The sequence below is a fragment of the Streptomyces sp. NPDC005374 genome (genome assembly GCF_042872225.1).
In the GTDB taxonomy this organism is placed as follows: domain Bacteria; phylum Actinomycetota; class Actinomycetes; order Streptomycetales; family Streptomycetaceae; genus Streptomyces.
Map to the genome: position 1 here is coordinate 1 of NZ_JBIAKA010000028.1, position 99,187 is coordinate 99,187.

Below are 99,187 nucleotides of genomic sequence, written 5' to 3' on the forward strand. Positions count from 1 at the left end.
CCAATGCGGCCCGTAATCGGTTCACTTCATGCGTGTCCACACCCTCAACATGCTCTTGATCAGCACAAACGTATAGACCTAACGAAGCACTACTAAGTGGTCGGCTCCGGAAGTCCTTCGAGGGTTGACGTGAGCCAGATTGCGTGTGGGTTCTCGGGGTGGCGAGGTAGCTGCCGGTCGCGCAGTCCAAGGCATCCTCGTGCGATCGAGGAAGTCGTCGGTGGGCAGGAAGCCGTCTTCGTGCTTGTCGGATCTGTTCAGATAGGGGGCGTGGGAGTGTCACGTGATGGCGGAGTCGCCGTAATCGATGGGCTCGCTCAGTAGCTCGCTCGCCGCCCGATGGACCTTCGCCAGGGCGTTCAAGAGGGATGCGCGTTCGGTTTCGGTGAGATCCGCGGTGACCTTCTCCTCGATCAACCGCCGTTCCGCTTCGACCGGTTTCTGCAGCGCACGCCCCGCGTCGGTGAGCCAGAGCCGGACGAGGCGGTTGTCCCGGTCGTCACGGCGACGGGTGAGCAGCCCGGCGGTGGTCATCCGGTCGGCCATCTTGACGACGGTGGGCGTCGTGACGTTCAGCGCGGCGGCGACCTCGCCTGGCGTGCTGCCGTCCCGCTCCCACAGCACCGCGAGCAGGTAGTTCTGTCCGACGTGCAGTCCATGGCGTCGCATGGCCGCGTCGGCGAGGGCTCGGAGGACCTTCGATGTTCTGCCGTGCAGGTCCAGGAACTCAGGCATCGGGGCCTTTCGGTGATGTGCGGAAGCGGCTGCCTGAGCCGCAAGCAAGTCGATTGACGGCTAATCATTCACCGGCTAACGTTCCTTGCAACTCGTTAGACGGCAAACGACTATGGGGAGCCACGATGATACTGGTCACCGGAGCCACCGGGAACATCGGCCGTGAACTCACCCGCGAACTCGACGCGAAAGGCGTGAAGTTACGTCTCCTCGTCCGCGACCCCGCCCGCGCTGCCGGGCTGTCCGACCGCGCTGAGCGCGCCGTCGGCGACCTGGGGGAACCCTCGACACTGACGCCGGCCTTCGCCGGCGTCGACAAACTCTTCCTACTCACCCAGGGCATCGGCACCGACTACACCGCCGCCGCCATCTCCGCCGCCGAGGCGGCCGGGGTGAGCCACATCGTGCACCTGTCTTCCCTCCACGTCACCCTTGACCCGCTGCCCGCTATGGCCCGCTGGCATCACGAACGCGAGGAGATCATCCGCGCCTCCGCAATACCCGCCACATTCCTTCGGCCCGGCGGTTTCATGACCAATGCCTTCGACTGGCTGCCCACCATCCGCGAGGGAAACCACGTCCTCGACCCGGTCGGCCCGGGCCGCTACGCGCCGATCGACCCCGCGGACATCGCCGCGGTCGCCGCCCTCGTCCTCACCGAGGACGGCCACCAGGACAAGGAGTACGTCCTCACCGGCGACGAGACGTTCACCGTCACCGAGCAGGTGCGGGTCATCTCCGAGACGATCGGCCGCGACATCGAGGTCCGGGAAGTGACCACACCGGACGAGGCCGTACGGTTCCGCTTCCCCAACGGGGCGCCCCAGGCCCTCGCCGACGCCGTCACGGAGGGTTTCAACCTCATGCGAGCCGACACCGTCGGGTTCCGGACGGACACCGTCCAGCGACTGCTCGGACGCAGGCCGCGGACCTTCGTGGACTGGTGCGCGCGTAACGCCGACGCGTTCCGACGACCTGAAACCACCTGAGCCGACAGACGACGGCGCCGTGCCCGACCGTCTCCAGCTCCCGGCGGGCGACAACCACACCGCTGTCGGCATCGTGCACGACCCACTGGTCCCCGCCCCCGCGTCCCGCCCCCGCGTCCCGCCGGTAGACCCACACCGTCCGGCCGTCCAGAGACAGCGCACAGCCAGGTCGGTGGCCATGGTGTACGCCAGAGTGCGGTTCGAAGTCCGAGGCCCACATGAGGTCGCCTGCACGTGTGAGGCAGACGACTCCGTTCAGCGCCGTGTACACGACCCGCTCCAAATCCTGCCGGACCACCGACGCCACGACCTCCTCGCCGTCCCGCGGCTGGAAAACCGCTGCGGGCTCCAGCGTTCCGTAGACGCCGGCGCCCACGACGTAGGCGTGGATCCGCCCGTCACGGAGACGCGTGATGACTTTCGGTGGCGGCTCAGGAATCATCCGCCGAGGCTGACGCCCAGCTCAGGAACCTCATGAGCCGGGGCAGTGTGCGCCCGAGCTGGGTAGGCACGGGCTAGCTGCAACGCTCAAGGGCCAACGAGAGCACTAAAACCTCGCCGTGTCGGTTGTGATGAGGCCGGAAGCGGGGAGGGAATACGAAAGTGCCTTCTGAGCTGGGACGATGAACCTTGTCGAGGGGTTCTGTCGGTCCAAGCGGACGGCACTTCCTGCGTGCAGGGTATTGAGAACACGAGCTGCGCGATCCACTTGATTCTCCGGCGGGCGTAGGGTGCGGCGACGCTGGGACCCTTGCATAGGCTGGCCGTCTCATGCGACGCACCGCGACAAGGATCAGGCCATGCGCAGCAGCACCAGGATCCGTCTGATAGAGCCCACCGACGCTGGCTCGATCGCTGCGCATCGGGTGCGGGACTTGGAGGCTTTCCGGCCGTGGGAACCGGACCAGCCGGCCAGCTTCTTCACCCCGGAAGGCCAGGCTGAGCGGATCGACAGGCTACTGGCCGGATTTCGGGCGGGCTCGGTCTGGCCGGGCGTAGTGCTCGCTGACGACCAGGTGATTGGGCAGGTCACCGTCGGAGGCATCCTGCCGCAGCCGCACCTGCGCCGCGGCTCCGTCGGATACTGGATCGCCACGGTCGCCCAGAATCAAGGGCACGCCGGGCACGCCGTCGGGCTTGTACTTCGGGTCATGACGGACGAACTCGGGTTGCACCGCGCCGAGGCGTCCACCAATCTGGAGAATCTGCCGTCGCAGCGGGTTCAGCCCGTACGGCGTCGCGCACTCCTCGATCTTTCTCGACGGGGGCTGGCGGGACGCGCTGCAGTGGGAGCGGATCCTCGGCGGCTGACCTCGCCGCTTCGGTTGAGGTGAGGCCGGATACGGAAAGTGCCTTCTGAGCTGGGACGATGAAACTTGTCGAGGGGTTCTGTCGGTCCAGGCGGAAGGCACTTTCTGCGTGAAGGGTATCGGTTCTCGTCCCAAGCTCCTTATCTCGGCTGACGGTTCGAGGGCGGTCGGTCATGCTGGAGCACGGTTGCTGGCGGATCTTGCCGATGCCACCGGGCTGACCCCTCTGCCCGCCCACGACTGGAAGGACCCCGGATAACCCGACCACCGCGTCGGGCCCCCGCCATGCCCACTGGCAGGCCATCAACCGGAATCACCGGTTCAATGCGATCAGTCCAGCCCAGACGCCCGAAGCGAAACGGCGAGGTTGACAACCCTGCGGGTCAATACACCTAGGCTGCGGGCGTGGATTACAGCGAGCTTGAGGCGGACGTTCTGCGGCTGGTCGTCGGGGCAACCGAGGCCGGCGTTCGTGCCTTCGGCGAGGAGACGGTCACTCGTCTGGTGCGGCCGGAGCTGCTGCGCGGTGCGGCCGAGGACGAACTCACCGAAGCGGCCCGGGCGGCACTGGCCACTGCGTGCGCGAACGTCCTGACGATCAGCGCCGCCGAGCTGCACGACGAGCTTGCGACGATCTATGACGGCATCCTGGTCGACGACGATCTGGACCCTGGAGTCCTCACCGCCATCACCGCGTTGGCGCACTGGAAGGGCTACCTGGAGCAGAACCGGCGCGGCGAGCTCTATGAACTCGCCATCCGTTCCATCGAGGACATCGACCACGAGGTCGCCGCCGACCTCGACGACTTCCTCGCCCATCCGGAGACGGCCGCCGAGTACGAGCGCATCCGCCGGCTGCTGGACCCTGGCGCAGGGCAGGAACGCGGGACCCACCAGAAGTAGTTCTGGAACCACGGCGACACGGGTGGCCTGGCGCTCTGCCCGTCGCTGTTCAGTCCCCGGCCCGTATCAGCCCGCTCTCGTAGGCGAAGATCACCGCGTGGATGCGGTCGCGGAGGCCGAGTTTGGTCAGGATGCGGCCGAGGTGGGTCTTGACGGTCGTCTCCCCGACGAAGAGACGGCCGGCGATCTCGCCGTTGGCCAGCCCCCGGGCGACCAGGGCGAGGACTTCCCGTTCCCGGTCGGTGAGCGCGGCCAGGCGGCTGCGCTGGGCCGGCACGGACGCGGGGGAGTCCCGGACGAAGCGTTCGACCAGGCGCCGGGTGAGTGAGGGAGCCACCATGACCTCGCCCCGCAGCACCGCCCGGACGGTCACCAGGATCTCCTCGGCGGGGGCGTCCTTGACGAGGAAGCCGTTCGCACCGGCCCGCAGGGCCGCGTAGGCGTACTCGTCGAGGTCGAAGGTGGTGACGACGAGGATCTTGGGCCCGTGGGGCTGCGCGCAGAGGTGTTCGGTCGCGGCCAGCCCGTCCAGACCGGGCATGCGTACGTCCATCAGGACGAGGTCCGGTTCCAGGGTGGTCACGCCCGTGATCGCCGCGTGGCCGTCCGCGGCCTCGCCCACCACGGTGAGGTCGGGCTGGCTGTCGACGACCATGCGCAGTCCCATCCGGATCAGTTCCTGGTCGTCGCAGATCAGCACCCGGGACGATGCCAGAGCGGGAGTCGGGGTCGGGCCGGTCACGGGGTCGCCGCGCTGGGCTCGGGCCGGGTGGGGCGCAGGGTGGCGGTGACCCGGTAGCCCCCGTCGGGCGTGGGTCCGGCGTCGACGCTCCCGCCGTACAGGGCGGTGCGTTCGCGCATGCCGGTGAGTCCGTGACCGGAGGAGAGAGGTGGGTCGGGGTGCTCCGGGACGGTTCCCCGTCCGGCTCCGGCCGAGTTCTCGACCCGGACGCGTACCAGCCGCCCGGGCCCGTCGGAACCGGTGTCGACCCGTACGTGGATCGTGGCGTTCGGCGGCGCGTGCTTGACGATGTTGGTGAGCGCCTCCTGCACGATGCGGTACGTCTGCGCGGTGAGATCCGCCGGGAGGCCGCCCCGCTCTCCACGCAGATCCAGTCGAGCGCGCGTGCCGTTCGTGTTGAGGCGCCCGACCAGCCGCCTGAGATCGGTCGAGAGGGACTCGGCAGCCCCACCGCCATCGAGGCTGGGGCCCGGGACACCGGTGGGCACGTCCGTGTCGGGGGCGCGCAGCACGTCCAGCAGCCGGCGCAGTTCGTCCAGGGCCTCGCGGCCGGTCGCGCTGATGACGCCGAGGGTGCGGTCGACGACCGTGGGGTCGGCGTGCCGCATCAGCCTGCCGCCCTCGGCGTTCAGCACCATCACGCTCACGCTGTGCGCGAGGACGTCGTGGATCTCGCGGGCGATGCGCGCCCGTTCCTCGGCGACGGCGACCCGGGCCAGGGCGAGTCGCTCCGATTCGGCGAGCGCGGCCCGCCGCTCGGACTCGGCGGCATAGGCGCGCCGGGCACGGACGTACTCGCCGAACACCCAGGCTCCGGCCAGCAGGAGCCCCACCGCGAGCGGGGTGAGCCAGGCGCCGCGGGCGCCCGGGCCTCCTCCGTAGTCCCGTTGCCAGGCGGGGATCCACAGCAGTACGCAGCCGGCGGCACAGATCACCGTCGCCGCGGCGGCGCGGCGCAGGCCGCGTACCGTGAGGGTGGCCAGGACCGCGGCCAGGGCGACGGCACCGCGTCCCGGTTCCTGTCCCCACACCTGTCCGAGGTACTGCGCCCAGAACGCGGCCGTCACCAGGGCCGCGACCAACACCGGCCGGTGGCGGCGCCACAGCAGGGGCAGTACCAGCGCCACGTACACGACCGCCTGTACCCAGACGGGGCGCCAGCCCGGCTGCGGGCGGATCACCGGGGGCACGGACACCAGCACGACCAGCAGCAGGTCCGTCAGCCACGGATGTCCACGCCGCAGGCGTGGCAGGGTCTCGATCAGCCGTTGCACCGCCTCACGCTACGGCCGGGGCCCGCTCCCCGGCATCGTCCTGGCGGGCGTCACGGGGTCCTCCCGCAGTCGTACGGACACCGGCCGGGGATACGACGTGCGGCCACCCCGGGCGCTTCCAGCATGGCCGGCATGTCGATCACCACCGAGTTCCTCAGACGGCCCCTCATGACCGGTGCCGTGACGGCCAGCTCACGGCGGCTGGCGTACGCGATGACCGAGGGCATCGGCCTGGAGCGGGCCCGGCTCGTCGCCGAACTCGGCCCGGGTACAGGGGTGTTCACCGACGCGATCCTCGCCCGGCTCGCACCCGACGCACGGCTCGTCGCAGTCGAGCTCAACCCAGTGCTCGCGGCCCGGCTGTCGGCCACTCGACGCGACACTCGGCTGACCGTGGTCCAGGACACGGCCGCCGACCTGGCCGCCGTGGTCGGCAAACCGGTCGACGCCGTGGTCTCCGGGCTGCCGTGGACGGTGATGCCGCAGGACCGGCGCGGGCACATCCTGGACTCCGTGACCGAAGTCCTCGCGCCCGGCGGCCAGTTCACCACGTTCGCCTATCTGCACGCGGCCTGGACCCCGCCCGCCCGTCACTTCACCGCCGAACTCGCCTGCCGCTTCGACCGGCTGGAGCGCTCGAAGGCGGTGTGGGCGAACCTCCCGCCCGCTTTCGTGCACCGGGCCACCCAGAGGCCATGACGGCGACCTGGAGGACCGGCGAGCGGGACGGGAACATCCGCGCGGCGATGGGGCGGAGGTTGTCGGTCCAATGCGCCGTCCGGGGCGCCCTGGCAGTTCGTCACCTGAGACGAGGACGCGCCCTGCGGCAGAAGCCGGTACTTCTATCAGCCTGCCCCCGTCTCGCCAGGGCACATCGCCGCTGCCCGAGCCATCGGTACGGCGGCGGCTCTACCGTCCGGCCCGAACACTGATCACGGGGCACCATGGCACTCATAGTGCTCGTGAGGCGGACAAGGCAGCGGGTGACGCACGGCAGTCAGGATGCGTTCAGGTATCCCGTGGCACGGTCGGGCCTCATGACATACGAGACCTCACAGACGCCCACGCCTTCGGCGGCCGACCTCCAGGTGTCGCTCTCCGGTCGCCGACCGGGCTGGAACAAGGTGCCTGAAGTCACCGTCTACTTCTGGGTCATCAAGGTGCTGTGCACGACGGTCGGCGAGACCGCGGCCGACCTGCTCAACGAGAAGGCCGGTCTCGGTCTGACCGGTGTGTCGGTGCTGATCAGCGCCCTGCTGGCGGTCGTCCTGGTGGTGCAGTTCCGTACCCCCGCCTACCGTGCGCGGGTGTACTGGCTCGCTGTTGCCCTGATCAGCGACAACCTCACCGACAACATGGGCGTACCGCTGGAGACCAGCACCACCGTCTTCGCGGTCATCCTGGCGATTGTCTTCTTGGACTGGTACCGGCGCGAGCGGACCCTGTCCATCCACCAGACGAGGGCGAGGTTGCGGTGTAGGCGGCAGAGCGGGGTCAGCAGGACCGCCGCGGCGTCGGGGCCGCCGATGTTCGCGGCGGTGACGTGTCCTTGACTAGAAAATGGGCATTTGGCCGATCTGGGAACTCTGGATTGGAGAGTACTCTCTGCTCCAGGTTGATCTTGGAGACGGGCGAATGTGATGGGAACAGCTGCCGATCCCGGTGGTGTCCTGGCTGAGGTGGAACGCCTCCGCAGGACGGCGCGAGGGGAACGAAGAGCGTCGTCTGTGCCGTTGGTGGCGTTCGGTTTGCTCACGCTCGGGTATGTCCCCCTCGCCGGGCAGTTGTCGTTGCTGACCCTGCTGTACTGGTCGATCGTTGCCCCAGTGGGTTTTCTGCTGGTGGCCTGGTGGCACCGGCGTCGGCGGGTGCGGGTGGGTGTCGGCGCGGGTGATGTCTCCTACGCGAAGACCGGCTGGATCCTGCTGGCGGCCTTCGCTCTGGTCCTCCCGCTGACCGCTGTCCAGTTGCCGGTCCTCGGGTTCGTTCTGCTGGTGTTGGCAGTGCGGCAGCGCAACGCCTACCTCGGGACCTTCGCGGTGCTCCTCGCCGTCATCGGGGTGCTGGGGACGTTCACAGCCACGTTGGAGAACCTGCTGTACCGCGCGGCGTACGGCCTGGGCTGGTTCCAGTCGCAGTCGGGTTACTTCGACGGTGCGCCTGCGATCATCACGGGGGCGGCCGGGCTGCTTCTGCTGGCTGGTGGACTGGCCGCCGTGCGGCAGGAGCGGAGGCTGGCTGCATGAGCCGTGAGGAGGCCGCACCAGAGGTGCGGCAGACTCCCGACGTCTCCGCCGCCGTGCACCTGGACGACGTCGTCCACCAGCGGACCCGGCTCGGACTGCTCGTGGTCCTCGCCGAGGTCCATCAGGCGGACTTCGCCTATCTGAAGGCGACGCTGCAGCTCACCGACGGCAATCTCGGCAAGCACATCGAGATCCTCGCCCACCACAACCTCGTCTCGGTCCGCAAGGGTTACGAAGGCCGAAGGTCGCGAACGTGGATCTCCATCAGCAGAGCAGGCAAGGAGGCACTGGAGCGTGAGGTCAACGCGCTCAAGGCCCTGCTGAGCCTGGACGCACAACATTAGCTCGGGCGATCAGGGTGGACCGGCTGCCGACAATGGGTCCGGCAGCCGTCCTCAGCCTGACTGACGACGTGGAGCGCGATTGCGGGCTGGGAGCGCCGACCTGGCGGTTCGGCTGATGGGTGATCACCTCTCGGCGGCGCGGTCGGAGACCAGGCTAGCCACTCCCGAAGAACACCGAAGGCGTCCAGTGCAAGCTGAAATGCCTGGTCACACGGGGCGTCCTCACCGAACCCGAACCCGCCTGTTCGCTCAGCCCCGCCCCTGACCACCAACCCACCCCGCCGACCAAGGCCCCTTGCCCAACCCCAAGGCCGAAGCGGGCATTACGTCACGTACCGCACCCTCAGAAGCGACCGAACTGGATCAACGCTGTTGTCGCATTGCTTCCTCGACCCTTGCCCTGGTCCGCCTTATCGCCCATGGGCCGGCTACCAGGACCGCAAGAGCAACCACACCCGAACTGACCAAGGTTTCGGTCCACGGTGTTCCGCTCTGCCTCCACACCACGATCGACGACGCAGTAGCCACAGCGTCGACCCCGAGCAGGACCGCCCATAGGCGGCCCGTAGACATCGATCTATCAGACATAGGCCGTACCTTACGACGTGGTGCGTGAGAATGATCGAGGCATTGCCGAGGCATGAAGTAGGCCGTGCGGCTTGGTTGTTGTTGTGATGCAATACCTGGGCCGCACGGCCCTGTCCAAGCGCATCTTCACCGGCCTCCAGCCGCGGCGGCTCGGTAAACTCGTCGTCGAGCTCGCCGGCGCCTGGATAGCAGCTGAGAAGTCCCGGCTGCGAGAACGTCGAGGTCACGAGGGTATGCGCGTGCCCGGGGCGGGCCCGGACCACGAGCTGGTGTTCGTCGACCGCGTCGTCGTCACCCTGGTGGCGCTGCGTTTCCAACTCCCGCACGCGGCCCTGGCGGAGTTCTATCGGGTAGACCGCTCCACGGTCACCCGCGAGATCCGTCCGTTGCTAGCGGCCCGCGGCTTCGCCGTCCCCGGCCACCCCGACCTGCGACTTCGTACCCTGGCGGACGTCTTCGCCTATGCCGCCGCCGAGGGCGTCGAGCTGCGCAATGACGGCACCGAGGTCCAGGTCCGCCGCCCGCACGCGAACAAGCCAGGCCGTCGGTACGTCTCGGGCAAGAAGAAGGTGAACACCAAGAAGGCGACCGTCGTCACCGACGGCGAGGGACGCACGCTGTGGTCCGGGGCGTTCCCCCCCCGGCCGCATGCACGACCAGACGGGACTGCGGACCGAGGGCATCGCAGACCTGTTCGAGCGGTTTCCCGAGGTTAAGGCCAAGGTCGACGCCGGGTACCGGGGCCTGGCCAAGGCGTTCCCCAACCAGGTCCAGGCCCCGCTGCTCAAGCCGAAGAAGGACGCGACACCGGAGGAGGTCGCCACCTGGGACGCGGAGCGTCACCAGCAATCCTCGGTACGGATCTGCGTAGAACACGCCAACGCCGAGCATAAACAGTGGCGAACCCTCCAGCGGTTTCTCGGGCGACGCGAATACTTCGAGGAGACCTACACGGCCGTGGCCGGCCTGGTCTCCGACCGCGCCGCCGAGAGATGATCACCCATCAGCCCAACCGCCAGGCCGTCACTTCCCGCCCTCAATCGCGCACCACGTCGTAAGCCCGTTCGCCTCCGGGCGCAGCAGCCGCAGACGATCCGACTGGCTGCCACCACCTTGCGCTGAAGCCCGTGTCCCGGCCCGCGTCGAGCACGCCTTCGCCCGCATGAAGTGCTGGAAATGGTGTTCTCGGTGGTGATCCGCTGGATGGCCTCCTCGGTCCATTCGGCTTCCAAGTCCCGGATCTGGCCGAGGAGTTCGCCGATCCGGGTCCGCTGGGCGAGGATCTCGGTGTGGGCGGCCTTGAGGGCCTCCTCGGCGTTCAGCGCGCGTTCGCGCCAGGGCGCCTCGCGCTCGTCGTCCTGCTCGCCGAGCATCTGGGTCCGGCGTTCACCGGCCTGAGCCATCGCTGCGGCGACCGCGGCTCTGGCATCGGCGTTGTCGTAGAGGAAGGTGCGCGAGACGTCCGCTCGGCGGGCGACGGCGGCGGCACTGACCTGGGCTTTCTCGCGTCGGAGCCGGGTGAGGGCCTGGTGGACGCGCTCAAGGGCGGCTTCGGTCTTGCGGCGGCGGGCAATCAGGGCCGCCGCGGTGCGGGGTTCGGGAACGGTGACGGTGTTCATGCAGCATCCTGTTCGGGGTCGTCGCCGTCGGCTGTGCACCTATCGCTGTACTCGTCCGGCTCGTCGCTGCCCGCGTCGGCGAGGCGGCGGCCCGGAAGGCGGTGGCCCACACGCGGGGGAAGTAGTCCTGGGGTTTGCGCAGGTCCAGGGCGAGCGCGTCATCGAGGAGGCCGAGGCCGGCCAGGGCCTTTTCCAGGCCGTCGATGGCGCGGGCCGTGGGCTCGAGGTAGCGGGTCAGGTAGTCGGCGGTGGCGTCGTCGGAGGCACCCTCGGCCAACAGCCGCCACTGGTCGCGCTTGCGTCGCCAGTAGAGCAGGTCGGCACCGGACAGGACGAACTTGTCGCAGTTGTGGCAGTCGAGGCTCCAGGGGCAGGCGCCGCCTCGACGACGGGCTGAACGGTGCAGACCCCGCCCTCCGCGGGGGTGCTGCGGCGGGACAGGTCGATGGCCAGGGCCTGGGCCTGCTCGGCGGCGGCGCCCTCAGCGAAGAACGGTGCCCGGTCCCGGCAGATGACCTCAATGCCTGGCCGATCGGCGAGCCAGGCCGCCTGGCTGGACGCCTCCCGGTCGGGCAGCAGGTCGATAGGACGACGGGACTCGATGTCGACCAGGACGGTGCCGTAATGGCGGCCCTTGCGGGTGACGTACTCGTCGACGCCGACCACACGCGGGGCGGCCATCTCAGGCTCGGGAAGAGCGTCCACCAGGCGAAGCACCGTGCTGCGGCTGACGGACACCCCGAGAACACGGGCGATGCGGGCCCCGGCTCGGCCCGCGAGGGCCAGACCGACCGCGGCCAGGGTCGAGCGCAGCCGTTCGGTCCGCTGACCGTGCCGTCGTGTCAGACCGGGTATCTGCTCGACGAAGGTACGGCGTGCACAGCCCGAGTTCTCGCCGACGAACCGACGGACCCTCAACTGGAGAACAACGCTTCGGCCACCGCTCGGCACATCAGCGGGAAACCGCAGGTAGGAACCATGAACCCGGTCCGACCAGACCCCGCAGACCGGGCACACAGCACCGTCCGCGCTGCATTGCGCATCAACGCGCACCATCTCGATGTCCACGTCCACGTCCACGCCCACCGACAGCACCGCAACGTCCGCGATCGACGGGAACAACAACTGCTCCAGCCGGAGCCCGACATCTTCCACGGCCCCGAACTGTCGGCCCAACTCCTCTGCCCGCGGACCACTTTCGGGCGACTTCGCGTTCAGCTCGAAGGGGCCTGGCTGTCACTCAGAGTGGCCGTGTCACAGAAGCTGAGCCAGAGCCCGAGAAATGACGTCGCCCTTGACCTAGGAGTCTCAACTGTGCCTGGTTGAGTGACGGGTAACCGATAATGCGTTGTCGGTGTCAGCTGGGCTGCGAGAGCATCCGATGCATGGAAGAGCCTGCCGAAAGCCTCATTTCTGACCAGGTTGAACTGCGCCGGTGGCGCATGAGCGATCTCGACGCCTTGGAACGGGCGATCCACGAGTCCCTGGACCATCTGGTGCCGTGGATGCCCTGGGCAGCCGACTCTGGGAGACAGCAAACCTCTGATTTCCTCGCCCGCAACCAGGAAGAGTGGGAGACCAGGCAAGCCTTCGGCTATGCGATCACATCAGATGCCGCGGTGATCGGCAGCTGCGGCCTCATGCGCCGCATCGGAGCTGGCGGCCTCGACATCGGCTACTGGCTCCACCCTCGTTGGACCGGACGGGGGCTGGCCACGATGGCCGCAGCGGCTCTTGTCCGCCAGGGCTTCCAGCTCGCGGGCATCGACCGCATCGAGATCCATCACGATGCCGCCAACCCTGCCAGCGGAGCCGTCGCCCGCCGCTTGGGATTCACTGAGGTTGAGCGCATACGAGAAACTGAAGGCCCCGTCGCTCCTGGCGAAGTGGGGATCGATGTCATCTGGCGTATGACGGCAGACCAATGGAAGGCAAGGACAGCCGAGCACGCTCAACAAGCGCGCTGAGCAGAGGTAACGCGAGTACTTGCCCGGGCAGTGAACTCCACTCGATGTACGACATCGGCCTGGAGTGTTCGACATCGCAGTGGGGGAGTGCACAGCATCGGGTGTTCATCGCCGGGCCGGGCCGGTGCATCGTTGCACCCTTGTGCATAGGCGGTCAGTGACCAGCTGAGTGAGCGGTGCGTCGGAGCAGTGGGCTTGTCGCCTCCGTAGGACACGAGCACTCCCACCCTGCGGACGTGCTGGGTGGGAGGTCAACGTCTCCGATCCGCTTCCCCGGCCGCGGCCGCAGTGCGGCGTCCATCCGGTCGGCTGTCAGGAACGGCAACGGCACGTCGAGCAGGTCGCGTTGGGCGTACGCATAAGGCGCCGTGTCGCCCAGCCACCAGGCGGCGGCCAACGCGGCGCCCGCGCCGGCGGCGACCGCACAGCGGGTTCGGGCCGGGATCGGGGCAACGGGGGCGGTGGTGATGCGGTGCATGGTGTTATCCGGTGGATCGATTCGGTCCGTGGCAGGTGGCAGGTGGCAGGTGGCAGGTGGCAGGTGGCTGGGCGCTCGGCGTCACGCGTGCCGGCTCAGCGCCCGCAGCGCCAGCCGGCCGCACAGAGCGGCGAGCGGCAGCTCGGCGCCGAGCGCCATGGCGACCGCGGTGGCGAAGTCGCCGCCCGGGGCTGCGGTCGTGGTGTCGAACCAGGCATCCACCACAAGCAGCGTCGCGGTGGCGGCGGCTATCAGGGCGTGCCGCCGGTCGCCGCGGGCGGCGAGGAGGCCGGTGGCGATCAGGCCGAGCGCCTCCAGCGCGTCGAGCCCGACCCAGGCGACCGGCCAGTGCGCCGCGGTCGCGGTGGCCGGCAGGCCGGTGGCCAGCACGTACAGCCACGGCAGCAGGGCGAGCCCGCAGGCGACCAGCAGCCACCCGTCCCGCCGCATGCCCCGTGCCGGGCGCGGCTCCTTCGCCTCTTCGTGGAGCGGGATGACCTCGGCACGGTCGAAGCCCTCGGCACCGGCCAATTCGTCATTGCACAACACCAGTTGACGCATCGTCTTCCCTCGCTCCTCGTCGGCTCTCCGCTTCACGGCTCCACCCTCCGCCGCACACCAGGGCCCCGTCAGTCACGCAGGGTTCCGACCTGGGGTGGAGATAAGTGCACCCCCGAACCGGGCGGGAGCGTCATGGCGCGGGGATGGCCTGCGGCTTTACCGTTTGGCGCATGCAACTCACGACGTGGCTGCAGCTGGTGCTGGGCCGGCCGTTCCGCAGGGCGGGACACCGGACCGCGCTCGTCGCCGCCGGCCTGCCGCTCCACCTCGCCGTGGTGCCACTGTGGCTCTGGCTGCTCGGCACGATGGCGGCTTTGGTGCCGGCCGTGACTCCGCTGCCCGTGCTGCTCACGCTCGTGGCGCTGCCCGTGCTGCTCACGCTCGTGGTGACACCCCTGCTGACCGTCGGGCAGCGGCGGCGCTACCGGGCGCTCGTCGGCAAGGACCTCCCGCGCCCCGCCGTACTCGCGCCGGGACGCAACTGGAAGTCGGCGGTGCGCCGGCTGACCACGCGGGTCTTGTGGCGGCAGGTCTGCTACCACGCCGTGGCGGGTCCACTCCTCGCCGTCCTGGACCTCGCTGTCCTCGCCGTCTGGGCCGCCGCTCTCGTGGCCGCCTCCATCTACGTGTGGATCTGGGCGCTGCCCCCGCAGTGGCGGGTCACCGACCTCGGGTACACCACGCAGGCCGCGTACGTCACCGCCGGCGGCCTCGCCCTGTTGTTCCTCGGGCCCCGGCTGACCGGCGCTCTGGTGCGGCTGGAGACCCGTGCGGCCGAGGTCCTGCTCGGCCCCAGCCGCACGGAGAAGCTGGCCCGCCGGGTCGCCGACCTCGCCGAGAGCCGGGCCGGCGTGCTCGACGCCGCCGACGCCGAGCGGCGGCGGATCGAGCGCGACCTGCACGACGGCGCGCAGCAGCGCCTCGTCTCACTCGCCGTCAACCTGGGCCTGGCCAGGGCCACCCTCGGCGACCTGCCGGCGGACGCCCGCAAGGTGATCGACGAGGCGCACCGCGAGGCGAAGGAGGCGATCGCCGAGCTGAACAACCTGGTGCGCGGCCTTCATCCGGCCGTCCTTGAGGACCGCGGCCTCGACGCCGCGCTGTCCGGGGTGGCCGCCCGCTTCCCGATCCCGGTACGCGTGGCGGTGGACCTGCCGCAGCGCCCCTCACCCACGGTCGAGGCCGTCGCGTACTTCGTGGTCTCCGAAGCCCTGACGAACGTGGTCAAACACGCCCAGGCGACCCGGGCGGACGTGACCGTGGAGCGGATCGGGGAGACACTGCTGGTAGTCGTCGCGGACGACGGCGCGGGCGGCGCGGATCTCGCGGCGGCTGGCGCTGGCACCGGGCTCGCCGGGCTCGCCAAGCGCGTCGCGTCCGTCGACGGCACGTTCTCCTGCCGCAGCCCCGCCGGGGGCCCGACCGTCATCACCGTGGAGCTGCCGTGCGCGCCGTGATCGCCGAGGATTCCCTCTTGCTGCGCATCGGCGTGGTCAAGGTGCTGGAGGCGGCCGGCTTCGAGATGTGCGCGCAGGTCGCCGACGCAGAAGGGCTGCTGGCAGCCGTCGAGGAGCACCGTCCCGACATCGCCGTGGTCGACGTACGCATGCCGCCCGGCTTCACCGACGAGGGAGTGCGCGCCGCGCTGGTGATCCGCCGTCAGTACCCGCGTACCGCCGTGCTCCTACTGTCGCAGTACGTGGAGGAGCGGTACGCCGCCGATCTGCTCGCCGCCAACACCTCGGGCGTCGGCTATCTGCTCAAGCAACGGGTCGCCGACGTCGAGGAGTTTGCCGAGGCGGTACGCCGGGTGGCGGCCGGCGGCACCGCGCTCGACCCGCAGGTCGTCGCGCAGTTGCTGCTGCGCCGGCACAGCGATCCGCTCGACCGGCTGACACCGCGCGAGCGGGAGGTGCTGGAGCTGATGGCGGGCGGCCGGTCCAACTCCGGCGTCGCCGCCGAGCTGGTCGTGAGCGAGAGCGCGGTCGCCAAGCACATCAACAGCATCTTCACCAAGCTCGACCTGCCCAAGGCCGACGCCGACCACCGCCGCGTCCTAGCGGTGCTGCGCTTCCTGGGCGTTGCGACCGCATAGTGCGCGATCACGCCCGCATGCCCAGTCGACAGCGGTGCTGAGCCCTCGCGGCCGATGGCAACTGCCGGCCCCTGGCCTTCCATCTCACCGCCGGACAGGCCGGTGACGTGCCTGCCTTCGCTGACGTGATGGCGCGGCTGCGTGTTCCCCGACGGCGTGGACGGCCCCGGACCCGGCCAGCGGCAGTACCTTCTTCGAGCAGTGCCAGCACTGCATGGTCTGCGCACGCTGCGACTTCTACACTCCGAAGGCGTCCAGCAGGGGCCAGCTCCTGGAGGCGAAGGAGAACCTGCAGAAGATGCTCGCGGCCATCCCTCTGACGGACGACGAACGAGCCGCGGTGGACGACGGCCAACCCGCCCTTGATCAGCTACTGGAGCGACTCACCGACGTCCCCACTCCGGCCGGGCCGACTCCCCGACAGATCGGGATCCCCGCTCAGGCCACCCTGCTGCCGGTCATTGAGATCAACCGGAAGCCGACAGGGCAGTAGGACTCATCGGCCCAGCCGGTGCCGGACGTAGTCCGGCTGGGCCCCACCGACCTCGATGCAGTTCTCGTCCAGTCCGTTGGCGATCCACAGACAGTCCCCGGCGAAGGCAAACTCCACCGCCGCTGTTCCAGCCGCCAGGTCACGGCCTGCTGGCCGCCACTCAAGGAGCGCGACCTCGCGCAGTTCCTGGCCGACGAACGGTTCGAGGCGCTCATCTCGCTGAGACCACTGGGGCGTCAGCTCGGACCGCTCCCACCCGGCGATGTCCGCCGCAGTGTCGATCGTGTCCCAGCCGACCGAGAGCTCGTCGAGCTTCCAGTGGCAGACCTCCACCTGGATGCCGTCGAAGTCCAGCACCACTGGGCAGTCGGCGAACCAGTCCCCGTCCTCGGCGAAACGCACCACGGCGAAGCCCGTCAACCGCCTACCGGCGAGCGCCGCCAGACGTGATCCGTGCGCCTGTCGAACTGCCTCGAACCCGACCAGGAAGGACGGCTCAAAACCAGAGATCCCCATGTCCACAGCCTGAGTCTCTCGGCCTTCTGCTTAATCGGCCAACACATATCGACCAGCAGAACCTGCCGAGCCACTTGACGGATCGGATTCCACAGAACCCCGTGGGAGACGGTCTACGGGTTCTTCTGGAGGTGGAACCGGGCCGGGGCCGTCACCCTACATCCGTGACCAGCTCCGCCGGAGGATCCGTACCGGCAAGGGCCGCTGCCGGCACCCGGTGACCCTGATCGTCGACTCCCAGTCGGTCAAGGGCGCCTCCACCGTCGGCCGCAACAGCCGAGGCTACGACGCCGCGAAAAAGATCAACGGGCGCAAGCGCCATCTCACCGTGGACACACTCAGCCTGCGGGTGATGATCACGGTGACGCCCGCCGACATCCAGGACCTCGACACCGCCCGCGACGTGTCCTGGTGGCTGCGTCTCACCCAGCCGCAGATCACCCAAATCTGGGCCGACCGCGGCTACGCCGGCGAACTCGTCAACTGGGCCCGCGAACGCCTATGGCTCACCCTGCGCATCGTCTCCCAACTCAAAGGCACCAAGGGCTTCGTCGTCCTGCCCCGCCGCTGGAAAGTCGAACGCACGATCGGCTGGTGCATGAACGCCCGCCGCAACGCACGCGACTACGAACGACTGCCTCAGCACTCCAAACCTGAACTGGGCACTCATCACGGTGATGACCAGGCACCTGACCCGGAAGAAGCCCGTTGCTGGCTGGACGAAGAAGCAGGCACCCACCGGCTGATCTATCCATGCACACTCTTAGATAGGTACATTGACGCCACACCATAGCCATTACGTTGATACAGGGCAATGGCCCCATCGTTGTCCCCGGCGACGTTCAAATTGAGCGAGGTCTTGCCTTCGCGGGCAACGAGCTCCTCAGCGGCAGCAAGGATGGCGGATCCGTATCCGCGGCGCCGGAACGGCGCGAAGACGTTGATGTCGTATAGCCAGGCTGAGCTGGTGGTGCCCGAAGCTTGGCGCGGATCCGGACCGATCCATGCGTTCCCCACGACCTCGCCTGAACTGTTCTCCGCCACGACGAGATGATGATCAGCCGTGTCTGGTCCGTCCGGGAGGAACTGAGCCGTGCCCTGTTGAGCCCGCTCTCGCGCCAGATCTTCGGGCATGAACTTGCTAAGTTCACGAGTTGTCTCAGCTTCACGATGATCAGTCGCCACGTCGTACTCCGACAACGTCATTTGCCGCAGGGTCACCTTCTGAGCGTCCATGGCACCATCTTCAACTGGTCACTGGTGACAGCGATACCGCGTTTCCCAGCCTGACAGTCGCAACCTGGTCGGTTACCCGCACAGCCGGCGATGCGGTCATCCGATATGGCTCCGCGGCGGTCGTCCCGGCGGCGAAGGCCGTGTCAGACCAGGCCGAGTCCGCGCAGGTCGCTCGCGTACCTGGTGATCAGGCCGGCGCGCCCCACCTGACTGCACCACTCCCGCCCCAGCCCACGCTGCTGGGCCAGCTCCTTCGTATACCGCTTCAGAGCCTCCTCTTCCGGCCAGTGCCGGTCCGCAAGCTCCACGAGCTCAGGCGCATCGACACGCCTGAGAACTGCGAACGGGACCTGCTGGCCGGGCATCACCGCAGGCAACACACACCGCCCGGGCCCGGCAGGGCGCACAGCTCGCGGTCGTTCCAGACGCCGGGCCTCGCACTTCGCGCCCGGGAACAGCAGTCGCAATTGTGTCGGTGCAGGAAAGGCCAACACGGTGTCCGTCTCGCGTTCCTCGCGCACCGCCAGCAGGCACACCCGGCACAACCCGTCCACACCCAGATGCCGCAGCCGAGGGACAGGTGGCTCGCGAGCAGATCTTCGACGGACTCCTCAGCCGACTCGACGGAGAAGCCTCCTGATGGCCCGTTTCCGGTGATAGGGCCAGGCCATCAGCTCTGTGACCAGGGTAGAAGTTGAAGCAGTCCCACCGAGGTTTCCTCGTTTGCCGAGGCGTGGACGGCGCGGACTGTCCAGCGGCCGGTCGGTATCGGGAGGGGCGCCTGCTCGGGCAGACCGCCGCCGTTGGGGTACTCGACGTCCAGCTCGTTCCCGGCGGTGACAGAGTCCATGAGCACTGCCGGACCGTCCGTCTCCCACATACCGCATTCTTCCCACTCGGTCGTGGGGTCGGTGAGGACGGCTCTGGCGGCGGCGATCAGATCGGCATCCGAGTTGGCTCCCAGCCAGCGGACGAAGACTTGGTGTTCCGGCAGATAGCAGGTGGTGGCGGGTTGGTCCGCCAGGACAAGCCCTCGCGGGCCGGCTCCGCCGACGGCAATCACTCCCGCCAGACCGTCCACCGCGCAGGCGCGGTCGTAGTCGTCCGGGACGTCCCCGTCACCGATGACCAGTCCCGACTCCGTGCAACCATGCCATCCGTCCAATATGGAAACTGGTATGGCGATCAGAGGGCCGCCCATCGACTCGACCCAGGTGAGGGAATGCTCGGATGAACTGGCAGCGGCGGATGAGGAAGTCTCCATGGCGCCAGTGTCTCCCCGGCCACTGACAACGCTTCATCGGGCTGCGAAGCAACACCCCTGATGCCTCGCCGCGGACCAGCTCAACGTTGATCGCATCGGAGCGGACGGGCATGAGGCGGGGCCCTGCCCCCGGTTCAGCACGACCAATGGCTTGACACTGAAGTTTCGCCATTCTCGTGATCGGCTACTGGGTTGCGGGTGACGGTGTGTGAGGTTGGCTGGTCGTCAGGGGTTGGTGGGTGGGCCGACCCAGAAGCCAGGCACGGAACGCACAAGCGCGCGTCCCAGCCACCCAGTTGCGGACCGTGAAGAGGCATCATTCCGGGGCCAGACCCTCATGGTGCGCCGAGGCTGACCATGCCTGGCCGTTGCCGTTTCGACCCGGTTGCGAAAACGCGTCAGCCTGTGGGCGTGCCGATCTGGTCGCGTTCCAGGACGGAACGCAGCTCCGAGAGGGCTTGCGCGGCGGCTCTCAGGGGGGAGGCCTTGAGTGCATCCGCGGTCAGCTCGGCCAGCCGCTCGGTAAAGGTCCCTTCTGCTGCGTCGACCAACTGCAGGCCGTCGTCGGTCAGGGCCACCAGTGAGGACCGGCGATCGGATGGATTCGGCTGCCGGACGGTCCATCCTTGCTTCTCCAGACGGTCGATGGTCTTGCTGGTCGCCCCGATGCCGATGGCGAATTCGGCGGCGAGGTCCGCCACGCGGGACTCGGGGTTGTCGCGCAGGTAGCGCAGGGCCTCGAACTGTGAGGTGACGATCCCGTGCCGGTCACGGAGACGGTCGTTGAGGGCGTTGTACAGACGCGTCTCGCATCGGACCAGGTCAGCGAAGAAGCCCGGGAGGTCGACCGTGTCACTGCTTGTTTTGGATGCCACGGCATGTAGTTTACGATACATGCCGTGGCATATAGTGCGGCGGAATGCACTTACGGCAGGAGACGAATGATGAGCAAGGAACAGCGCGCGCAGGTCGACGCAATGCTGCGGCAGCCGCGACCTGAGGGCCCCCGGTCGGTCGAGGCGATCCGAGCCGGATTCAAGGCGTTCATGGCCCAGATGATCGTGCCCGACAGCATCCGCACCGCGCAGACAACGCTCGGCAACCGACCCGCACTGCATGTCGAGCCGGACAACGGGCCGCACGCCGGGACGATCCTGTACTTCCACGGTGGCGGCTGGGTGTACGGCTCGCCCGAAAGCGTGCTGTCGCTGACGGGACACCTTGTTGCCAAGACCGGCTTCGGGGCGTACTCGGTGGACTACCGGCTTGCCCCCGAGCACCCGTTTCCGGCCGCGATCGACGACACACTGAGCGCCTACCGTGCCCTCCTCGACAGTGGCTTGGACCCTTCGACCATCGCGTTTGCCGGGGACTCGGCCGGCGGCGGCCTCACCGTCACGACCTGCCTGGCCGCCCGCGACGCGGGACTCCCGCTGCCCGCCGCTATCGTGACGTTCTCCCCGGGCCTCGACGCCACCCGCACGGGCGAGAGCATGGACACCAAGGAAGGCATCGACCCGATCCTCACCCGCAAGTCCGTCGAACACACCGGAGCGATGTACCTCGCCGGGCAGGACCCGCGCCAGCCCATGCTCAGCCCAGCAGTCCTCGCCGACCTGACCGGCTTCCCCCCGATGCTCATCCAGGTGGGCACCAACGAGATCATGCTGGACGACTCCACCCGCCTGGCCGCGCGTGCAAGGGCAGCCGGAGTGGACGTCATCCTGGACATCACCGCCGATGTGCCGCACGTGTTCCAGTCGTTCGCCGGTGTTCTCGACGAGGCCGACCAGGCACTGGACCGCGCAGCCCTGTTCCTCACGCAGCACGTCCACATCCCCGACACAGCAGCCGCGTCAGCCGGGTAAATCTCGGAGCCGTCTGGCGATCCAGCAGGCTGGGTGGCTCCGAGCTTCGCAGTGAAAAGACGGCAAGGGAGTCGACTGTCCGCAGAAGCAGAGCGGGCCGTGGTGGCGGACGAGAATCTCCGTGTCAGGCCAGTTCGTGCGGGCGTGGGAGAGGGTGCGCGGTGACGGCGCCCCGGTGGGCTGGTCCGGACGCGGTGCGGCGGATCGGGTCATACGCGGTGTCCGCCCTTGCCGGAGGTGGCGGATGCGCCGCGCGTCGTGCGTGGCCGGACCGGGGAGGTCCAGGTGCCGGTGACCGTACCGTCATCCCTGTTGATCGTGCTGGAAGTCCTGCGGCCGTGCTTCACCGCCCCCACGTTCACGACGATGGCGGCGCTGGTCACCGTGGTGCTGTCGGGCACGGTCCGCGCACCGTCACCGGGATGCGGCAGGCCGCCGGACTGGCCGGGGAAGCCCACTGGTCGCGAGCGCACCGCTTCTTCTCACGGGCGGTGTGGGACCTGGACCTGGTCGGACTCGCCGTGGCCCGTGCGGTCGTGGCTCGCTTCGTGCCCCGGGGCGCGGCGGTGACCCTAGCGGTGGACGACAGCTTGTTCCACCGCTACGGAAAGAACGTCCAGGGCGCGAAGTACCAGCACGACGGCTCTGCCAAAGGACGCGACAGCATCGGGCGCGGCAACTGCTTCGTGATCATCGGGATCGTGGTGACCGTGCCGTTCCTGGCCCGTCAGGTCTGCCTGCCCGTCCTGTTCCGCCTGCACATCCCCAAGACCAGCACCTCCACCACCGCGCAGGCCAGAACCATGGTCGACCTCTTCGCTCAAGCCCTGCCCGACCGCGTCGTCCACATAGTGGGCGACGCCTTGTACCGGAGGCCGGCCTGGCGTGACCGGCCCGCTCGGGTCACCTTCACCACCCGCCTGGCCGCCAACGCGGTCCTGTACGGACCCCAGCCAGCACGCACCGGCAAACGCGGACACCCCGCCTGGAAGGGCGAACGCCTGGGCACCGCTGCCGAGATGGCCGTCGGCGCGACCTGGACCCGTGCTCGCGTGACGCGCTACGGCGTGACCAAGGACGTGGACCTCGCAGTGATCGCCTGCCTGTGGTGGGGCAGCCTGCACCGCACCCCTGTCCGCGTGGTCCTGGTCCGCGACCTGGACGAGATCCGCCCCTGCCTCTCGCCTTGGCCAGCACCGACCTGACCACCAGCGGCGAACATCTTGTGGCCCGGTACGCCTCCCGCTGGTCCATCGAGCAGTCGATCAAGGACGGGAAGAACCTCCTGAGCGCGGGCGATGCCCAGAACCGTCTACCCGCCGCCGTCGAACGCACCACACCCCTGGGACTGGCGAATCTGACCCTCGTGGTGCTGTGGTACGACCACGCTGGCCACCCGGCGCTGACCTCAACTCCCGCCGTCAGGACGCCCCCGGGTACTGCCACAAGCGCCACGTCTCCATCGAAGACAGAGTCGCTCAGTGAGCGACGCGTCGCATCCGGTGGGCACCATGACCTGTATGGGGTGCGCACCGACGATGCGGTGCGTAGCTCACTACATTGCTCGATGCGCACCTGATGGAGATGGGCCGGGGGGCGCGCAGCTCAGGCCGCGAGCCAGTAGGGAGTCCAGCCGCATCCGATCTGAGTGCCGGCGCCGAAGCCTCCGCTGCCGTTGCCGTTCCACCGGTACAGGCATCCGGAGCCGGAGTTGACGGCGACCAGGTCTCCCACACCGTCTCCAGTGGTGTCACCCATGCCACTGATGGTTCGCTGCCCTACATAAGCGCTCCAGCCGCATCCGACCTGGGTGCCGGTGGCGAAGCCTCCGCTGCCGTTGCCGTTCCACCGGTACAGGCAGTTGTTGCTGTCGTTGATGGCGACAAGGTCGGCGTTTCCGTCGCGATTGAGGTCACCGGCACCGGTTATCTGGCCCGCGTACGAGCCCCAGCCGCATCCGACTTGGGTGGCGGCGCCGAAGCCTCCGCTGCCGTTGCCGTTCCACCGGTACAGGCATCCGGAGCTGGTGTTGACGGCGACCAGGTCGCCGTCTCCGTCGTTGTTGAGGTCGCCGGCCCCCGCAAGCGACAGGGCATAGAGGCTCCAGCCGCATCCGACTTGGGTGGCGGCGCCGAAGCCTCCGCTGCCATTGCCGTTCCACCGGTACAGGCATCCAGAGCTGGAGTTGACGGCGACTAGGTCGCCGCGCCCGTCACTGCTGATGTCACCGGCTGCGGTCAGCGTCTCGTAGTAGGAGCCCCAGCCGCATCCGACTTGGGTGGCGGCGCCGAAGCCTCCGCTGCCGTTGCCGTTCCACCGGTACAGGCAGTCCGAGTCCCAGTTGACGGCCGCGATGTCGCTGATGCCATCGCTGTTGTAGTCATTGCGCTTGTCGGCGATCGCCGCGTTCGCGGGTGAGGTGCCGAACAAGGCCACGAGGACGCCGACTGCGAGGAGTGAGAGCAGCCGCCAGAGCGCCGTCCGGTGTTTCCTCCCGGGTGTGCGTCTTTCCATGATTCCTCCCCTACGTGCCGTGCCGCCGGACCGGCAGCACGATTGCCAGATTTCATCAGCCGCCGGCTGGCCTGTCGTTACGGGAGAGCGCACAGGTCTTTAGTCTGCGTGCACTGTCGTGGCCTGCTGGCGGTACTGGCGTGGGGAGAGGCCGAAGGCGCTCCGGAAGGCCTGGCTGAAATACGCGGGGCTGGCAAACGCCCAGCGGGCGGCGATCGCGTGGATTGGGCGGCCAGCCAGTCGCGGGTCGGTGAGGTCGCGCCGGCACTGTTCCAGGCGGTGTTCGCGGACCCATCCGGCAACGGTGTGTCCGTCCTGCTGGAACAGCTTGTGCAGGTAGCGCAAGGAGATGTGGTGGGCTGTAGCGATCGCGTCCGGGGTCAGGTTTGCATCGCCCAGGTTGCGTTGGATGAAGGCATGGATCTGGGCCATCAGCGCGCGCTGCCTGGTGTCGGGTGGCACTGTGCCTGTGCTGTCCAGCGCCTCGGCGAGCGCCATGGTGAGCACGTCGAGGGTAAGGGCAGACAGTCGGGCAGTGTCGGACGGGCTGAGTTCGTGCAGGTGCCGGGCAAGCTGCAGCAGGAACTGGGATGAGAGCGCTCCGATGCCCTGCGCACCGGGAATGCGAACGCCGCTCAGACGCCGCAGATCCCTCTCTGGCAACGGCAGCAGCGAGCGCGGGAAACGCAGGAGCAGCAGCTGGTGCGCTGGAACGGTCGGTGCAAACTCGGCCCGGTAGGGGCGCGAGGTGTCATGCAGAATCAGATCCCCAACACCCTGATCTGCGCTCTGTCCGTCTTTCGTGATCACGCCGCCGCCGCTCACAATGCAGGCGAGCTTGAGCACCCCGGTATCTGCTTGGCGAATCAGTTTGGGAGTACGGTGCACCGAGTGCGGCATCGTGGTGATCAGTGTCGCCTGCACCGGGCCGAACTCGCTGACCCCGACCTGTGCTCGGAATCGCCTCTCCAACTGCGGGTCGCAGCGCAGGTCAAAGGGCACCCAGAGCTTCGCGTGCATCTCGCGCCAGAAAGCGAACCGTTCTGCCGCCGCGACCTCAGCAGTGCTGACCACGTCCATCAGCCCAGTGTTGTCGCGGACGGGTCAGTCGGCATCGCCCGAACAAGCCGAACGCCCCGGTGGTCTCGGGCGAAGCGGCTCCTCACGTACGGGCCGCCCACTGTCCACGGAGGCCTTGGAACCGATGCTCGGGCCGTTGCCCTGCGGGCAGAGTCCGCGCCCCGACGGTGAGCACGCACCCCGTCGCCGCGCCGCGTTTCCCCTGAACCGGCGTGCTGCGTGCAGCATTCCACCCAGTGTGGCAGGAGCGAAATCTCCATCCCCGAACGCTCGGCGCGGGGTCCGTCATCCGGTGGGCGCTCTGATCGCGGTTGCGGTCTGCGCGGTGATGGCCGGAGCACGGGGATTCACGGCGATCGGCGAGTGGGCCCGGGACGCCGTACCGGCGGCCATGACACAACTGGGGCTGACACGGGGTTCGGTGGACGAGTCGACGCTGCGGCCCCTGTTCGCCAGGCTGGACGCGGAGCGTCTCGACGCGCTCTTGGGGACGTGGGCGATGACGAGGACCACGCTGGTCGCAGGCCGGCGGGCGATCGCGATCGACGGCAAGACCGTCCGGGGGGCATGCGGCGGCGACGCCTCGGCACCGCACCTGGTCGCCGCGCTCGCGCACCGGTCGGGAGCGGTGCTCGGCCAGGTCGCGGTGAGCGAGAAGAGCAACGAGATTCCCGCGGCCAGGGAACTGCTGAAGGTCCTTGGTCTGGACGGAGCTGTGGTCACGATGGACGCGCTGCACACTCAGCACGCCACCGCCGCGCTCGTGACCGGGGCCGGCGGTGACTACGTCCTGACCGTGAAGGCCAACCAGAAGGGCTTGTATGCGCGGCTCAAGGCTCTGCCATGGGCTCAGATACCTGCTGTGACCAGGACGGATCGAGGACACGGGCGTCGCGCCACCCACACGGTCAAGGCCGTCGACGTACCGGTCTGGATCGACTTCACCGAGGCCGCCCAGGTCGCTCGACTGCGGCGCACTGTCACCAGGACAGGCCGACGGACAGTCGAGATCGTCTACTTGATCACCAGCGCGGACGCCCGCACCGCACCCCCCCCGAGGTCCTGGCCACATGGGTGCAGTCGCACTGGGAGATCGAGAACCGTCTGCACTGGGTCCGCGACGTCACGTATGACGAGGACCGATCCCAGGTCCGTACCGGCAACGCGCCCCGCGTCATGGCGAGTCTCCGCAACACGGCGATCACCCTCCTCCGCCTCCACGGCCACAAGAACATCGCTGCCGCCCTACGACACCACGCCCGCGACATCGACCGGCCCATCAACCTCCTCCTGACCGCATGACCAACGACTTTGCCGGAGCCCTGGTTGCGAACTGGCGTGTTGACACGATCTCCCGCGTACCCATGAGCTGGAAAGCGCCCAGGACGTCGAAGTACCGGCTGCCGTCGTGGCGGAGGAGGGATTCGGCCAGTTCAGCGGGAAAGCGCTGCCGCAGAAGGGCTTGCGCGGCGTCGATCGCTCCTTGATCCGCAGCCGGAGGCAGCGAGGCAAAGGTTCGCGGTGCGTGTGCGGCGAGCCAACTCTCAAGGCGGTCCCATGAGCTGTTGATGGGCCTCGGTGTCATGCGTCCCCATGACGGCACCGGCACCAGTTGGGTGCCGGTGCCCTCGAGGATTTCAGCGTGGAACCCCCCATGGAGAAGGAGCATCCCAGTGATGGGAGAGGAACCCAGGCGGAGAGACGCGAGCCGCCGCTTTCAGTCGAAGGCACCCGCGCCAAGCTGAAACGCCTGGTCAAACTCGGGATCCTTGCCGAGGCCGACACCGGCAACTTCGCCCGGAAGTAATAGCCGACACAACCTCCGCCAGCGGCCTTGTTCCCACCTCAGCCAGAAAAGGACATCGCGTTACGAACCGCCCGCTTACGGGAGCGATGCTCTCTCCGCCCACCTCTGACGGGCCGTAGGCCCTTCGCTTGCTGCCGGGCCCGCGGACACGCACACCGCGCGGGGATCACTGCCAGAATGTGTCGCCGTGGGAGGCCGACGCGGGCCGGAATTGGGCGATGACCTCCGCACGTGACGTCCACTGACGGCCGACCTCCGACCGGTGCAGCTCACGGCTCATGGCGTCCGCGACATCGACCTCGGCCGCCGACCGGGTCTGCAGGCTCACCAAGCGCGGGCGGATGGTGGTCAACTGCGACGTTTCGCCCTGACCATTGGTGACGGCGGCGACGCGGCCGTCACCGTCCACGGCTGCGACCGTGCACAGAACGAAGGGGGAGCAGCCGTCCTCTGGTATCGACTCGATGATGATCAGGTCTCCCACCTCTGCCAGGGGCGCGACGAAGGGCCGCGCCAGCGCCACTTTGCGCGAGCGGTCGGCAGCCCTGCGTTCCGCATCGGCCGAGCAGGCGTGCACGAGGCCGATCGCGCCGAGGGCCATGGAGATCATCCCAAGGACGCCGACGCCCTCGCTCAGGCACCAGACGCCGATGATGAGGCCGGTCACGCCTCGGAGGTAGGAGTTCAACGTGCTGATAGGCATGGACATGCAGCCTCCTCGGGCAGGCGGACCGACCCTGGGCTCGGAGTACCGGAACGGGAGCGCCAGGACAGCTACGACATTTGCCGCCCCCGGCCCCGAAAGCATCGGGGAAACCACTGAACTGTCCACGTAGCCGCAGGCCCTGCCACGCGGCACCGGAGCCGGCGGAGCTCGCACAGTGCGGGTTCCGCGCGGCGGATCAACTGCGACAGGCGGAGAAAACGGCGGGGACGGTTTGCCACGGGAGTGTAAATCGAACGGCGGATCCGACGATCATGAGAGAGACGTCAAGTGGCTGACACCGCCGTGGAGTTGGAAACCGTGGAGCCTGTCGAGAAGGACGTGTCCGGGCCGCCCGTGCCCGTGTCGGACGAGCAGTTGGTGGCAATGCTGGTGGAGCGGGCCCGGTCGGAGGGACTGCAGCTGACCAAGCGGGTCCTGGAGTCCGCCCTTGAAGGTGAGATCACGGATCACCTCGGCTACGAGAAGCATGAATCAGCCGGCCGGGGCCGTGGCAACTCCCGCAACGGAGGCCGGGCCAAGACTGTGCTGATCGATGTCGGACCGGTGGAGGTCAAGGTCCCGCGTGACATGTCGGGCACGTTCGGGCCGCAGATCATCAAGAAGCGGCAGCGCCGGCTAACCGGGGTCGACGAGATGGTTCTGTCACTGTCCGCGAAGGGACTCACGCACGGCGAGATCGCCGCCCACCTGGCCGAGGTCTACGGGGCCGAGGTGCCCAAGCAGACCATGCCCTCCATCACCGACAAGGTGATGGAGGGCATGGCCCAATGGCAGAACCGGCCGCTCGACCGCGTTTACCCCGTTCTGTTCGTCGATGCGATCAACGTCAGGATCAGAGGCGGGAAGGTCGCGAACCGTCCGGTCTACGTGGTGATGGCCGTGACCGTGGCCGGCACCCGCGACATCCTCGGCATCTGGGCCGGCGACGGCGGCGAGGGCGCCAAGTACTGGCTGCACGTGTTCACCGAGCTCAAGAACCGTGGCCTGGACGACGTGCTCATGCTGGTCTGTGACGGGCTCAAGGGTCTACCCGAGGCCGTGGAGCCATCTGGCCTCGCACGATCGTCCAGACGTGTGTGGTGCATCTGCTGCGGAACTCGTTCCGTCACGCCGCCCGTCAGGACTGGGACAAGGTCGCCAAGGCTCTCAATCCCGTCTACACCGCACCCGGCGAGGACGCAGCCACGGAACGCTTCCTGGAGTTCCAGGAGGCACGGGGCCACAAGTATCCGGCGATCGTGAAGCTGTGGTCCGACGCCTGGGCCGAGTTCGTGCCCTTCCTCTCCTTCGACGCCGAGATCCGCAAGGTCATCTGCAGCATGAACGCGATCGAGAGCGTCAACGCCCGCATCCGCCGGCGGTCAAGGCCCGCGGACACTTCCCCAACGAGCAGGCCGCCCTGAAATGTGTCTACATGGCGATCATGTCCCTCGACCCCACCGGCAAGGGACAGGCCCGCTGGACCATGCGCTGGAAGACCGCCCTGAACGCCTTCGACATCACCTTCGACGGCCGCCTTTCCGCAGCCCGTCAGTAACTCCAACAACCCCAGTTACACCGCTCGTTTGACAGACCCCCGTTACGGTGTGAAGCGGCTGTGCACCATCCTGGGCATCGCACGCTCCAGCTTCTACTACTGGCGCGATGGCCGCGGACCGGGCCGCCTGGCAGGCCGCCGACGCCCGCCTCGCCGCCCGGATACGGGCCGTGCACCCGGAAGCTGTAGTCGCCCGCACGTCGCTGATCACCGGCGACAAGGCGGTCGTGTGAGGCATGGGGTTCTTGTCCCTGTCGGCGGGGCGTCGTCGCCCCGCGTGCCGTGGTGGGGAACAGGTTCCTGACGCCGGCGGTGGCTCCCCAAGGCGGCTTCTGCCAGACGGAAGATCGTCTCGGGAAGGGCCGGTCAGAGCCCTGTGGTCACGCCCCACGGAAGGGCCTCTCCCGAACGCAGGTGGTCCTTGAGCCACAGCTCGGTGTTGCTGACGTGCAGCAGGGCGGCGGCCTGGCTGAGGGAGGCGTCGCGGACGGACAGGGCCCGGAAGATCGCCTCGTGTTCGGCGAGGGTCCGGCCGGAGGCCTGGGTGTCGACCAGGCCGCGCCAGATGCGGGCGCGCAGGGTGCGCCCGGAGATGCTTTCCAGGAGCGTGAGGAGCGTTTCGTTGCCGGTGGCCGAGACGACGGCGCGGTGGAACGCGGCGTCGTGAGCGTTGAGCCGTTCCACGTCGTCTTGGGCTTCGCGCATGGCGTTCAGGTGCTGCTCGACCTCGGCCAGCTGCTCGTCGGAGATCCGGGTGGCGGCCAGCGCGGTGGCGACCGGTTCCAGCAGCCGCCGTACCTCCATGAGGTCCTGCAATGCGGCGGAGTCGCCCTGCAGCAGTTCCACCGCACCGCCGAGCCCCTCCAGCAGCAGGCTCGGCTGCAGGCTGGTCACGTAGGTGCCGTCGCCCCGCCGGACCTCCAGGATCCGGGCGACGGCCAACGCCTTCACGGCCTCCCGGGCGAGGTTGCGGGAGAGGCCCAGCTGAGCGGCCAGCTCCGGTTCCGGCGGGAGTTTCGAGCCCGGCGGCAGCGCTCCGCTGCGGATCAGCTCCCGGATCTGCGCTATGGCCTTGTCCGTCAGAGACACCGCGCGCTCCTTCCGGGCCCGTGCGCCGCGGGCACGTCCGACCTGATGAGTCCCTGGGCGCGGAGATCGTCCCAGAGCCCGTCGGGAACGTACCGGCTGTGGAGTTCTACGTTCCGTACGACCTGCTGCGGATTTCGCATACCGAGGGTGACGTTGATGATACTGCGGTGGGTGTAGGGGAAGGCGATCGCGGCGGCGGGCAGGGTGGTGCCGTGCGCCGCGCAGACGTCGGCGATCGCCCGAGCGCGGTCGAGCAGCTCCGGCGGGGCCTCCTGGTAGTCGTACTTCATGCCCTCGGTGGGGTGGTCGCGGGAGAGCAGCCCCGAGTTGAACACGCCGACGGCCACCACGCTCTTGCCGAGTTCCTCGGCGGTGGGCAGGACGTCGTCCAGTGCCGACTGGTCGAGGAGGGTGTAGCGGCCGGCGAGCATGACTACGTCGGCGGCGGTCTCGCGCAGGAAGCGGGCGAGCATGGCGGACTGGTTCATGCCGGCGCCGATCGCGCCGATCACTCCCTGGTCCCGGAGCTCCGCCAGGGCCGGCATGGCCTCCTCCGCCGCCTGCCTCCAGTGGTCGTCCGGATCGTGCAGGTAGACGACGTCCAGGCGGTCCAGGCCGGTGCGCTCCAGCGTGTCCTCGATGGAGCGGAGCACCCCGTCCCGGCTGAAGTCCCACTGCCGGCGCAGGTCGTCGCGCACCACGAAGCCCTCGGAGTCGGTGCCGCGCGGGTGCTCGTTGGGCACGAGCAGGCGGCCGACCTTGGAGGAGACGACGTACGCGTCACGTGGCCTGCCCGCCAGCGCCGCCCCCAGACGGCGCTCGGAGAGACCGAGCCCGTAGTGCGGTGCCGTGTCGAAGTACCGGATGCCCGCTTCCCAGGCCGCCTCGAGTGCGGCCTGCGCGTCGTGGGCCGGGGTGACTCTGTAGAGGTTGCCGATGACGGAGGCCCCGAAGCCGAGTCCGGTGAGCTCGACCGGGGTGCTCGCGACCTTCCGGCGCCCGATGCTGTGCGGTGTCAACTGTGCTCCTTGGGAAGCGGCGACGGCGTGAGCGCTCATGGGTCTGTCACCTTCTGACGGCGGCCGAGCCGCCTGCCATGAGTGCCTCGACCTCGGCGAGCGAGGCCATGGACACGTCGCCCGGGGTGGTCATGGTGAGGGCGCCGTGCGCGGTGCCGTAGGCCAGAGCGCGGCTCAGTCCGGCGGTGTCGAGGTCCGCCATGGGTACGGCACGGCCCGCCGGTCCGTCCTCGTCACCGCCGAGGGTCAGCAGTGCGTAGATCAGGCCGGCCGCGAAGCCGTCGCCCGAGCCGATGCGGTCCAGGACGTGCAGGCCGGGCAGTTCCGGGCCGCGGACGAAGCCGGTACGGGGCGACCAGGCGGCCGAGGACCAGTCGTTGACGCCTGCCGAGGGCACGTCCCGCAGGGTCGTCGCGAGCACCTCGGCCTGGGGCAGGAGGCCTGCCACTTCTACGAGGGCGTCCCGCACCTCGTCGGCCGCGACGCGTACCGCCCCTGGGTACGGCCCTGCCAGACCCAGGGCTCCCACCACGACGTCGGCGTGGCGGGCGAGCCGCAGGTCGACCTCGCGGGCGGCGTCGGCGCCGCCCCTGCCGGCCCAGAGACTGGGGCGGTAGTTGGGATCGTAGGAGACCCTGACACCGTGCCGTCGAGCGGCCGCCATGGCCTCGTCCGCGACGTCCACGGTGGTGTCCGACAGACCGGCGAAGACGCCGCCGGTGTGGAACCAGCGCGGCCCCGTCGAGCAGCCTGCGGAGAAGACCGCGTCCCAGTCGACGTCCCCCTTGCGCAGCTGCGAGACGGCGGTGTTCGCGCGGTCGCTGACACCGAGCGCGCCGCGGATGCCGTAGCCGCGTTCGACGAAGTTGAGGCCGTTGCGGGCGGTGCGGCCGATGCCGTCGTCGGGCACCCAGCGGATGAGGGAGGTGTCGACGCCGCCCTGGAGGATCAGGTCCTCGACCAGCCGCCCCACCTGGTTGTCGGCGAGGGCGGTCACGACGGCCGTACGCAGGCCGAAGCAGCGCCGCAGTCCGCGGACGACGTTGTACTCGCCGCCGCCTTCCCAGACCTGGAAGGTGCGGGCGGTGCGGATCCTGCCCTCGCCCGGGTCGAAGCGGAGCATCACCTCGCCGAGGGCCACCACGTCGTTCACGTCGCGCTCCTGTGCACGGCCTCGGCGGTCAGTCGGCGGATCTCGCCGTATTCGCCGCGCTCCAGGTGGGCGGGGGTGGCCATCCAGCTGCCGCCGACGGCGAGGACCGCCGGGACGGTGAGGTAGGCGGGCAGGCGCGGAGCGTCGATGCCGCCCGTCGGCACGAACCGTGCCTGGGGGAAGGGGGCCGCGAGGGCGCGCAGCATCGGGATGCCGCCGAGGGGTTCGGCGGGGAAGAGCTTGACGGTGTCGAGGCCGGACCGCAGGGCGCGCATCAGTTCGGTCGCGGAGGCGATGCCGGGCACCACGGGCACGCCCAGCTCACGGCACTTGGCGACGACGTCCTCGTCGAAGCCGGGTGAGACGACGAAACGGGCCCCGGCCGCCACGGCACGCTCCGCCTGCTCGGGGGTGAGGACCGTACCGGCGCCGACGGTCAGCCCTCCGTGGGCGGCCATCGTCTTGAGCACCTGCTCGGCGTCGGGGGTGCGGAAGGTGACCTCGGCGCACCGGGCGCCGCCCGCCGCGAGCGCGTCGGCCAGCGGGCCGGCGGTCGCGGCGGAGGGCACGGTCAGCACCGGCAGGAGGCGGGCGCCGTCCAGCACGGCGGCCAAGTCGGTGTCACTCATCGGCCGAGCCATCCGCCGTCGACGGGCAGGACGACGCCGTGGACGTAGGCGGCGGCGTCCGAGGCGAGGAAGACGGTGGCGCCCGCGAGGTCGTCGGCGCTGCCCCAGCGGGCGGCCGGGATGCGGTCCAGGATGGCCTTGCTGCGTACGGGGTCGTCCTGGAGGGCCTGGGTGTTGTCGGTGGCGATGTAGCCGGGGGCGATGGCGTTGACGTTGACGCCGTGCGGTGCCCACTCGTTGGCCAGGGCCTTGGTCAGTCCGGCGATGCCGTGCTTGGCGGCGGTGTAGCCGGGGACGGTGATGCCGCCCTGGAAACTGAGCAGCGACGCCGTGAAGACGATCTTTCCGTGGCCGCGGGCCACCATCGACGCGCCGACCGCGCGGGACAGGGCGAACTGGGCATTGAGGTTGACCTGGAGCACCAACTCCCAGTCCTCGTCCGTGTGTTCGGCGGCCGGGGCGCGGCGGATGGTGCCCGCGTTGTTGACGAGGATGTCCACCGGGCGTTCCCGTCCGGCCAGGTCGGTGCCCAGGGCGCGGACCGCTTCGGGGTCGGCGAAGTCGGTGCGGATCGCCTCGAAGGTGCGGCCCGCGGCCAGGACGTCCTTCTCCACCTCGCTGCCGGTCTTCTCCAGCTGGGCGCTGATGCCGATGACGTCCGCGCCGGCCTCGGCGAGGGCGCGGGCCATGGCACGGCCGATGCCGCGCCGGGCCCCGGTGACGACGGCGAGTCTGCCGGTCAGGTCGAAGGCGTTCACTGGGCGGCTCCCTGGGAGTCGTCGGTGCAGTCCACGAGGATCTTCATCACGTCGCCGCCGCCCTCCAGGGCCTCGAACGCGTCGGGCGCCTGTGCCATGGGGACGACCTTGCTGATCAGCTGCTGGGCCGGAACGGTGCCGTCGGCCACCAGGGTCACCGCCTTCTCGAAGTCGGTGCGGTCATACAACCGGGCCCCGACGAGGGTGAGTTCGCGCCAGAAGAAGCGGTGCAGGTTCACCTCGCGGGGCCGGGGGTGGATGGCCACAAGGCACAGCCGCCCGCGCACACCGAGCACGTCGACCGCGGTGTCCACTCCGCCTTGCGCGCTGGATACCTCGAAGGCGACGTCCGCACCGGCGTCGCCGGTCCACTCACGGACCAGTTCGGGCAGGTCGTCGGCGGCCGGGTCCCAGGTCGTCAGCCCCAACTTCTCGGCGAGCCGCCGCCGGTGAGAGCTCAGCTCCACGACCCGGACCTCGGCTCCGGCGGCGCGGGCGACCAGGGCGATGAGGATGCCGACGGGACCGCCGCCGACCACGACGGCCTTCTCGTCCGCGTGGACCTGGGCCCGGCCGACGTCGTGGACCGCGACCGCGGTGGGCTCCACGAGGGCCGCGTGGTCGAGCGGGAGGGAGCCGGGCAGCCGTACGAGGGTCGTGGCGGGCACGGTCCAGCGCTGCTGCATCGCGCCGGGGGAGTCGATGCCGATGAAATCGAGGTGCTGGCAGATGTGCTGGTGGCCGGCACGGCAGGCCGGGCAGGTGTCGTCCCAGCGCAGCGGCATCACGGTGACCGCGTCACCGGGCGCCCAGCCCTCCACTCCCGCACCCACCCGCACGATCCGGCCGGACATCTCGTGGCCGAGGACGGCGGGCGCGGCGACCCGGGCGTCCATGTCGCCGTGGAAGATGTGCAGATCGGTGCCGCAGATACCGACGTAGGCGGGGGCGATCTCCACCTGGCCGGGGCCGGGGGGCGGGTTCTCGGCGGGCGCGGTGTCCAGGGTGCGGGCGGCGAGGTAGCGGACGGCGAGTGTCATCTCAGGTTCCCTTCGGCGCGGACGCCGATCGTGAGCAGCAGGTTGGCGTAGGTGCGGATGTCGGCGGTGACGACGACGAGGGCGAGGTCGGGCGAGCGGGCGGCGTCGTAGAACGCGAAGCGGTCGAGCGTCTCGATGGGGACGGGCGCCAGCATCGAGCGGTACTCGGCGATGGCGGGCGGCTCCGGCTCGCCCTCGGGCGGCACCATCACGTGCGCCGACTCGACGGGCAGAGCCCGCAGCAGGACGTCGAGCACGGTGGTGACGTCCAGCAGACCCGGCGCCAGGTTGAGATGGACGGTCCTGGCGCGTGGCCCGGTGGCCGTGCTCGCCGGATAGTGGCCGTCGGCGAGCAGGACCCGGGCGCCGTGCCCGGCGCCCGCCAGGGCTTCGAGGATGCCCGGGTGCAGGAGTTCGGTCATCAGCATGCGGTGCGCTCCTTCCTTCGAGCGGGGTCGAGGCCGTAGAACGTGGTGGCGGTCTTGGCGAGGACCGCCTCGGTCTCGGCGGCGGAGCAGCCGGCCAGGAGTTCCTCGACGGTGGCGGCCCAGCGGTTCCAGCCGCCGGCGAGGACGCAGACCGGCCAGTCCGAGCCGAACATCAGCCGGTCCGGGCCGAAGGCCGCCAGCAGGACCTCCCACACCGGCCGGATGTCGTCGACGGTCCACTTCTCGTGGTCGGCCTCGGTGATCAGACCCGACACCTTGCACCGCACGTGGGGGTGCGCGGCCAGCCGTCGCACGCCCCGCTCCCAGCCGTCCAGGTCGCGTCGGGCGATGGGGGGTTTGCCGGCGTGGTCGAGGACCAGGGGAAGGCCGGGGAGGCGTTCGGCCAGGCGGATCGCCTGGGGGAACTGGTGGTCGCGGATCAGCAGGTCGTACCCGAGGCCCCGTTCGGCCACCGCCCGCAGTCCGCGCTCCACCGAAGGCCGTTGGAGCCAGGTGGCGTCGGACTCGCCCTGGACGAGGTGACGTACGGCCCATAGATACGTACCGCCGGGCCCGGCGCGCAGCGCGTCGAGTACGTCGCCGATCGCCGGGGACGTGAGGTCGGCCCAGCCGACGACCGCGCCGACGAGCGGGTCGCCCTCGGCGAGGGCGAGGAACTCGCGGGTCTCCTCGACCGACGCCACACACTGGACGAGCACCGTGCACCCCAGCCGCCGCCCCGCGATCGGCCTGGTCGCGGCCGTGCGCAGGTCGTCGGTGCCGAAGCTGCGGCTGATGGGCTCGTGTCCGGGCTCGTCGAGCCAGGACTGCGGCCGGATGTCCAGGTCCCACACGTGGTGGTGAGCGTCGACGAGGATCTTGGCGTCAGACACGGGCCGTCCACACGGGGCCGTCGGGGTAGGTGTACTCCTTGAGGGACGCGGGGTGCATCTGCGCGCTCAGCCCGGGCAGGGCGGGCGCGAGGTAGTGGCCGTCGGCGATGCGGACCGGGTCGACGAAGTGCTCGTGCAGGTGGTCGACGTACTCGATGACGCGGTCCTCGGTGGTGCCGGAGACGGCGACGTAGTCGAACATCGACAGGTGCTGCACCATCTCGCACAGGCCCACCCCTCCGGCGTGCGGACAGACCGGCACGCCGAACTTCGCGGCCAGCAGCAGGATCGCGAGGTTCTCGTTGACGCCGCCGACCCGGGCGGAGTCGATCTGCACGATGTCCACCGCGTCGGCCTGCAGGAGCTGCTTGAAGACGACCCGGTTGGCGATGTGCTCGCCGGTGGCGACCTTGATCGGGCTGACGGCCTTGCGGACGGCGGCGTGGCCGAGGATGTCGTCGGGGGAGGTGGGCTCCTCGATCCAGTACGGGTCGTAGGGGGCGAGGGCGCGCATCCAGTCGATGGCGGGCTGGACGTCCCATCTCTGGTTGGCGTCGACGGCGATGCGGATGTCCGGGCCGACCGTCTCGCGGGCGGTGCGCATGCGCCGTACGTCGTCCTCCAGGTCCGCGCCGACCTTCAGCTTGATCTGGGTGAAGCCGTCGGCGACGGCCTCGCGGGCGAGGCGGGCCAGCTTCTCGTCGGAGTAGCCGAGCCAGCCGGGGGTGGTGGTGTAGGCGGGGTAGCCGCGCTCCAGCAGACGGGCGATGCGCTCCTGGCGGCCGGGTTCGGCACGGCGCAGGATCTCCAGCGCCTCCTCGGGGGTGAGGGCGTCGCTGAGCCAGCGGAAGTCGACCTGGGCGACCAGGTCCTCGGGCGACATCTCGCCGAGGAAGCGCCACACGGGCAGGCCCGCGCGCTTGGCGGCCAAGTCCCAGGCGGCGTTGACGACGGCGCCGGTGGCCATGTGGATGGCGCCCTTCTCCGGGCCCAGCCAGCGCAGTTGGGGGTCGTGCACGAGGGAGCGGGAGAAGGCCCCGAGGTCGGAGCAGACCGCCTGGACGGACAGGCCCACCACGTGCGGGGCGAGGGCCGCGATGGCGGCGGCCTGGACATCGTTGCCGCGGCCGGTGGTGAACGCGAGGGCGTGGCCCTCCAGTCCGTCGCCGGCGTCGGTGCGCAGGACCACGTAGGCGGCGGAGTAGTCGGGCTCGGGGTTCATGGCGTCCGAGCCGTCGAGGTGTTCGGAGGTGGGGAACCGCACGTCCAGGACGTCCAGGGCGGTGATGCGGGCGGATGCGGGCAGGATGGAGGACATGGCGGCAACTCCTGTGACGGCAAGGGGGAATCGGGCCCCTTGCGACGAGCGGTGAACGCGGCGCGGGACGGGCGGCCGGCGACGGCCGCCCGGGTCAGTCCTGGACCTTGCCGCCGGTGATCCGGGAGATGGCGAGGGCGACCAGGATGATCAGGCCGTTGAGGGCGCCGATCCACTGGGCGGGGACACCGCCCAGGGTGAGCACGTTCTGGATCATGAAGAGCAGCAGGATGCCGCAGAACGCGCCGAACATGGTGCCCTTGCCGCCGTTGAGGCTGATCCCGCCGATGACGGCGGCGGCGAACACGGTGAAGATGTAGCCGTTGCCCTGCGCGGACGCCACGGAGGCCAGCCGTCCGGAGAGCAGCAGTCCGGCGACGGCGGCGAGCACGCTGCCGGTGACGATGACGATCCACAGCACCCGGTCGGTGCGGATGCCGGCCGCCTTCGCCGCGTCGACGTTGCCGCCGATGGCGTACAGCGAGCGGCCGAAGCTGGTCCAGCCGAGCACCACGATCGCGACGGCGAACAGGGCCAGGCAGATCCAGATGGAGGCGGGCATCCCGAACCACTGCGCGGTGCCGGGGTAGAGCATCGACTGCGGCAGCTGGAAGAACGTCTGGCCGCCGGAGATGCCGGTGAGGATGCCGCGCAGCACGATCAGCATGCCGAGGGTGACGATGAAGCCGTTGAGGCCGAAGCGGATGATCAGCAGTGAGTTGATCACGCCGACGAGCGCGCCCACGGCCAGGGTGACGGGGATCGCCCAGCCACCGGAGAGCAGGCCGAGTCCGTGTCCGGCGCCGGCCGGGACGACCAGCCAGGCCGCGACACCGGGCGCGAGGCCCATGGTGGACTCCAGCGACAGGTCCATCTTCTTGACGATCAGGATCATCGTCTGGGCGAGGACCAGCAGGGCCATCTCGGACATGGTCTGCAGGACGTTGATGAGGTTGTCCGTCTGCAGGAAGACCGGGTTGACGATCTGGCCGACGATCGCGATGACGACGATCGCGGGCACGAGGGCGAGGTCGCGCAGCCGGGCCAGGGGGATCCGGCCGCCGAGCAGCGCGGTGCGCCGCTGCTTCGGTTCCGCGGCCTTGGCGGCTGTGTCCGCGAGGACGGTTTCAGGCATTGAGGTCCACTCCTTCCATCGCGGCCACGAGGTCGTGGTCGTGCCAGCCGCGGGCTATCTCGGTCGTGACCCGGCCCTGGAACATCACCAGGATCCGGTCGCACATCCGCAGGTCGTCGAGTTCGTCGGAGGCGATGAGCACTCCGGTGCCGGTCCGGGCGGTCTCCTCGACCTTGCCGAGGAGGAACTCCTTGGAGCGCACGTCCACGCCCGCGGTCGGGTTGATCAGGACCAGCAGCCGCGGGTCGTCGGCCAGGGCGCGGGCCATGACGACCTTCTGCTGGTTGCCTCCGGACAGGGAGGAGACGGGCAGCTCGGGGCCCGGCGTCTTGATCGCCAGCTTCTCGATCATGTTGTCGGCGAGCCGGTCGCGTCGGTCACGGCTGAGGAGGCCGTTCCTGCCGAGCCGGTGGGGCACGGACAGGGTGGCGTTGTCGGCGATCGACATGTCGGGCACGAAGCCCTGGTGGTGCCGGTCCTGGGGGACGAACCCGGCGCCGGACGCGAGCGCGGCGGGCACGCTGCCCGGCCGGGGCCGCCGCCCGGCGATCTCCACCTCGCCGGTGGCGGCCGCCCACAGCCCTACGACGGTCTCGGCGACCTCGGTGCGTCCGCTGGCGGCGGCACCGGCGAGGCCGACGATCTCGCCGGCGCCCACCTGGAAGGTGACGTCCTCGTATGTGCCGTCCCTGCCCAGATCCCGCACGGACAGCGCCGGGGCGGCGGCGGGGTCGAGGGTGCTCGAGCGCGCCTGCTGCCGGTCGGCGGCCGCCTCGCCGGTCATGGCGGCGACCAGCTCGGTGCGGGGGAGGTCCGCGACGGGGGCGGTGACGATGTGCCGGGCGTCGCGGAACACCGTCACCATGTCGCAGATCTCGTAGACCTCCTGCAGGTGGTGACTGATGAACAGGAAGGTCACGCCCTGGCGTTGCAGTTCGCGGATGCGGTCGAAGAGCCGGTTGATCGCCGCCGCGTCGAGCTGTGCGGTGGGCTCGTCGAGGATGATGAACCGGGCCCCGAAGGACAGCGCCCGGGCGATCTCGACGAACTGCCGCTGCTCGACGCTGAGTTCGCCGGCCGGGGACTGCGGGTCGACGTCCACCGACCAGGTCGACAGCAGCTCCTGGGCCCGGCGGCGTACGCCGGTCCAGCTGATCAGCCGGTTGGAGCCGTGGTGGTGACGGTTCAGGAAGAGGTTCTCGGCGACGGTCAGCGTGGGGATGATCGTCGACTTCTGGTAGACGCAGGCCACGCGCCGGCGCCAGGCGTCGCGGTCGCTGAGCCGGGGGGCGGGGCCGCCGCCGAAGGTGACCGTGCCCTCGTCGGGGGCGTGCAGGCCGGTCAGGACGGAGACCAGGGTCGACTTGCCGGCTCCGTTGCGGCCGACGAGCGCGTGGGTCTCGCCGGGCCGGATGGTGATCCGGGCGCCGTTCAGGGCCACGGTCGGACCGAATCGTTTGACTATGCCCGTCGCCTCGACGACGGGCGGGGTCGCGGGGGCCCGTCCGTCGTCCGCCGGGGCGGGCGCGGGGGTGACTGCTCGCTCCCCGTCGCTCATTTCAACCGCCTTGTAGTGGTGAGCCGTTGGATGCCTGAGAGGGCAGGTCAGCCGAGGTTGTTGCCCCACAGGGAGGTGTCGTCGCTCTTGACGCTGGGCACGCCGCCGTAGGTGCCGCCGTCGACGGTGACCAGGGGAGCGGAGAGCTGGTCCTCCAGCAGTCCGTCGCGGACCTGGATGATGGTGCTGTCGTGGTCGGTCTTTCCGGGCTTGAAGGTCTTTCCGTCGATCGCGGCCTTGAGGTAGTACAGGGCGTACTTGGCGTACAGGTCCGCGGGCTGGGAGACGGTGGCGTCGATGTGGCCGGCGGCGATGTCCTTGAGCTCCTCGGGGATGCCGTCGTTGGACACGACGAAGACGTGCTTCTTGTTCTTGGGGTCGACCAACAGGCCCTTCTGCTTGAGGACTTGGAGGGTGCCGGCCAGGGCGAAGCTGGACTGCATGTAGACGCCCTTGATGTCCGGGTTGGCGGTCAGGTCGGTCTGGAGCTTCTGTGCGGCGACCGCGCCGTCCCAGTTGGTGGCCTCGCCGAACACCTTGATGCCGGGGTAGTTCTTCTTCATGCAGTCGTTGAACGCCTCGGTGCGGTCACGGCCGTTGATGGAGTCGAGGCCGCCCTGGAGCATCACGACCTTGCCCTTGCCGCCGAGCTTGGTGCCGAGGTACTGGCAGGCCTTCTCGCCGTAGGCGCGGTTGTCGGCGCGCACCACCATGAAGACCTTGCCGGTGTCGGGGCGGGTGTCGACGGTGACGACCGGGATCTTCTTCGCCTCCAGCTGGGCCAGGGTGGGCGCGATGGCGGCGGTGTCCTGCGGGGCCATCGCGATGCCCTTGACGCCCTGGCTGATGAACGTCTGCGCGTTGGCGGTGAGCTTGGCGACGTCGTTCTGGGAGTTCGTGGTCTTCAGGTCGAGCCCCAGCTCCTTGGCCGACTGGGGCGTGTACTTGATGTACGAGTTCCAGAAGTCGGTGTCGGACCGCGGGTAGTCGACGCCCACGAGCGGCTTGCCGCTCGACGAAGCGGTGGTGCCGGAGCCGCTGCTGCAGGCGCTGAGCAGCGTCAGTGCGCAGACGACGGAGGCGGTGGAGCCGAGTGCGGTTCTGAGTCTCATGGGTACTTCCTCGCGCTGGTCCCGGAGCGGGGTTGTTACGCCGATGCGACGAATGTGTGTCGCCGACGGAGAGATGGGATGTTTATAGAGCGAGGGAAACGAGGTTGTCTAGTGGGTGCGGCAAAAGTGCTGGAGATGGGCCCCCTGGGTAGTAGATCCATCCCATCAATGATGTCTACTCGTGATGGGCTGCGGCTTGCCTGCGGCCTGCCCGTGTGGTGGTGCACCCTTCGCCGGGCCCCTAGACATTCCATGTTTGCCGCTACAGCAATGCGCTAATAGGGCCTATATCGGATCAAAAGCTTCTGCGGATATGAGTTTTCATCCCTGCACGCCCGTTGACATCAGTGCGTCACATGGTCGAACTTCATGCGTAACCTCCGACGCTCCAGAACCGTCGGCGTCCCGCGTCTCCCCCCGTCCCCTTGCCCCTACCTCAGGGATGTCCTCATGTCGCGTTCGCTCAACAGACGCCAGCTCCTGTCCGCCGCCACCTGTGTGGCGGCGGCAGCCATAGCAGGCGGTGGCCTCGGCGCCGGCGTCGCTCAGGCGGCACCGAGCACCTACACGCCCGACTGGAACTCGGTCGACCAGCACCCGCCGGCTCCGGAGTGGTTCCAGGACGCGAAGTTCGGGATCTACTTCCACTGGGGCGTCTTCAGCGTTCCCGCCTTCGGCAACGAGTGGTATCCGCGGTCCATGTATCACGCCGGCGACAGCGTGAACCAGCACCACATCGCGACCTACGGCCAGCCCTCGGCATGGCCGTACCACAACTTCATCAACGGGGCGAAGGACCTGGCGGGCAACTTCGTGCAGTTCGCGCCGAAGCTGAAGTCGGCCGGCGGGAACTTCGACCCCAACGAGTGGGCGCAGCTGTTCGTCGACGCGGGTGCGAAGTTCGCCGGCCCGGTCGCCGAGCACCACGACGGCTTCTCCATGTGGAACAGCCAGGTCAACGAGTGGAACTCGGTCGCCAAGGGTCCGAAACTCAACCTGCTGCAGCTGTTCACCACGGCGATCCGGGGCAAGGGCCTCAAACTGCTGGTCGCCATGCACCACGCGTACCACTACAACGGCTTCTACGAGTTCGCCCCCGCCCAGACCGACCCCAGCCTCAAGAAGCTCTACGGCCAGCTCGGTGCGGCCGCGGAGAACCAGCTCTGGTACGACAAGCTCAAGGAGGTCGTCGACCTCGCGCAACCGGACATCCTGTGGCAGGACTTCAAACTGGACGCGGTCGACGAGACGCAGCGCCTGAACTTCCTGTCCTACTACTACAACCAGGCCAACGCCTGGGGCCGTGAGGTCGTCGCCACCTACAAGGACGGGTTCAACGGCAACGGCGAGGTCTTCGACTACGAGCGCGGCGGGCCCGGCGACCTCACCAGCCCGTACTGGCTGACCGACGACAGCATCTCCAGCTCCAGCTGGTGCTACACGCAGGGCATCGGCTACTACAGCAGCCAGCAGATGCTGCACTCGTTCCTCGACCGGGTCAGCAAGAACGGCAACGTGCTGCTGAACATCGCGCCGATGGCCGACGGCACCATCCCCCAGGCGCAGAAGGACATCCTTCTCGGCATGGGCGACTACCTGAAGCGCTTCGGCGAGTCGGTGTACTCGACCCGCGCCTGGACCGTGTACGGCGAAGGCCCGACGAAGATGGGCGGCGGCGCCTTCACCACTCCGACGGCCGGCACCGCGCAGGACATCCGCTTCACCCGCAACAAGGCGGGCAACGTCCTGTACGCCACCGTCCTGGGCTGGCCCGGCAGCTCGGTGACGATCAAGACGCTCAGCTCGGACCGCGTCAACCTCTCCTCGCTGACCTCGGTGAAGCTGCTCGGCTCCACGGCCGGCACCTACATCGACCTGCCCGCGCCCACGCAGACCTCCTCCGGTCTCACGGTCACCCTGCCGTCCTCGGCGCCCTACACCGCGGGCGCCTACGTCCTGAAGCTGGCCTTCTCCGGCGCCATCCCGACCCTGCTGCCGCTGGCCGGCGCCGCCGCCTTCACGGACGTCAACTACACCGGCGGCTCGGCCCCGTTGCCCGTCGGCGACTACACCGCGGCCGACCTGAGCGCGGCCGGACTGGGCACCCGCACCATCTCCAGCCTGCGCCCCGCCCCCGGCTACCAGGTGATCGGCTACTCCGGCGACAACTTCACCGGCACCGCCTGGACCTTCACCGCCGACAACCCCGACCTCAGGGTCACCGGCAACAACGACCAGATCACCTCGCTCAGGGTCCAGTTCAACCCGTCGAGGTACTTCCGGATCACCAACGTCACCGACGGCCTCGCCCTGGACAGCGGCGGCAACGTCGCCTCCGGATCCAACCTCAAGCAGTGGAGCTGGGACTCCAGCAACAACCTCCAGTGGCAGGCGGTGGACGTGGGCGGCGGCTACTACAAGCTGGTCAACCGCACCAACGGCATGGTCGCCGACGGCTGGGGCAGCACCGCCGACGGCTCCCCGGCCCAGCAGGCGCCGTGGAACGGCGGCTCCAACCAGCAGTGGAAGATCACACCCCGGGGCGGCAACAGCTACACGATCGCCAACCGCACCACCGGCCTGGCCCTCGACGGCGGCGGCAACGTCGCTTCGGGCTCCGTCACCAAGCAGTGGACCAACGGCAGCAGCACCAACCTGCAGTGGACCTTCACCGCCCTGTGAGTCCCGCTCCGCCCTGACCAACGGCCGCGGCGGGCGCCCTCTCGGGCCTGCCCGCCGCCTTCACCACCCCCCCCACATCAGAGCCACCCGACCGGGAGTACACCCATGTCATCAGAGAGAAGACTGTCCCGTCGTACCCTGCTGGGCGCCGCGGGCGCCGCTGTGGCCGCGACAGCGCTGCCCGTGGTCCCCGCTTTGTCGCCCCTGTTGCCGGAGGCAGCCGCCGCGGATCCCCAGACCAATCTGGAGAAGCTGGTGAACATGCGCTTCGGCATGTTCAACCACTTCAACATGGGCACGTTCACCAACGAGGAATGGGCCGCCCCGAACCAGAACCCCGCTCTGTTCGCGCCCACGGCCGTGGACTGCGCCCAGTGGGCCGATGCCGCCGCGGCGGCGAAGATGAGCTACGGCATCCTGACGACCAAGCACCATGACGGCTTCGCCCTGTGGCCGAGCGCCTTCGGCACCCAGAACGTCGCGAACAGCTCCTACCAGCACGACGTGGTGCAGGCGTACTGCGACGCATTCCGGGCCAAGGGACTGAAGGTCGGACTCTACTACTCGATATGGGACCGCACCTTCGGCGTCGAGGCGTGGGAGAGCCGGCACCAGGTGTCCGGGCTCGACACCACGGATGCCATCCAGCCCGGCGACATGACCTTCATCCTCGGCCAGATCACCGAACTGCTGACCAACTACGGCACTATCGACCTCTTCATCACCGACGGCTACGCGTGGCAGATGGGCCAGCAGGCCGTCTCCTACCAGCGGATCCGCGAGCATGTGAAGTCGCTCCAGCCGGACATCGTCATGATCGACCACGGTGCGCTGTCAGTGCCGTTCCTCGGTGACGCGATCTATTTCGAGGAGCCGCTGGGCGTCAGTGCGCCCGCCGGAAACACCTACGCCGCCACGCAGGGGCAGACGATCAGCAACGGTTGGTTCTGGCATCCGGCCACGCCGACCACCGACCCCATGAGCAAGGCATCGATCCTGTCGCATCTGGCCGACCTGGAGCCGAAGTACACCTCGTTCATCCTCAACTGCCCGCCCAACCGTGACGGCAGGCTGGACACCAACATCGTCAACCGGCTCGCCGAAGTCGGGGCGGCCTGGAGCCCGAACACCTCCCGCCCGCCACTGCCGACGCAGATACTGCGCGCCGAGCACCCCGTCACACCGGTCAGCGCCTACGCGACCGCATTCCACACCGGCGAGGGACCCCTCAACGCCATCGACGGACTGAGCGACAGGAACTACGAGACCTGCTGGTCCACTTGGGGCCTGTCCCCGGCCCTGCCCCACTCGATCACGGTCGACCTGGGCGGGGTGTGGAGCAACGTCTCCACCCTGGAGTACCTGCCCAAGCAGTGGAACCGCAGCAACACCACTGACGGCGACATCACCTCTTACACCATCTCCACCAGCACCGACGGCACGAACTTCACCCAGGTCGCCACCGGAACCTGGGCTGGCGACGCCGCCACCAAGGTGGCCGAATGGCCCGCCCGGAACGTGGGCTTCGTACGGCTCCAGGCCAACGCTGCCACTGGCGGCTACGCCAACATCGGCGGTCTCCACATCGGTGGCCGGACCGCCAAGCCGGCTCTGGTGTCAAGGGTCCTTCCGGGGGACGGCACGGTCTACCGCATCGTCAACCGCCAGAGCGGCAAGGTCGTCGATGTGTTCAACTTCGGCACCGCCAACGGCACCAACATCCAGCAGTGGCCGTGGCTGAACAACACCGCGCAGAAGTGGACCTTCGCCTCCACCGGCGACGGCTACTACGAGATCAAGAACGTGAACAGCGGCAAGCTGATGGAGGTGGCCGGACTCTCGCGGGTGGACGGCGGCAACGTGGCCATCTGGTCGGACTCCAACGTCCCCCAGCAGCACTGGACCGTCACGCCCACCGGTGACGGCCACTACTTCCTCATCAACCGCTACAGCGGGCTCTGCCTCGCCGTCGACGAGGGCAGTACCGCCGACGGAGCCAACATCGAGCAGCAGCCGTACGCGTCACTGACACAGCAGCAATGGCAGATCATCCCTTCCTGACCCCGCCCTCCGTCGCCGCTCTTCCTCAACGGCCTGCTGTTGAGGAAGAGCGGCGAGGGACTGTCAAACGACGAGTGGCCCTGTCTCACATTCGGTGGTGACGGAGAGTTGTCAGGGTTGTTGACCTTCATGTGATGGGTGTCAGCGAGCTTGTGCAGACGGTGTTTTCGGGTCTGTCCCCGCTGGTCATGGAGCATGTGGTCGGCGAGGGTGAGCGGATCGTGGTGCGGGCCCGGACGTCGCTGGACACCGCGGTCTGCCCGGTGAGCCGGGTGGTGGTCCGTGGGCGGGTGCGGCGTCTGGTGTGTCCCACGCGCGGCTGCCGCCACACCTTCCGCGAACAGGTGCCAGGGGTGCTGGAGCGATACCAGCGCGCACCGCTCGTCTGACCAGGCAGGTCAAGGCCGTGGTCGAGGAGTTGGCGGGCCGGGCGGGACCACGTTTGCCGGCGATACTCGCGGTGGGCCTGTCCCGTCACACGGCCCTGCGCACCCTGCTGCGCATCCCGTTGCCCACCGGGCGGGTGCCCCGCGTGATCGGCGTCGACGACTTCGCCCTGCGCCGGCGGCACCGCTATGCCACCAGTTTAGAGGTCGTTTTCTCCCGTTGTTTCATCCTGTGATGCGTAGTTGCTCCGGTGATGTCGGGTCGCGCCAGGAGATGGTGGCTTCGCCGGTGAGGCGGCGGGCCATCCGATCGGTCATCGCCAGGTGGATCATGGCTTCCGACCGGTGCGGGTGGGTTTCGTAGTCGCGGACCAGGCGGCGGTGCAGCATCAGCCAGCCGTAGGTCCGCTGCACGGCCCAGCGTTTCGGGATCGGGGTGAACCCCCTGGTTCCGGGGGTGCGTTGGACGATTTCGAGATCGATGCCGAGGGTGGCGGCTTGCTCGAGCAGGGCGCGACCAGCGCTGGAGTCCTGGACGCCGGCGGCGGTGACCAGCACCGCGAGCAGCAGGCCGAGGGTGTCGGTGATGATGCTGCGCTTGCGGCCCGCGATTTTCTTGCCCGCATCGATGCCCTGCGTCCTGGCGGGGACAGAGGTGGAGGTCTTGACGCTCTGGGCGTCGATCACGCAGGCCGAGGGGTGGCGGTGCTTGCCCTGCTGCTGGCGCACCAACTCCCTTAACAGGCCGTTGGGCTGGGCGAAGATGCCGTCGGTCTGCCACTTGGCGAAGTAGCCGTAGACCGTCTGGTGGGGCGGGAAGTCGTGCGGGAGGTAGGCCCACTGGCAGCCGGTGCGGTCCACGTACAGGATCGCGTTCATGATCTCGCGCAGATCGTGCCGAGGCGGCCGGCCGAAGTCCAGGGCCCGGCCCCGGCGCTCGAAGCGCCAGGCGGACAGCACCGGCTCGATCAACTCCCAGCGGGCATCGGACAGATCACTCGGATACGCGCGCCGTTCCGTCATGACCTGGACATACCGCCGATCGGGGGCGTGCACCCTGCCCTGCGGAAGCACGGAACAGACAGGGGCGTCCAGGGATGAGGCAGGCGCAAGCCAACACCGCCCCAGCCCGTCACACCATCTGCACCGACAAGCACGACCGGCTCAGCACCCCAACAGCACCAGATCACCGCCCCTCACAAACACGGATCTACCAGCGCACTGCAGACGAAAACGACGAGGTGACGCCACCGTCTGCGGTGTCCGTACCGTCCCCACCAGGCTGACATCCTGCCACCGCCGGCGCCGTCGAGGCCGCGACGACCGCCATCGCCGAACCGCGCATTCCGTTGCCGTACCGGATGCTGTTCCCTCGAGTCCGAGTTGGACGGAGCGCGGCTCCTTGTCGCCCCTGCTGCATCGTGACGGCTGGGTCGCAGAGTGAAGGAGGCCCGGTGAAGACCTGTGGCTGTGTCGTGGTGGTGTTCCTGGTGCCGCTCTTCGCGTCGGCGTTGCAGCCGACTGAGGAGCATCGCGTTCCGCACGGCTGGTAGCGCGGGAATCATTTGCAGGAAGGGGGGCGTCGCACGTCCGGGCGCGCAAGGAGCGAAGGCCGGGGAGGCGGGAGGCGGGAGCGGGACAGGCCGCGATAGCGGTACGCCGAGGTGTTGGCGGACCTGGTCGAGGACGGGTACGACCGGATGGTCCGCCACGCTCCTCCACCTACGCGTCCCGGTCACGTCGTCGACCGGTGGGCCGTCGATCGTTTCGACCGCTCGGCGTCGTCCACGAACCTGGCCAAGAAGCGGGTCGGCCACCGGCTGGACCGGATGGGGACGGCCGCTCATCCCAAGCACGCGGCCGGCTGCTGTCCGCGGGCACATCGCCGCGGTGGGGCAGGAGACCATGGCCTTCCTGCCCCACCGCCCACAGCTCTGCGTAGGGTCACCCTGTCACTGGATCGTCCAGGCCTGGTTGGACTGGTTCAGAGGCATGAACTGGTCGATGGTGGCTCCGTTCGCGGTCGAGCTGTTGCTCACCTCCAGGATCTGCTTGCTCTCGAAGTTGCGGATCAGGTATCCGCCAGTGGTCGGCTCGAAGTACCACAGCTGGTTGTTGCTGCCGTTGTAGGTGCTCTGCTGCAGCGCGGTGCTCCTCCAGTGGCTGGCCCAGCCGAAGTCGAGGACCTTGCCGCTGTTCCTGTTCACGATCTTGTTGAGCTGCCCGCTGACCGGAACGATGTTCCACTGCTGGTTGGCTGACCCGGCGTTCGGCCACTGGATGACGCTCGCGCCGTCGGCGGTGGACGCGCCGTTGACGTCCATCACCAGGCCGCTGTTGACGTTCTTGATCGAGTAGTAGGTCGACGGGTTGGTGTTGGGCGTGCCGGTCGCGTCCTCCAGGGCCCCGCCCGCCCGCTGCACGGAGAAGTCCGTGATGTAGAAGTAGGCCCCGTCGGTCTTGGCGACGCGGACGTAGCGGAAGGCCTGGCGGACGTTGATGTCACCGGTGAGGGTGGCCGCGAGCGGCAGGGTGCTGGTCTGGCGTCCCACGACGGTGTACGTGGCGAAGGACGGGTCGTTGGACGCCCGGACCTCGAAGTTGCCCCGGGTCGAGGACTGATCCATGTCCTGGCGCGTGGTCAGGGAGAACTGTCCGAGTTGGTAGGCCTGCCCCAGGTCGACCTGCCACCACGCCGAGGTGTCGCTGCCGGTCGGCGACCAGCCGGTCGTCCCGTTGTTGTCGACGGCGCTGGAGGGCGGGGTGTTCGAACCGAAGACCGACGACGCGGACGCCGACTTGTTGTAGGCGAGGTTGAGCTTCGCCGCCAGCCCCTGGTAGGCGGACTCGAGACCGGAGGCCTTGATGACCGAGTCGCCGGACGTCGTGTTGTTGGTGAGGGTGACGTTGGAGCCGTTGGCGTTCTGGTTGACGAGACCGTCTGTCTGCGACAGCACGTTGTTCGAGAGGGTCATGTTGTTCGACCCCTCGTCCGTGTAGAGGCCGGCGACGGCATTGCCACAGGCGGTCGGCGTTCTCACCACGTCGTGGACGTAGTTGCCGTTGATGACGGTGCCCGGGTCGTTGGAGAGGTGGTAGATGGCGGCCGAGTCGCACAGCCGGTTCATCACGTTGCCGAGCCGGTTGTAGCTGATGCTGTTGTTGCCTTCGGCGTTGGCCGCCGACTGCCAGCCCCAGCCCAGCGAGATCCCGGCCCACGGAGTGTCGGAGATGTCGTTGTGGTCGATGGTGGTGCTGTTGACGAAGCCCGCGTCGATGCCCGCGGTTCCGAGGTAGTCCTCACCGATCTGGGTGATCAGGTTGTTCTTCACCGTGACGTTCTTGACCACCTCCCGGGCGTCCTCACCTGCCGGTGAGGTGGGCGGGTTGTAGACGGTGTGCATCTCCACGGTCGGGTCGGAGAACTTGCCGACCATGATCCCGTTGCCGGCGATGTCGTAGATGAGGTTCCCGGTCACGGTGCTGTCGTGGACACCGTGGGACAGGTCGAGGGCGGTGGCCCCCATCTGCGTGAAGGTGTTCCCGGTGAAGGAGACGCGGTCGGCGTCCGCCGCCTGGACGCCGGCCGGCGGGCGGCCCACGTACTGGTGGTTGGAGGTGTCGGCGGAGATGTTGTAGTTGCCGCCCTGGCCGTTGAGGTAGCCGTTGTCGGTCGCTTCCATCCAGGTGGTCCCGGTGAAGGTGATCCCGGAGAAGCGCAGGTCATGGACGGGGCTGTCGAGGCTGGTGCCCTTGATGTCGAAGAGCGTCTTGATCGTGGGCGCCTGCACGGAGGCGGTGGACATGTCCTCGCCGGGGCGGGGCTTGTAGTAGACGGTCTGCGCGGCCGTGTCGACGTAGAACTCGCCCGGTTCGTTGAGGAACTCATGGGCGTTCTCGAAGTGCAGGGGGGAGCCGTCGGAGAGCTGGGGCCAGGGACGCGGGAAGAGGATGCCCGCCTCGTGGTCCTGGATCGACACGTTCGCGATGCCGCCCGCGGAGGTGAACGACTTCAGCCGCAGGTAGTTCTCGCCCCACTGCGTCTCCAGCATCATCTCGACCTGGTTGAGGTTGCTCCAGTTGGAGATCTGCGAGCTGAGCACCTTCAGCAGCTTGTTGGGCTTGTCGCTGCCCTGGAGTTGGAAGTCCGTGCCGACGTCGGGGAAGCGGGCCCGGGTGGCGCGGACCCCGTTCACGTAGAGCTGCCGGAAGTTGAGGCTGCCCACGGACGCCTTGTACTCGCCGTTGGTCGACGCGGTCCACCCGGTGATTGCCTTGCCACCGGTGATGACGGGCGTCTCCCCGTTGTAGGCCTGGTAGGTGACCGTGTGGCCGTTCGAGCCCGAGTCGCTGGTGCCGAAGGTGATGGGGGCGGTGAGGGAGTAGGTGCCGCCGCGCAGGTTCACGGCGATGTCGTCGCTCATGTTCGCGTTGACGGCGCGGACCGCGGCCTGGGCGGCCTGTACGGTCTTGAACGCTGTGGCAGTGCTGGTTCCCGAATTGCTGTCGCTGCCGTTGGCCGGGTCGACGTAGAAGTTCATCGTCGCCGCGTAGGCAGGTTGGGCGGGCAGTACGGCTGCGAAGACGACAGCCGCTGCGGCGAGTGCCGTCGCTGCCCCCGCTCCTCTGCGTAGGGGTCTCATCTGTTGTGTGTCCCTCCTCGGAACCCCCGCTACTTATGAGTGCTATTTATCGGGGTCGGATGGTGTCCTGGTCAGGTGATAGGCATACTTATTTTTCTCGGGCGTAACATCGTCGACATGGAGAATCATCGTTTTCGCCCTGTGATGACTTGATCTGTCCAGATGAGGGAGCGGTCATGGGCTGCGAGTGACCTTGGCGATTACCTGCTGCTGTGGCCCAGTAGACGGCCTGTCTCAGAAAATGAGTAGTACTTATATGGGAATCTGCCATCGGTGATCACCGGTCGCGAAGGTGCTGGGCACGTTGAGGTGGTCGGTGGCCTCTTGTCCGAGCCTCTGTGGCACGCGACGACATCCAAGTGCTCCCGAGAGACCGACCAGTACGGCCCATGAGCCTCGTGATGGTGTTCGCTCACGGACGGACGCAAACGCAGGAAGACGGTGGCGGGGGAGGCGTACGAGCCGCGGTCAAACTGCATACCGACGTGTGGGTGGAAGAAGCAGGTGCCGGGGCTGCAGTTGGAGAACAACTGGGAGAACCTGTCCAACGCCGCCACGAACTCCACGCAGAACCAGACCAGCCCGAACTGTCCTATCGGCAACGGCGGTTCACGACGATGCAGGCGACCGACGCCCAGCTGGCCGTGGCGCTGAGGAAGTAGAGCGCGCCTCACCCAGCGGGGGTCCCGCGCCGACCGGGGCGCGGGGCCCTGTCTTCGAGGACGGTGTGTCGCGCCCGGCCCGGACCATCCGGAAACAGGGCCGTCCAGCCCGACCCTCCGATCAGGGATGTCAGGGCCAGGTGCCCGAAGTGGCGCCCCGCCGGCTCCAGCACGGAGCGGCCCGAGAGAAGCGGAGTAGACCAGCGGGGCGCACCTCGGTCTGCGCGGAGCCCTGAGCGGAGGACGATCCGCCCGCCGAGGCCGCTGTCCCGTCCGCGGAGGACCAGGGACTGCGGCTTCGACAGGCGGCGACCCCGGGGAGGCTCGCCTCCGGTGTGCCCCGGCATCTGCACCCGGTTCATCCAGAGACCAGAGCGGTCCACTTCTGGTTGGAGCCGTTGTTGCAGTCCCACAGCTGGAGTTGTGTGCCGTCGGCCGTGGAGGAGCCGGGAACATCGAGGCAGCGGCCGGAGGCGGGGTTGCGGTAGCCGCCGTTGTAGACCTGCCAGACCTGGTTGGAGCCGCCGTGGCACGTCCACAGCTGGACCTTGGTGCCGTTGGCGGTGGCCCCACCGACAGTGTCGAGGCATTTGCCCATGGAGCGCAGGGTGCCGTCAGTGTAGGAGGACCAGTACTGGTTGGCGCTGTCTCCACAGCTCCATGTCTGGACGACGGTCCCGTCGGCGGTGCCCGCCCCGCTGACGTCCAGGCACTTGCCGGCGACGCCGGACTGTACGTGTGCGGGGGCCGGGGCGGGGTTCCTCAGCCACCCGGCGTTGTCCGCGGCCTGAACGCCGCGGTGGAAGGCGTCGGCCATCTTCTGGTAACCGGCGTCGTTGGGATGCAGGGGATCGGCCAGATCGGCTGTGGTCAGGCTGCTCATGTCGACGTACGCGACATGCTTGCCCGCCGCTTGGGCGTCACTGACGATGCGGGGGACGGCCTGGTTGTACGCGCCCCGGAACTGTTCCTCCGAGGTGCTGGTGGACACGACGAGTGAGGCGACGAGCACGGTCGCGTCGGGAACGGCGGCGGTGATCTGGCTGACCAGGGACTTCAGCCGTGCGATGGCGGTGTCGACCTCGGAGGCCCCCTGGAGGTCGTTGGTACCGATGTGCAGCATCACGGCGTTGGGCCGGTAGCGGGTCAACGAGGCGTCCGCGAGGGCGGCGATCTGGTCGATGCGGTATCCGGAGTGACCCTCGTTGTCGGGGTCGGACATCGTCCCGCCTCGCAACGTACCGACGAAGTCCAGAGGATGGCCGTCCGCCGCCAGCTGGCTCCACAACGGACTCCGGTAGCCGTTGCCCGTACTGCTCCCCACGCCCCACGTGATCGAGTCGCCCAACGGCATGACTCGCAAAGGCGTGTTGGGGGCGGCGGAGGCGGGGGTCACACCTGACACCGTCGCCCCGAGCGCGGCGGCGACAAGGGCGACGAGTAACATCCGGGGCTTTACCATGCAGCGTCCTCTTCTACGAGTGAATGCCGAACACGGTCGACGTGCGGCAGGGCTTCCTGGAGGTGGTCGGCGCAGGTCGGATGAGGGGCTTCTCCCGCTCGTCCCACACGCGGACCGCCCGTCCACGCGTGGGACCGACCGCCCCTCGCGCCCGTTCACCGCGATGGGGGTCAGCGCTGCAGGGTGAGCAGGCCCGGCCGGTACGGCAGTTGAATGTAGGGGGTGCCCGACGGGGTGTTGGGGGACAGGCCCTGGTAGAGCAGTTGCAGGTTGCACGGGTCGATGGTCATGGTCTGGTCGGGGTTGTTGCGGACCAGGTCACCGTGGCTGATGTCGTTGGTCCAGGTGGCACCGCTGTTGGCCTTGCCCGCGAAGGGGTTGCTCTCGGTGGCGGCCTGCGGGGTCCACGGGCCGTTCAGGCTGGAGGCCGTGAACGAGCGGAAGAACCGCTGTTCACTCGCGCCGCGAGCTTCGACGATCATGAGGTACTGGTTCTGGTCCTGCACCTTGTAGACCTGCGGCGCCTCGAACAGGTTCTTCACCGTGTCGGTCATGACCGTCGTGTACGACGAGCCGAAGCTGGCCGGGAAGTTCCCGATCGGCATGGCCGACCTGTAGATCTTGCCGTTGTCACCGGCGAAGAACAGGTACATGTTCTGGCCGTCGGCGATCAGGGTCGGGTCGATCGCGCTGCCGTCGGGGACGCTGCCGGTGAACAGAGGTTGTGCCGCGGACCAGCCGTTGGGGTTGGTGGGATCACTCGACGTGCGGTAGACGAACGGCCATTGGGTGCCCCACCCGTTGGATGTCAGCACCCAGATGTTCTTGGGCGCGAAGTAGAACAGGGTGGGAGCCACCGCGCCCTGGCTCATCAGGGTCTGGCCGGCCGAGGCCATGTCCGACCAGTTCGTGAAGGGGCTGAACGCCATCGACTTCCACGACGACCCGTCCGAGACGGTCGCGTAGACGAGGTGCCTGCCGTTGTAGGTCACGGTGGTGAAGTCCTTCAGGGCGGCCCACCCGTTCGCCGGCTGCGCCAGCGGGCCGGTCGAGGTCCACCGGTAGGCCGACGGAAGGGCGCACGCGGCACCCGGCTGCGCGGACAGGCCGGTCCACTTCTGGTTGGCCGCGCCGTTGCAGTCCCAGAGTTGCACGGCCGTACCGTTGGCCGTGGCGCCACCCGACACGTCCAGGCACAGTCCGGACTCCACGGCGACGATCGTGCCGTCGGAGTCGACCCGCCACTGCTGGTTGGTGCCGCCGCTGCATGACCAGATCACCGGCCGAGTGCCGGCCGTGGTGGCGTGGCCCGGAACGTCGAGGCACTTGTTGCCGTACACGGTCAGCTGATTGTTGTCCGTGAGGGTCCACTGCTGGTTGGTCCCGCCCCAGCAGTCGTAGATCTGCAGGTTCGTGCCGTCGGTCTGAGCGGCTCCCGGCACGTCGAGGCACCGGCCGGAGCCGACGCCGCGCACAGTGCCGGTGGTGGCTGCCTGCGCCGGAACGGCCACCAGTAATGCCGCTACAGCGGTGAGGGCCGCGAGCACCACGGACAGATGCCTGCGGCCTGGTGTGCGTCTGAGCATGGAGTCCTCTTTCCAGAGTGCGGGATTCCGGTCCGGCCCGTCCGAACTGGCGGGGCCGGTGGTGCGGTGCAGTCGAGACGTGTTCGGGATATCGAACAATGATCGAAGTGTCGCGCAAGTGGCAGACGGAGTACGGGAAGATCTACTTCAGGTGTGGAAGCGCGGTCGGGCCTCGCTCATCGATCCACTCCACTCATACATGGGATGGATTAGCGGGTACGAGCGTGGATGTGTCCAGCCCTGCGGCAGAAATTTCCAGCTTCAGGCCATCGGAAGTCTGATTCGCTTCTCGGACAACCATGTCAAACATGGGGTGTCCTGAAGAAGGGGTGTAGGTAGCGTGAGCGCGTGCAGGCGGAGTGACGTTCACGGCGACCTCACCGGACGGTCCTCGCCCCGCCTCGCCCCGCCGCGCCGCCGGGCGGAGAGGGGTGAGTTTCCGAACCCGCCGGAGGTCTCGGAAGCTGCGCCGGTGCATGCTATGTGCCGCCGAAGCACCCCCGGCACGTCAGGCAGGGAAAAGTTTTCGGCCCGAAGGCAACCTTTGCGGTGCTGGTGACCACAAGGAGTCGGATCCGGCCAGTTTCGGTGGCCGTGATCGGTTTTTCCTCTGTGAACGGTATGCAAGGAGAGCACTTCCCCATGAAGAACACCACGCACGGCAGGCGCCGCGGGCGTCACCGCCATCGCTGGACGGCCACCGCCGTGCTGCTCGGCGCGCCCCTCGCTGTCGTGCCGTATCTCCTTTTCGTGCAGGAGGACTCGCAGGCCGCGACGGTCGACGGCAATGTCTACTACGAGCTGGTTTCCGTGCGCAGCGGCAAGGTGCTGGACGTCAACGGCTTCTCCACCGCCGACGGCACCCGTATCCAGCAGTGGACCGACCAGAACACCACCAACCAGCAGTGGAAGCTGAAGTCCACAGGGGACGGCTACTACGAGTTGGTGAACCGCAACAGCGGCAAGGCGCTGGGCACGACGGGCAACTCGACCGCCCAGGGGGCCGCCGCTGAGCAGCAGACCGAGAGCTCCGCCACCTCCCAGGAATGGAAGATCAGCGAGGTGAGCGGTTCCGATGCGGTCACGTTGACCTCCCGCAGGAGCGGCCAGGTCCTGGACGTCTCAGGGGGGTCCACGGCCAACGGCGCGGCAGTCATCCAGTATCCGAGCCGGGGCAGCACCAACCAGCAGTGGAAGCTGGTCAAGACGGCCGACCCCTTGGCCGGTGGAGCCGGCAGCGCGGACGCCAAGCCTGCGTCCGGACCGTACGTGTGGAAGAACGCCCAGGTGGTGGGCGGCGGTTACGTCACGGGACTGGTGTTCAACCCGCGTGAGAAGGGTCTGCTGTACGCGCGTACCGACATGGGCGGCGCCTACCGCTGGGACACCGGGGCCGAGCAGTGGATCCCGCTGACCGACTGGATCGGCGAGAAGGACTGGAACCTGCTGGGCATCGACTCGCTGGCCACCGACCCGGTCGACCCCAACCGGCTCTACCTCGGCACGGGCACCTACACCAACGACTGGGCGGGCAACGGCGCGATCCTGCGCTCGACCGACCAGGGCCGCACCTTCCAGCGCACCGACCTGCCCTTCAAGCTGGGCGGCAACGAGGACGGCCGCGGAGCGGGCGAACGGCTCGTGGTCGACCCCGCGAACCACGGCACCCTGCTGCTGGGCACCCGCAAGAACGGCCTGTGGCGCAGCACCGACTACGGCGTGACATGGAGTCAGGTCTCCTCGTTCCCCGTCAAGGACGGGGCGGGCAGCGGCGGGGGCATCTCCTTCGTGACCTACGGCCCGGCCGGCAGCAAGACGGTCTACGTCGGTGTCGCCGACAAGTCCACCTCCCTGTACCGCTCCACCGACGGCGGCAGCACCTGGCAGGCCGTCCCCGGCCGGCCCACCGGTCAGATGCCCCAGCACGGCGTGGTCTCCGGCGACGGCTCGCTGTACCTGACGTACACCGACGCCCTCGGACCCAACGGCGTGACGGCGGGTTCGGTGTGGAAGTACACGCCGGCCGGCGGGGCATGGAAGAACGTCTCGCCGTCCAACGGCGGTTACGGGTTCTCCGGTCTGGCCGTCGACCCGCAGAAGCCGTCCACGGTGATGGTCACCACCCTCGACCGCTGGTGGCCCCAGGACGAGCTCTACCGCACCACCGACGGCGGTACGACCTGGAAGGCACTGGCCGACAAGTCGGTGCGGGACGCCTCAGCCGCTCCCTACATCGGTACCGGCATAGGCCACTGGATGACCGCCCTGGCCATCGATCCCTTCGACTCCGGGCACGTGCTGTACGGCACCGGCAACGGCATCTGGCGCAGCAAGGACGCAAGCGCCTCCGACAGCGGCGGCACCAGCCACTGGACGCCGGGGGCCGAAGGGCTGGAGGAGACCTCGCTTGCGGACGCCATCGCCCCGCCCGGCGGCGCCACCCTCATCACCTCCATGGGCGACCAAGGCGGTTTCCGGTACGGCGGCTCCCTGACCGAGGAGCCCGCCGGACGGCTGAAGAACCCGCTGATGAGCAGCAGCACCGACATCGATTTCGCCCAGTCCAACCCCTCGATGATGGTCCGCGTCGGCCGTGGCGGCGAGCAGGACGGCGCCTACTCCACCGACGGCGGCAGCAGCTGGAACGGCTTCAAGGCGGAGCCGGTCAGCAGCTCCCAGATGGGCCATGTCGCGCTTGCGGCGGACGGCTCCGCCATCATCTGGACCGAGGACGGTCAGGCACCGTACCGCTCGACCAACAAGGGCTCGAGCTGGTCGAAGGTCAGCGGCCTGGGCACCGACGCCGAGGTCGTCGCCGACCGCTCCTCGGGCAGCACCTTCTACTCCCTGTCCCACGGCACGCTCTACGCCAGCACCGACGGTGGCGCGACCTTCACCGCCCGGGCCGGTAACCTGCCCTCCGGCCGGCTCACGGCCGTCCCCGGCATCGCTGGGGACCTGTGGATCGCCGGCGGTGACAAGGGGTTGCTGCACTCCACCGACGGCGGCCGCACCTTCACCACCCTGACCACGGTGAAGTCCGCCTCCGCCCTCGGCTTCGGGAAGGCCGCACCGGGCGCCGATTACCAGGCTCTGTACCTGATCGGCACGGTCAAGGACGTCACCGGAGTCTTCCGCTCCACCGACAAGGGCGCCACCTGGCTCCGCGTCAACGACGACGCCCACCAGTGGGGCGCCGTCGGCAGCGTCGGCGTCATCACCGGCGACCCCGACACCTTCGGCCGCGTCTACATCGGCACCAACGGACGCGGTCTGCAGTACGGCGACCCGTCCTGACCCCGATGCTCGGGCGGGGAGCAGGCACACCAGCCTGTGGCCCCGAGTATCCGCGGCGGCGTCGTAGTGCGTCGCCCCGGACCCGCAGTGAAAGTCCATGAAGCAAGAAACCCCGGCCGCCGTGCGGCCGGGGTTTCTTCGAGGAGGTGAGTGTCGGTCAGCAGGTGGAGCGCCCGCTCCTGAACGGCTCGTCTCCGCTCCGGCAGACCGCACCCGATCACGAGCACGGTCGCGATCACTGGGGTCGGGGTAGGCCGCCCGGGAGCATTCCAGGGTGGTGGTGGACGCGTAGGGCGTCACGTTCGCGCACTCCACGGTGCGGGCATAGCCCTGTCCATGTACCCCCTATTCGGCGTGGTCGGCAGCGTGAGCGGATCCGGGCCGAAGGTATCCCCTCCCAGTGATCATCGCCGTCAGCGTGGCGATGTCTGTCAGCGGTTGACTTCAAGATTCGCCATGACGAGCAGGGCGCGCAGGAGGTGGGTGGCGCGGATGGCCTCCGTGCTCGCTCGCAAGTCAAGTGCGTCGCATAGTGGTTCCGGTCAGGAACCCGAGCCGCCGCAGCATCGTCATCCTTCCATCATCCCGACGGTCGCACGTTCCTCGGCGACGCTCTCCTGGCCCTTCTGCTTGAGTACAAACGCGGTGACGAGGGCGGCGACCACCAAGAAAGCGGCGGAGATGTGGAACGCCGTCCGGTGCCCGTGGGACCTGAGCAGCGAGTGCTGCCGCACGGCCGTTTTATCCCGGCGTCGGCGCCGGCGTCGGTCGGTGGGCGACTGGTTGGTCAGAAGCTGCTCTCGCTCTTGTTCTTGAGGTTGTTCACCCAGTTCTGGAGTGAGGCGTCGAGGGCTGTCTGCAGGAAGGCCGTATTGGCCACGACCGGGGCGCCGGTCCAGGACTCCTCGGTGTGCACGAGCACACCGTCCTTGACGGGGGTGAAGGTCCACACGTGGATCGCGTCGATGCCCTGGGCCGGGCCGCCCCAGGCCAGGCACTTGCCGTGCTTGACCTTCTTGACGGTGGAGGTGATGTCCAGGCCCTCGGTGGCCCAGCGGAACACCGAGCCGGAGCGCAGCGGGCCGGGGGTGTCCTTGACCAGTGAGGTGACGCCGGGCTGCCAGGTGGGCCAGTTCTCGACGTCCGTCTGCACCTTCCAGACGGTGTTCAGCGGCGCGTGGACCACGATGCTCTTGCGGCTGATCACCGGTGCGGTCTCGTCGGGGTGGACGCCGCCGCAGGTCAGTGACTGGTTGGAGGAGGCGCTCTCCTGGTGGCGGTCGTGCGACTGCTCGTTCGAGTGGCCGAAGGCCAGACCGGAGGCGCCAAGGATGAGGACCCCGGACAGGGCGGCGAGCGGGATGGCCGTGAAAGCGCGCATGGCGTGTTCCTTCGAGTGGAGACCGAGATGAGCACCCGGAAGACCGGGTGCAACCGAGAACCGTTACAGCTGCTCGCTTCTGTTAGAGGCTGTAACTGTGGCTACGAGCTAACGCAACCCATACGATCGACAGCGCCGACGGTGTGAGCAGGGGACCCGCGAGACCTTGGACCGCGCGAGCGGCGATGAGCATGCCGTCCGGGACGGCGAGGCCGGTCACCAGCGAAGCAAGCCCGAAGAGGACCACGGCGATGATGAACCACCGCTTGCGTCCGAACAGTTCGGCGAGGCGTCCGCCGAGCAGCAGGAAACCGCCGGATACCAGTGTGTATGCAGTGACGACCCACTGGAGGTTCTCTGGGCTGAGGCCGAAGGAACTCTGGATCGAGGGCAGCGCGACGTTCACGATCGTCGTATCGAGGATCACGATGAACTGCGCGAGCGCGACCAGGACGAGGCCGCCCCCATCCGTCCATCCGGCGCGTTGCAGTCGAAGACATCGGTATTGACTCAATTCTTGGAAAGGGCTGGGCCGTATCCGGCCGGGTGTGGGGCGGCTGCTGAGTCTGCGGGCCCATGCCGGCGGTCAGTAGCCAGGTGAAGCTTGCTGCCCGCCTCTGGAGCACTGAAGGAGAGCGGATTTCTGCCGGAGATTCCGCCGACGCCAGTAGCAGTGGCGGTTCTCCCGCCCAACCGGTCTCGATGGTCTGCCCGTTCTGTTCTTCAGGGCCGGTGACCCGGCCCCGCCGGTGTCAGGACCAGGCGATCTCGCCATGGCGGTCGACGAAGCGTCCGGTGCCGACGCCGGGCTCCTCGGTGGCGAGGGCGACGATCGCGTCCGTGCCCTCGGTGACGGTTTGGGGGCCGCTGTGACCGTTGAGGTCGGTCGCGGTGTAGCCGGGGTCGGCGGCGTTGACGCGAATGCCCTTGAGCCCCTTGGCGTACTGCGTGGTCAACATCGTCAGCGCCGCCTTCGAGGAGGCGTACAGGGGCGCGATGACGTGCGACTCGGACCGGCCGGGGTCGTGGGTGAAGGCGAGGGAGCCCATGCCGCTGCTCACGTTGATGATTACAGGGTCGTCCGAGCGGCGCAGCAACAGCAGGAACGCGGTGGTGGTGCGGACGACGCCGATGACGTTGACGTCGAGGACGGTGCGGGCGTCCGCGGCGGTGAGGTCGCCGGGATCGCCGAAGGGTCCCTGTACCCCCGCGTTGTTGATCAGGACGTCGATCCTGCCCTCGTGCTCGGCGACGTCCGCGGCGGCGGCGGCCACGGACGCGTCGTCGGTCACATCGACGGGGACGAAACGTGCGCCCAGCGCGGCGGCTGCCTCCTCACCCCGCTCACGGTCGCGGGCTCCCAGGAGAACGGTGTGACCGCACGCGATGAGGCGGCGGGCGGTCTCGCGGCCGATGCCCTTGTTGGCTCCGGTGATGAAAGTGATCGTCATGCCTTCGATGGTTGCCTGGACGAGGGAGCTGGACCAGGGACGCTTCGACGGTGGGAAGACCAGTACCACCCTTGCGCCCCCGCATGGGATCGGGGATGCAGGAGGATGAAGAGCATGACGACGACACCCCCCGGGACCGGACTGGGCGCGGCGATCCGCACATGGCGGAACCGGCTGCCCCCGTCGGCCGCCGGGCTGCCGGTCGTCCGCAAGCGCCGGGCGGCTGGGCTGCGGCGCGAGGAACTGGCCGACCTTGCCGGAGTCTCGGTCGACTACGTCGTGCGCCTGGAGCAGGGGCGGGCCACGACACCCTCGGCGTCGGTGGTGGCGTCCCTGGCGCGCGCCCTCCAGCTGTCCACCGCCGAGCGGGACCATCTCTACAGGCTGGCCCGGATCGTGCCGCCGGCGGACGGCACGATATGCGACCATCTCCCGCCCGGCATGCAACGAGTGCTCGTCCGCCTCGGAGACGTATCGGCTGCCGTGTTCGCGGCCGACTGGCAACTGGTGTGGTGGAACCACGGGTGGGCCACCCTGCTGGGCGACCCCTTGGCCACGCCGCCGCGGATGCGCAACTTCGCCCGCGACAGGTTCCCGGTGGCCGCCGATCACACCCCCCTCGCGCTGTGGCCAGTCACCGATACGGACCCCGACACCACCGACGCCGCCCTCGTCTCCGACCTGCGCCGCGCCACCGGCCGCTTCCCCCGGGACAGTCGCCTGGCCGCGCTGGTCCGCGACCTGAACGCAGGCAACGAGAGGTTTGCCGAGTTGTGGGCGAAGGGAGAGGTGACCGCGAACCGCGAGGTCCGCAAGACGGTCGACCACCCGTCGGTGGGCCCGGTCATGGTGGACTGCGATGTCCTGACCGACGGCGACACCGAGCTCAAGATCGTCATCATGACCGCCGCGCCGGGCAGCGAGGACGAGACCAAACTCCAGCTCACCACCGTAGTCGGCCCACCGGCCGGCACGCGCAACTGATCCGCCCCGCGCGTCGGCCGACCGGCGGCCCACGGTCCCCTGTCAATCGCTTCGCGCCGTGGGGAACTGTTCAAGCGGCCAACTCCACGGAGGGGGTCGGCCGTGGGGCACGGCGCGACGAGACGCCCTTGGCCAATCGCCGGACCCGTCGAACACGGCCTGAACCTCGTCAGCTCGCCGATTCTTGCTCGCTGCGGCTGGGCGCCCTTCTACGATCCAGTGCATGGATCCCGAACTACTGGAACGGATCACCGCGCGGCGCGCGGAACTGGATGAACTCGAAGAGCAGCTCGCCAAGCAGCTGGCGGAGGTACGGGCCGAGCGGAATGAACTCGCCGTCGCCGAACGCGTCCTTGAACGGGTGAGCGAACAGCTTGCCGACGAACGGGCCTCGGTCACGCCGGCGCCCGGGCAGGTGGGCGGACGAGCGGTGATGCTGATCCCGCACCGCACGTCAGGCGTGGAGGAGAGCACACTCCCGCCGGACCGGTCATGGCCCGGCAGGTCGGCGACGGGCTAGGAACGGCGTTGACCTTCACGTCCTTCAGTTCCTTGGCGTACTGCGTAGTGAGCATTGTGACCGCGGCCTTCGAGGCGCAGTAAAGGGGCAGGGCATACTGCGACTCGATCCGCGCCGGGTCCTGGGTCATGCTGAAGGAGCCCATCCCGCCGGACACATTGACGATGACGGGGTTCGTCGACTTGCGCAGCAGCGGGAGGAAGGCGTGCGTGACGCGCACGATCCCGACGACGTTGACGTCGAGCACGGCGCTCACGTCGGCCGCGGTGTAGTCCTCGACGGGGCCGACCTTGCCGAGGACGCCGGCGTTGTTGACCAGGACGTCGATCGTTCCCTCATGCGCGGCGACATCCGCGGCCGCGGCCTGGACCGAGGCGTCGCCGGTCACGTCGATCTGAACGAACCGGGCGCCGAGCGACTCGGCCGCGGCCCGACCGTGCTCACGGTCGCGGGCACCGAGGAGGACGGTGTGCCCCGCCTCGACGAGGCGACGAGCGGTTTCAAAACCGAGGGACTTGTTGCCCCCGGTGATGAACGCGGTGGTCATGCCGGCTCCTCCTGGTCCGAACAGCACAGTCGTGCGCTGTTCACGCACTCCATGCTGAGTCCCTGGGAGGGTTGGCGGGAGCTACGGGACTTCCTGGTACCGCGCGTACCACCCAGCAGCCTGGTCCTCCGGATGAGGTGGAACGCGGGCCCTCATCCCTTGGGAGACATCTTATGGACGCCAACGGCCGCAAGGAATTCGAGTTTGCTGCGGGCGTCGGTGCCTGGCTGCGGCGTGTACACCACGAGACGGAGGTTCGTGTCCTGGGTGTTGAGGATGTCGGAGTTCATGGCGATGTCTCCGACGTCCGGGTGCTGGACCAATTTGTGCGCACTCTGGTGACCGCCCACTGCTCGGCGGTTCCACAACTCGCAGAACCGTGGGCTGAGGTTCAGCCTCGATACCAACGCCGTGAGGTCGGGATCGTCGGGGTACCGGCTCGTCGTCGCGCGCAGGTCGGCGACAAGGGACTCCTCGAATGCCGCCCGCTCGGCCGCCGTCTGCCGGACCCGGGGCAGCTCACCCAGGAACTGCCAGACCAGGACGTTGCGGTCTCCCACACCGCGGACCGTGGGATCGCCGAACGTGGCCGCGAACAGCGGATTCCAGTGCAGCAACTGCCAGGTGGCGTCGTAGATCGCCAGCGGGTTGCCGGCGAGCTGGTCCACGATCCGGTACAGGCTCCCCGGGATCATTCGCGGAACCCGGCTCGGATCCGCCGCATGACCGGCCATGCGCAGAAGGTGAGCCTGCTCATCGCCGGACAGGCGCAGGGCGCGAGCCAGGGCCGAGCAGACCTGCGCCGACGGCGTCGCCACCCGTCCCTGCTCCAGCCGCACCACGTACTCGACCGAGATGCCGGCCAGCGTCGCCAGCTCCGCGCGTCGCAGACCGGGGACCCGACGGGGTGAACCGTGCGCAAACCCCACCGCCGCGGGGTCCAGCCGGTCCCGCCACGCCCGCAGCGCGGCACCTAGTTGATCCATACACAGCATCCTCCCGCACACCCCGCCCCGCTGGGTGGTACGCGCTGTACCAGGAAGGCCCGTAGCTTCCGCCGACGCTCCCCGAGGGCTCAGTGTCGAGTCGTGAACGGCGCACAACGATGCTGTTCGGAGTCAGGAGGAGCAAGCATGACCACCACGTCGAACCACTACGTCACCGTGCTGTGGGAAGCCCGGGCCAAAACCGGGAAGGAAGCCGCGATGAAGGCGTTCATGACAGCCGCCGTCACCGCATCGCGCCACGACGCGGGCAACATCGACTACGAGGCCCACCAGGTCGAGGGCCAACCGGGCGCATTCGTCATCTTCGAGCGCTGGGAGAGCCGGGAGGCCCTCGAAGGCCACCTGCAGGCGCCCCGCATGCAGGACCTGGTACCCCAACTGCTGGAACTGATGGACGGCAGCGTCGAGGACGGGATCCGCTTCCTGCGACCGTTCCGCCCGGCACAGTAGGCCGACCCTGAGTGCGGCGGCCGTGATCGTCATCCTTCGACGCTGAGTGGTTTCGAGCAGCAAGACGGCAGCGCCGGCACGGCCGTCCTTCGTGATCACTGAGCGTAGAGACTCCATGATCACGTGGACCCGTGCCTGCCCTGCATCCTCCCCACACCCGATGTCTATTGCCGGTCGCTCTAAGCGCTGGGCGAGATGCCTCAGCGCACCGGCTGTCCGAACCACTGGATCAAGGAGTCGACGAGCTCTGCCGGGGCCGGTACCTCTCCCGAGAGGCGCGCGGCGTCCTGGGTCGTCTGGGCCCAGCATATGTAGCCGTCCGGGCGGACGAGGAGGGCGCCGACGACGGATCCCGACACCGTCATCTGGGGTGTGCGGACCACATCGACTCGGTCGGCCCACTGTGTTGCCGTCGTGGCGTCGCTGTCGGCGTTCGTCAGGAGCAGCCCTTTGCCGGTACGCAGGAGCACACTGGTGCGCTGGGGCTTGCCGTTGGCCGTCACTTCGGTGTCGGGCAGCCGGGCGCCGGCGAGGTGGTGATGCTGGCCGGCGATCGGGTAGTGGATGCCGAGGCCGGACACCATTCCGGCGAGATGGCGGTTGACGTCCGGAATGCTCATCAGCGTGGTGAACAGTTCGCGCATGGCTTCCACGCGCTCGTCGGCGGCCGAGGTGGTGTCGAGGAACAGGCTCTGGGCGCGGGTGTTGTGCAGTACCTGTGCGGCGACGGGGTGCCGCTCCAACTGGTAGGTGTCCAGGAGTCCTTCGGGTGCCCAGCCCTTCACCTGCGCGGCCAGTTTCCAGCCGAGGTTCATCGCGTCCTGCACGCCGAGGTTCAAGCCCTGTCCACCGGCGGGACTATGAATGTGTGCGGCGTCTCCGGCCAGCAATACCCGATCCACCCGATACTGCTCGGCCTGCCGGGAGGCGTCGCCGAAGCAGGAGACCCATCGGACCTCCGCGATCTGGGCCTTGTCCCCGTAGCGGGACTGCAGCATTTCCTCCAGGCGCTCCGTGGGCACCGGCGCGTCACGGGTCTCGGCGCTGATGGGAGGATCTTGGTACCCCAGTCGGTGGAGGTTGGGCTCGCCCAGCGGAAGGAGGCTCACAACCTGGCCGTTCGCGGTGCGATGACCGAACGTCTTGCCCAGGTCATCCCACGTGCTGTCGAGTTCCGCCCCGGTTTCTTTCAGCACCACGTCGGCGATAACCGAGAAGCGCACGGCGGGTGTTCCGGAGAACTTCACCCCTGCGAGCTTCCGTACGACACTGCGCCCTCCGTCGCATCCCACCAGGTAACGGCCCCTCACCTGTCGCTGCCCGTGGGGGGTGTCCACGGTCGCGGTGACGCCGGTCTCGTCCTGTGTCATCGTGGTGAGTTCGTGTTCCCGCCGGATGGTGACGCCGTTGGCCGCGGCGCGTTCTTCGAGGAGCGCTTCGACCCGGGACTGGGTGATGGCAACCATGTAGGGGTACGGGGTGGACCAGCCTGTGTAGGTCAGGGGAACGGGCAGGGCGGCGAAGTGTCCGTTGACGGAGGCGAGCGGCCTTTCCCGGGCGCCGTCGATCAGACCTCGCAGATCGAAGACCTCCGCCGTGCGCGGCTGCAGCGCCAGCGCCTTGGAGTGGCTCAGGCGCCCGATCTCCCGGTCGAGGACGACCGACGAGACTCCGCAGATCGCCAGCTCGTTGGCGAGCATGAGTCCCGTCGCTCCCGCACCGACGACCACAACGTCCACGTTGTCCATAAAAGCCTTGCTCCTTCTCTGCCCATAGCCCGGTCGGGCCTCCGGTGACGCACCGGCTGGAAGAAGGAGCCGGCGAGTTGGCGAGTAGATCTGCGGACTCCGGGCAACGCGATGACCAAAACGGCCGGCACCCGACACGGAAATGGATCGGCCATTCCACTTGCTGGACAGCGTACACCTGCCCTCAGAAGTGATACCGCTGCCGCAGTGATCTGGTTCGCCTCGATGCCCGCCGTCATCCCGCCCGCCAGCTGGCCGCGCTCTACCAGGAGCGCTGGGAGGCGGAGGCTGTCTTCGCCGAGCTCAAGACCCATCAGCGCGGCGCCCGCACCGTGCTGAGCAGCAAGACGCCCGAAGGCGTGCTGCAACAGATCTGGGCGCACCTGCTGGTCCACCACGCGCTGCGTGAGTTGATGGTGAGAACCGCCGTCACCCGCGGCCTGGACCCCGACCGGGTCTCCTTCACCGAAACCCTGCGCTCCGCCCGGCGCAGCGTGACCCTCACACCGGGCAGCTTTTCCCCCTGAGCTGCTGGTCAGAGCCCTCGTCTGGCTCCAGCGCGACCTTCTGGAGCGTCTCTTGCCACCCAGACGGCTGCGCAGCCAGCCCCGCGCCGTCAAACGCAAGATGTCCAACTACCGGCTCAAACGGGCCGAACACCACGCCTGGCCCCAGCCCACCGCCACCGGCACCCGAGCCATCCGCATCCAACGACCCCAACCCGCAGACCCGTAAAGCAACAGCATTGCATCTAGGTCCATGTGCTGAGTTCGGTTCGGGCTGGGGTCGGGTTCCGGTCGCGAGCTCCGTCGATAGCGTTGGCGGTCAGCCACGCCACACGCGTGACGCCCCTGGCTGGCACGGCTTGACCGACGCGCCCCCGGGGAGCTGATACCCGGCCCAGGTGTCGTGGATGCACCCGAGGAGAGCGATGGCCAGCAGCGGCTACACCTATATGTGCAAGTTCGACGTGTTGGAGGAGGGCGTGCCTCGACGGTTCGAGGTGGAGGGTGTTCCCGTTTCCCTCGTCCTGGCCGAGAAGCAGGTGTTCGCGATCCACGATGTGTGCTCGCACAGTGCCGTCTCGCTGTCCGAGGGGGAGGTGGACGGGTGCACGGTCGAGTGCTGGCGGGCCGAGTCCGCGGGGGTGTGCGCATCTGCGCACGCCGAAATGGGATCAAGATCGAAGGCGCTGTTCTCGCTGGTCCGACCGCACGGCCGCCTGCGCCCGGTCGGCGACACCCTGGAGCGGTTGCCGGCCCCGGCGAGTTACCCGTATTCGCGGTGACCTGACGTTCAATCAGCTCCTTCCGGCCACGGTCCGCCAGGGCGGCCAGTAGGCGGTTGTTCCTACGCGCGCGGGCGCGTACGTGAAGGGGCCGGGCAGCCTCGGGGTGAGGCGGCCCGGCCCTTCGTACGGCAGGTTAGAGTTCCCGGTGGAGTCTCCGGCCTGGTCAGCCTGTCAGCCAGTCTGCTGGACGGCCTGGCACCCGGCCAGGAGGCTCTCCTGACCCAGGCGAACCTGCTCCAGGGCTCCCCTCAGCGATTCGAGCTGACCAGATACCAGGATCCACTCCGCTGGGGTGGTCCAGCCTGGGTGCTTCCAGGACCTCATGAGCTCTTCCCAGAAGTCGTCATCGCGGATGGTGCTGACGAGCTTCTTAATCTCGTCGACCTTGGCGTCCAGCTGCTTTGGGTCGTGCTCCATGCCACTCCTTCGGCCTGACAGCCCGTGGGCTACAGCGTGCTGACTGATCGTCCAATATGTACCAGGCGGTGCGTCAGCTCATCGGCTTCGCCGCGCGGCTCGCAGCGAAGCGCCCGCCCTGGTCGCCTCGTGGTGAAGAACAGGTGGAGGATCCCCACCCGCTCGACGTCGACTCAGAAGACCACGAGACCCCGGCCTCCGGCAGCGCCACTGCCGGTCGGTGACGTGCAGAGCCAGAGTTGTCTGTGGGGGTGGTGGGATGAAGGGGATTCGGTCCCGTGTCAGCCTGTCGTAAGAACTTCTGTTTGCTCGGACGGCTCAGTGGTGATCCTGTCGGTCCATCCGGAGGTGAGGAGGCCCCGCAGGACGATGTCGAGCGAGGAGTCGAGGCCGCGAGGCAGGTCGAAGGGCGGCGCCTCCTCCCGGATCCAGCGCAGGACGGAGGAGAAGTAGCAGGCCGCGAGCAGGGCGCCGGCCTGGTCGGAGTCGACCGCTTGCCGGATCTCGCCGCGCCGCTGTCCCTCTTCGACGATCTTCGTGAGTTCGATTTCGATAGACGGATCCTGCAGCAGCCGGCCGAAGCGCGCGGAGGCGTCCATCAGGACGGTGGTCTCCGCGCGGAAGGTGACATTGAGTTCGGCCATCTCCCGCAGACAGCGCCTGAGTCGTACGCCGATCGGCACGTCCTCCGCATGCTCCTGGCCGAGGATAGCCGCGACCCGCGCCCGGCGCCGGACGCCCCACTCCTCGAGGAAGCCGACCTTCTGCGAGAGGTGGTCGAAGACCGTGGCCCGGGCGACGTCCGCGGCATCGGCGATCCGGTCCATGGTCGTCGCCTCGTAGCGCTGGGACACGAACAGGTCCACAGCAGCCTCGTACAGCTGGTCGCGGACTTGGCGGCGCTTGCGCTCCCGGCGCCCCGTGACCGGTGCTTCGGGCGAGGGAGCCGCCTCTGCCTCCGGGATCTTCATGGACTCACGTACAGCGAAGAGTCGGTCACCGCCCGCGACCAGCCCAGCTAGTTCTTCTTCCGCAGCTTGTTCAGCAGCAGCTGGTGCAACTGGCCCCAGACACCGGCCTCGTTCCACGCAGCCAGGCGGCGCCAGCACGTCATGCCCGAGCCGAAGCCCAGCTCCTGGGGCAGGTGCTCCCACTGGAAACCGGTGTGCAGCACGAACAGGATGACGCGCAGCGCCTGCCGGTCCGGGACCCGCGGCCTGCCCTCGACCTGCTTGGGCGGCGCTTCGGGCAGCAACATCTCCGCCTACGAAGATCTTGCCAGAGCCACGTTTATGTGTACGCCGGCATCCCGAGGCGAACCGAGCTCCGGTAGTCGTGCGGGCGTGCCCCCTTCTGGGCGTCTTGGAGGGGCGTGTGCCTTGCCTGCGTTGTGTGCCGGGCGCACGCTGGTCGTATGGGTGCGGACGACGGCCCGACGCTCATCACGTCCGTTCAGCGGGCCTTCCGCCTGTTGGAGGCGGTGAGCGCGCACGAGAACGGCGCGCCGGCCAAGCAGCTGGCACGGGAGACGGGGCTGCCCCTGGCCACCGCCTACCACCTCCTGCGGACGCTCGTGCACGACGGATACCTGCGCAAGCTCGCCGACGGCGGGTTCATCCTGGGCGACAAGCTGCAGACGCTGGGCACCACCGGCCACGGGCAGGCGCTGCTCAGCCGGGTGCGTCCCACACTCGCCGCGCTGCGGGACGAGCTGGGCGCCGCCGCCTACCTCACCTTCTACGAGGAGGGCGAGATCCGTGTAGCCGAGATCGTCGACGGTCCCCGCACTCCCCGCGTCGATCTCTGGGTCGGGTTCGAGGACGCCGGGCACGCCACCGCGCTGGGCAAGTCCGTGCTGCGCGAACTGGACGAGGACGCCCGCAAGGACTACCTCTCCCGCCACCACCTCGCCGACCTCACTCCACGGACGATCACCAGCCTGTCGGAACTGCTGCGGCGCATCGACTCCTCGCCCGTGGCACCGGCCGTCACGGACCTGGAGGAGTACGCCCTCGGCACGGTCTGTGTCGCCGTGCCCATCTACAGCGGGGACATACTCGGCTCCCTCGGCGTCTCCGTTCCGGCGGGCCGGCTCTCTCAGGTGGAGAAGATCCGGGCACGACTGCTCCCGACCGCGAGCCGGGTGACGAGGAGCCTGTCGCTCACTATCTGAAAATCTGCTTCTTGTGGCGCCGCGGCCCGATCCGTTTCCTGGATGAAACAGGCATTTCAGGAATGCGCCCTGAACAGGTGAGGACTGCGGACGAATCTATGAGCCAGGCCCGAGATCATGGCGGCGACCTCTGGACGCCGCGGCTGCCCAGTGACCGGGTGGCCTGTCCCCGGACGGTGGGACGCAGGCGTGCCGCCGCCCAGCTGGCCGCCGGGACGCCCGTACTGCCCGTGCTGATTGTCTTCGTCGTCGTACTGGCCGACCTCGTCGGCGGAGCGGGGATGATCTGGCTGCCCCTGCTCGCGGCAGGGCCGGCGTTGGCCGCCACCACCAACGGTCCGCGCGGTGTCCTGTGGGTGGGGTTCCTCGCCGCGGTGCTCGGCGCGACGCTCGGAGCCCGGGACGGTGTTCCGGTGAGTGAACTGGCCGCCGTCCTGTCCGCCCTGCTGGCCGTCACGCTGGCGAGTGGCCTGGCCAGCGTGCTGCGCGGACGTCGGGAGCGGGTGCTCGCGGCCGTCCGCTCGGTCGCGGAGACGGCCCAGCACGCGCTGCTCAAGCCCGTGCCGGCGACAGTCGGCCCCTTCCAGGCGGCGGTCCGCTACAGCGCTGCGGCGGCCGAGGCCCGTATCGGCGGGGATCTGTACGCCCTGATACCCACGCCGTACGGGGTCCGGCTGATCGTGGGCGATGTGCGCGGCAAGGGCCTGCCGGCCGTGGGGACCGCCGCGCTGGTGCTCGGTGTCTTCCGGGAGGCCGCCTACGACGAGCCCGACCTCCTCGCCGTCGTCGACCGGATCGAGCGAAGCCTGGCGCGCAACCTCGGCAGCGACGACTTCGTCACTGTCGTGGTCGCCGGTTACGCGCAGGAGGGGCGCCTGGAAGTGGTGAACTGCGGACACGCGCCGCCGCTACTGGTCCGCGCGGCCGGAAGCGTCGTGCCGGTCGAGCCCACACAGCCGGCCCCGCCCCTGGGACTGCGTGCCCTCACCGGCCGCACCCCCGGCCTCCAGGCTCTGTCCTTCACCGACGGGGACCAGCTGCTGCTCTATACGGACGGTGTCACCGAGGCACGCGACCGCGACCGCGCGTTCTACCCCCTCGTCGAAGGCCTGGCCCGCCATCTGTCCGACGAGCCCGACCGCACCCTCACCGCCCTCCACGACGAACTGCTGGCCCACGTGGGCGGCCGACTGCACGACGACGCGGCACTGCTCCTGATCCGAAAGCCAACCGTTTCCGAACCGGCCGTCGTTCAACCGACCACTGTGTGAAGCCTCTTGGCCATGGTGCGCATGTCACAGACTCGCCCCATGACTCACCTGAGGAGAGCTGCCGCGGCGCCGTCGGCCACGGCAGCCGTGCTGCTCGCCGTACTCATGGTCGGCGTTCGTGGACGGAGTGAAGGCGACGGACAGTTGATGACATGACCGGCACGGCTCGCCTGTCACGGCGTCGCGGGCCTGGGTTCCCCGGGTCCGCGCACCACCGCCTCGTGGAGCTTCTCCATCTCCAAGCAACCGGCGCCGTCCGGCTCGTTCCCTGGGAACGCGACAACCACACTGCCGTCCCGCGCCATCACGGTTATGCGAGTTCCCCAGTCGAGACTCTCCCCGCTCCCGCTCCGCCATTTCTTGCGGTGAATGGTGAGCTCGGTCCAGCGATAGGCCCGCAGGACGTCGCCGGTGGCCACCACGACTCCGAGCTGGAAGCAGTACAGCCGGGGGGTGGGGCCGCCCGTGCGCCGGTCGTACCGGGACACGAAACAGCAGCCGATCAGGAACACGGTCCAGAGTCCGCTGAGCGGGGCGAACCAGCCGTGCAACCAGCCACCTTCCCCTTTGAAGATGTGCACGAGATCGACCGTGGTGCCCCACCCCTGGAATACGCCAAGGGGTCCGAAGAAGGCCCAGGCGTGCGAATAGGCAGGGCACGCGAACCTCACATAGCTGCCGTAGGCGGCGTCTTTCCCCATGGCCAACGCTTTGTCCCGTTCGCGCACAACACTTCCCCCGGTTCTTGAAGCCCTGGACGGCGGATCGCGACGCGTCACTCGCCGTCATACGGCTAGGATTCCTCGTGCCGAACCGCGCTTTCGGCCCTTCGGAACGCGCCGGCTCTGCGCCGTGTGACCTGCACCCCGATCGCGGAGAACATCGTGACGAGCGCCGCCGGCAGGACCAGGAGGGGGACATTGCCGAGCAGGCCGATGAAGACGCCTGCCGCCCCGATGAGCACCAGCACCTTCAACACCGCGGAACCCTCGCCTGTCTTTTGCGTCACTTCCACGCCTCTCTGCCAAGACGAAATACGCACTACGGAGCTCTGCCCACGGCGAAAGGGAAGCGACGGCTCCTGATACCCGCGTAACCGACAGCCTGAGTGCGATACCTGGATCCTGAGGCTTCCAGTCGCATGCCGGGGAGTCATCCGTGGAACTACGTAAAACACCCCGCAGGTCCGCGCCGACGTCCACGCCGCCATCACCACCAGCCTGGAGCGGGACTGGCCGCCCTACATCCAGGGACTCATCGACCGCGGCGCCATCCAGACCCAATAGTCCCGCACCACACGGCACGGGCCCGGCCACCGGGTCAAGTGCTGAAGCGGGCGACGCCGCTGGGGGAGAGGTCGGGCCGGGCGCGATACCAGCGGACAGGGTGCCACCAGCGCCCGGCACTGTCCCGGGCGACATCGGCGCCGACTTCCACCACCAACTCGGGTCGCACGAGCGTGACGTCCAAGGTCTCCCTCGTGCCCCATCCGGCGGAGAACGTCCAACCTTTCCACGGTGCTCGCTCGCGCCGGGGCCACAGATCGGCGAGAGCGCGGCCGGCCGCCTGCGGCGGCGTGGTGGTGCGGCCGGTGTACCGCAGTCGCCCATCCTTGGCGTAACGCCCAAGCAGCAGGGTCCGCGGTCCCGTCAGAGGGCCGGTGACCGCGCCGACGATCGCCTTCTGTGGGTCTCGCGCACCTTGTACTTGCGCCACCCCCGCGCCGACGCCTCATACCGGCCCTCCAGCCGCTTGAAGACGATCACCTACAGGCCCACCGCCGACCACGACAGCCACTCGTTCACCGTGTCCGCCTCGATGGTCGACGGGCACAGCGCCCAGCGCCCAGGGCGCCGTCAGCTCATGCTCGGTGACCAGGTCCTCGAGGGCAGCCCGGCGCTGCCGGGACGGCCACGCCAGGGTGTCCGTACCTGCGAGGCGCAGCAGGTCGAAGGCGACGAATTCCCTGTTGAATCGGCGTGTTGAAGCCGATCTAAGGGACGTGGTGTGGCCAGGTGGCGGGTGTTTTGGGCGCGGGAAGGCGTTACAGCTTCCTCGGAACGTGTGCGTCGACTGATCGGGCGGGAGGGCCTTGCCACGGGAGCGGTGAGCGTGGAGATCAGACCAGGAGATCCGATCATGTTGTCGCCGGACTACCGGGTTGATCCCGTGCTGAGCCGATTCTTGTGCAGGTCAGGCTTTTCCCGCTTGGCGCAGGAGACGAAGCGGAACTACACCGACGACTACAGAGTGTTCTTCGACTTCCTGTGGGCGCGGGGCAAGGATTGGTGTGATGCCGATGCTGATGATCTGTGGGACTTCGAGGACTGGCGAACGCGCTCGTTGCGCAATCCGGGACGGATTGGTGGGGCTCGGTGGAACCGCGGCCTTGCGGCGTTGACCCGTCTGTACGGCTGGGCGTTGTCAGCAGGCGTGGTGGCCCGCAGCCCTGTGGTGACACGGTCGGTGCGAGGGCGTTTCGGTGGCCAGGTCCAGGTGGCCGAGGCGCGGATCGCTCACGCGCGGACGAGCAATGTGCACTGGCTGACACCACGGGCGTTCCGCCTCTGGGTTGATGTGGGTCTTCGGGGACATGATGCGTACGGTGTCCCGTCCAGCGTGTGGAAGGGGCGGCTGGAGTCGCGCAACACGGCCTTTGCAGAGTTCCTGTTCTCCTCGGGAGTCCGCCTGACTGAGGGAGGCTCCCTGCTGACGATCGAGATGCCGCGGCTTCGGCTGGATGCCGGCGGGTTCTACCCAGGGCGCCTCGCGCGGGAAGTCACCAAGTCCAAGCGGGCGCGGACCTATTACGTGGCGGCTCCCGTCGTGGCGGCTGTCGAGGGTTACGCGGAGTCGTCCCGGGCGGCGGCGGTGCGCCGGGCTCAGGCGTTGGGCCGCTACGAGCGCCTGCCGATGCGCAGGGTGGTGACGGCGGTGACTGGGTTGAGGGAGCGGGTGCTGCACTGGCGCGATCAGGACAACCAGTTGGGACGGACGCCACTGGCGTCGGCGTCCGTGGCGGAGCGGATGACAATGTTTCGGGAGGGCCAGGAGGGGCTGGAGCCGTTGTGGCTGTGGCTGAACGAGTCGGGACTGCCGTTGCGGCCGGCGTCGTGGGAGAACGTCTTTCGGGCCGCCTCGCAACGGTGTGTGGACGTGCTCCAGGGCCGTATGACGGAGCCTCCAGTGTGCACGCCGCACATGTGCCGGCACTCCTTCGCGCTCCACATGTTGGTCGTCCTGCACTACGTCGTGGACCGGCGAATGGGCCTGAGCGCTGAGGAGCGGCGGGATTTCCGGCTGCTGTACGGGGATGTGTGGCGGATGGTGCAGGACCTGCTGGGGCACGCCCAGGTGGAGACGACCCGGGAGATCTACCTGGCGCCCGTGTCCGATCTGCGGTTGCGGGCGCTGCTGGCCGACCCCAGCCCGGCCGATCCTGGATTCGGTGCACCCTCGCCGGACTGGGTGACAGGGCTGCTGGCACGGATCGCCCGCGAGAGCGAGGGCATTGTGGATCTGGACGAGCAGTTGGTGCGGCGGTGAGCGGCCGCGGGCGCAAGGCGGCCCTGCCCTCGGAGGAGCATCACCGGCCCGTCGTACGGAGGGCGGACGGTCTGGTGGTGCGGCACGAGGACGGACGGGGCCGCTCTCGGATCTACGACTTTGGAGAGCTTCCGGTCGCTGAAGGGCTGCAGCAGATGTGGGCGATGCTGTTCGCAGCGCGCTGTCGGCCCGGTGGCGGCTGGGAGTCGGTGCTGTCCAGCACGTCGATGTGGTTGAACCTGAGGCGCTTTGCCTTCTTCCTGGCCGCGCAGGAACGGGCGGACGCGGTGAGCGCGGGGGTGTGGAACGCCTACCGGATGGCTCGCCAGCAGACGGCCACAGGCCGCAACGAGGTGACAGTGCTGGCTTCGTTTCTGCGTAGCGACCCCGCGTTGACGGCGTCAGCGCGGGAGGCGCTGTCCCGGCGGGTCATGCGGCTGCCCGCCAAGGAGGAGGCGTTTTCTCCCCAGGAGTTCGACCAGGTACGCGCGGCGGCACGCCGCACCTTCCGCGCGGCGGTTCTGCGCATCGAGCACAACGCCGCCTTGCTCGCCGCATGGCGGTCCGGTGCCTGCCAGCAGGGATCGCCGGACTGGTTGGTGGGAGAGGTGCTGGACGCTCTCGCCCAGACCGGCCGCCTGCCGCCATGGGAGGTGGACGGGTACGTCCGGGTGCCGTACCGGTACGGCAAGGCGCTGGGCGGCGGCGGGGTTGTGGCGGCTTCGCAACGGCTGTTTCTCAGCCCGGGGGAGGCGGCCGCGCTGGCGGTGCTTCTGGTCGCGGAGTTCGGGTTGAACGCCACGACGGTGTCGGACCTCCGGGTCCCGCGCATCGTTTCCGCGGCCGCGGAGAGGGGCCCAGGAGCGGTGTACCGGCTGGAGCTCGAAAAGCGCCGTCGGGGAAACCGGTTGAGCACCGAGACCCGCAACGTGGCCGACTGGGGGGCCGATTCCCCGGGCCGGCTGATCACGCAGACGTTGCAGGCGACCGGTCCAGCCCGCACCTGCGTCGAGGCAGCAGGCGGCGATGCGGGGCGATTGTTGATCTGGCGGGAAGCCACCGACAGCCGCCGTCGCTCCACATGGCAGGGGCTGCGGGTGGGACCATTCGGGCTCGGGCTTGCCGACAACCAGGTGGACCGGTGGGGGCGTTCACAGGGCTGGCCTGGATCGCCGCTGCGCCGTATCCGCCGCACCGTCAATGTCCTGCACCGCCGGGAGCCGGGACAAAACAGCCAGGACACCCATGACGTGGTCTATGTGCTGCGCGAGCCACAGGCCCGGCAGGCCGCAGTGCCCGTGATCGCTGCCGGTGCTGCGGCCGCGGTCGAAGCGGCCCGGGCCACGCTCGTTCGGGCCCGGCTCACCGATGCCGGCGACCCGGGCGATCAGATGACCGTGATCGCCGACTGCGCGGACTTCACGCACAGTCCCCTGACTCCCGAGGCCGACGGCTGCGCGGCGTCGTTCATGATGTGCACCGCGTGCCCAAACGCCCGCGTACACCCGGGCCATCATGCCCGGCTGGCCCATCTGCACCGCGCGATCAGCAACCTGCGCGCCGTGCTGCCGCTCGAGAGGTGGGAACACGACTGGGGCCCGGCTCTCGCCCGGCTCGAAGACCTGCGAAACCGCATCGGCTCCGGTCCCTGGCAGCACGCCCTGGCCCGTGTGAGCGACGCCGACCGCGACGTCATCGCATCACTTCTGAAAGGCCACTTCGACCAGTGACCTTCGTACCGCAGCCACCAACCGCAGCCACCGCCCCGATCTGGGTGATCGAACCGGACCGAGTGGCCGCCTCCTGGCGCGGACCGCTGCCACGCTACGGCGATCCCATCTGGCTGTTGACGCCCCTGGATGACAATCCGGCCGGTCGAGCGCACCGCATCGTCTGGGACGGCTACCCAGACGTTCTGCGCGAGGAGTTCCGCTTACTGGTGTGGCTGTTGATCAACCGGCGCCTGCCCGACTCGTTCCTCGCCAGCCGCGCGCCGTCCTGGCGCTCACGCCCCAGCTACGCCGGCATCTATCACACCCACTTGGCTTGGCTGCGCCTGGCCAAGTGGCTCGCCCGGCGCGGTACCACCACGCTGCGGGCCTGTCAGGCCGACGTCTTCGACGCCTACTTCGACGACGCGATCAGACCAAGAGGACTGGATCGCACTCAGGTACACAACGAACTGGCCGCGTTCACGCGGCTGTGGGCCCTGGACGCCACCTCGCCCCACCCGACCGGGGTCGGCGAACCGCCCTGGACACATGACGATGACGAATACGTGCCTTCGGCCCGTCCTGGCGGAGAGAACACCACGGAGCCGATCGCCCCGACCACGATCGGCACGCTGCTGGTGTGGTCCCTGCGCCTCGTCGAGGACTTCGCCGCTGACATCCTCGCCGCGACCGAGGCGCACCAGCGATTGCTCGCCCGCGCTGCCCACGCCAGCGCGACGCAGGAGTCCCGGGACCGGGTGGCGTCTTACCTGGCACGCCTCGCCGCGGAGGGCCAGCCGTTGCCCACCCGAACCCGGACCGCAGGCGCGCCAACCCTGGCCACCACCTACATCAGCGCGCTCACCGACGCCACCGAGCACCAGGTCCAACGCGCATGCCAGAAGGCGCCGTGGCCTGCTTACCTGCGCAACCACCCTGGCACCAGTCCGCTGCCCGTGGAGATCACCGCGCAAGTCGACCGGCAGCCGTGGACCGACGGCATCGACTTCCACGACATCGCTGACCTGCGCCGTCACCTGGCCACGGCAGCCTTCGTCGTCATCGCCTACCTCACTGGAATGCGCCCGGCCGAGGCGCTGTCCCTGCCCCATGGCTGTTGCACACCCTCTGCCGATGGCCCAGCCCTGCTGCACGCCCGCACTTTCAAGACGACCACTGGTACGGACGGCACCCACGATCCCTCAGGCCGGCAGCGCGAGACGCCCTGGGTCGCGATCCCCCCAGTCACCGACGCTGTCCGGGTGCTGGAGAGCATGGCCCCGTCCGGCAGCCTGCTGTTCGATGCCGCCCACCACACCCAGCGTCGGCACCATTCCCGGCCGAAGGCGCTCACGGTAGAGGCGATGCGCGAGCGCCTTGCCGCCTACGTCGACTGGATCAACACCGTCGCAACCCGCCTCGGCCGGCCCCACGAACGTGTCCCGCCCGACCCACACGGTCCGCTCACCCCGCGCCGCCTGCGCCGTACCCTGGCCTGGCACATCGCCCGCCGTCCCGGCGGCCTGGTCGCCCTCGCCGTCCAGTACGGGCACCTGCGCACCGCCCTGTCGGCCGGATACGCCTCCCGCAGCCGCGGCGGCATCCACGACCTCCTCGACATCGAGACCGCCCGCGCCACCGCCGACACCCTCGCTCGTCTGCACGACGACCTCGCCACGGGCGCCGGGATCTCCGGGCCCGCCGCAGCCCGCGCCATCCGCTCCGCCTCGCACGGACCAGCCTTCGCTGGCGTCCTGCACACTTCCCGGCAGGCCCTTGAACTCCTGGCCAATCCGTCCCTGGCCGTCCACGACAACCCGCACGCCTATCTCCTTTGCGTCTACGACAGAGACAAGGCCCTGTGCCATCGCACCGGTCCCCGCCCCGATGCACCGCGACTCGACGTCTGCGAACCGCTGTGCGCCAACATCGCCCGCACCGACCAACACGCCCGCACCCTCATCGCACACGCCGCGACGCTGGAACACCAAGCAGACTCGCCCCTCACCCCGCCACCGCTGGCCGCACGCCTGCGCCACCAAGCACAGCGCCACCGCGACATCGCCGCCCAGCACCACCGTGACCGCACCACCCAGGAGGCGACCTCGTGACACCCGCGCACGACGAACGTAACCGCATCCGCGCCGCTATGGAACGCATCCTGACCGGAGTCCCAGAACACTCCAACGGCGCCCTGACCATCGTCGCCCTGGCCACCGAAGCCCAAGTCCCCCGCAATGCCCTGACCCAACGCCACCTGGATCTGAAGAACGACTTCTACGCCCAGGTCCGCGCCCGCGGGCAGACCCCCGACAGCGAGAAACGGCTGCGCCAGCAGACCCGGCGCCTGAGGGAGTTGCGCGCGGCGGACGCCGAAGAGATCGCCCAGCTCAAGGCCGACGTTGAAGCACTGGTCGGCGCCCTGCACCAGGTCACGATGGAAAACAGCCACTTGCACCAGCAGCTCGCCGACCGCCATGCCACCGTCCGCAGATTGCCGACGCAGGCCACGCTCGGCCCATAGCAGGCCCTTTGCCACCGACGACCAGCTGAGACCTTGGCTTCAACCCGTCCACGTCGGTACATACACCCCGCATTCGCGGAGAGTCCCAACCCATCGGCCTTGAGTTCCCTCAGCTGGTAGGGCGGGGGCCAGCTCCACGTCGGAGTCGTCGACGCCGGTGAGGCTGCTGGTGACGGTGTGGATTCGGCTCCGGGTGGAACGCCGGCGCCCGGGATGAGCTCAGGCGGCTCGACCGGTGAAGGAGCGGCTGAACTGCTGGCCCGACTGGACCATGCCGCGGACGTTGCCGAGCCGCTTCCTTTCGTACCCTGTGAGGGCCTGCGCCACCGTCGATCCGCGCACGCCCGCAGCAACGGATTCGGCGACGGCCTCGGCGTCGTGGAGCGACGCGCTGAAGCCCGAGCCGGTCATCGGGGTCGGGACATGCGCGGCATCTCCCACGAGGGCAAGACGCCCGTTGACGAGCTTGTCGGGGACGTACTCGGCGATGGGGGTGCCGATGACGGCACGCCGCTCGATGCAGTCGAGGATGGCCTCGCGCCAGGGCGACGGCCACTGGTTCTTGGCTTTGTCCGCGAGCTCGCGGAAGGTCGCCTCCGGTATGTCGGCGGAGGTGAGCGATCGGCGCACGACGTTGCCGACAACACTGCCCGTTTCGCGTAGGAGGTCATTGTGGCTCGCGTCGTACCAGGCCCAGCCGACCTGGCGGGAGCCTGGGGCGACAGAACCGTCGGGGCCGGGCAGTGGGTAGCCGAGGAGATAGTCTTCTGCGCCGCTGAGGATGTCGACGTCTCGTGGCAGGCGGCGTGAGGAGGCAAGCGAGGACTCGTTGGTGAGGCCGAGCCAGATCAAGTAGCCGGCGAACGTCGCGTCGGGCTTGTCGGGTGCGACGCCGACGCGCACGACGCTTCCGTGGCCATCCGCCCCGATCACGACATCGCCTCGGAACGTCTGCTGGTCCGAGGCGATCACCCAGGCGGAATCCGCGTCCTGGTCGACGCTCCGTACGATCGTGTGGGGGCGAAGCTCGATATAGGGGTCGGCGTCGACGGCCGCCCGGAGCCGGGCGTGGACTGCCATCCAGCTCTGCACACCGGGGGCCACTGAATTCAGTGGCGCCGAACCGCTCTGCGCGTGACGGGATCCCGTGATTCTGCTGAGGAGGCCCTCACTCACCCCGCCGAGAGCAGCCCCCTTCCGGGCCCGAGGGGCTGCCCCCGATCGCTCCAGCATCGTCACGTCGACTCCGGCGTGCGACAGGGCCAGTGCGGTCATCAGACCCGCGAGAGATGCGCCGACGACGATGGCGGTGCCCTGGCGCTCGTCCCGGTTCCCGGTGCGGGGCACGTCGGGCATGGCTGTGGTCATGCTGTTGTTCTCCTCACGGAGTCGTCACGGTGGTGGTCCGAGCAGGTGTGCTGTGGCAGGCGCCGAGGTTCGGGGTGGGCATGTCGGCGGCGTTGTCCAGCGTGATCACCGGGCTCTTGCCCGTTGGGTCCCGTCCCCGCGGAAGTGGCGCACTGGCCATGCAACCGGGGAGGGCGAGAACGTGGGAGTCTCGGTTGTGAGGGGCACCTGCAAGGACCCCTCAGGTGGCATCCCTGCCGGCCACGTCCTCTGGATTACTGGGAGCTGCCGGGCGCTCAGCCCGGATCCACAGGCAGGGTCGGTGTCGGCGAGGTTCGACGACCGGAATGTCGGTGAATGCGGTGATGAACAGCTTCGAGTCGGAGTACGACTTCGTCGCCCGGCTCCCCGTCCAGTCCGCGCCTGCGAGGTCGGCCCGCCCGCCGCGGTGCATTCGCTGCTGACGTACACCAGCCGATCCGGGCGCTCGATCAATACGGTGGGCAGATACGGGCGACTGCGTTCACCGGGAGGACCGCGGCCCCGTCGTAGACGCCGGCGTTGTGAATGATGGCGTCCATCCGACCGATCGCGCCAACCTGTTCGGCGACCGAGCGGGTCTCGCTGTCGCTGGAGAGGTCACCGAATGCCGGCCGAATCGAGGTCATGGATCGATGTGGCGCGCTCCTTCGTGCGGGCGTGCAGTACGTCGTCATGGCCCTGGCCGATGAGGGTGCGGGCGTTGAATGGGCCGAGCCCGTCGGTGGAGCCGATGATGAGGATGCGTGCCGTAGTCGTTTCCTCGTGTCGGACGGTCATGGGACGTCGGGCCCGTCGAGGCACCCAACGTCCCGCCGCTGTAGGGGTGGGGTTAGAAGACGCCTCCGCCTGCGCCGATGTTCTGTGCTGTGACCCAGGACGCCGCGGGTGAGGCAACGAACGTCACGACAGCTGCCACTTCCTCGGGAGTTCCCACGCGGCCAAGGGGTGACATGTCCGCCGCGGTGGCGCGGAAGTCGTCGGTGAGCAGGTCGGTGTCCGTGAATCCGGGCGACACGGTGTTGACGGTTACGCCGCGGTGGCCCACTTCCATGGCTGCACCGCGAATGAGCTGCTCGAGGGCACCCTTCGAAGCGAGGTACAGAGTGGTCCCGGGAAGCAGCATGCGCGTTCCCCCGGAGGAGATGGCGATGATTCTGCCGTTGTCGCGGATTCGTGCTGCGGCCTGATGCAGAACCAGGAAGGCACCCCGGGCGTTGGTTTCGAAGGTTTTGTCGAAGTCTTCGACGGTGTGCTCGGCGAAGGGCTTGTTGATGACAATGCCGGCGTTCGCGACGACGATGTCGAGCTGCCCCAGCTCGGTCTCGGCCTGCTGGAACATGGCTGCGACGTGCTCCTCGGAAGAGACGTCGCCACCGATCGCAACGGCGCGGCCACCGGCGGCGGTGATTGCGGCGACGACGCTTTCGGCGGCGTCCTTATTGCTGACGTAGTTGACAGCGACTGCGGCGCCGCGGGCGGCGAGGCCCTCGGCGATGGCTCGGCCGATGCCTCGGGACGCCCCGGTGACCAGCGCGTTCTTGCCCGCCATGTCGTTCAGTGTCTCAGCGATCATCATCTTGCCTTTCGAGAGATGGTCTACAGGGTGCGGGTAGGTCTCAGTCTCAGTGGGAGAGCAGCGCGCGGAGGTCGATCTTCCCGCTCTGCACTTGCGCGTTGTGGGGCTCGTTGAGTCCGCCGTCGGTGATGTAGAGCCGCTTGCCGCGTACCGCGGTGGCGGTGGGTGAGGCGAGGCCGTCCGAGGCGGTCAGCACGGTCTTGGTGGTGCCGTTCGGGTAGACGACCGCGATCTGGTTCTGTGTGTTCAGCGCGGCGAACACGACGTTGGAGCGGTCGCTGAGGAAGTTGAAGTCATCGATGCCGGTGAGGCCGCTGGTGACGGTGTGGACCCGGCCCGCAGCTCCGGTGGCGGTGACGGGGATCCGCAGCAGGGTTGCCTTGCTGAGGTTGGAGACCCATACGGCGCCGTTGTGGAAACGGAGTCCGTTCGCGCCGTACGGCACGGGTGCGGATGCCTTGATCGCGAGGGCGGGGTCTACCAGCCACGCGGTCGCAGGGCCGCCGGAGACCGGGACGGCCCAGACGGTGCCCATCTGGCTGTCGGCTACGTACAAGGTGCGCCCGGCCGGATCGATGGCCAGACCGTTGGGGACTCCGCCCGCGGGCAATGCCGCGATGCGGTCAGGAGTGCCGCCGGGCGGCAGCTTCCACACCCCGTTGCGGGAGGCGTCGGAGGACCACACGTTGTAGTAGACGGTGCCGTCGTGGCCGCGGGTGTTGCCGGTGATTCCGTCGCCCTTCTGCCCGGTGACCAGCACTGTGCGCTGCCCGGACGGTGCGATCCGCACCAGTGCCGGCCGTTCGCCCGCGGGCGTGCCCACCATCGAGACGGTCAGTGAGTTGTCCGGGGCGACGGTGATGTTTTCGGGCACGTCGCCGGTGGCGAAGTCGAAGGCGGCCACGGTCTTCACGTGGGTGACGGCGGGCTGCGCGTCCGCGTGTCCGGTCGCGGCGGACGCGTACGGTGCCGAGACGATGACGGCTGCGGTCGCGGAGATCGCCGCGAGCTTGAACGGCTTCTTCATGGATTTGTCTTTCGTGTTCATTGCGCTCTTTCGTTCTTTGCGCCGGCGCCGCAGCCCTGGCCGGAGTGGAGCGTCAGCGGCGCTGACGGCATGCGTGATCGGCTGGGGAGCTTCTAGTCGGGGATCGGGAAGCCGGCGTTGTCCAGGTTGAGCGAGTCCGGGTCGGGTCCGCCGCGTACGCCGGTGTCGAGGGCGTCGATCGCGGCCACCTCGTCGGGGGTCAGGGCGAAGTCGAAGACGTCGAAGTTCTCGGCGATGCGATGGGCCTTGACGGACTTGGGGATCGCGCAGAAGCCGTGGTCGAGGTGCCAGCGCAGTACGACCTGCGCGGGTGTCTTCGCGTACTTGTCGGCCAGGGCGGTGATGACGGGGTCTTCGAGCGGGTTGGTGTCGGCGCCCCGGTAGACGTAGGAGCCGCCGATGGGCGACCACGACTGGGTCAGGATGCCGTGGCTTTCGTTCGCTGCGCGCCACTCGCCCTGGGTGTAGTAGGGGTGCACCTGGATCTGGTTGACGGCCGGAACGATGTCGGTGCGGGAGATGAGTTCGTCGAGTTGCTTGGGCGTCTGGTTCGACACGCCGATCGCACGGACACGTCCCTCGGCGAGGAGCTTCTCCGCCGCCTTGTACGCCGCGATCGTCTTCTCGAAGTCGGACGGCAGCGGCTGGTGCAGCAGCCACAGGTCGAGCTGTTCGAGGCCCAGCTTGCGCAGACTCACGTCGAAGGCCCGCAGCGCGGAGTCGTAGCCGTAGTCGCTGATCCACACCTTGGTCGTCACGAAGATCTCGGAGCGGTCCACGTCGGAGCGGGCGATCGCCTCGCCGACCTCCCGCTCGTTGAAGTAGGCGGAGGCGGTGTCGATCAGTCGGTAGCCGTCGTGCAGCGCGGTCAGGACCGCGTCGGTGGTCTCCTCGGGGGCGCTCTGGTAGACGCCGAGTCCCAGGGCGGGTATCCGTACGCCGTTGTTCAGGGTGATGAGTGGGTTCGTTGCGGTCATCGTCTGCTCCGATCGGGGTGGGCGCACGCAGCGGTGCCCGCGTGCGGACGGGAAGGGGGACGGACGCGGCCTCAGTCGACAGAGACCGCTGTCGGCAGTTCGACGCCTGTGAGGTCGGCGCAGTAAGCCAGCAGCCGGTCCTGCACTTCGGGCGACCGCGTGGCCGGGTGCGGAGTGCGGGGCTGCTGGTGGTGGAAGTAGCGGCCGGTGACCAGCGCCGCCGTGTCGTCGCCGGCCGCCAGCCATGCCTGGGTCACCGGAGCCAGCCGCAGGTCGTCGGTGGCGCCGCTGCCGCCCATCTTCGTGGGGACCCAGCCCGGGTCGACGGCGTTGGAGAGCACCTGGGGCCATTTCCTCGCGACGGCGAGCATGAGAGCGGTGACGTGGAACTTCGACTCCGAGTACGCCTGGGAGCCCTGCCACGGCCGCGTCGCCCACTGCGGGTCCCGCAGGGTGACCTCTCCGCTGTGGTGCATGCCGGAGCTGAGATAGACGAGCCGCCGGGGCGGGGTAATCAGCGCCGTGAGGAGGTAGGGCGCCAGCACGTTGACCGCGAAGACGTCCGAGAGGCCGTCCTCGGTCTCCACCCTGCCTCGCCCGTAGTAGCCGACGCCTGCGTTGTGGATGACCGCGTCGAAGGTGCCCAAGTCGTTGACCTGGGTGGCCACATCGCGGGTCCGGGCGATGCTGGAGAGGTCACCGACGGCGACGCCCGCGTTGTCCGGGAGCGCGGCGTGCGCGTCGCGGGCCCGGGTGCTGTTGCGTGCGTGGAGCGCCACCGTGTGGCCCTGCCGCAGGAGCAGTTGGGCGGCCATCAGGCCGAGGCCGTCGGTGGAACCGGTGATGAAGATGCGAGCCATGAGTATGTCCTGAAGGGTTCGGACCCCGGCCAGTCGCTAGTTGGGGTCGCTGACCCGATTGCTGGTGGTGACCTTGAGGGGTGCGGCGAGCAGCGGGAGGAGTTGCTCGACGACCTTCGTCACGTTCGGGTGCTCGGTGTGTTCCGCGACGGCTTCGGGCGAGGCCCAGCCGTCGACGATGTAGAAGGTGTCGGGCTCGTCCGACTGCTGGTAGAGGTCGTAGTAGAGGCATCCCGCCTCGGCCCGCGCGGGGCCCACGAGCTCCAGCAGGAGCTCCTCGACCCTGGCGCGGTGGGCCGCCTGGCCGCGTACCTCGCAGATGATGTGGCGCTCTGCCTGCTTGACCGTGGTCATGTGGATTCCTCCGTCAGTTCTGGCCGGCGTAGACGCGGGTCATGCCGCCGTCCACGACGAGGTCGATGCCCGTGATGTAGCAGCTGGTGTCCGAGGCCAGGAAGACGAGGGCGTCGCCGATGTCCTCGGCCGTCCCCACGCGTCCCGCCGGGATCTCCTTCGCGACGCGCTCGACGTAGGCCGCGATGTCCTCGTCGCTCAGCTTCTGTTCGTGGCTGTAGCCCTCGGTGGGCACCACTCCGGGGCTGATCGAGTTGACCCGGATCCCACGGTCCTTGAGGTCCGTCGTCCAGCTGCGGGCGAGGGAGCGTACGGCCGCCTTCGACGACGCGTAGACGGCGAACCCGGGCAGCCCCATGTCGGCGGTGATCGACGCGTTGAGGACGATGGACGCGCCGTCGCGCAGGACGTCCAGCACGCTCTGCACCGTGAGGACGACGCCCTTGATGTTGATGGCGAGCTCGCTGTCGATCTGCTCCTCGGTCAGCTCGGCGAGGGGCGTGGCGTGTCCGCCGCCCGCGTTGGCGAAGAGGATGTCGAGGTGGCCGTGCGCCGCCTTGATCGTTTCGGCGACGTGCAGCATGTCGCTCTTGCTCGTGACGTCGGCCCGGATCCCGGTGGCGGACGGGCCGAGCTTCTCCGCAGCGGCGTCGAGCACGTCCATGCGCCGGCCGGTGATGTAGACCGTGGCTCCCTCTTCGATCAAACGCTTGGCGGCGCCGAAGCCGAGTCCGGTCGTGCCGCCGGTGACCAGGGCGATCCGCCCCTTGAGTGCCTGCGATTCCATGTGAACTTCTCCTGATGGGCAGGGCCTTCCTGACGAAGCGCCTTAAACGACGCTTCGTCAGGAACGGGCCGATGAAGGCCGGTGACTTACCGGTTGATGGTCTTCTGCTGCGCTGCGGTGTACCGCTCGCCCTTGATCTGCACCTGGGCAACGGCCTCTTCGATGCGCCCCAGGTCCTCGGCGGTCAGTTCCACGGTGTCGGCGCCGATGTTCTCTTCGAGGCGGTGCAGCTTCGTCGTGCCCGGGATCGGTGCGATCCACGGCTTCTGCGCCAGCAGCCACGCGATGGCGGTCTGCGCCCGGGTCGCCTGCTTGGCGTCCGCGATCTCACCCAGCAGCGCGATCAGTGCGAGGTTGGCCTCACGCGCCTCTTCCTCGAAGCGCGGCAGCACGTTACGGATGTCGTTGGCCTCGAACTTCGTGTCCTGACCGATCGCGCCGGTCAAAAAGCCCTTGCCGAGCGGGCTGAACGGCACGAAGCCGATGCCCAGTTCTTCCAGGGTCGGCAGGATGATCTCCTCGGGCTCGCGCCACCACAGCGAGTACTCGCTCTGCAGGGCCGTGACCGGCTGGACGGCGTGGGCCCTGCGGATGACGTCCGCACCCGCTTCGGACAGGCCGAAGTGCTTGACCTTGCCTTCCTGGATGAGTTCCTTGACCGTGCCGGCGACCTCTTCGATCGGCACGTCGGGGTCCACCCGGTGCTGGTAGAACAGGTCGATGCGGTCGGTCTGCAGACGCTGCAGGGACTGCTCGGCGACCAGCCGGATCCGCTCCGGCCGACTGTCCAGCCCCGCCGTGGAATTGCCGTCCTTGCACCCGAACTTCGTGGCGATGACGACCTGGTCGCGCACCGGCGCCAGGGCCTCGCCCACCAGCCTTTCGTTCGCTTCCCCGTACGCCTCCGCGGTGTCGAAGAGCGTCACCCCGCGCTCGGCGGCCGCCCGGATCAGCTTGATGGCCTCACCCGTGTCCGCGGCCGGGCCGTAGCCGAAGGTCATTCCCATGCAGCCGAGCCCGATCGACGACACTTCGAGCCCGCTGTTTCCCAGTTCACGCTTCTTCATTTCGTTCTCCTTTCGAGTGGCCGCGAGCGACGACAACGCCCTGGCCGGTGTGGGTCCTGATGGTCGTGAGGTAGACGGGTCGGTGCGGGGTCAGCTCGCGTCGGCGCCCTCGACGATGTTCTTCAGCTGGGTGATCGCGGACATCGCGTTGGGCCAGCCGGCGTAGAACGCGATGTGGGTGATGGCCTCGACCAGCTCGTCCTTCGTCACCCCGTTCTCCAGCGCCTTCGGCAGGTGGAAGGCAAGCTGGTCGGCGCGGTAGAGGGCGACCAGGGTGGCAACGGTGATCAGGCTGCGATCCCGCTGGGACAGGCCCTCGCTCGCCCACACCTCGCCGAACAGGACGTCGTCGGTGAGCCGGACCAGTTCGGGCGCGAAGTCGCCGAGCACCTTCTGTGCGGCGGTCTGTTCAGCCATGGCGTTTCATCTCCTGTCAGTGTTTGGTCTGTTACAAAAAGTGATCAGCCGAGTTGGGGGCGGTGATGGGAACACCCGGTGGTGTCCCTCCGTCAGGCCGCCACACCGGGGGCCTGAGCCTTGTGTGAGGTCTCCTCGTCCGCCGCAGGCAGGGACACCTGAGGCACGACAGTCCGGGTGGCGCGCATCGCGGCGAGGACGATCAGGGGAATGAGGCCCAGGCCGGCCATGACCGCACCCACCACCTCCGGTCCGGTCACGCCCAGGGAGGTGTCCAAGGTCGTGCCCGCCAGCCAGGAGACGAGGGCGATCCCCGCGTTGAAGGCCGACACCGTCAAGGCAGCGGCGAGGGCGGGCGAGGAGTGTCCGAAGCGCACGGCCAGCGGGGTGGCGATCGAGGTGATGCCCAGGCCCGTCACGCCCAGGAGCACCACCAGGACGACAGTCGCCACGGGGCTGGTGGACAGCGGGATCAGCAGGAGTAGCACCAGCACCGAGGCGACGGAGGTGGTGATGAACGTGGCCAGCGGCTTGCGGTCGCCGAGGCGGCCGGTGATGTTGGTGCCCAGCAGAGCACCGACACCGAAGCCGACCAGGACGAGCGGTACGGCTCCTTCGGAGATCCCGGTCCGCTCGGTGAGCAGCGGGGAGATGTAGCTGTACGCGGCCATGAAGCCACCCGTGACGAGCGCGGTGGCGCCAAGGATCAGCCACATACGGCCATGGCGCAGTACGGCGAGCTGGGAGCGGACGGAGGGGGCCACCTCGGCGCGTTGCGCGGCGGGGATGAACCGGCCGATGACCAGGGCGGCCACGCCCGCGAGGGCGGCCAGCGCCCAGAACGTGCCGCGCCAGCCGATCGTCTGACCGGCCCAAGAGCCCAGCGGCACACCGGCCACGATGGCCAGGCTCATGCCGCTCATCATCACGCCCATGGCGCGGGAGGCGGCGGCCGGTCCCGCGGCGGAGGTGGCCACGACCGAGCCGACGGAGATGAAGGTACCGGTGGCCAGCGCGGTGATCACACGGGCTACGAGCGCGATGGTGAAGGAGGAGCTGAGTGCGGCGATCACGTGGCCGACGGCGAAGACGGCAAGCGCCAGGACCAGGGTGGAGCGCCTGGGCAGGCGCAGCGTGGCGATCGAGATCGTGGGCGCGCCCACGATCATGCCGACCGCAAACGCCGTGATCAGCAGGCCGGCCGTGGAGACGCTGACGCCGAGGTCCAAGGACAACTCGGGCAGGAGGGCGGCGATGATGAACTCGCTGGTGACCATCACGAAGGTGCCGAGGGCCAGCAGCGGGACGACGAACGGCAGTTTGGCGGGCTTTTGTCGGTGAGCAGACATGCGGAGGTGGAGCCTTTGCTGAATGGGGAGGGGTGAAACAGGGGGCCGGGTCTCGGGAGCGGCCGGGTGCCGGCGCTGGTTCAGCCGAAGGAGTCGGCCTTGATGCCGTCCGGGTCGGGACCGCCGCGCAGGCCGGTGTCGAGGGCGTCGACGGCGGCCGTCTCATCGGCGGTGAGCGCGAAGTCGAAGATGCCGATGTTCTCCGCGATGCGGTGCGGCGTGACGGACTTCGGGATCGCGGACAGGCCGTGCTCGATGTGCCAGCGCAGCACGATCTGCGCGGGGGTCTTGCCGTACCTGGCGGCGATCTCAGTGATGACCGGGTCCTGCAGTGGGCTCTTGCCCGCGTGAGGGGCGTCGGGCCAGTACAGGTTCACCGCGCCGAGGGGCGACCACGCCTGGGTGACGATGCCGAGGCCGGCATGCGCCTCGCGCAACTCGCGCTGAAGGAAGTACGGGTGCAGCTCGACCTGGTTGACCGCCGGTACGACGTCGGTGCGCTCGATCAGGTCGTCCAGACGCTCAGGGCTGAAGTTGGAGACGCCGATCGCCCGCACCCGCCCGTCGGCCAGCAGCTTCTCCGCTGCCTTGTACGCGGCGACCGTGGAGTCGAACGCGGACGTGTACGGGAAGTGCAGCAGGTACAGGTCCAGGTAATCCAGGCCCAGCCTGCCCAGGCTGGCGTCGAAGGCACGCAGGGTCGCGTCGTGGCCGAAGTCCGAGAGCCACAGCTTGGTGGTCACGAAGACCTCGCCGCGGTCGACGCCGGAGGCGACGATGCCCTCACCGACCTCCTTCTCGTTGCCGTAGACGGCAGCGGTGTCGATCAGTCGGTAGCCGTGCTGGAGCGCGGTCGTGACCGCGGTGGCGGTCTCCTCCGGTGGGCTCTGGAAGACGCCCAGGCCGAGCGCGGGCATCCGCACGCCGTTGTTCAGCGTGATCATCGTGCTCTTGCCAGTCATGGTGGTCCTTCCATGAGCGGGGACGGACCGATACGAGGTTCGATACCGGTCGGCCCCAAAGCGGGGCACTGACCATGCAACCGGGAACGGACACGATGAGGGAGTCTTCGCTGTGAGGGGTAACAGCAGGGACCCCCAGCGGCATATGCGCAAGTCAAAGCCCCGCCCTTACTGCCGGCGGCAGCCGCAGAAGGCGGGGCTGTGGACGTCTGTTCAGTTCTCGGAGTCCGCCTCGGCGGCCTGCACATCCGCGGCCTCGGCCGTGGCGGACCAGCTCGACAGCAGGTTCAGCGCGTCCGCGGCCGCGGAGCCGGGGGCCGCGTTGTACAACGCCACGACCAGCCCCGAGCCGTCCGGCAGGTTCATCGATTCGAAGTTGAGCTCCAGCTCGCCGACGACCGGATGCCTGAGGCGTTTCGTCCCCTCATGGAAGACGTGTACGTCGTGGGCGCCCCACATCACGCGGAAGGCGTCGCTGCGGGTCGACAGCTCACCGATCAGGTTCGACAACTCGCGGTCGTACGGGTTCTTGCCCGCCTCGATCCGCAGCGCACCCACAGCGCCCTTGGCGATGCGTTCCCAGTCGACGTAGAACCGCCGGGCCGCGGGGCTGAGAAATACGAACCGGACGGTGTTCGCCCCGCAGACCGGATCGGCGTACATCTCCGAGAACAGTGCGCGACCGAGCGTATTGGCGACCAGGATGTCGAATCGGTGGTTCTTCACGAACGCCGGCATGCCCGGCATCCCGTCAACGATGCGCTGCACGCTGGGCCGCACAGCCGGCCGGGCAGTGCGGCGCCGCACACGGGCGGGCGTCTTGTTCGCCGCTCGGGCCAGGTCGTACAAGTGCGTGCGCTCCGTGTCGTCGAGCCGCAGAGCCTGGGCCAGCGCGTCCAGGACGCTGTCGGAGACACCGCTGAGATTGCCGCGCTCCAGACGCGTGTAGTACTCGACGCTGACGCCCGCGAGCGTCGCGACCTCGTTCCTGCGCAGCCCGGCCACCCGGCGGTGGCCGTACACGGGCAGACCGGCCTGCTCGGGCGTGATCTTGTCACGGCGAGACTTCAGAAACGCACTGATTTCGGCGCGGTTGTCCATGAGGCCAGAGTAGGTTCGCCGCACACGGGCTGAGAGACCCTGTCATTACCCCTCACAGCAGTAACCCCCAACTCCAGCTTCTTCCGGTAGCGCGGAGTCGCAGGTCAGAGGGGTCCGCCGCTGGATATCTGCCCGGCCGCCCCCAGGCGGGATGCGGATCACGCGATCAAAAGCCCCCGGGGGCCGTCGCCGATGTTCGGCGCCTTCCTGGCCAACCTGGCCGGTTTCCTGCACAGTCTGCACATCACTCTCCTGATCGACGCGGTCCTCCTCGCCGTGACGTCAGCGGCGATCGGACTGCTACTCAAGCCGACCCCGACCAGACCTGAATCCCGGCTCGCACCTCCCGGCGGGCATGTCCGCCGCCGGACGGGCAAAGTGAAGATCACCGAGAAGGACATGCACCCAGGAGACGGCCACGACGCCATGGAGCGAAGCAGAGCTCGACCGCACTGGCGCGGCCGAGGAGATCGACCCCGCATCCGAACGCGCCGACGGCACGCTGCGTGCCACAGTCACCATGTGAATGGTCCACGAGGAAGCCGACCCTTCCGTGTACGAGCAGATCGACGCGGCCTACCGTGCCGAGTACGGCCGCCACACCGGCATCGTCGAACACGTCCTGTGCCCCACAGGCCCGCGCCGCCACGCTCCAGCTCCTCCCGTGCTGAACAGCGCCCGCCACGACAGGAGGTGACGGGTGCATGTCCTTGAGTTCGTCGTGATCATGGGGATCGCGCTCGTGGTGTGCGGCGTCCTCGCCGACCGGCTGCGGATCGCCGCGCCGGTGCTGCAGCTGGCCGCGGGCGTCCTGCTCGGCTTCGTGTCGTGGCTGCGCGAGACGGAGCTGCCCCCGGACGTGCTGCTCCTCGTCTTCCTCCCCGTGCTCCTGTACTGGGAGAGCGTGACGACATCGCTGCGCGCGATCCGCCGCGACCTGCGCGGCATCGTACTCAACGGCACGATCCTGGTCGCCGTCACCGCGTGGGCGGTGGCGGCCCTCGCGCACGCGATGGGCCTGCCCTGGGGCCCAGCCTGGGTGCTCGGCGCGGCCGTCGCCCCGACCGACGCCACCGCCGTGAACGTCGCCTCCCGGCTCCTGCCGCGCCGCAACGTCACGGTGCTGCGCGCCGAGAGCCTCATCAACGACGGCACCGCAATCGTCATCTACAGCCTGGCCGTCGGCGTCACCGTCGGCGTCGAACACCTCAGCACCCCGCACATCGGCGGTCTGCTGCTCCTGTCCTACGGAGGCGGCATCGCAGCCGGTGTCTTGGTGGCGTGGGTCGCCATCCAGGTCCGGCGCCGCATCCGCACCTTGGACGACACACTCCTAGGCAACCTCGTGATCATCCTGATCCCGTTCACCGCCTACCTGCTGGCCGAGTTGGTCGAGGCGTCCGGGGTGCTCGCCGTCGTGGTCGCCGGACTCATCATGAGCCAGGCCGGTCCGCGGCTCGCCCAGGCCCACGCCCGCCGTCAGACCGAGGCATTCTGGTCGCTGGCGATGTACCTGCTCAACGGCTTCCTGTTCGTCATGGTCGGGCTGGAGGCCCAGGCAGCCGTACGCAGCCTGCCCGGCGACGCCCTCACCGACGCACTCGTCATGGTCGCCGCGGTCTCCGTGGCACTGATCGTCGTCCGCTTCGCATTCCTGCAGGCCGCCGTACACACGATCCGACTCGTGGACCGGCGCCCGCAGCAGCGTGCACGCCGTATGGGCCACCGCGCCCGCATCGTCAGCGCCCTGGCCGGATTCCGCGGCGCGGTCTCCCTCGCCCTGGCGCTCTCCGTGCCCTACACCCTCGACTCCGGCGCACCCTTCCCCGACCGCGACACAATCGTCTTCGTCACAGCGGGAGTCGTGGTCGTCACGCTGGTGGTCCAGGGCCTCGTCCTGCCGGGCGTGGCGCGCTGGGCCAGCCTGCCCCACGACACCGACAGCGAACGCGAACTCCACCTGGCCCAGACCGTCGCCGCCGAGGCCGCCCTCGACGCGCTGCCCGACATGGCCGCCGAACTCGCCACCGACCCGGAGGTCACCGACCAACTCCTGGCCGACTACGAAAGGCACTTGAGGACGTTGCGGGCCGTCGGAGCCACCGAGGACACGGACGAGCCAGGTTCACTGCTGCGCCGCCACGGTCAGGAGATCGAACTGCGTCTCGCTCTCCTGGACCGCAAACGCGCCGCCGTCATCGCCCTGCGCGATGAGCACCGTATCGACGACAGTGTGTTCCTGCGCGTCCAGGCGCGGCTCGACAACGAAGAGGTACGGCTCGCACAGCGGAAGGCGGCCGAATGACCGACGAACAGACCCCCTCCGACTCCCCGCAAGCGCGCTCGGCCGAAGCACGCGGCAGCGTCCAGGGCGGCCCCGCCCTGATGGGCCGGGTCACCCCCTTCGAGCTGTTCTTCGACCTCGTCTACGTCTTCACGCTCACGCAGATCACCGGGTACATGGCCCACGAGCACACCGGCATCGGCGTGGTCCAGGGCCTGCTGCTCCTCGCCCTCGTGTGGTTCTCCTGGTCCGCCTACGCCTGGCTCGGCAACCAGGCGCGCTCCAGCGACCGGGGTGTCCTGCGCGCGGGCCTCGTCGTGGCGATGGCCGGCGTGTTCGTGGTGGCCCTCACTGTGCCCGAGGCATGGCACGACGGCCCCGGCAGGCTGAACGGCCCGCTCGTCCTCGCCTGCGCCTACGTGTTCGCCCGCTGCGTCCACCCCATCGTCTACGCCGTTCTGGCCGACGACGACCGTGCCCTGCTACGGCAGGTGGCGATCTCCGTGCCTCCCGTCCTGGGCGCGGGCGCGCTCCTCATCACGGGAGCCGTCCTGGGCGGCACCACCCAGACGGTGCTGTTCGCCGTGGCCATCGTGGTGGACTGGGGCGGTGTCTACGCCACCTCCCGCCGCGGCAACTGGCGTATCCACAGCGCGAGCTACTTCACCGAGCGCCACGAACTCTTCATCATCATCGCCCTGGGCGAGTCCCTGCTCGCCATGGGTGCCGCCGCCTCCCAGCAGCCGATCGACCTGCCCCTGCTGACGGCCGCCGTCCTCGGTGTCGCCGCCACCGCGAGCCTGTGGTGGCTGTACTTCGACATCGTGACCCGCATCGTGGAACACCGCCTGGAAGAGACCCGCGGCGCACAGCGCCTCAGCCTCGCCGTGCTCGCCTACGGATACGCCCACTTCCCCATCGTCGCGGGCATCGTGCTCACCGCCCTCGGCATGGAGGGCGTCATCGCGGACGCGGGAAGCACAGAGGGCCTCGGCACATTCTCGGCCTCGGCCCTGTGCGGCGGCGCGGCCCTGTACCTGGGCGGACTCACTCTGCTCGCCCGGGCCACGGTCGCCGTCTGGGCCCCGTTCCGTCTCGGCGCCATGCTCGTGCTGCTCGCCTCGCTCCCGGCTGCCGCCGCGCTCCCGCCCCTCGCCGCGCTCGCAGGCGTCGTGGTGATCCTCGCCGCCGTGGCCGCCGTCGAGACCTGGTGGTACAGCGAACTACGACGCAAGGTACGCCCCTGACGCACGCGGCACGCTCAGCCCGTCGTGATGCCCCAGCTGCCGGGGCAGGTTGCAGGTCAGAGGGTTCGTCGCTGGATACCTGCCCGCCCCCAGGCGGATGCGGATCACGGGAACGGGACCGCGCAAGCCGACGGACCTTCCGGACGAGTCGCCGCCACAGGGCAGAGGAATACCGTCCGCCCGGCTCCGGACATCAAACCCGCTGGAAGCTGACCAGCAACAGCGGCGCCTGATGCAGCCGACCAACCAACACGCTCCAGGCCGCATCAGCCCCGAGGGAGCTGGCGTGACGGTCTTCGGCGGTGAGCGCCGCGTCCCCAAGCTGCGCCACGAGGAGGTCCCTCAGCTCGCCGACGTGAGCACCGTTTACTACGCCCGGATGAAACGCGGGAACCTGCGCATCGTCTCCGAGAGCGTCCTGTGCTCACTCGCCCGCACCCTGCGCATGGACGAAGTCGAGATCCACACCTGTTCGACCTCGCCCGCCGCTTCCGACGGCACCCGGGCGCGCCGTGCCAAACCCCCGGCCGGCGCGGCTGCCGCAGCGAGCGACTCACTCAGCAACCGCGCTCAACACGCTGAACTTGACAGGGAAGACGAAGTGGGCGGGCCACTGGGCGGCGAGCCGGGCCGAGCTGTGCTGGGCTCACCAACCTGACCCCGGACGAGTTCCTCGGCGAGCTCCCTGGCGGCGTCGGCGTGCGCCTGGCCGAGCTGTGACCTCTCCAGCATCTTGGCGGTGAACCGGACGAACCCCTCGCCCGGGTCGGAGCCATCGTCCAGGATCGGAAACGGCTTGTACTCATCGCCCACATCGAACAGGTCGAAGAAGGTCCCGTAGTGGTAGGCCGACTCGGCCAGCAGGGCGCGGCTGTCCTCCGACACCCGCCCCGCCGCCGCGTGGGCGTCGGAGAGGATGCTGGGGCCCCCGCCGAGCGGGTCGGGGCGGACGCACAGGAGCGTGGTGTAGTCCGGGGGCTGGCTGTGATGTCGTTCATCGGGGTCTGGCACAAGTTCCGTGAGACGACTACGTTCGGTGATTGCCGATCTCGCCGCTTGATGAGAGACCCACCGACCCACCAGAGGTTCGGTCGGCTGAGATACTCCGGTCCTGTGACTTCTTCAGACCTTGCTCGCCAGATCCATGCCGTATCCCATCTGACCGGTGATTTCGTACTCCGCTCGGGACGCAGGGCCTCGGAGTACTTCGACAAGTACCGCTTCGAAGGGGACCCTGTTCTCCTTGATGCCATCGCTCAGGCGATGGCATTGCTCGTGCCGAAGGACACGGAGGTGCTGGCGGGCCTTGAGATGGGTGGTATCCCGGTCGTCACCGCGCTCGGCCGACACACCGGCCTTCCCTGCGCCTTTGTCCGTAAGCAGGCAAAGTCGTATGGAACGCGCCGGCTGGCTGAAGGCGCGGACATCGCCGGGCGCCGAGTGCTGGTCGTTGAGGACGTCGTCACTAGCGGTGGTCAGATCGTCTTGTCCACCGCCGAGTTGCGTGCCCTGGGTGCGGACGTTCGCGAGGCGCTCTGCGTCATCGACCGTCAGCAGGGAGGGACCGAGGCGCTTGCGGCCGAACAAATCCACCTGCTGTCACTCCTGACTGCGGATGATCTGAGAACTACTGCCTGAGGCGGAGGGGGCCCGTCAGGCGAGGAGAACTCGCTTCCCTAGCAGGGCAAAGCCGGCCCGGCCGAACATCTGGCGCTTGAGCATCTTGATCCGGTTGACTGCTCCTTCGACCGGGCCGGAGTTCCAGTCGGTGGTCAGCCCGGCGGTCACGGCGTCGAAGTCGCTGTGCAGGCCGACGGCAAAGCTGCTGATGCCGGGGAGATTGGCCTCGGCGGACTTGGTGATCCACTCGGGCAGGCGAGTACCGCTGAGTGTGGTGAGCATTTCCGCGAACGAGCTGGTCAGCTCGGCTGCGGATGCCAGCTCGGGGCAGCGGTCGAGCACGGCTTTGCGGTGCCGTTTCTCCTCCTCGGTCAGGGTGGCCGGATGCCGGGTGAGCCAGCCGGTCACCTGCCGCACCGACGGTGGTGGCGGGGCGGGCGCGAAGCCTTCTGGTCGGGGCAGACCGCGCCGGGCCCAGTCGCGGACGGTGGAGTAGTGGCCGCGGAAGCCACGGGCCGTGATCTCGCGGTGGAGGTCCAGGACGGTCGTCTTGCCGTCGGTCTCGGCCCAGCGTTGTGCCAGGTAAGGCTTGAACGGGTCGAGCTTGCTGGGGAGTTGGCGCTTGCGGCCCTTGACCATGTCCTGCCAGTGGGCGGCGCGGGCGTATCGCTGGACGGTGTGGCGTCCCCAGCCCAGGTGGCGGGCGATGTGGCGGATTCTCATGCCCTGGTCGAGGAGTTCGTGGACGAGGGCGTGATGGGCGCGGGCCCGCTCGGCGAACCTGCCGGTCGGATCCGCCTCTTCGTTGTTCTGGTCGGAGGTCGCTTCAGCGGGTGTCTCCCAAACGGGCTCTTCTGGGCTGGCCGGGGGCAGGTCGCGCAGGCAGGTGCGGTGGGCTGCGACGGTCTTTTCGACCGCGGTGGCGAGTTCTGCCAGAGGTGAAAGCGCTCAGCGACCTGGAGAGCCCGGGGTGCGGCGGTGCCGGCCGCCTCGGCGTAGGCGCCGGCGCGGTCGCGGCAGATGACCTCGATTTCGGGATGGCCTGCGAGCCACGGGGCGAGGGTGACCGCGTCGCGTTCGGGCAGCAGGTCGAGGACCTGGTGGGACTGTGCGTCGATCACGACCGTTCCGTAGACGTGCCCGCGCCGCAGCGCGAAGTCGTCCACGCCGACGGCCCGAGGGCGCGTCGCGGCCGGGTCAGGCAGGTCCATCACCCGGCGCAACAGTGTGGTGCGGCTAGGCCGTTTCTGATGGCTCTTGGTGGGCTGGGTGGATCTCACGGCTGGCTGGGCAGGACGCTCGTATGGTGCGGCGACACGAGCTCACGGACGCGCAGTGGCAGAAGATCGAGCCTCTGCTGCCCGGTAACGGCAGGCCGGGCGGGCAGTGGGCGGATCATCGCAGGGTGGTCAACGGGGTGCTGTTCAGGGCCCGGACCGGTGTGCCCTGGCCTGATCTGCCTGAGCGGTATGGCCCCTGGCAGACCGTCTATGAGCGTCATCGCCGGTGGTCGGCAGACGGCACCTGGCAGACCATCCTTGCAGAGCTGCAGAGCTGCAGATCGAGGCGGACGCCGGTGACCCCGACGGCACGCTCGCCCGTCAGGTGTCCCGGCAGGAGTGGGCCGTGAACATCGACTCGACGTCCTGCCGTGCGCATCAGCACGCGGCCGGGGCGCCTCGCGAGGTGCCTTGTGACTACCCGCAAAAGGGGGCGGGGCTCGTGAGGAGGCAGATGGGCGCGAGGCGTTGGGGCGCTCGCGGGGCGGGCTGACCAGCAAGATCCATCTGCTCTCCGACGACCGGGCCCGGCCGTTGCACTGGCTGACTTCGCCGGGCCAGCGGGGTGACAGCCCGATGTTCGCCCCGGTGCTGGACGGTTTACGCATCCGGCGCCGCGGGGCGGGCCGTCCGCGCAGCCGGCCGGATCGGGTCCGCGGCGACAAGGCGTACTCCAGCCGCGACAACCGCGCCTACCTGCGGCGGCGAGGCATCAAGGCCACCATTGCGCAGCCCGACGACCAGCGTGCCCACCGCAAGCGCCGTGGACAGGCCGGTGGCTGGCCTCCGGCCTTCGACCCGGCTCAGTACCGCCGCCGCAACGCCGTTGAGCGGTGCGTGAACAAGTGGAAGCAGTTCCGTGCGGTAGCCACCCGGTACGACAAACGCGACTACATGTTCAACGGCACCCTCACCGTCACCGCGATCGTCATATGGCTCCGCGACACCGTTCAAGAGCCGTCAGAAACGGCCTAGTACTGCAACGGTGCTTGTTCTGAGTGCTGGGCAGTTTTCAGGGGCTGTGTCCACGTCGTTTGTAGTGACTGACTCGAGCTTGGTGTTGGCGTCGTCGGCGCCATGTCGACCAGTGCAGGACGTGGTCGACCGGGGTGGGGTGGCGGTCGGTGAGGCGGGTGATCAGTCGTCGTATCTCGGCGAGGCTGAGGTGGATGAGCTGGGAGGATCCGTTTCTGCTTTCTCCATGTCCAGCTCTCGGGCACGCAGGACGGTCAGGCAGGCGTGAGCGGCCATGGCCAGGGTCATGTGGCGGTGCCAGCCGGGGTAGCGGCGGACCTGGTAGTCGTCCAGGCCGCACTCCTGCTTCGCGGTCTGGAAACACTCCTCAACAGCCCATCGGCTGCCCGCGATGCGGATCAGCTCGTCCAGCGTCGTGTTGGCGGGGCAGTAAGCAATGTAGTAGGAGATCTGATCGGGCCTGCTCACACTGCGACGGGCCAGAACCCAGTGCCTGCGGTCCTCGCGGTGCCAGGGCCGGACCTCGACGCGGGCCCAGTCGAAGATCCGCCGGCCATGAGCTCCTTCGCCGCAGGAACGGCGTTTCCACTTCTGCCGCGGCAGGCCGGGAAACAGGTCGTGGACGGGGTGGTCGAGTGCCCAGCGGCTCACGACTGTGTCGTGCCGGGTGGTGGCCATGACGTGGAAGACATCCGCCTGCTCCAGTTCGAACCGCCAACCCTTGCTGAAGCCATAAGCGGCGTCCGCCGTCACCCACCTGAACGGAATCCGGTCGGCGATCGCCCGGCGGACCATCGTCTTGGCCATGGCCACCTTCGTCTCAAAGGGAACCGTGTCGTCGATGCCCGCCCGCCGGCACCGTTCCCGGTCGTCCGTCCAGGACGTGGGCAGATACAGACGGCGGTCTATCAGCGTGCGTCCGCGGTCGGAGGCGTAGGCGAGGAACACGCCGATCTGGCAGTTCTCGGTGCGTCCCGGGGCCCGCATTTCAATAACTGTCAGCGACCGGTTTCCGCAGGGGTTGTTCGGGCGTGGAGCTGTTCTATTGTGCGGGCGGGCGATCCGGGT

The 99,187-nt window shown here is 68.6% G+C and carries 94 protein-coding genes and 11 pseudogenes; 43 read left to right on the forward strand and 62 right to left on the reverse strand.

The annotated features are described in order from the left end of the window. Positions 1–279: 279 nt before the first annotated feature. Positions 280–735: a MarR family winged helix-turn-helix transcriptional regulator gene (locus ACFYRX_RS43955; RefSeq protein ID WP_389112689.1), complete on the reverse strand. Its 456-nt coding sequence runs from the start codon at positions 733–735 to the stop codon at positions 280–282. A gap of 125 nt (positions 736–860) precedes the next feature. On the opposite strand from ACFYRX_RS43955, the gene ACFYRX_RS43960 reads away from it, so the two are divergent. Then, positions 861–1,724 carry an NAD(P)H-binding protein gene (locus ACFYRX_RS43960; RefSeq protein WP_389112691.1) on the forward strand — a complete coding sequence of 288 codons (864 nt, stop codon included), beginning with the start codon at positions 861–863 and terminating at the stop codon, positions 1,722–1,724. Positions 1,725–1,737: 13 nt separating this feature from the next. Here ACFYRX_RS43960 and ACFYRX_RS43965 read toward each other — a convergent pair. Continuing rightward, positions 1,738–2,166: pseudogene (locus ACFYRX_RS43965) on the reverse strand (hypothetical protein); the annotation flags it as partial. A 358-nt stretch (positions 2,167–2,524) separates the two neighbouring features. Here ACFYRX_RS43965 and ACFYRX_RS43970 point away from each other — a divergent pair. Both ACFYRX_RS43970 and ACFYRX_RS43975 read left to right on the forward strand, forming a co-directional pair. Continuing rightward, positions 2,525–3,035: pseudogene (locus ACFYRX_RS43970) on the forward strand (GNAT family N-acetyltransferase). A 404-nt stretch (positions 3,036–3,439) separates the two neighbouring features. Further along, the gene (locus ACFYRX_RS43975; RefSeq protein ID WP_389112693.1) at positions 3,440–3,937 is read left to right on the forward strand and encodes a hypothetical protein; all 498 of its coding nucleotides are present in this window, start codon (positions 3,440–3,442) and stop codon (positions 3,935–3,937) included. Between the two features lie 49 nt (positions 3,938–3,986). Here ACFYRX_RS43975 and ACFYRX_RS43980 read toward each other — a convergent pair whose 3' ends face one another. After that, positions 3,987–4,679 carry a response regulator gene (locus tag ACFYRX_RS43980; protein ID WP_389112695.1) on the reverse strand — a complete coding sequence of 231 codons (693 nt, stop codon included), beginning with the start codon at positions 4,677–4,679 and terminating at the stop codon, positions 3,987–3,989. Beyond that, positions 4,676–5,953, reverse strand: coding sequence for a sensor histidine kinase (locus ACFYRX_RS43985; RefSeq protein WP_389112697.1), 1,278 nt, complete (start codon positions 5,951–5,953; stop codon positions 4,676–4,678). The genes ACFYRX_RS43980 and ACFYRX_RS43985 overlap by 4 nt, the downstream gene beginning before the upstream one ends. A 132-nt stretch (positions 5,954–6,085) precedes the next feature. Here ACFYRX_RS43985 and ACFYRX_RS43990 point away from each other — a divergent pair, with 132 nt between their 5' ends. The 5 genes and pseudogenes from ACFYRX_RS43990 to ACFYRX_RS44010 all read left to right on the forward strand — a co-directional run bounded on the left by ACFYRX_RS43990 (position 6,086) and on the right by ACFYRX_RS44010 (position 10,127). Then, positions 6,086–6,652, forward strand: a complete 567-nt coding sequence (locus ACFYRX_RS43990) for a class I SAM-dependent methyltransferase (RefSeq protein ID WP_389112699.1) — start codon at positions 6,086–6,088, stop codon at positions 6,650–6,652. A 338-nt stretch (positions 6,653–6,990) separates the two neighbouring features. After that, positions 6,991–7,407 (forward strand): annotated as a pseudogene (locus ACFYRX_RS43995) (hypothetical protein); the annotation flags it as partial. 282 nt (positions 7,408–7,689) lie between these two features. Further along, the gene (locus ACFYRX_RS44000; protein ID WP_389112701.1) at positions 7,690–8,199 is read left to right on the forward strand and encodes a hypothetical protein; all 510 of its coding nucleotides are present in this window, start codon (positions 7,690–7,692) and stop codon (positions 8,197–8,199) included. Next, the gene (locus ACFYRX_RS44005; protein WP_389112703.1) at positions 8,196–8,543 is read left to right on the forward strand and encodes a transcriptional regulator; all 348 of its coding nucleotides are present in this window, start codon (positions 8,196–8,198) and stop codon (positions 8,541–8,543) included. Before ACFYRX_RS44000 ends, ACFYRX_RS44005 begins: the two co-directional genes overlap by 4 nt. Before the next feature lie 674 nt (positions 8,544–9,217). Then, positions 9,218–10,127, forward strand: a pseudogene (locus ACFYRX_RS44010) (transposase family protein). On the opposite strand, the gene ACFYRX_RS44015 reads toward ACFYRX_RS44010, so the two are convergent. Together ACFYRX_RS44015 and ACFYRX_RS44020 are read right to left on the reverse strand one after the other, a co-directional pair. Continuing rightward, on the reverse strand, positions 10,079–10,750 hold the full coding sequence (locus tag ACFYRX_RS44015) for a DUF6262 family protein (protein WP_389112705.1): 672 nt from the start codon (positions 10,748–10,750) through the stop codon (positions 10,079–10,081). The pseudogene ACFYRX_RS44010 and the gene ACFYRX_RS44015 sit on opposite strands and share 49 nt — an antisense overlap. A 234-nt stretch (positions 10,751–10,984) precedes the next feature. Beyond that, entirely contained in the window at positions 10,985–11,905 is a 921-nt protein-coding gene (locus ACFYRX_RS44020) for a transposase family protein (protein WP_389112706.1), read from the reverse strand. A gap of 230 nt (positions 11,906–12,135) precedes the next feature. Here ACFYRX_RS44020 and ACFYRX_RS44025 point away from each other — a divergent pair, with 230 nt between their 5' ends. Beyond that, on the forward strand, positions 12,136–12,717 hold the full coding sequence (locus tag ACFYRX_RS44025) for a GNAT family N-acetyltransferase (RefSeq protein WP_389112707.1): 582 nt from the start codon (positions 12,136–12,138) through the stop codon (positions 12,715–12,717). A gap of 559 nt (positions 12,718–13,276) precedes the next feature. On the opposite strand, the gene ACFYRX_RS44030 is transcribed toward ACFYRX_RS44025, so the two are convergent. Beyond that, on the reverse strand, positions 13,277–13,792 hold the full coding sequence (locus ACFYRX_RS44030) for a hypothetical protein (protein ID WP_389112708.1): 516 nt from the start codon (positions 13,790–13,792) through the stop codon (positions 13,277–13,279). Positions 13,793–13,926: 134 nt separating this feature from the next. On the opposite strand from ACFYRX_RS44030, the gene ACFYRX_RS44035 reads away from it, so the two are divergent. The 4 genes and pseudogenes from ACFYRX_RS44035 (at position 13,927) to ACFYRX_RS44050 (ending at position 16,344) form a co-directional block, all read left to right on the forward strand. Continuing rightward, on the forward strand, positions 13,927–15,213 hold the full coding sequence (locus tag ACFYRX_RS44035; protein ID WP_389112709.1) for a histidine kinase: 1,287 nt from the start codon (positions 13,927–13,929) through the stop codon (positions 15,211–15,213). Continuing rightward, the gene (locus ACFYRX_RS44040; RefSeq protein WP_384356782.1) at positions 15,201–15,851 is read left to right on the forward strand and encodes a response regulator; all 651 of its coding nucleotides are present in this window, start codon (positions 15,201–15,203) and stop codon (positions 15,849–15,851) included. The genes ACFYRX_RS44035 and ACFYRX_RS44040 overlap by 13 nt, the downstream gene beginning before the upstream one ends. 44 nt (positions 15,852–15,895) lie before the next feature. After that, a pseudogene (locus ACFYRX_RS44045) lies at positions 15,896–16,105 on the forward strand (IS5/IS1182 family transposase); the annotation flags it as partial. Then, the gene (locus ACFYRX_RS44050) at positions 16,066–16,344 is read left to right on the forward strand and encodes a hypothetical protein (RefSeq protein ID WP_389112711.1); all 279 of its coding nucleotides are present in this window, start codon (positions 16,066–16,068) and stop codon (positions 16,342–16,344) included. The pseudogene ACFYRX_RS44045 and the gene ACFYRX_RS44050, both read left to right, overlap by 40 nt. Before the next feature lie 3 nt (positions 16,345–16,347). Here the strand turns inward: ACFYRX_RS44050 and ACFYRX_RS44055 are convergent, their stop codons facing one another. After that, entirely contained in the window at positions 16,348–16,860 is a 513-nt protein-coding gene (locus tag ACFYRX_RS44055) for a hypothetical protein (RefSeq protein WP_389112713.1), read from the reverse strand. A 217-nt stretch (positions 16,861–17,077) separates the two neighbouring features. Between ACFYRX_RS44055 and ACFYRX_RS44060 the strand changes: the two genes are divergently transcribed. Beyond that, entirely contained in the window at positions 17,078–17,653 is a 576-nt protein-coding gene (locus ACFYRX_RS44060) for a transposase (protein ID WP_389112715.1), read from the forward strand. Here the strand turns inward: ACFYRX_RS44060 and ACFYRX_RS44065 are convergent. From ACFYRX_RS44065 to ACFYRX_RS44080, 4 genes are all read right to left on the reverse strand, one after another. Continuing rightward, the gene (locus tag ACFYRX_RS44065) at positions 17,608–18,096 is read right to left on the reverse strand and encodes a GNAT family N-acetyltransferase (RefSeq protein WP_389112717.1); all 489 of its coding nucleotides are present in this window, start codon (positions 18,094–18,096) and stop codon (positions 17,608–17,610) included. The genes ACFYRX_RS44060 and ACFYRX_RS44065 overlap by 46 nt on opposite strands. Positions 18,097–18,239: 143 nt before the next feature. Beyond that, on the reverse strand, positions 18,240–18,404 hold the full coding sequence (locus ACFYRX_RS44070; RefSeq protein WP_389112718.1) for a hypothetical protein: 165 nt from the start codon (positions 18,402–18,404) through the stop codon (positions 18,240–18,242). Between the two features lie 362 nt (positions 18,405–18,766). Then, positions 18,767–19,360, reverse strand: coding sequence for an Imm21 family immunity protein (locus ACFYRX_RS44075; protein WP_389112720.1), 594 nt, complete (start codon positions 19,358–19,360; stop codon positions 18,767–18,769). A gap of 398 nt (positions 19,361–19,758) precedes the next feature. Then, positions 19,759–20,235: a MarR family winged helix-turn-helix transcriptional regulator gene (locus ACFYRX_RS44080; RefSeq protein ID WP_389112721.1), complete on the reverse strand. Its 477-nt coding sequence runs from the start codon at positions 20,233–20,235 to the stop codon at positions 19,759–19,761. A gap of 69 nt (positions 20,236–20,304) precedes the next feature. Here ACFYRX_RS44080 and ACFYRX_RS44085 point away from each other — a divergent pair, with 69 nt between their 5' ends. After that, the gene (locus tag ACFYRX_RS44085; RefSeq protein ID WP_389112723.1) at positions 20,305–21,228 is read left to right on the forward strand and encodes an alpha/beta hydrolase; all 924 of its coding nucleotides are present in this window, start codon (positions 20,305–20,307) and stop codon (positions 21,226–21,228) included. A gap of 209 nt (positions 21,229–21,437) precedes the next feature. On the opposite strand, the gene ACFYRX_RS44090 is transcribed toward ACFYRX_RS44085, so the two are convergent. Further along, positions 21,438–21,629, reverse strand: a complete 192-nt coding sequence (locus tag ACFYRX_RS44090; RefSeq protein ID WP_389112724.1) for a hypothetical protein — start codon at positions 21,627–21,629, stop codon at positions 21,438–21,440. Positions 21,630–21,650: 21 nt separating this feature from the next. Here ACFYRX_RS44090 and ACFYRX_RS44095 point away from each other — a divergent pair, with 21 nt between their 5' ends. Further along, entirely contained in the window at positions 21,651–22,433 is a 783-nt protein-coding gene (locus tag ACFYRX_RS44095; protein WP_389112726.1) for a transposase, read from the forward strand. Next, positions 22,415–22,807, forward strand: a complete 393-nt coding sequence (locus ACFYRX_RS44100; protein ID WP_389112728.1) for a hypothetical protein — start codon at positions 22,415–22,417, stop codon at positions 22,805–22,807. Before ACFYRX_RS44095 ends, ACFYRX_RS44100 begins: the two co-directional genes overlap by 19 nt. Positions 22,808–22,833: 26 nt before the next feature. Here the strand turns inward: ACFYRX_RS44100 and ACFYRX_RS44105 are convergent, their stop codons facing one another. Continuing rightward, positions 22,834–23,742, reverse strand: coding sequence for an FG-GAP repeat domain-containing protein (locus tag ACFYRX_RS44105; RefSeq protein WP_389112729.1), 909 nt, complete (start codon positions 23,740–23,742; stop codon positions 22,834–22,836). 99 nt (positions 23,743–23,841) lie between these two features. Continuing rightward, complete coding sequence (locus ACFYRX_RS44110; RefSeq protein WP_389112731.1) at positions 23,842–24,822, reverse strand: helix-turn-helix domain-containing protein; 981 nt, start codon at positions 24,820–24,822, stop codon at positions 23,842–23,844. 124 nt (positions 24,823–24,946) lie between these two features. Between ACFYRX_RS44110 and ACFYRX_RS44115 the strand changes: the two are divergent. The 3 genes and pseudogenes from ACFYRX_RS44115 to ACFYRX_RS44125 all read left to right on the forward strand — a co-directional run. Further along, positions 24,947–25,801, forward strand: a pseudogene (locus ACFYRX_RS44115) (ISAs1 family transposase); the annotation flags it as partial. Between the two features lie 95 nt (positions 25,802–25,896). After that, a complete protein-coding gene (locus tag ACFYRX_RS44120) occupies positions 25,897–26,124 on the forward strand; it encodes a hypothetical protein (protein ID WP_389112733.1) in 228 nt (75 codons plus the stop codon). A gap of 352 nt (positions 26,125–26,476) precedes the next feature. Then, positions 26,477–26,629: a hypothetical protein gene (locus tag ACFYRX_RS44125; RefSeq protein WP_389112735.1), complete on the forward strand. Its 153-nt coding sequence runs from the start codon at positions 26,477–26,479 to the stop codon at positions 26,627–26,629. Positions 26,630–26,795: 166 nt separating this feature from the next. On the opposite strand, the gene ACFYRX_RS44130 is transcribed toward ACFYRX_RS44125, so the two are convergent. Continuing rightward, positions 26,796–27,296: a hypothetical protein gene (locus ACFYRX_RS44130; RefSeq protein ID WP_389112737.1), complete on the reverse strand. Its 501-nt coding sequence runs from the start codon at positions 27,294–27,296 to the stop codon at positions 26,796–26,798. A gap of 423 nt (positions 27,297–27,719) precedes the next feature. Here ACFYRX_RS44130 and ACFYRX_RS44135 point away from each other — a divergent pair. Together ACFYRX_RS44135 and ACFYRX_RS44140 are read left to right on the forward strand one after the other, a co-directional pair. After that, positions 27,720–28,893: pseudogene (locus ACFYRX_RS44135) on the forward strand (IS256 family transposase). Positions 28,894–29,000: 107 nt separating this feature from the next. Further along, positions 29,001–29,126 carry a hypothetical protein gene (locus tag ACFYRX_RS44140; RefSeq protein ID WP_389112739.1) on the forward strand — a complete coding sequence of 42 codons (126 nt, stop codon included), beginning with the start codon at positions 29,001–29,003 and terminating at the stop codon, positions 29,124–29,126. Positions 29,127–29,259: 133 nt separating this feature from the next. On the opposite strand, the gene ACFYRX_RS44145 is transcribed toward ACFYRX_RS44140, so the two are convergent. From ACFYRX_RS44145 to ACFYRX_RS44200, 12 genes are all read right to left on the reverse strand, one after another. Next, on the reverse strand, positions 29,260–29,982 hold the full coding sequence (locus ACFYRX_RS44145) for a FadR/GntR family transcriptional regulator (protein ID WP_389112741.1): 723 nt from the start codon (positions 29,980–29,982) through the stop codon (positions 29,260–29,262). After that, positions 29,973–31,040 (reverse strand): aldo/keto reductase, encoded by a 1,068-nt coding sequence (locus ACFYRX_RS44150; protein WP_389112743.1) that lies wholly within the window; start codon positions 31,038–31,040, stop codon positions 29,973–29,975. Before ACFYRX_RS44150 ends, ACFYRX_RS44145 begins: the two co-directional genes overlap by 10 nt. A 7-nt stretch (positions 31,041–31,047) precedes the next feature. Continuing rightward, positions 31,048–32,154 (reverse strand): PfkB family carbohydrate kinase, encoded by a 1,107-nt coding sequence (locus ACFYRX_RS44155; RefSeq protein WP_389112745.1) that lies wholly within the window; start codon positions 32,152–32,154, stop codon positions 31,048–31,050. Beyond that, positions 32,151–32,783 (reverse strand): bifunctional 4-hydroxy-2-oxoglutarate aldolase/2-dehydro-3-deoxy-phosphogluconate aldolase, encoded by a 633-nt coding sequence (locus ACFYRX_RS44160; RefSeq protein WP_389112746.1) that lies wholly within the window; start codon positions 32,781–32,783, stop codon positions 32,151–32,153. The genes ACFYRX_RS44155 and ACFYRX_RS44160 overlap by 4 nt, the downstream gene beginning before the upstream one ends. Beyond that, positions 32,780–33,541 (reverse strand): SDR family oxidoreductase, encoded by a 762-nt coding sequence (locus ACFYRX_RS44165; RefSeq protein ID WP_389112747.1) that lies wholly within the window; start codon positions 33,539–33,541, stop codon positions 32,780–32,782. The genes ACFYRX_RS44160 and ACFYRX_RS44165 overlap by 4 nt, the downstream gene beginning before the upstream one ends. Beyond that, positions 33,538–34,581 (reverse strand): zinc-binding dehydrogenase, encoded by a 1,044-nt coding sequence (locus ACFYRX_RS44170; protein ID WP_389112748.1) that lies wholly within the window; start codon positions 34,579–34,581, stop codon positions 33,538–33,540. Before ACFYRX_RS44170 ends, ACFYRX_RS44165 begins: the two co-directional genes overlap by 4 nt. Next, positions 34,578–35,009, reverse strand: coding sequence for an RbsD/FucU domain-containing protein (locus tag ACFYRX_RS44175; protein WP_389112749.1), 432 nt, complete (start codon positions 35,007–35,009; stop codon positions 34,578–34,580). The genes ACFYRX_RS44170 and ACFYRX_RS44175 overlap by 4 nt, the downstream gene beginning before the upstream one ends. After that, positions 35,003–35,902, reverse strand: a complete 900-nt coding sequence (locus ACFYRX_RS44180) for an amidohydrolase family protein (RefSeq protein WP_389112751.1) — start codon at positions 35,900–35,902, stop codon at positions 35,003–35,005. The genes ACFYRX_RS44175 and ACFYRX_RS44180 overlap by 7 nt, the downstream gene beginning before the upstream one ends. After that, entirely contained in the window at positions 35,895–37,220 is a 1,326-nt protein-coding gene (locus ACFYRX_RS44185; RefSeq protein WP_389112753.1) for an L-fuconate dehydratase, read from the reverse strand. Before ACFYRX_RS44185 ends, ACFYRX_RS44180 begins: the two co-directional genes overlap by 8 nt. A 94-nt stretch (positions 37,221–37,314) precedes the next feature. Continuing rightward, on the reverse strand, positions 37,315–38,355 hold the full coding sequence (locus ACFYRX_RS44190) for an ABC transporter permease (RefSeq protein WP_020122228.1): 1,041 nt from the start codon (positions 38,353–38,355) through the stop codon (positions 37,315–37,317). Next, the gene (locus ACFYRX_RS44195; protein WP_389112756.1) at positions 38,348–39,913 is read right to left on the reverse strand and encodes a sugar ABC transporter ATP-binding protein; all 1,566 of its coding nucleotides are present in this window, start codon (positions 39,911–39,913) and stop codon (positions 38,348–38,350) included. Before ACFYRX_RS44195 ends, ACFYRX_RS44190 begins: the two co-directional genes overlap by 8 nt. Before the next feature lie 47 nt (positions 39,914–39,960). Next, the gene (locus ACFYRX_RS44200; protein WP_389112758.1) at positions 39,961–41,025 is read right to left on the reverse strand and encodes a sugar ABC transporter substrate-binding protein; all 1,065 of its coding nucleotides are present in this window, start codon (positions 41,023–41,025) and stop codon (positions 39,961–39,963) included. Between the two features lie 450 nt (positions 41,026–41,475). On the opposite strand from ACFYRX_RS44200, the gene ACFYRX_RS44205 reads away from it, so the two are divergent. The 3 genes and pseudogenes from ACFYRX_RS44205 to ACFYRX_RS44215 form a co-directional block, all read left to right on the forward strand. Then, entirely contained in the window at positions 41,476–43,707 is a 2,232-nt protein-coding gene (locus ACFYRX_RS44205) for an alpha-L-fucosidase (RefSeq protein WP_389112760.1), read from the forward strand. A 105-nt stretch (positions 43,708–43,812) separates the two neighbouring features. After that, the gene (locus ACFYRX_RS44210; RefSeq protein WP_389112761.1) at positions 43,813–45,768 is read left to right on the forward strand and encodes an RICIN domain-containing protein; all 1,956 of its coding nucleotides are present in this window, start codon (positions 43,813–43,815) and stop codon (positions 45,766–45,768) included. A gap of 134 nt (positions 45,769–45,902) precedes the next feature. After that, positions 45,903–46,351 (forward strand): annotated as a pseudogene (locus ACFYRX_RS44215) (ISL3 family transposase); the annotation flags it as partial. Between the two features lie 28 nt (positions 46,352–46,379). Here the strand turns inward: ACFYRX_RS44215 and ACFYRX_RS44220 are convergent. From ACFYRX_RS44220 to ACFYRX_RS44235, 4 genes are all read right to left on the reverse strand, one after another. Beyond that, positions 46,380–47,177, reverse strand: a complete 798-nt coding sequence (locus tag ACFYRX_RS44220) for an IS5 family transposase (RefSeq protein ID WP_389112763.1) — start codon at positions 47,175–47,177, stop codon at positions 46,380–46,382. Between the two features lie 929 nt (positions 47,178–48,106). Further along, the gene (locus ACFYRX_RS44225; RefSeq protein WP_389112764.1) at positions 48,107–50,797 is read right to left on the reverse strand and encodes an RICIN domain-containing protein; all 2,691 of its coding nucleotides are present in this window, start codon (positions 50,795–50,797) and stop codon (positions 48,107–48,109) included. Positions 50,798–51,817: 1,020 nt separating this feature from the next. Beyond that, the gene (locus ACFYRX_RS44230) at positions 51,818–52,813 is read right to left on the reverse strand and encodes a ricin-type beta-trefoil lectin domain protein (RefSeq protein ID WP_389112843.1); all 996 of its coding nucleotides are present in this window, start codon (positions 52,811–52,813) and stop codon (positions 51,818–51,820) included. A 278-nt stretch (positions 52,814–53,091) separates the two neighbouring features. Then, a complete protein-coding gene (locus ACFYRX_RS44235) occupies positions 53,092–54,507 on the reverse strand; it encodes a non-reducing end alpha-L-arabinofuranosidase family hydrolase (RefSeq protein ID WP_389112765.1) in 1,416 nt (471 codons plus the stop codon). 642 nt (positions 54,508–55,149) lie between these two features. Between ACFYRX_RS44235 and ACFYRX_RS44240 the strand changes: the two genes are divergently transcribed. After that, the gene (locus tag ACFYRX_RS44240) at positions 55,150–57,804 is read left to right on the forward strand and encodes an RICIN domain-containing protein (protein WP_389112766.1); all 2,655 of its coding nucleotides are present in this window, start codon (positions 55,150–55,152) and stop codon (positions 57,802–57,804) included. Positions 57,805–58,373: 569 nt separating this feature from the next. Here ACFYRX_RS44240 and ACFYRX_RS44245 read toward each other — a convergent pair. From ACFYRX_RS44245 to ACFYRX_RS44260, 4 genes are all read right to left on the reverse strand, one after another. Then, the gene (locus ACFYRX_RS44245) at positions 58,374–58,538 is read right to left on the reverse strand and encodes a hypothetical protein (protein WP_389112768.1); all 165 of its coding nucleotides are present in this window, start codon (positions 58,536–58,538) and stop codon (positions 58,374–58,376) included. A 53-nt stretch (positions 58,539–58,591) separates the two neighbouring features. Continuing rightward, entirely contained in the window at positions 58,592–59,185 is a 594-nt protein-coding gene (locus tag ACFYRX_RS44250; protein WP_389112770.1) for an SRPBCC family protein, read from the reverse strand. 82 nt (positions 59,186–59,267) lie between these two features. Then, a complete protein-coding gene (locus ACFYRX_RS44255) occupies positions 59,268–59,699 on the reverse strand; it encodes an MFS transporter (RefSeq protein WP_389112772.1) in 432 nt (143 codons plus the stop codon). Positions 59,700–59,937: 238 nt separating this feature from the next. Next, positions 59,938–60,636 (reverse strand): SDR family NAD(P)-dependent oxidoreductase, encoded by a 699-nt coding sequence (locus ACFYRX_RS44260; protein WP_389112773.1) that lies wholly within the window; start codon positions 60,634–60,636, stop codon positions 59,938–59,940. Positions 60,637–60,741: 105 nt separating this feature from the next. Between ACFYRX_RS44260 and ACFYRX_RS44265 the strand changes: the two genes are divergently transcribed. Then, positions 60,742–61,620: a helix-turn-helix transcriptional regulator gene (locus tag ACFYRX_RS44265; RefSeq protein WP_389112775.1), complete on the forward strand. Its 879-nt coding sequence runs from the start codon at positions 60,742–60,744 to the stop codon at positions 61,618–61,620. A 395-nt stretch (positions 61,621–62,015) separates the two neighbouring features. Here ACFYRX_RS44265 and ACFYRX_RS44270 read toward each other — a convergent pair whose 3' ends face one another. Both ACFYRX_RS44270 and ACFYRX_RS44275 read right to left on the reverse strand, forming a co-directional pair. After that, the gene (locus tag ACFYRX_RS44270; RefSeq protein WP_389112776.1) at positions 62,016–62,687 is read right to left on the reverse strand and encodes an SDR family NAD(P)-dependent oxidoreductase; all 672 of its coding nucleotides are present in this window, start codon (positions 62,685–62,687) and stop codon (positions 62,016–62,018) included. Positions 62,688–62,839: 152 nt separating this feature from the next. Next, positions 62,840–63,673, reverse strand: coding sequence for a helix-turn-helix transcriptional regulator (locus tag ACFYRX_RS44275; protein WP_389112778.1), 834 nt, complete (start codon positions 63,671–63,673; stop codon positions 62,840–62,842). 147 nt (positions 63,674–63,820) lie between these two features. On the opposite strand from ACFYRX_RS44275, the gene ACFYRX_RS44280 reads away from it, so the two are divergent. Next, positions 63,821–64,144, forward strand: coding sequence for a putative quinol monooxygenase (locus ACFYRX_RS44280; RefSeq protein WP_389112780.1), 324 nt, complete (start codon positions 63,821–63,823; stop codon positions 64,142–64,144). Between the two features lie 200 nt (positions 64,145–64,344). Here the strand turns inward: ACFYRX_RS44280 and ACFYRX_RS44285 are convergent, their stop codons facing one another. After that, entirely contained in the window at positions 64,345–65,892 is a 1,548-nt protein-coding gene (locus tag ACFYRX_RS44285; RefSeq protein WP_389112782.1) for an FAD-dependent monooxygenase, read from the reverse strand. 212 nt (positions 65,893–66,104) lie between these two features. Here ACFYRX_RS44285 and ACFYRX_RS44290 point away from each other — a divergent pair, with 212 nt between their 5' ends. From ACFYRX_RS44290 to ACFYRX_RS44300, 3 genes are all read left to right on the forward strand, one after another. Beyond that, positions 66,105–66,419, forward strand: a complete 315-nt coding sequence (locus tag ACFYRX_RS44290) for a transposase (RefSeq protein ID WP_389112845.1) — start codon at positions 66,105–66,107, stop codon at positions 66,417–66,419. Positions 66,420–66,471: 52 nt separating this feature from the next. Continuing rightward, the gene (locus tag ACFYRX_RS44295) at positions 66,472–66,627 is read left to right on the forward strand and encodes a hypothetical protein (protein ID WP_389112784.1); all 156 of its coding nucleotides are present in this window, start codon (positions 66,472–66,474) and stop codon (positions 66,625–66,627) included. A 196-nt stretch (positions 66,628–66,823) separates the two neighbouring features. Next, positions 66,824–67,180 (forward strand): Rieske 2Fe-2S domain-containing protein, encoded by a 357-nt coding sequence (locus tag ACFYRX_RS44300; RefSeq protein WP_389112786.1) that lies wholly within the window; start codon positions 66,824–66,826, stop codon positions 67,178–67,180. Positions 67,181–67,354: 174 nt separating this feature from the next. Here ACFYRX_RS44300 and ACFYRX_RS44305 read toward each other — a convergent pair whose 3' ends face one another. The 3 genes and pseudogenes from ACFYRX_RS44305 to ACFYRX_RS44315 form a co-directional block, all read right to left on the reverse strand. After that, entirely contained in the window at positions 67,355–67,600 is a 246-nt protein-coding gene (locus tag ACFYRX_RS44305; protein WP_389112787.1) for a hypothetical protein, read from the reverse strand. 281 nt (positions 67,601–67,881) lie between these two features. Beyond that, positions 67,882–68,571 (reverse strand): TetR/AcrR family transcriptional regulator, encoded by a 690-nt coding sequence (locus tag ACFYRX_RS44310; RefSeq protein WP_389112788.1) that lies wholly within the window; start codon positions 68,569–68,571, stop codon positions 67,882–67,884. A 59-nt stretch (positions 68,572–68,630) separates the two neighbouring features. Next, positions 68,631–68,858, reverse strand: a pseudogene (locus tag ACFYRX_RS44315) (transposase); the annotation flags it as partial. 156 nt (positions 68,859–69,014) lie between these two features. On the opposite strand from ACFYRX_RS44315, the gene ACFYRX_RS44320 reads away from it, so the two are divergent. Together ACFYRX_RS44320 and ACFYRX_RS44325 are read left to right on the forward strand one after the other, a co-directional pair. Then, the gene (locus ACFYRX_RS44320) at positions 69,015–69,773 is read left to right on the forward strand and encodes an IclR family transcriptional regulator (protein WP_389112790.1); all 759 of its coding nucleotides are present in this window, start codon (positions 69,015–69,017) and stop codon (positions 69,771–69,773) included. Positions 69,774–69,871: 98 nt separating this feature from the next. Then, complete coding sequence (locus ACFYRX_RS44325; RefSeq protein WP_389112792.1) at positions 69,872–71,044, forward strand: PP2C family protein-serine/threonine phosphatase; 1,173 nt, start codon at positions 69,872–69,874, stop codon at positions 71,042–71,044. A 173-nt stretch (positions 71,045–71,217) separates the two neighbouring features. Here ACFYRX_RS44325 and ACFYRX_RS44330 read toward each other — a convergent pair whose 3' ends face one another. The 3 genes from ACFYRX_RS44330 to ACFYRX_RS44340 form a co-directional block, all read right to left on the reverse strand. Next, positions 71,218–71,772, reverse strand: a complete 555-nt coding sequence (locus ACFYRX_RS44330; protein ID WP_389112794.1) for a hypothetical protein — start codon at positions 71,770–71,772, stop codon at positions 71,218–71,220. A gap of 65 nt (positions 71,773–71,837) precedes the next feature. Next, a complete protein-coding gene (locus ACFYRX_RS44335) occupies positions 71,838–72,053 on the reverse strand; it encodes a hypothetical protein (RefSeq protein WP_389112796.1) in 216 nt (71 codons plus the stop codon). Positions 72,054–72,364: 311 nt separating this feature from the next. Continuing rightward, positions 72,365–72,760, reverse strand: a complete 396-nt coding sequence (locus ACFYRX_RS44340) for a hypothetical protein (RefSeq protein ID WP_389112798.1) — start codon at positions 72,758–72,760, stop codon at positions 72,365–72,367. Between the two features lie 36 nt (positions 72,761–72,796). Here ACFYRX_RS44340 and ACFYRX_RS44345 point away from each other — a divergent pair, with 36 nt between their 5' ends. From ACFYRX_RS44345 to ACFYRX_RS44365, 5 genes are all read left to right on the forward strand, one after another. Continuing rightward, positions 72,797–73,030 carry a hypothetical protein gene (locus ACFYRX_RS44345; protein WP_389112799.1) on the forward strand — a complete coding sequence of 78 codons (234 nt, stop codon included), beginning with the start codon at positions 72,797–72,799 and terminating at the stop codon, positions 73,028–73,030. Positions 73,031–73,156: 126 nt separating this feature from the next. After that, complete coding sequence (locus tag ACFYRX_RS44350; protein WP_389112800.1) at positions 73,157–74,590, forward strand: site-specific integrase; 1,434 nt, start codon at positions 73,157–73,159, stop codon at positions 74,588–74,590. A gap of 77 nt (positions 74,591–74,667) precedes the next feature. Continuing rightward, positions 74,668–76,320, forward strand: coding sequence for a hypothetical protein (locus tag ACFYRX_RS44355; RefSeq protein ID WP_389112802.1), 1,653 nt, complete (start codon positions 74,668–74,670; stop codon positions 76,318–76,320). Next, positions 76,317–78,413 carry an integrase gene (locus ACFYRX_RS44360; protein ID WP_389112804.1) on the forward strand — a complete coding sequence of 699 codons (2,097 nt, stop codon included), beginning with the start codon at positions 76,317–76,319 and terminating at the stop codon, positions 78,411–78,413. Before ACFYRX_RS44355 ends, ACFYRX_RS44360 begins: the two co-directional genes overlap by 4 nt. After that, positions 78,410–78,826 carry a hypothetical protein gene (locus ACFYRX_RS44365; protein WP_389112806.1) on the forward strand — a complete coding sequence of 139 codons (417 nt, stop codon included), beginning with the start codon at positions 78,410–78,412 and terminating at the stop codon, positions 78,824–78,826. Before ACFYRX_RS44360 ends, ACFYRX_RS44365 begins: the two co-directional genes overlap by 4 nt. A gap of 219 nt (positions 78,827–79,045) precedes the next feature. Here the strand turns inward: ACFYRX_RS44365 and ACFYRX_RS44370 are convergent, their stop codons facing one another. From ACFYRX_RS44370 to ACFYRX_RS44430, 13 genes are all read right to left on the reverse strand, one after another. Continuing rightward, positions 79,046–80,194: an FAD-dependent monooxygenase gene (locus tag ACFYRX_RS44370; protein ID WP_389112807.1), complete on the reverse strand. Its 1,149-nt coding sequence runs from the start codon at positions 80,192–80,194 to the stop codon at positions 79,046–79,048. Positions 80,195–80,812: 618 nt separating this feature from the next. Next, on the reverse strand, positions 80,813–80,992 hold the full coding sequence (locus ACFYRX_RS44375) for a hypothetical protein (protein WP_389112808.1): 180 nt from the start codon (positions 80,990–80,992) through the stop codon (positions 80,813–80,815). A 52-nt stretch (positions 80,993–81,044) separates the two neighbouring features. Continuing rightward, on the reverse strand, positions 81,045–81,764 hold the full coding sequence (locus tag ACFYRX_RS44380) for an SDR family oxidoreductase (RefSeq protein ID WP_389112810.1): 720 nt from the start codon (positions 81,762–81,764) through the stop codon (positions 81,045–81,047). A 73-nt stretch (positions 81,765–81,837) separates the two neighbouring features. Then, positions 81,838–82,818: a hypothetical protein gene (locus ACFYRX_RS44385; protein ID WP_389112811.1), complete on the reverse strand. Its 981-nt coding sequence runs from the start codon at positions 82,816–82,818 to the stop codon at positions 81,838–81,840. A gap of 113 nt (positions 82,819–82,931) precedes the next feature. After that, positions 82,932–83,816 (reverse strand): aldo/keto reductase, encoded by an 885-nt coding sequence (locus ACFYRX_RS44390; RefSeq protein WP_389112813.1) that lies wholly within the window; start codon positions 83,814–83,816, stop codon positions 82,932–82,934. A 71-nt stretch (positions 83,817–83,887) separates the two neighbouring features. After that, positions 83,888–84,676, reverse strand: a complete 789-nt coding sequence (locus tag ACFYRX_RS44395) for an SDR family NAD(P)-dependent oxidoreductase (protein WP_389112815.1) — start codon at positions 84,674–84,676, stop codon at positions 83,888–83,890. Positions 84,677–84,712: 36 nt separating this feature from the next. Continuing rightward, entirely contained in the window at positions 84,713–85,030 is a 318-nt protein-coding gene (locus ACFYRX_RS44400) for a putative quinol monooxygenase (RefSeq protein ID WP_389112817.1), read from the reverse strand. Between the two features lie 13 nt (positions 85,031–85,043). Further along, on the reverse strand, positions 85,044–85,817 hold the full coding sequence (locus ACFYRX_RS44405; protein ID WP_389112819.1) for an SDR family oxidoreductase: 774 nt from the start codon (positions 85,815–85,817) through the stop codon (positions 85,044–85,046). Between the two features lie 86 nt (positions 85,818–85,903). After that, a complete protein-coding gene (locus ACFYRX_RS44410; RefSeq protein WP_389112821.1) occupies positions 85,904–86,884 on the reverse strand; it encodes an aldo/keto reductase in 981 nt (326 codons plus the stop codon). 90 nt (positions 86,885–86,974) lie between these two features. Then, a complete protein-coding gene (locus ACFYRX_RS44415; protein WP_389112823.1) occupies positions 86,975–87,301 on the reverse strand; it encodes a carboxymuconolactone decarboxylase family protein in 327 nt (108 codons plus the stop codon). Between the two features lie 92 nt (positions 87,302–87,393). Beyond that, positions 87,394–88,650: an MFS transporter gene (locus tag ACFYRX_RS44420; RefSeq protein ID WP_389112824.1), complete on the reverse strand. Its 1,257-nt coding sequence runs from the start codon at positions 88,648–88,650 to the stop codon at positions 87,394–87,396. A gap of 80 nt (positions 88,651–88,730) precedes the next feature. Next, on the reverse strand, positions 88,731–89,612 hold the full coding sequence (locus tag ACFYRX_RS44425; protein ID WP_389112826.1) for an aldo/keto reductase: 882 nt from the start codon (positions 89,610–89,612) through the stop codon (positions 88,731–88,733). Between the two features lie 213 nt (positions 89,613–89,825). Then, complete coding sequence (locus ACFYRX_RS44430) at positions 89,826–90,713, reverse strand: helix-turn-helix transcriptional regulator (RefSeq protein WP_389112828.1); 888 nt, start codon at positions 90,711–90,713, stop codon at positions 89,826–89,828. Between the two features lie 526 nt (positions 90,714–91,239). Between ACFYRX_RS44430 and ACFYRX_RS44435 the strand changes: the two genes are divergently transcribed. Genes ACFYRX_RS44435 through ACFYRX_RS44445 form a run of 3 tightly spaced genes read left to right on the forward strand, consistent with a single transcriptional unit; the run spans position 91,240 to position 94,244 of the window. Next, positions 91,240–91,410, forward strand: coding sequence for a hypothetical protein (locus ACFYRX_RS44435; protein WP_389112830.1), 171 nt, complete (start codon positions 91,240–91,242; stop codon positions 91,408–91,410). Positions 91,411–91,413: 3 nt separating this feature from the next. Beyond that, a complete protein-coding gene (locus tag ACFYRX_RS44440) occupies positions 91,414–93,018 on the forward strand; it encodes a Na+/H+ antiporter (protein WP_389112832.1) in 1,605 nt (534 codons plus the stop codon). Continuing rightward, on the forward strand, positions 93,015–94,244 hold the full coding sequence (locus ACFYRX_RS44445) for a low temperature requirement protein A (RefSeq protein ID WP_389112834.1): 1,230 nt from the start codon (positions 93,015–93,017) through the stop codon (positions 94,242–94,244). Before ACFYRX_RS44440 ends, ACFYRX_RS44445 begins: the two co-directional genes overlap by 4 nt. 570 nt (positions 94,245–94,814) lie before the next feature. Here the strand turns inward: ACFYRX_RS44445 and ACFYRX_RS44450 are convergent. Beyond that, positions 94,815–95,255, reverse strand: a complete 441-nt coding sequence (locus ACFYRX_RS44450) for a hypothetical protein (RefSeq protein ID WP_389112836.1) — start codon at positions 95,253–95,255, stop codon at positions 94,815–94,817. Positions 95,256–95,357: 102 nt separating this feature from the next. Here ACFYRX_RS44450 and pyrE point away from each other — a divergent pair, with 102 nt between their 5' ends. Then, positions 95,358–95,882 carry an orotate phosphoribosyltransferase gene (gene pyrE, locus ACFYRX_RS44455; protein WP_389112838.1) on the forward strand — a complete coding sequence of 175 codons (525 nt, stop codon included), beginning with the start codon at positions 95,358–95,360 and terminating at the stop codon, positions 95,880–95,882. 15 nt (positions 95,883–95,897) lie between these two features. On the opposite strand, the gene ACFYRX_RS44460 is transcribed toward pyrE, so the two are convergent. Continuing rightward, the gene (locus ACFYRX_RS44460; protein WP_389112839.1) at positions 95,898–96,587 is read right to left on the reverse strand and encodes a transposase; all 690 of its coding nucleotides are present in this window, start codon (positions 96,585–96,587) and stop codon (positions 95,898–95,900) included. Continuing rightward, positions 96,584–97,075 carry a transposase gene (locus tag ACFYRX_RS44465; protein ID WP_389112841.1) on the reverse strand — a complete coding sequence of 164 codons (492 nt, stop codon included), beginning with the start codon at positions 97,073–97,075 and terminating at the stop codon, positions 96,584–96,586. Before ACFYRX_RS44465 ends, ACFYRX_RS44460 begins: the two co-directional genes overlap by 4 nt. Before the next feature lie 95 nt (positions 97,076–97,170). On the opposite strand from ACFYRX_RS44465, the pseudogene ACFYRX_RS44470 reads away from it, so the two are divergent. Beyond that, positions 97,171–98,119, forward strand: a pseudogene (locus ACFYRX_RS44470) (IS5 family transposase). 162 nt (positions 98,120–98,281) lie between these two features. Here ACFYRX_RS44470 and ACFYRX_RS44475 read toward each other — a convergent pair. Next, positions 98,282–99,094, reverse strand: a pseudogene (locus tag ACFYRX_RS44475) (IS701 family transposase); the annotation flags it as partial. Positions 99,095–99,187 lie beyond the last annotated feature (93 nt).

Excerpts from the sequence above, each read along its gene's own strand:
- ACFYRX_RS44225 (WP_389112764.1), bottom strand. The coding sequence starts at position 50,797 with ATGAGACCCCTACGCAGAGGAGCGGGGGCAGCGACGGCACTCGCCGCA.
- ACFYRX_RS44140 (WP_389112739.1), top strand. The coding sequence starts at position 29,001 with ATGGCCGCGGACCGGGCCGCCTGGCAGGCCGCCGACGCCCGCCTCGCC.
- ACFYRX_RS44435 (WP_389112830.1), top strand. The coding sequence starts at position 91,240 with ATGGTCCACGAGGAAGCCGACCCTTCCGTGTACGAGCAGATCGACGCG.
- ACFYRX_RS44050 (WP_389112711.1), top strand. The coding sequence starts at position 16,066 with ATGGTCTGCGCACGCTGCGACTTCTACACTCCGAAGGCGTCCAGCAGG.
- ACFYRX_RS44035 (WP_389112709.1), top strand. The coding sequence starts at position 13,927 with ATGCAACTCACGACGTGGCTGCAGCTGGTGCTGGGCCGGCCGTTCCGC.
- ACFYRX_RS44305 (WP_389112787.1), bottom strand. The coding sequence starts at position 67,600 with ATGGAGCACGACCCAAAGCAGCTGGACGCCAAGGTCGACGAGATTAAG.
- ACFYRX_RS44125 (WP_389112735.1), top strand. The coding sequence starts at position 26,477 with ATGGAGAAGGAGCATCCCAGTGATGGGAGAGGAACCCAGGCGGAGAGA.
- ACFYRX_RS44325 (WP_389112792.1), top strand. The coding sequence starts at position 69,872 with ATGAGCCAGGCCCGAGATCATGGCGGCGACCTCTGGACGCCGCGGCTG.
- ACFYRX_RS44400 (WP_389112817.1), bottom strand. The coding sequence starts at position 85,030 with ATGACCACGGTCAAGCAGGCAGAGCGCCACATCATCTGCGAGGTACGC.
- ACFYRX_RS43990 (WP_389112699.1), top strand. The coding sequence starts at position 6,086 with ATGTCGATCACCACCGAGTTCCTCAGACGGCCCCTCATGACCGGTGCC.
- ACFYRX_RS44185 (WP_389112753.1), bottom strand. The coding sequence starts at position 37,220 with ATGTCCTCCATCCTGCCCGCATCCGCCCGCATCACCGCCCTGGACGTC.
- ACFYRX_RS44170 (WP_389112748.1), bottom strand. The coding sequence starts at position 34,581 with ATGACACTCGCCGTCCGCTACCTCGCCGCCCGCACCCTGGACACCGCG.
- ACFYRX_RS44175 (WP_389112749.1), bottom strand. The coding sequence starts at position 35,009 with ATGCTGATGACCGAACTCCTGCACCCGGGCATCCTCGAAGCCCTGGCG.
- ACFYRX_RS44110 (WP_389112731.1), bottom strand. The coding sequence starts at position 24,822 with ATGGACGTGGTCAGCACTGCTGAGGTCGCGGCGGCAGAACGGTTCGCT.
- ACFYRX_RS44420 (WP_389112824.1), bottom strand. The coding sequence starts at position 88,650 with ATGTCTGCTCACCGACAAAAGCCCGCCAAACTGCCGTTCGTCGTCCCG.
- ACFYRX_RS44370 (WP_389112807.1), bottom strand. The coding sequence starts at position 80,194 with ATGACCACAGCCATGCCCGACGTGCCCCGCACCGGGAACCGGGACGAG.
- ACFYRX_RS44385 (WP_389112811.1), bottom strand. The coding sequence starts at position 82,818 with ATGAAGAAGCCGTTCAAGCTCGCGGCGATCTCCGCGACCGCAGCCGTC.
- ACFYRX_RS44220 (WP_389112763.1), bottom strand. The coding sequence starts at position 47,177 with ATGACGGAACGGCGCGCGTATCCGAGTGATCTGTCCGATGCCCGCTGG.
- ACFYRX_RS44250 (WP_389112770.1), bottom strand. The coding sequence starts at position 59,185 with ATGCGCGCTTTCACGGCCATCCCGCTCGCCGCCCTGTCCGGGGTCCTC.
- ACFYRX_RS44425 (WP_389112826.1), bottom strand. The coding sequence starts at position 89,612 with ATGACTGGCAAGAGCACGATGATCACGCTGAACAACGGCGTGCGGATG.
- ACFYRX_RS44390 (WP_389112813.1), bottom strand. The coding sequence starts at position 83,816 with ATGACCGCAACGAACCCACTCATCACCCTGAACAACGGCGTACGGATA.
- ACFYRX_RS44055 (WP_389112713.1), bottom strand. The coding sequence starts at position 16,860 with ATGGGGATCTCTGGTTTTGAGCCGTCCTTCCTGGTCGGGTTCGAGGCA.
- ACFYRX_RS44015 (WP_389112705.1), bottom strand. The coding sequence starts at position 10,750 with ATGAACACCGTCACCGTTCCCGAACCCCGCACCGCGGCGGCCCTGATT.
- ACFYRX_RS44375 (WP_389112808.1), bottom strand. The coding sequence starts at position 80,992 with ATGACCGTCCGACACGAGGAAACGACTACGGCACGCATCCTCATCATC.
- ACFYRX_RS44240 (WP_389112766.1), top strand. The coding sequence starts at position 55,150 with ATGAAGAACACCACGCACGGCAGGCGCCGCGGGCGTCACCGCCATCGC.
- ACFYRX_RS44160 (WP_389112746.1), bottom strand. The coding sequence starts at position 32,783 with ATGAGTGACACCGACTTGGCCGCCGTGCTGGACGGCGCCCGCCTCCTG.
- ACFYRX_RS44380 (WP_389112810.1), bottom strand. The coding sequence starts at position 81,764 with ATGGCGGGCAAGAACGCGCTGGTCACCGGGGCGTCCCGAGGCATCGGC.
- ACFYRX_RS43960 (WP_389112691.1), top strand. The coding sequence starts at position 861 with ATGATACTGGTCACCGGAGCCACCGGGAACATCGGCCGTGAACTCACC.
- ACFYRX_RS44270 (WP_389112776.1), bottom strand. The coding sequence starts at position 62,687 with ATGACCACCGCGTTCATCACCGGGGGCAACAAGTCCCTCGGTTTTGAA.
- ACFYRX_RS44405 (WP_389112819.1), bottom strand. The coding sequence starts at position 85,817 with ATGGAATCGCAGGCACTCAAGGGGCGGATCGCCCTGGTCACCGGCGGC.
- ACFYRX_RS44205 (WP_389112760.1), top strand. The coding sequence starts at position 41,476 with ATGTCGCGTTCGCTCAACAGACGCCAGCTCCTGTCCGCCGCCACCTGT.
- ACFYRX_RS44230 (WP_389112843.1), bottom strand. The coding sequence starts at position 52,813 with ATGCCGTTGGGCGACTCGATCACGTGGGGCGTGGGGAGCAGTACGGGC.
- ACFYRX_RS44300 (WP_389112786.1), top strand. The coding sequence starts at position 66,824 with ATGGCCAGCAGCGGCTACACCTATATGTGCAAGTTCGACGTGTTGGAG.
- ACFYRX_RS44025 (WP_389112707.1), top strand. The coding sequence starts at position 12,136 with ATGGAAGAGCCTGCCGAAAGCCTCATTTCTGACCAGGTTGAACTGCGC.
- ACFYRX_RS44065 (WP_389112717.1), bottom strand. The coding sequence starts at position 18,096 with ATGGACGCTCAGAAGGTGACCCTGCGGCAAATGACGTTGTCGGAGTAC.
- ACFYRX_RS44460 (WP_389112839.1), bottom strand. The coding sequence starts at position 96,587 with ATGAGAATCCGCCACATCGCCCGCCACCTGGGCTGGGGACGCCACACC.
- ACFYRX_RS44210 (WP_389112761.1), top strand. The coding sequence starts at position 43,813 with ATGTCATCAGAGAGAAGACTGTCCCGTCGTACCCTGCTGGGCGCCGCG.
- ACFYRX_RS44285 (WP_389112782.1), bottom strand. The coding sequence starts at position 65,892 with ATGGACAACGTGGACGTTGTGGTCGTCGGTGCGGGAGCGACGGGACTC.
- ACFYRX_RS44265 (WP_389112775.1), top strand. The coding sequence starts at position 60,742 with ATGAAGAGCATGACGACGACACCCCCCGGGACCGGACTGGGCGCGGCG.
- ACFYRX_RS43955 (WP_389112689.1), bottom strand. The coding sequence starts at position 735 with ATGCCTGAGTTCCTGGACCTGCACGGCAGAACATCGAAGGTCCTCCGA.
- ACFYRX_RS44085 (WP_389112723.1), top strand. The coding sequence starts at position 20,305 with ATGAGCAAGGAACAGCGCGCGCAGGTCGACGCAATGCTGCGGCAGCCG.
- ACFYRX_RS44190 (WP_020122228.1), bottom strand. The coding sequence starts at position 38,355 with ATGCCTGAAACCGTCCTCGCGGACACAGCCGCCAAGGCCGCGGAACCG.
- ACFYRX_RS44260 (WP_389112773.1), bottom strand. The coding sequence starts at position 60,636 with ATGACGATCACTTTCATCACCGGAGCCAACAAGGGCATCGGCCGCGAG.
- ACFYRX_RS44195 (WP_389112756.1), bottom strand. The coding sequence starts at position 39,913 with ATGAGCGACGGGGAGCGAGCAGTCACCCCCGCGCCCGCCCCGGCGGAC.
- ACFYRX_RS44005 (WP_389112703.1), top strand. The coding sequence starts at position 8,196 with ATGAGCCGTGAGGAGGCCGCACCAGAGGTGCGGCAGACTCCCGACGTC.
- ACFYRX_RS44150 (WP_389112743.1), bottom strand. The coding sequence starts at position 31,040 with ATGAGCGCTCACGCCGTCGCCGCTTCCCAAGGAGCACAGTTGACACCG.
- ACFYRX_RS44200 (WP_389112758.1), bottom strand. The coding sequence starts at position 41,025 with ATGAGACTCAGAACCGCACTCGGCTCCACCGCCTCCGTCGTCTGCGCA.
- ACFYRX_RS44445 (WP_389112834.1), top strand. The coding sequence starts at position 93,015 with ATGACCGACGAACAGACCCCCTCCGACTCCCCGCAAGCGCGCTCGGCC.
- ACFYRX_RS44415 (WP_389112823.1), bottom strand. The coding sequence starts at position 87,301 with ATGGCTGAACAGACCGCCGCACAGAAGGTGCTCGGCGACTTCGCGCCC.
- ACFYRX_RS44275 (WP_389112778.1), bottom strand. The coding sequence starts at position 63,673 with ATGGATCAACTAGGTGCCGCGCTGCGGGCGTGGCGGGACCGGCTGGAC.
- ACFYRX_RS44430 (WP_389112828.1), bottom strand. The coding sequence starts at position 90,713 with ATGGACAACCGCGCCGAAATCAGTGCGTTTCTGAAGTCTCGCCGTGAC.
- ACFYRX_RS44235 (WP_389112765.1), bottom strand. The coding sequence starts at position 54,507 with ATGCTCAGACGCACACCAGGCCGCAGGCATCTGTCCGTGGTGCTCGCG.
- ACFYRX_RS44105 (WP_389112729.1), bottom strand. The coding sequence starts at position 23,742 with ATGGAAAGACGCACACCCGGGAGGAAACACCGGACGGCGCTCTGGCGG.
- ACFYRX_RS44395 (WP_389112815.1), bottom strand. The coding sequence starts at position 84,676 with ATGGCTCGCATCTTCATCACCGGTTCCACCGACGGCCTCGGCCTGATG.
- ACFYRX_RS44465 (WP_389112841.1), bottom strand. The coding sequence starts at position 97,075 with ATGGACCTGCCTGACCCGGCCGCGACGCGCCCTCGGGCCGTCGGCGTG.
- ACFYRX_RS44075 (WP_389112720.1), bottom strand. The coding sequence starts at position 19,360 with ATGGAGACTTCCTCATCCGCCGCTGCCAGTTCATCCGAGCATTCCCTC.
- ACFYRX_RS44320 (WP_389112790.1), top strand. The coding sequence starts at position 69,015 with ATGGGTGCGGACGACGGCCCGACGCTCATCACGTCCGTTCAGCGGGCC.
- ACFYRX_RS44410 (WP_389112821.1), bottom strand. The coding sequence starts at position 86,884 with ATGAAGAAGCGTGAACTGGGAAACAGCGGGCTCGAAGTGTCGTCGATC.
- ACFYRX_RS44280 (WP_389112780.1), top strand. The coding sequence starts at position 63,821 with ATGACCACCACGTCGAACCACTACGTCACCGTGCTGTGGGAAGCCCGG.
- ACFYRX_RS44095 (WP_389112726.1), top strand. The coding sequence starts at position 21,651 with ATGCGGCAGGCCGCCGGACTGGCCGGGGAAGCCCACTGGTCGCGAGCG.
- ACFYRX_RS44310 (WP_389112788.1), bottom strand. The coding sequence starts at position 68,571 with ATGAAGATCCCGGAGGCAGAGGCGGCTCCCTCGCCCGAAGCACCGGTC.